This is a genomic window from Neisseria sp. HMSC31F04 (assembly GCF_001807735.1).
In the GTDB taxonomy this organism is placed as follows: Bacteria; Pseudomonadota; Gammaproteobacteria; order Burkholderiales; family Neisseriaceae; genus Neisseria; species Neisseria elongata.
In genome coordinates this window covers 1-106,972 of sequence record NZ_KV790786.1, presented here as the reverse complement: position 1 = coordinate 106,972, position 106,972 = coordinate 1, and the positions used below count along the sequence as shown (strand labels likewise).

Here is a 106,972-nt window from a genome sequence, read left to right as displayed (position 1 = left end):
GGCCGTCTGAAAAAGGTTTTCAGACGGCCTGTCGCCGCATCGGGACGGATAGGGTGATTTCAACCATTCTGAACCACACCAAACCGACAATGCTCAAAACAAAAAGGAACGCCGAAGCGCTCCTTTTTAAGCATGATGCTTTACAAAATTATTTGCTGGCAGCAGATGCAGCGGCATCAGCAGCAGATGCAGCAGCCTCAGCAGCAGAAGCAACAGCTTCGCTGGCAGAAGCAGCAGCTTCGGTAGCAGCAGATGCAGCTTCGGTAGCAGCAGATGCAGCTTCAGTAGCGGCAGCAGATGCAGCGCTAGCAGCAGCTGCGGCAGTGTTAGCGGGCTTATCGCCACAAGCAGTTAAAAACAAAGACATCAAGGCAGCAGCCAAAAGAGATTTTTTCATGTTAAACACCTAACTTAAAAATAATATATAAACCAATAAAATATCAGCAAAAATACACCATCCAGCTCCGCTTTGGACGGATGGAAATTTTGCAGATTCATGCTGAACATCCGCAATTATGCACATCCGCTCCTGCAAAATCAATCATACTTTTGACCTGCATCACACAATAGTAAGCATATACAAAGTACAATCTCCCGTTTTTGCAACAAAATACATGCAATAAGCATATACAAAACATTGGTATCCGACACCACCCTAGCTATATTTTTTCATTTCCATCACTGTGTTAATCATCATTTGTTGATACCCTGGTTAGACATTCGCATAAAATATCTATTTATCAAAATATCGGTTTATACGTAGCAAAAACGCAACAATAATCTTCAAATAGCAGAGGGGTGACTGCACTCCCCTAAACCCGACAGCAAATAACAAAGCACATACGGGTACTATGCTACAATGCAATCTTTAACAACCTGTTCCGAAAGACATCCATGATTAAAAAAGACACCGTCGTCGGCCTGCATTACGAAATGTTTGATGCCAACGACCAGCTTATCGACAAAACAGAGCAGCCGATTGTGTATCTGCACGGCGGTTACGACGGTATTTTCCCTCTGGTGGAAGAAGCGTTGCACGAAAAAAACATTGGCGACGAAGTGGATGTCGTATTGCAGCCCAACGATGCTTTCGGCGAACATGACTCCGACCTCATCCGTATCGAATCTGCCGACGCTTTCCCAACAGAAGTCAAACCCGGCATGATGTTTGAAGCCGATATGCCTGACGGCGACGTGGTGGTGTTCCGCGTAGAAGATGTGGCGGAAGGCAAAGTCGTGGTAAACGGCAACCACCCTTTGGCCGGCATGAAAATCCGCTTTAAAGCCAAAATAGAAAGCATCCGCCCGGCAACCGCAGAAGAAATCGAACACGGCCATGTTCACGGCCCGCACGGCCATCATCACTGATCAGCCTGTCCCAAATCATTATTAAGGCTGTCTGAAAATCGATTTTCAGGCGGCCTTTTATCTTAACTAGTCCGGTTTTCCCATCTTTTTAGGCTTTTTTCCTACCGAACCGGACTTCACCGTACACATATAGTGGATTAAATTTAAATCAGTACGGCGTTGCCTCGCCTTGCCGTACTATTTGTACTGTCTGCAGCTTCGTCGCCTTGTCCTGATTTAAATTTAATCCACTATAATTGTGCTTTCCCGCTTTCTTCTATCCAACCTTGGGCAAGCGGCAGGCCCGCCAAACAGCCGGTTTCAAAAAATCCTGCTTAAACAATCCTGAACGGTATCAATCGCATCAAATTCGGCTTGCGGTTTTTATGCGTTTATCCATTCCCTATTCAGGGCATTTTCCAAATTTCACGATATATTCGTAAGCCTTGCGATAGCTGGACTTCCCATACAGCACATCATCAACCATACACTTTCCGCCATTGCAGGAAATCTTGAAATCATTATCGACCCGGCGTTTTCCCTCAACCAAATAATGCGCGTGCACCATGCCGTTCGGACGCACGGAAATCTTCAATTTCTGCACCCACGGCACTTCGCTGTCGCCGTTACTGAAGCCCAATTGATAATGCTCGAACAACTCGCATTCCATCGGCTCGTCCCGATAGGCAATCTTCTCCCCCTTGCGGACAATCCGTTTAAACTCAGGAGAGGCATATTTCATAAAACCTTGTTCCCGATAAATCTTTTCCACCAAACGGATTTTCTCCGCATCCCGGTCATTGCCCGCCCATGCCGTGCAAACGGCGCAAAGCAGCATAGACAACATCACACCCTTCGTTTTCATATTATTTCTTGTCAAACCAAAATCATCATATTCTAATTTCCATCAGTCTGTACAGCAAATCAAACCTCAAGGCCGTCTGAAAACGCTATAATCACAGCCGCCGCCTTTTCAGACGGCCAGAACACCATCAAGGAAAGCATCATGGACTTAACCGAAACCCAAATCGGCAGCGAACCCATTTTTAACGGCACATTTGTCACCATCGCCTGCGACACCGTCCGCCTGCCCAACGGCAATGACAGCAAACGCATCGTCATCCGCCATCCCGGGGCGGCCTGCGTTTTAGCCGAAACCCCTGACAACAAAATCGTCTTTGTCCGCCAATGGCGTTACGCCACCGGCCAAGCCCTGCTCGAACTGCCGGCCGGCAAACTCGACGCAGGCGAAGACCCTGCCGCCTGCGCCCTGCGCGAGCTGGCGGAAGAAACGCCTTATGCAGCTGAAAAAGTGGAATTGGCCGCCACCTTCTACACCGCGCCGGGATTCTGCGACGAAAAAATGTATCTCTACCGCGCCATCAATATCAGCAAAAGCAGCAAACTGCATCCCGACCAAGACGAATTCGTCGAAACCGTGCTGCTGGACCGCCAAGAAGTACTGGCCGCCGTCAGAAACAACGAAATCCAAGATGCAAAAACCTTAATCGGCCTGCAGCACTGGCTACTGGCAGAGGCCGTCTGAAAAAGCCACCAACCGCCCTACCCCGCCTTTCAGACGGCCTCCACCGACAACCGGCATCATCCGCCAACTGTCAAAGCCACACTAAAACCTTTATAATCCCGCCGTCTGCCACACCGAAGCAAAACAACGGAGCACAAAATGGACTTTGCAAAAGCACGTTTCAATATGGTCGAGCAACAAATCCGTCCGTGGGACGTGTTGGAATTCGACCTTCTCGACGCACTGGAAGCCATCCCGCGCGAAGCCTTTGTCGGCGAGGAACAGAAAAACTATGCCTACGCCGATATTGCGCTACCCCTGCCCAACGGCGGCTCCATGCTGGAGCCTAAAATCGTCGCCCGCATGATTCAGGGGCTGGCCTTGAAAAAGACCGACAAAGTGCTGGAAATCGGCACCGGTTCGGGCTATGCCTCTGCCGTCTTATCCAAACTGGCGGCGGAAGTGGTTACCGTCGACATCGACCCCGAACAACAAGCGCGCGCGAAAGCCGTACTGGACGGATTGGGCTACGACAACATCGTTTTCCAAACCAACGACGGCCTGATGACGCAAAATGCCGCCGCCCCGTTTGATGCCGTATACGTCGGCGGCGCGGTGGACGACATCCCCGAAATCCTGAAACAACAATTGCGCGACGGCGGCCGCCTGATTGCCGTTACCGGCAGTCATCCCGTTCAGCGCGCCCGCCTGATTACCCGGAACGGCGACAGTTTCAGCGAAAAAACACTGTTCGACACCCTGATTCCCAACTTGAACGGCAAAAAAGCCGCTCCTTTCGGCGGATTCGATTTTTAAACCATACTTCCATGATGCAGCTTGCGGCCGGGCATTTCCACCCGGCCGTTTCTACTCAAAGGCCGTCTGAAAACGGCAAACCGCATTCACACAAACCGAAATCCGATTATGTACGACATCCCGCAACTGACCCCGCAACAACTGCAAGACAAACTCTCCGCATCCTCCGATATCCTGCTGCTGGACGTACGCGAACCGGAAGAAGCCGCCTTCTGCCGCCTGCCGAACAGCATTCTGATTCCGATGAACGAACTGTCCATGCGCCAAAACGAATTGCCGGACGGCAAAGAAATCGTCGTCTATTGCCACCACGGCATCCGCAGCCAATATTGCGCCCTCTATCTGGCCGATGCAGGCTTTGAGCAAACGGCAAACCTGAAAGGCGGCATCGACGCGTGGGCGCGCGAAATCGATCCTGCCATGCCCCGCTATTGACCGGCTGCCCTTTTCGGATAAACAAAGGCCGTCTGAAACTATTTTTTAGACGGCCTTCATTTACTTCAAATATTTGCTTTAAACATTCAAACGCGGGTAACGCGCCGGACATTCGGAATGCTGTGCAAGGCGTGGATAATGCTGTTTAACTGTTTCAAATCTTTGGTTTTGATTCGGAACTTGAATTCGATGAACCCTTCCGTGCCCGATTGGCTTTGGGAAGGCGTATCCACTGCCTCGATATCCGCCCCCTGCTCCGACATGGCTTGCGCCATTGCCGCCAGCAGTCCGTGGCCGTCTTGCGAAGCAACCAGCAAATTGGTGTGATAATTGCGCCCGCCTATGGCCTCCCAATCTGCATCCAGTTGCTGGTCGGAATCGCTTTTCAGGAGGTTGGGACAAGTATCGCGGTGGATGATGATGCCTTGATCCTTAATCAATACCGCACGGATGGCATCGCCCGGAATAGGGTTACAGCAGGGGCCGAGGTGGACACGGCCGGTCTCGTTACCGTTGATTTTTATCGGGCTGAGTTTGACCTCGCCGCCCAAATGCTGCCCGGCCAATTCAGCAATATGCATCGCCACGGATACAGGCAGGGTATGCCCCATACCGACGTTGTACAACACATCTTCAAAACTGGTCTGCTTTTCAGTCAAATCATTCAGATAGGCTTCTTTCAGTTCTTCAGACAGTAAAACATCGCGCGGCAACAGGCTTGACAGGGCTTTTTGCAGCAGGCTCTCACCCAATTCCACCGCATCGTGCCGGTTCATGTTTTTGATGTAGCTTCGAATCGCGCTGCGTGCGCGGCTGGATACGGCAAAACTCAGCCAGGCGACATTCGGCCGTGCCTGTTCGGAGGTAATGATTTCCACCGTATCGCCGGTTTTCAGCGGAGTGCGAAGCGGAACCGGGCTGTTATTGACCCGGGCGGCCACGGTGCTGTTGCCGATGTCGGTATGCACCGCATAGGCAAAATCAACGGGGGTCGCGCCTTCGGGCAATACCAATATCCTGCCTTTGGGGGTAAAAATGTACACTTCGCTGGGGAAGAGATCGACTTTGACGTGTTCCAGGAACTCAATCGCATTTGCCGAGCGTGCCTGCAAATCAAGAATGTTTTGCAGCCATTTGTTGGTATTGAGCGTTGCCTGATCGAGTTTGTCATCGCCGGATTTATATGCCCAATGGCTGGCCACGCCGCTTTCCGCCACTGCATTCATCTCGCGCGTGCGTATCTGGACTTCTATCGGCAGGCCGTGCGGGCCGGTCAGCGTGGTATGCAGGCTTTGATAGCCGTTGCTTTTCGGAATGGCGATATAGTCTTTGAATTTTCCCGGTTTGGGCTGGTATAGATTGTGCAACGCACCCAATGCGGCATAGCAGGCTGGGATGCTGTTGGTAATCACGCGGAAGCCGTAAATATCCATCACTTCGTCAAAGCGCAGGTGTTTGTTGCGCATTTTCTGATGGATGCTGTAGAGGTTTTTTTCCCGCCCTTTGATTTGCGCTTCGATATTGGCACCGACGAGGCGTTGGCTGAAAGCGGCCAACACCTTGCCCACCACGTCGCGCCTGTTGCGGCGGAAATTGTTCATGGCTTTTTGCAGTGTGCGGTAGCGGGCGGGATGGATATTTTGAAAAGCCAAATCCTGCAATTCCCGATAAACGGGGTTCAAACCGATACGGTTTGCAATCGGGGCATAAATTTCCAGCGTTTCCTGGGAGATGCGGCGGCGTTTTTCCAGCCGCATCGAACCCAGCGTGCGCATATTGTGCAGGCGGTCGGACAGTTTGACGATTATGACGCGCATGTCTTTGGTCATCGCCAAAATCAGTTTGCGGAAACTTTCCGCCTGATGTTCGGTTTGATTGTCATACTTCAGTTTTTCCAACTTGGACAAGCCGTCCACCATATCGGCAACGGTTTCGCCGAATTCCGCCGCCATTTCCTCTTTGGTCGTACCGGTGTCTTCCAAAACATCGTGCATCAGCCCCGCACTCAGGGTTTGGAGGTCCATGCGCCACTTGGCCAATTCCGTCGCCACGGCAATCGGGTGCGTGATGTACGGCTCGCCGCTTTTACGCGTTTGCCCGTCGTGCGCACGGAAGGCATAGGCGCACGCTTTTTCCAAACGCTGCTTGTCTTCCTGGGAAAGGTAGGAGGCGGTTTTGAACAGCAGGCTGCGCGCTTCGGCAGTCAGCGGGTCATAAGGGGCGGCGGCTTGAGGCGCAGACATTTTCAGACGGCCTGTTTGATGTTATTTGCTGCGGTTCAGGATGTCGGCCGTAATTTGGCCGGCGGCGATTTCGCGCAGGGCGGTAACGGTGGGTTTGTCGTTACGCACATCTTCCACCAGCGGCGTAGTGCCGTTTTCCAGTTGACGTGCACGACGTGCGGCAGCAAGAGTCAGGTCGAAATGATTGGGGATTTTGTCGGAACAGTCTTCTACTGTAATACGTGCCATGTTTTGCGTCCTTATCGATAATAAATTGTTTAAAATAGTGGAATTAAAAATTTTCGGACAACAGTCCTTCAATGAAATTTTTCTGCCGCACCTGGGTTTGTCGTTGAGAACGGATAATCGCGCTCAATTGTGCTTCGGCTTCTGCTAAATCGCGGTTAACAACCACATAGTCGAACAATAGGGATTGTTCGATTTCGCCGCGTGCCTGCCGCAGCCGTTTCTCAATCACTTCCGCGCTGTCGGTGTTGCGGCCGCGCAGGCGTTCGGACAATACGGCAAAACTCGGCGGCAGGATAAAAATGCTGACGGCCTCCGGCAGCGCACGGCGCACCTGCTCCGCACCTTGCACGTCGATTTCCAGGATAACGTCGAAACCTTGGCGTTGCAGTGCTTGCAGACCGTTGAAGCTGGTACCGTAGTAATTGCCGAACACATCGGCATGTTCGAGGAATTCGCCTTTGCCTATCATACCCTCGAATTCGGCCGTGCCGACGAAATAATAATGTTCGCCGTTCCTCTCGCCTTCGCGCGGCGAACGGGTGGTATGGGAAATGGAAACGCGGACATCGGCGTGGGCCGACAACAGCCGGGAAACCAGTGTGGTTTTACCCGTGCCGGAAGCGGCTGAGATGATGAAGATATTGCCGGGAGTCGGTTTGTTCATGATAGTAAAATCGGCTTAATAACGGTTCTTGATTATAACGCATCCCTCTGCGGAATAGAAAATTTGTTACAATGGGCGCTTTTGATTTCAGCCATGAGGATACGGCGGTGTTGATTCATCCCGAAGTAATGGGCGTGGAAGCCCTGTTTGAAAAAATGCGGAAAATTCCCAACTGGCCCGAGGAAGGCATTCTGTTTCACGACATTACGCCCATCCTGCAAAGCCCGCAATATTTCCGCCTGTTGGTGGATTTGCTGGTTTACCGCTATATGGATCAGAAAGTCGACGTTGTGGCCGGTTTGGACGCACGCGGCTTTATCATCGGCGCGGCCCTGGCTTATCAGCTGAATGTCGGCTTCGTACCCATCCGCAAAAAAGGCAAGCTGCCGTTCGAAACCGTTTCCCAAAGTTATGCGCTGGAATACGGTGAAGCAACGGTGGAGATGCACACGGATGCCTTCCATAGCGGCGCGCGCGTTTTGCTGGTGGACGACTTGGTAGCCACCGGCGGCACCATGCTCGCAGGTGCGGAGCTTATCCGCAGACTCGGCGGCGAAGTGCTCGAAGCTGCTGCTATTTTGGAATTTACCGATCTGCCGGGTGGCAAACGCATCCGCGATGCGGGCGTTCCGCTGTTTACCCTGTATCAAAACGAGGGCTGCATGCCGAAATAGAGAAAATCGGCTTCGCTTTCGTTACCGTGCCGACTTGCCTAAACTTAAAGAAAACGCTTCCCAAGCTTTGGAAGCAACAAGTTACTCGGTTCGTACGATTTATATTTACGGTTCGCCGATTTGCATCAATATCGGTTAAAACTTCGGCATTCGCCGCATTGGAGATAAAAAGGCCGTCTGAAAACCCGCGATAAAGGTTTTCAGACGGCCTTTTCATTATTTAAACAACTGCCACCGCTCAAGACGGACGCTGCATCATCCAACTTTGGATTTTACGTGCATCATTGACGCGCGTGGTGGATGTGGGCGAATTGAGCAGGACAATGGTAACCGGTTCCCTGCCTATGCGGGCACGCACGACCATCGAACGGCCGGACTCGCGGATATAGCCTGTTTTCTGCAATTCGATGTCCCAGGAGCCTTCACGCACCAAGGCATTGGTATTTTTATAGTTCTGCTGGCGGCCCGCGCTGGTATACACCGAGCCGTAGGTGGCCGTACTGTTTTTGGTAATTGGCGCATAATTACTAGCGGCAGCGGCCAGTTTGTTCAAATCCCAGGCGGTGGAAACGTTGCGGTAGTCCAAACCGGTCGGTTCGTAAAAACGGCTGTTGGCCATACCCAAGCTTTGCGCTTTGGCATTCATGGCGGCCACGAAGGCAGACATACCGCCCGGATAAGTACGACCCAGCGCATGGGTGGCGCGGTTTTCACTCGACATCAGGCTCAAATGCAGCAATTGGGCGCGTGTGAGCTGCGTACCGACAGACAGGCGGCTGCCCGTGCCTTTCAGCCGGTCGATTTCATCCTCGGTAATGGTGATGACTTCGTTCATATTCAGGCGCGCATCCAAAACCACCATCGCCGACATCAGCTTGGAAATCGAGGCAATCGGCATAACGCGGTTCATGTTCTTTTGATACAGCACTTCGCCGGTACGGTTATTGACAATCAGGGCTGCCTGCGACGACAGCAACGGGCCGGCAATTGCCGCTTGCGCTTCCAGCATATCGTCCGGATTTTCAGCAAGGAAAGTACCCAACGGGTCTTGGTCGGATGTCAGGTTTTGCTGCAGAAACTGGCCGAGCATGTCCAAATCGTCGGCCAAAACGGGGGCGGAAGCCAAACTCAGACCGAGGAAGACGGCGGCGGCTTTTTTGTAAAACGGTGTAGAAAACATCGGGCTGTCCGTTAAATTAACAAAAAGAAATTCGGAAAGGGACGGCGGGGCTCAAACCGGCCGTGAGGCCGTCTGAAACACAGTTTACCGGCGAAGCGGGCTTTGTTTTTTGGTAATACCGCCATCAAGGGATGGTTGTGTGCACCTTGCTTTGAAGCAAGTCATTATTTTCCTTGAAAAGCAAACGGTTTGTAAAGCAAACATACGCAGTTTTGCATGAGTTTGCGTTTGGCGGCCGCCCCGCCCTTTCCTGCCGCACCTTGCGGCAAATTGAAAAAAGCACGGCTGCTTATTATAATCTCCGTTTTTTCAGACGGCCTTGGGGCCGATTCAGACAAAGGCACACTCGATGACCACAGAAAACCGCCACTGCTCGTTTTGCGGTAAAACCGAACAGGAAGTCAAACATCTGATTGAAGGCGAAAACGCCTATATCTGCAACGAATGCGTGGAAACCTGCGGCATCATGCTGGAAGGCGGGGACGACGCGGCCGCCGAAGGCAAAGGTTCCGCCACCGACGGGGACGGCAAACTGCCCACCCCGTCCGAAATCGTCGCCAACCTGAACGACCACGTTATTGGCCAGGAGCAGGCGAAAAAAGCCTTGGCCGTTGCCGTTTACAACCACTACAAACGCCTGCGCCATCCGAAAGCGGGCGGCGCGGTGGAGCTGTCCAAATCCAACATCCTGCTCATCGGCCCCACCGGTTCGGGCAAAACACTGTTGGCGCAGTCTTTGGCGCGCAAACTAGACGTGCCGTTCGTGATGGCTGATGCAACCACGCTGACCGAAGCAGGTTATGTCGGCGAAGACGTCGAACAAATCATCACCAAACTTTTGGGCAAATGCGATTTCGATGTCGAAAAAGCCCAGCGCGGCATCGTCTATATCGACGAAATCGACAAAATCTCGCGCAAAAGCGACAACCCTTCGATTACCCGAGACGTCTCCGGCGAGGGCGTACAGCAAGCATTGTTGAAACTGATTGAAGGCACGGTGGCCAGCGTTCCCCCGCAAGGCGGGCGCAAGCATCCGAATCAGGATTTCATCCAGGTAGACACCACCAACATCCTCTTTATCTGCGGCGGCGCATTTGCCGGCTTGGAAAAAGTCATCCGCCAGCGCACGGAAAAAGGCGGCATCGGCTTCGGCGCAGCAGTACACAGCAAGGACGAAAACGCCGACATCAGCGAACTGTTCGAAATCGTCGAACCGGAAGACTTGATCAAATTCGGCCTGATTCCCGAGTTAATCGGCCGCCTGCCCGTGATTGCAACCCTGGCCGAACTGGATGAAGATGCCCTGATCAACATCCTCACCGAACCGAAAAATGCCTTGGTCAAACAATATCAGGCACTGTTCGCCATGGAAGGCGCGGAACTGGAATTCGAACCGGATGCACTGCGCGCCATCGCCAAACTGGCCATGACCCGCAAAACCGGCGCGCGCGGCCTGCGTTCCATCGTCGAACGCGCCCTGCTGGAAACCATGTACCGCCTGCCCAACCTGCCGCAGGTAAAAAAAGCCGTCATTACCGCGGAAGTTATCGAAAACAACCGCCAGCCCGTCCTGCTGCTGGCCGACGGCAAAGAGTATCAAGACGACGCACAATAAGCGTGGAATCTTGGAGGCCGTCTGAAACCGAACACTGGGTTTCAGACGGCCTTTCCTTTTTCAGACGGCCTCATACCCGATTGCCCCCGCACCCCGCACCCCGCTATACTGACATCTTTCCCACATAAAACGGAGCACGCCATGCGCCACCAAAAATCCGCCGGCAACCGCCTACCCGAAAAATGGTTCAGACGCGGCCTGTGGCTGATTGCCTTTATTTTTGCCTCCTTCCTCATCGGATTGGGCGGCAAAGTCATCAACGACCTGCCGTCCGTCGAACAAACCCGCGAATTGGACGACTACATGGGCGAAAAAGGGATATTGCTGCAGCAAACCCGCGACCGCCTGAACGAAGAAGACACCCGCCTGACGGAAGAAGCGGAACGCTCCGCATTGGAATTGGAAAAGCAGCGCAACCAAACCGCCGCCGAACAGCAAAGCCTGCAAAACTGGCTTGCCGCCCGTTCTGCTACCGAACAATCCGAACAAAACCCCGAAGTCATCGCCCGCACCCGCAAGCTGGACGAACTGAAGGCCAAAGAGCAAACCCTGCAACAACAATATGCCGCCATCCAGCAGCGTCAGCTCGACAACCGCCAGCAGCGCGACCGAAACGAAAAAGAACTCGAACAGGAGCAGAATGACGCATCAAAACGCAAAGAAAAGGACGACCGCCGCATCGAACTGCAAGTTTTCCTCTACCGCCTCGCCCTCACCCTGCCGCTGCTGCTCATCGGCGGTTACCTGTTCGCCAAAAAACGCCGCTCGCGCTGGTGGCCGTTTGTTTGGGGCTTCATCTATTTCGCCCTGTTTGCCTTTTTCGTCGAACTCGTCCCCTACCTGCCCAGCTACGGCGGCTATGTACGCTACGCGGTCGGCATCCTGATGACCATACTGATCGGCCGCTATGCCATCATCGCCATGAACCGCTACCTCGAACGCAAGCGCAATGAAGAAGCACTGCCCGCCGACGAGCGGCAGCAGCAGATGGACTACGACCGCGCCCAGCAATGCACTGCCAAAGGCATCTGCCCCGGCTGCGAACGCCCGCTGGACTTCCAACATCCCGAAATGGATTACTGCCCGCATTGCAGCATCAACCTGTTTAACCGCTGCGGCAACTGCAACACGCGGAAAAGCGCGTTCAACCGCTACTGCTTCCATTGCGGTTCCGCAGCCGGTTCAAACGATACCGGCCACAAATAAACCTTCAGGCCGTCTGAAACACCCGGCAAACCGGCGCGCAACGCCTTTCAGACGGCCTAATATCCCCAAACAACAGGAGAATCAGCCATGAACGAAATCAAATACCTTCCCGAACAACGCCGCTTCCAAATCGACATCGACGGACTGGAAGCCGGCCACATCGGCTACACGGAAGAAAACGGCGGTTGGAATGTCGTGCATACCGAAGTATCACCGAACTTCCGAGGGCGCGGCATCGCCAAAATGCTGGTCGACGCCCTGATGGCGCACGCCGAAGCCAACGGCATCCCGCTGAGTGCGGAATGCGATTATGCCGCACGCTTTATCGGCAATACGGACAAAGAGTAGCGTTAAAAAAACCGCAATGCGTCAAAGGCCGTCTGAAAAACACATTTCAGACGGCCTTTGACGTTTGCCGCCATAAAACGGCGGCATACCGTTACGGTATTTGACAGATTTGACTATAATCCGCCCTTTCCTCCCAACCGAGACCCCTATATGGCTTTTGCATCCCTGTTTACCCTGCTTGACGACATCGCATCCGTACTCGACGACGTTTCCCTGATGACCAAAATGGCAGCGAAAAAAACCGTCGGCGTGGTCGGCGACGATTTGGCCTTGAACGCCAACCAGGTAACCGGCGTATCGGCCGACCGTGAATTGCCCATCGTCTGGCAGGTGGCCAAAGGTTCGCTGGTAAACAAGCTGATTCTGATTCCGGCCACGCTTCTGCTGTCGTGGCTGGCCCCCGCGCTGATTACCCCGCTACTGATGCTGGGCGGCGCATATCTCTGCTTTGAAGGCGTGGAAAAACTGCTGCACCCCCTCCTGCACCGTCATGAAGCCGGTCATTCGCCCGAAGCCGTCCCCGACGAATTGCCCGATGAAAATGCCAAAATCAAAGGCGCAATCCGCACCGACTTCATCCTGTCGGCCGAAATCATCATCATTTCCATGGGCGCGGTGAATGCCGACTCAGGCATGCTGCAACAAGCCTTGATGCTCTCTATCATCGGCATCGGCATGACCATATTTGTTTACGGCTTGGTGGCCATGATTGTAAAACTGGACGATTTGGGTTTATTCCTGATACGGCGCGGCGGCATGTGGAAAAGCGTGGGCAATGCCCTGCTGGCCGTTATGCCCGTTTTCATGCGCGGCCTGAGCGTCGTCGGCACACTGGCCATGTTTTTGGTCGGTGGTGGCATCATTGCCCACGGCGCGCCGTTCGTGTCCGACTTCCTGCACACCATGCATTGGGAGGGCGGCATCATGGGCAATTTGGCCAACCTGATTGTCGGCCTGCTGTCCGGAGCAATCGTTTGCGCCGTCGTCTTGCCGCTGATCAAACTGTTCGGCAAAAAACATTAAACGGAAAACAGGCCGTCTGAAAGGAGCAACGCCATGCGGAAAATCCGTGCCGCCGTCATCCAAACCGTTTCCGGCACCAACCCCGCCGCCAATACCGCCGCCATGCGCCGCCTGGTGCGCCAAGCGGCAGAGCAAGGTGCGGATTGGGCGTTGCTGCCCGAATATTGGCCGCTGATGGGGCAAAACGACCGCGACAAACTCGCACTGGCCGAACCCTTCGGCAGCGGCACCCTGCAACAGGCGATGGCCGAAACCGCCGCCGAATGCGGCGTTACCCTGTTCGGCGGCACGATTCCGCTGCAATCGCCCGTACCCGGCAAAGTATGGAACAGCCTGCTGACATATGACAAAAACGGCGAATGTATCGGCCGCTACGACAAAATGCACCTGTTCGGCTATTCGGGCTTGGGCGAACGCTACGCCGAAGCCGACACCATCGCCGCCGGCCGCGAAGTCCCCCGCCTGACTGCCGACGGCTGGAATCTGGCGCAAGGCATCTGCTACGACCTGCGCTTCCCCGAATTTTTCCGTGCCCAAAGCCCGTTTGGCGCGCTTTTGCTGCCCGCCGCCTTCACCTATACCACCGGCAAGGCGCATTGGGAACTGCTGCTGCGCACCCGTGCGGTGGAAAACCAATGCTACGTTTTGGCGGCCGGACAGGGCGGCCTGCACGAAAACGGCCGCCGCACCTTCGGCCACAGCATGATTATCGACCCTTGGGGCGAAATCCTGGCCGTGCTGCCCGAAGGGGAAGGCGTGATTACCGCCGAACTCGACCCCGCGCGGCTGAACAGCGTGCGGCAGCGTCTGCCCGCACTGGCACACCGCATCCTGTAATACCGAGGCCGTCTGAAAAACAAGTTTTCAGACGGCCTCAAACCATCATAGCCCCGCAAACCCGATTCCGAGAAGAAACCTGATGAAAACATTCCGACTCTTCCTTGCGGCCTGCTGTACGACGGCTGCCGCACAAACACCGCAAGCCTTTGTCGAACAAAAATTTTACCGCAAAATACCAAGCGTAAAATGCCTAATCGGGCAAAAAGGCAATACCTGCATGCAACTGAAACAAACCGGCTCCGCCGAAGGGCTGACCTTCCTCCTCTACACGGGCGACAATGTAAAACTGCGCCCCAACAGCCGTCCCGTTACCCTTCATGCCCCACCCTACCCTGCCGAAATATTCGTCTTAAAACAGAATAACGGAACATGGCAATTAAAAGCCCGCAGTCAAACGCAGGTCGAGGCTGCCGAATCGGGCGGAAAACCCTGGCGTTTTCTTCGTTTCGGCACTTCGGCGTGGGGATTTGAAAATTCTATAAACGGCGGCAGACAGGGCTATAACAATTTTTTCAGTTCACTGTTTGTTTACAGCGGCGGCAAATTCGACAGCTACCTGATCATCACCGGTATGGACAATACGGAAGCAGGCCCGTCGGATGAAGAAGTTTCCCTGCACGGCACCCTAACCCCGCGCCCCGACCTGAAACAGACAGCCGGACGTTACCCGCTGGAAATCCGCCTCACAGGCAAAAAAGGTAAAAACTCCTTCAAAGGCCAATCCTACCTCCTCCCATTCAAAGCACGGAATAACGATTATTCCATACCGGAAAACTACCCTGTCTCCGGCTTTTGAACAGAAATATAGCTAGCGCAGATAGAGCCAAAATACTGTACTTACCAATTGTCTTCATGAGCTTACGCAGGCTAATGACGGCCGACGCAGCTACCGTATCGGAAATTAAGTAAAGGGATACAGAAGAATATCGAATTGACGCCATAAACAAACTGAGGCCGTCTGAAACCCGATTTACGGTTTTCAGACGGCCTCGGTTTGTTTTGCGATACCGCCGCTATCAACCTATTGTCGTGCGGATGGCTTGGACGCACCAATCCATCACACCTTGCGGCAGGACACCCCACAACAGCAACAGCAGGCCGTTAGCCGACAACAACACCTTCATCGCGCCGTCGCTGCTCAACCGGCGGCTGTCGGCAGGTTCTTCGAAGTAAATCATCCGCACCACACGCAGATAGTAGAACGCGCCAATCAGCGACATCACGACGGCAAACACCGCCAACCAAGTGTAATTCGCACTCACCAGCAATTTGATAACCTGCAACTTGGCATAGAAACCCATCAGCGGCGGAATACCGGCCATGGAGAACATGGCAAGCAACATCAGGAAGGCATACCAAGCGTTGCGCCGGTTCAAACCGGCCAAATCGGCAATGTTTTCGCATTCGAACGATTCGTCGGACAACAGCATCAACACACCGAAACCGACCAATGCCATCACGATATAGGTCAATGCGTAATACAGGCCGGCCGAGAAACCGACGCTGCCGCTCAAAAACGCCATCAGGACGAAGCCCATATGCGATACAGTCGAATAAGCCAACATCCGCTTGATATTGGTCTGCACAATGGCGGCAAGGTTACCGATTAGCAGTGAAGCCACGGACAAGATAACCAGCATCTGGGTCCAATCGGCATGCTGGTTGTTCATCGCCGTTACCAAAATACGGAAAGCGAAAACTGCCGCCGCCATTTTCGGCGCGGTACCGATAATCGAAGCCACCGAAGTGGGCGCACCTTCATAAACATCCGGCACCCACATATGGAACGGAACGGCTCCCAATTTGAACGCCAATGCGACCACAACGAAAACCAAACCCAGCTTCATCAGCCAGCCGTTGGCGACACCGCTTTGGCCGTTGGCCAGCACAATGGCGAAATTCAGCGAACCGGTTGCACCGTAAATCATCGAAATACCGTACAACAGCAAACCGGAGGCCAATGCGCCGAGCACAAAGTATTTCAACGCGGCTTCGGCCGAACGGGCAGAATCGCGCCGCAAGGCAATCATGGCGTAGAGCGACAGCGAAAGCAGTTCCAAGCCGATATAGGCAACAAGGAAATGCCCTGCACTCACCATCACGCTCATGCCTAAAAGGGCAAACAGCGAAAGGGTATAAAATTCGCCGTTAAACATATTACGCGCCCGATTGTACGGTTTGGCGTACACAAATACGGCGAACAATGCGGCGTACATGGTCATTTTGCTCAACTGAGACAAACCGTCAGCCAAATACATATCGTTAAACGTACTGACCGCAGTCGGTGTCCAAACATACCATTGTGTCGCCGCCGTCAATACCAAAGTGAACAGACTCAGATAATGGGTAATGACGCGGCTATTGTCTTTCAGCCACAAATCCACCAACAGCACCACGCACAATGCCGTGAGCAGCACGATTTCGGGCATGGCGGGGATTAAGTTCAAATCAGTCCAGTTCATTCACACACCTCAAATCTTGCTTTGCGCCACATGCGCGATCAAATCGTTGGCCGCCTGATGCATCACGGCGATAAACGGCTCCGGCCACAGGCCCATGCCCAGCACGGTGGCGGCGAGGATGGCCAGGATGGCGAATTCGCGACGGTTGATGTCCTTCATTTCGGCCACATGCGGGTTGGTTACCGCGCCGAAAATCACGCGTTTGTACATCCACAGCGTGTATGCCGCACCCAAAATCAGCGTCAGTGCCGCCAGAGCGCCCACAAACAAGTTATAGTTCACTGCGCCCATAATCACCATAAATTCGCCCACGAAACCCGAAGTGGCGGGCAGGCCGGCGTTGGCCATGGCAAACAGCATCATGAAAGCGGCAAATTTCGGCATCACGGTAACCACGCCGCCGTAGTCGGCAATGTTGCGGCTGTGCAGGCGGTCGTACATCATGCCGATGCAGAAGAACATGGCGGCGGAAACAAAGCCGTGCGAAATCATCTGCATGATTGCACCTTTCAACGCCCACGGCTGCAACTGCACCTGATTGGTAAACAGGAACATGCCCAGGGTAACGAAACCCATGTGGCTGATGGAGGAATAGGCCACCAGTTTTTTCATATCGGTTTGTACCAAAGCCACCATGCCGATATAAATCACCGCAATCAGGCTGAGCACGATGATGGCGGGGGCAAAATAGCGCGACGCATCGGGCAGGATGGGCAGGATGAAGCGCAAAAAGCCGTATGCGCCAAGTTTCAGCGTAATCGCCGCCAGCACCATCGAGCCGCCGGTGGGCGCTTCCACGTGTGCGTCGGGCAGCCAAGTGTGCACCGGGAACATCGGCACTTTCACCGCAAACGACAGGAAGAAGGCGGCAAACAGAATCTGCTGGGTAAACAGCGGAATTTGTTTGAGGTTTTGGAAATCTTCAATCGCGAAGCTGCCGCCGGTTTGGAACGACAAATACACCAAGGCCACCAGCATCAGCAGCGAGCCCATCAGCGTGTAGAGAAAGAGTTTTACCGAGGCATACACGCGGCGCGGCCCGCCCCACACGCCGATAATCAGATACAGCGGAATCAGCATACCTTCGAAGAAGATATAGAACAGCATGGCATCGCGGGCGGCAAACGCGCCGTTGATCAGGCCGGACATAATCAGGAAGGCCGCCATGTATTGCGCCACCTTTTTCTGAATCACTTCCCAGCCCGCAAGCACCACCATCAACGTGATGAAGGCATTGAGGATGACAAACAGCACGGAAATGCCGTCCACGCCCAGCGCGTAGTTGATGTTGAGCGCGGGAATCCACGCATAAAACTCGGCAAACTGGAAGCCGCCGCTCAAGCGGTCGAACTGCGTAAACAGCGGCAACGTAACCAGAAAACCGGCCAACGCGCCGACAAAAGCCAGTATCCGCGCCAAGGGGGCACGGCGGTCGCAGCCGGTAGCCAGCACCAATAATCCGGCGGCTATCGGCAGCCAGATTGCCAAGCTGAGAAGATGGTTAGAAAACATAGTTGTAACCTGTGGTTTGAATAAATAAATCGTCGTTTTTCTGCGTTTGCCGCTTTTCAGACGGCCTCAAACAGCTTAAACGCTGCCCTCTTTCTCAATCACCAAAATCCGCGCTTCGCCGCGCGGGTGGGCGACGTGTTCCGCGCCGATGCCGGCATAGAAGATGTCGCCGCTTTGCAGCCGCACCACGCGCTCTTCGCCGTTTTCACGGTAGTGCATATCCACTTCGCCGTCCATTACGGCAAACACTTCCTCGCCGTCGTTCACATGCCATTTGTAGGGCTGGTCCGTCCAATGCAGGCGCACGGTGGTGCCGTTTAGATTGGCGATGCTGCGCGCTCCCCATGCCCTCTCGGCGGTGAATTCGGCGGCGCGGATGATGTCGGTTGCGCTCATTTTTTCCTCTGTGTGTGGTGTTTTCAGACGGCCTTTTAGTTTTCAGGTAGCCTTAATTAGCTGTCCCGCCCGAACAGTTTACTTCCTGCTCGAAACGGATAAAGGCGGCAATCATGGCCTGCCACACGGCTTCTGCCACATCGGGCGATAAGCCTGCCTCCGCAGCCTGTTCGCGCCGTGCCTTCAGCACCTGCGCCACCCTTTCGGGCGCAGCCACGGCCTGCGCGTCGTGCTTGGGTTTCAGACGGCCTGCCTGTGCAACCAACTGCTGCCGCCGTGCCAGCAAGCCGATAAGCTGGCTGTCCAGCACGTCAATCGCCTGCCGCACTTCGGCTAGGGTATCGGGCAAAATATCAGCATCCATTTTTCAGGTAGCCTTTATCTGAACCAAAGCTGCCAGAAGAACACCACAATCAGCACCAACACGCCGGAAACCATAGCGGCAGCGTAGGTGTAGATGAAACCGGTTTGCAGGCGGCGCACCTGCCCTGCCACCGCGCCGACCAGTTTGGCCGCGCCGTTTACCAAGCCGTTGTCGATGATTGCGGTATCGACGGCCTTCCAGAAGAAAGTACCCAGCGCGCGCGTGCCTTTGGCAAACACGGCGAAGTAGATGTTGTCGAGGTAGTATTTGTTTTCAAACAGCACATACACCGGGCGGAAGGTCTGCGCAATTTTGGCAGGCAGCTGCGGCGCTTTCACATACAGAAACCACGCAGCCAATACGCCGCCGATGGCCAGATACAGCACGGGCGTGTGCAGGCTGTGCGACACCATGGCCATTGCGCCGTGGAATTCTTCCTTCATGATGTGCATCACCGGATGCAGCTCGTGATTGACATAAATCACGTCTTTGAAGAAATCGCCGTACAGCATCGGCTCGATGGCGATGTAGCCGATAATCACGGACGGAATCGCCAGCAAAATCAGCGGCAAGGTAACCACCCACGGGCTTTCGTGCGGGTTGTCGGACGGCTTCAGGCCGTGATGGTGGCCGTGGTCGTCGTGGTGGTCATGCTTGGCCTCGCGCCAGCGTTCTTTACCGTGGAAGACGATAAAGTATTGGCGGAAGGCGTAAAACGCGGTAACAAATACGCTGGCCAGCACGGCGAAATAGGCGAAACCGCTGCCGGGCAGGTTGCTGGCATGCACCGCTTCGATAATCGAATCTTTGGAATAGAAACCGGAGAACAGCGGCGTGCCGATGAGGGCTAAGTTGCCCAGCAGCATGGTGAACCAGGTAATCGGCATGTATTTGCGCAGGCCGCCCATATTGCGCATGTCTTGGTCGTGGTGCATACCGATAATCACGCTGCCCGCCGCCAAGAACAACAGGGCTTTGAAGAAGGCGTGGGTCATCACATGGAACATGGCAACCGAATAGGCGGACACGCCCAAAGCCACGGTCATATAACCGAGCTGCGACAAGGTGGAATAAGCCACCACGCGTTTGATGTCGTTTTGAATCGTGCCGAGAAAGCCCATAAACAGCGCGGTAATTGCGCCAATCACCATAATCACGCTCAGCGCGGTGGTGGAGAGCTCATATATGGGCGACATGCGCGACACCATAAACAGGCCGGCGGTTACCATCGTTGCGGCGTGAATCAGCGCGGAAATGGGGGTCGGGCCTTCCATAGAATCGGGCAGCCAGACATGCAGCGGGAACTGTGCGGATTTACCCATTGCGCCGACAAACAGCAACAGGCAGGTGATGGTGATCAAATCCCAGCCGAACAGGGTGCTGCCGACCACGTTGGGCAGGTAGGCGAACACGTCGGCATAGCGCAGACTGCCGCCGAAATAGGCCAGCACCAAACCGATGCCGAGCACGAAGCCGAAGTCGCCCACGCGGTTGACCAAGAAGGCTTTCAGGTTGGCGAAAATCGCGCTGTCGCGTTTGAAATAGAAGCCGATGAGCAAATACGACACCAAGCCGACCGCTTCCCAGCCGAAGAAAAGCTGGATGAAGTTGTTCGACATAATCAGCATCAACATGCTGAAGGTAAACAATGAGATATAGCTGAAGAAACGTTGGTAGCCGACTTCTTCGTCCGCCATATAGCCGATGGTGTAGATGTGCACCATGAGCGACACGGAAGTAACCACCACCATCATCAGCGCGGTGAGGCTGTCCACTAGGAAACCGACCGAGAAATCCAGCCCGTTCATGGTCAGCCAGGTATAGACGTTTTCATCAAACTTGGCACGGCTGCCGTCGATAAACCCGCACAGCACATAGGCCGACAGCACGGCGGATACGGCCACGCCAAGTATGGTAACCGTGTGCGCGCCCCGGCGGCCGATGGTGTTGCCGAACAGCCCGGCCAGCAAACAGCCCGCCAAGGGCGTGAGGGCGATGATGAGGTATAAAGTCATGTCAGTCATGTTGTTGCCATCCTTACGGATAAATCTTTCAATTTTGTGCGGCTCGTTTTCAGGTAGCCTCTCCGGCTTCCTTGTTTAGGCTACCTGAAACTTTCAGACGGCCTGTTTTCAGTTAGCCCTAGCCTTTGAGGCTGTCCAAATCCGTTACGTTGATCGTGTTGCGGTTGCGGTATACCAAAACCATAATCGCCAAGCCGATGGCGGATTCGGCCGCGGCCACGGTGAGCACGAAGAAGACGAAAATCTGCCCCGCGCTGTCGCCGAGGTAGCGCGAGAAGGCGATAAAGTTAAAGTTCACCGCCAGCAGCATCAGTTCGATCGACATCAGCAAAATCAGCACGTTTTTGCGGTTCATGAAAATGCCCATCGCGCTGATGCCGAACAACAGGGCGGACAGCACCAGATAATGCGTAATCGTAATCATGCTTTGCCCTCCCCTTCGGCGGCTTCGCCATTGTTTTCTTCGCTTTCAGACGGCCTCTGCACCACGGCTTCCATCTTCACCATGCGCAAGCGGCCTTTGTTGGCGTCCACTTTAACCTGGTCGGCCGGATTGATGTATTTCGGCTTGAAGGTTTTGCGGTGCACCAGCGCGATGGCGGCCACCATACCCAGCACCAGCAGCACGGCCGCCAGCTCGAAAGGCAGCAGGTAGGTGGTGTAAATCTGCGTGCCCAGCTCGCGCACGTTGCTGTGGTCGGCAGGCACGTCGTTCATCTGGCCGAAAGCGGCCAAATCGGTGGCAGGCGCAACCAAAATCATAATCAGCGCCACGGCCATCAGTACGCCGACCACGGCGGCCACCGGCGCGTTGCGCCAAAAGCCTTTGCGCATTTCCTCCACGTCGATGTTGAGCATCATCACCACGAACAGAAACAGCACCATCACCGCGCCCACATACACTACCACCAGCGTGATGCCGAGGAATTCGGCCTGCATCAGCATCCACATCATCGCGCTCATACAGAAAGTGAGCACCAGATACAGCGCGGCATGCACCGGGTTTTTCACGGTTACGGTTTTCAGCGCGCCAAACAGGATGATGGCGGCCAACAGGTAAAACAGAATAAGTTGAAAGTTCATATTTTTGCACTTTCCGTTTCGGGATATTTCAATCGGTTTTGCTGTGCGTTTCGGCTTGGCCGGACGCGGTTTATTGGCTGCGCCAATAGCTTAAAAATTCATCTGCCAAGCCTTCCGGGTTGGCGCGTTCCGTCCACGATAAGGGAGCATCGTAATACTCCAATTCGTGTACCAGCACGGGAATATTTTTGCCGAACGTTCCGGCAATCACGCCCTCGACAAACAGGCGTTGCACCACGGCGATTTGGGTTTCGACAAAGGCCTGGTAAAACTCGTTCGATTTCTCGTCTGTTCCACTGCTTTCGTCTTCATCGTCGCCGTCAAACATGGCTTCGTATTGTTCTTCGGTGTAGGCAAAGGGCGCATTTGCCAGCCATGCTTGGAGTTCTTGGTTGTTTCTATATGCGTCTACGCCCAACAATTCGGCTTCGTCTTGCAGCCAATAGGCATAGTTCCACTTGGCTTCGTCATCCTGATTAAGCGTCTCACCCTTCTTGCCTTCAAACTGCCCGCAAGTGTTGTAGCTGACTGAAAGGCCGGGCAGCCACTCATCGCCGCCCCGCACCCAAAACGATAAGGCATATACATCATCCTGAATCTCTTCAGGCAGCCCGGCCAATGCGGCGGCGGTTTTCTGAAAAACCATATCGGCAAAGGCTTGTTGCTTATCCATTCTGTATTTCCTCCAAGCACGGCTGCCGGAATATTGGGCTTCAGGCTACCTGAAAACTCTGCGGGCGTTCCGCTCTTTAGCGGTACGGCGCATCAGCCGCTTTGCGTTTGGCGATTTCGGCTTCGTATTGGTCACCGATGGCCAAAAGCATCGGTTTGGTAAAGTGCAAATCGCCTTTTTTCTCGCCGTGGTATTCGAAGATATGGGTTTCCACAATCGCATCGGTCGGGCAGGCTTCTTCGCAGAAGCCGCAGAAGATGCACTTGGTTAAATCGATGTCGTAGCGGGTGGTGCGGCGGGTGCCGTCTTCGCGTTCTTCGCTTTCAATGTTGATTGCCATGGCGGGGCAGACGGCCTCGCACAGTTTGCAGGCGATGCAGCGTTCTTCGCCGTTCGGATAACGGCGTTGGGCGTGCAAGCCGCGGAAACGCACGGATTGCGGTGTTTTCTCTTCGGGGAAGTAAATCGTGTCTTTGCGGGCGAAGAAGTTTTTGAGCGTTACGCCCATGCCTTTCACCAATTCGCCCAGCAGGAAGGTTTTTACTAAATTAGCCATTTTCGGATGCTCTTTTCGGATTATTCTGTTTACAGGCCGTCTGAAAGCGGTTTTTTAACCTGCCGCGCCCACCATTTCTAAAAACTCGGCTTCGGTCAGCTTCGGCGTATCGTTGGCCAAGTCGTAATACGGAGCCTTGCAATCGATAAAGATTTGCGAAGTGGTTTCAAAGCCCGCGTTGTCGGCAAACAGCCCGGCGTTGATGTAATAATCGTTGCCAACTTTCACAAACAGATGTGTGCCGCAGTGTTTGCAAAAACAGCGTTGCGCCCATTCGGACGACTGATAATGCGCAATGTATTCGCTGCCGGTGATTTCGGGCGACTGGGCGGCCAAAGTAAAAGACGCGCCGCTGCCCCATACGCGGCATTTTCCGCAATGGCAGGCGTGGAGTTCGCGGTTTTCGGCGGTTTCCAGTGATACTGCGCCACACAGGCATTGAGCTTTCATCGGTTTCTCTCGGTTTGAAACGGTTAAAAATTTGGGTTCAGGCTACCTGAAAACTTTCAGACGGCCTCCCTGCCCTATTTCCACAAGCTCCACGGCGAAGCCATCCATAAGCCGTAGAAAACGATGGCGACAAAGCCGATGGGAATCAGCACTTTCCAACCCAAACGCATGATTTGGTCGTAGCGGTAGCGCGGGAAAGTGGCGCGAATCCACAGATAGCCGTAGAGCACGAAGGCCATTTTGGCAAACATCCAAATCGGGCTGGGTGTACCGACGATGCCCCAGCTTTGCGGAAAGGGCGACAGCCAGCCGCCGAGGAACATAATGGAGGTGAGCGCGCCGATTAGAATCATGAAGATGTATTCGGCGAGGAAAAACAGCGCAAAGGCGAAGCCGGAGTATTCGACGTGGAAACCGGCCACGATTTCGGATTCGCCCTCGGCCACGTCGAACGGGGCGCGGTTGGTTTCAGCCACGGCGGAAATCAGGTAGATGAGGAACACGGGGAACAGGGTGAACCAGTTCCACGAGAAAATCGAGCCGCCCGCAATACCGGTGCTTTGCGCGGCCACGATGTCGTTGAAGTTCAGGCTACCTGAAACCATGATTACGCACACCAGAGCCGCGCTCATGGCGATTTCGTAGGAAATGGTTTGCGCGGAAGAACGCATCGCGCCGAGGAAGGCGTATTTGGAGTTGGACGCCCAGCCGGCAATAATCACGCCGTACACGGAAAGCGAGGTAATCATTAAGATATACAGCAGGCCGGCATCGACTTTGGTTAAGAGCCATTGGTCGGAAAACGGCACTACCGCCCACGCGGCAAACGAGGGAGCGAGCGAGAGCATGGGGCCGATATAGAACAAAGCTTTGTTGGACGAGCTGGGGCGGGTAACTTCTTTAAACAGCAGTTTCAACACGTCGGCAAACGGCTGAATCAAGCCCCACGGGCCGGTCACGTTCGGGCCGACGCGCAGCTGCATGAAGCCGATGACCTTGCGCTCGAAGTAGGTCAGGTAGGCCACAGTCAGAATCAGCGGCACAAGGATAATCACGATTTTGACGACAATCGACACCAAGAGGCCGATGTCGTTGCCCGCCGCGCCGAACCAGCCGGCAAACAGGGCTTGAAACCATTCCTGCATCATCAGACTCCTTCCAGTTCAATCGCGTTCATCAGCCCGCCCAGCGCGGCGTTGGCCGGATGCTGCGGCAGGTGGACGACGTTGGGCGGCAATGTGTTGTCGGCCGTTACGGTTACGCGCACGCGGCTGCCGTTCTGCACGGCTTCGGCAGTTGCGCCGTCAGCGAGGCCGAGCGCAGCCAGCGTATCGGGGTGGACGCGGGCGGCTGGCACTTGGGCGTGCGAGGTTTGCTGCAGGGCTTCGGCGCGGCGCACGATGGCGTCGGTGTGGTAGATGCCCACGCCGCCGGTGCGGATCAGGCCTGCTGCGGCGGGCGCGGCTTCGCCCTGCCAGCTGCTGCGGTTGTTCAGTTTTTCAGGTAGCCTTTGGGCATCCAGCGCGTCGTGCAGGATTTGTTCGCTGCTGTCGTATTCGAAGCCTTCCAGTTCCAGCAGGTTGCCCAGCACACGCAGGATTTTCCACAGCGGGCGGCTTTCGCCCAAGCCTTTTACTACGCCGTGGAAGGATTGCAGACGGCCTTCCATATTGACGAAGCTGCCGGAAGTTTCGGTGAACGGGGCAATCGGCAGCAGCACGTCGCACACGTCGAGCAAGGTGTCGCTGACGAACGGGGTAAACGCCATCACGCTCTTGGCCTGTTTCAGCGCGGCCACGGCGGCGGCTCCGCCCGCCACGTCGGCTTCGGGCTCAACGTTGAGCAGCAGCACGGCTTGTTTCGGCGCGGCAATCATTTCGGCAATGCTGCCGCTGTCGGCGTCCAGCAAATCCGCACCCACGCTGTTGGCCGCCTGCGGCAGGATGCCGAATGACGCGCCGGTTTGTTCGGCCAGCCTTTGCGCGGCGGTGTAAATCGCGGCATAGTCGGGGTGGTTTTGCACTTCCGCACCGAGCAGGACGGCGGCTTTTCCCGCGTCTTTCAAACCGGTGTGAATCGGGTTGGCGGCATCGGCGGCGAGATTTTTCAGGTAGCCTGCCCATTGGTTCGGATGCAGGGCTTCCTGTGCGGCCAATGGCATATGCAGTTGTTCTTTACGCGCGGCCACCACGCTGATTTTGCTGCCTTGGTTGGCGGCCACGCGCAGGCGGGCGGTCAGCAGCGGCTGCTCTTGGCGCAGGTTGGCACCCACCACCAGCACGGCTTGCGCATCGGAAAGATCGGCGATATTGCAGCCCAGCCATTGCGCGCCTGCCAACGTGCCTTTCAGACGGCCGTCTTGTTCGCGCAGGCGGGTGGCGAAGTGGCGGCTGCCGATGCCGTCGGCCAGTTTTTTCGCCAGATAGAGTTCTTCCAGCGTGTTCATGGGGTTGACCCAAAAGCCGATTTGCTCTTGGTTGCCGTCTTTGGCGATACATTCGATGCCGTTGCGCACGTATTCGAGCGCGGTTTGCCAGTCCACATCGATCCATTCGCCGCCCTGTTTGATTTTCGGGTTTTTCAGACGGCTTGCATGGTTCAGGCCTTCGTAGGCGAAGCGGTCGCGGTCGGACAGCCAGCATTCGTTGACGGCTTCGTTTTCCAGCGGCAGCACGCGGCGCACGGTGTGCTCTTTGGTTTGTACGATCAGGTTGCTGCCCAATGCGTCGTGGGCGGACACGGATTTGCGGCGGCTCAATTCCCAAGAGCGGGCGTTGAAGCGGAAGGGTTTGCTGGTGAGCGCGCCCACGGGGCAGAGGTCGATAACGTTGCCGGAAAGTTCGGTTTCCACGGCGCGGCCGATGAAGGTGAGGATTTCGGAATGTTCGCCGCGGTTGGCCATGCCGATTTCCTGGTTGCCGGCGATTTCCTCGGTGAAGCGGATGCAGCGGGTGCAGTGGATGCAGCGGGTCATCTCTTCGGTGGAAATCAGCGGCCCCATTTCTTTGGCCACCACGGCGCGCTTGGGTTCGAACAGGTAGCGGGTGGTGGATTTGCCGTAGCCGACAGCCAAATCTTGCAGCTGGCATTCGCCGCCTTTGTCGCATACGGGGCAGTCGAGCGGGTGGTTGATGAGCAGGAATTCCATCACGCCTTCCTGCGCCTGCTTGGCCATTTTGGAATGGGTGTGCACCACCATGCCGTCGGTTACCGGCGTGGCGCAGGCGGGCAGCGGCTTGGGCGCTTTTTCCACCTCTACCAGGCACATGCGGCAGTTGGCGGCGATGGAAAGTTTTTTGTGGTAACAGAAGTGGGGGATGTAGGTGCCGAGCTTCTGCGCCGCCTCAATCACGGTCGCGCCCTGCTCTACCGATACTTCCTTACCGTCAATGCTGATTTGTAACATGGTGTATTTCCTACGTTACGGGTATTTAAAATTTTTCGTTGTGAGGCCGTCTGAAAAAAGGCGGCGGCCTGCGGGCTGTTTTTCAGGCAGCCTGTTTTCAGACGGCCTTTTTGCTTTCAGGTAGCCCGATTATTCCGGCAGCTAGCACCACTTGTGCTCTTTCATCGGTTTGCCGTGTTCGATGTAGTGGACGAATTCGTCGCGGTAGTGCTTCATGAAACCGCGCACGGGGAAAACGGCAGCATCGGCAAGAGCGCAGATGGTGCGGCCGGCCATGTTGTTACCGATGCTTTCTAAAAGTTCGAGGTCTTCCATGCGGCCTTGGCCGTTTACGATGCGGTGAACGATGCGGTAGAGCCAGCCGGTGCCTTCGCGGCAGGGAGTACATTGGCCGCAAGATTCTTCGAAGTAGAAGTAACTCAATCTTTCCAAGGCCTTAACCATGCACACGTCTTCATCCATCACGATAACCGCGCCGGAACCGAGCATGGAACCCGCTTTGGCGATGGCGTCGTAGTCCATGGTGAGGGTCATCATCATGTCGCCGGGAATCACGGGCGAAGACGAGCCGCCCGGAATAACGGCTTTCAGCTTTTTGCCGCCGCGCACACCGCCTGCCATGGACAGAAGGTCGGCAAAGGGCGTGCCGAGCGGCACTTCGTAGTTGCCGGGGCGTTCCACGTGGCCGGACACGGAAAAGAGTTTGGTGCCGCCTGCGTTGGGAATGCCTTTATCGGCAAAGGTTTGGCCGCCGTCGCGGATGATAAACGGGACGGAGGCAAAAGTTTCGGTGTTGTTGATGGTGGTGGGTTTGCCGAACAAACCGAACGAAGCCGGGAACGGGGGCTTGAAACGCGGTTGGCCTTTTTTGCCTTCGAGCGATTCGAGCAGCGCGGTTTCTTCACCGCAGATGTATGCGCCGTAGCCGTGGTGGGCAAAGAGTTCGAAATCGAAACCGCTGCCCAGGATATTTTTGCCGAGGAAGCCTGCTTCGCGCGCTTCGGCCAGGGCGGCCTCAAAGCGTTGGTAGCCTTCAAAGATTTCGCCGTGAATATAGTTGTAACCGGCACACGCGCCCATGGCATAGCCGCCGATAATCATGCCCTCAATCAGGGCATGCGGATTGAAACGGATGATGTCGCGGTCTTTAAAGGTGCCGGGCTCGCCTTCGTCGGTGTTACAGACGATGTATTTTTCACCGGGGAAGGAACGGGGCATGAAGCTCCATTTCAGGCCGGACGGGAAGCCTGCACCGCCGCGCCCGCGCAGGCCGGAAGTTTTGACTTCGGCAATCACGTCGTCTTGCGGCGTTTTTTCGGCCAAAATTTTACGCAGGGCGGTGTAGCCGCCGCGTTTGACGTATTCTTCCAGCGTCCAGCAATCGGGATTGGCGGTATCCACTTGTTCAAAAATCACGCCTGATTGGTAAATAGCCATTTTGGTGTGCCTATGTGTTTCGGTTTCTGCTGCGGCCTTGTCGGTTTCAGACGGCCTGTCAATATTGCGGTGTTTTTCAGGTAGCCTGTTAGGCCGTCTGAAAAGGGTTTTCTGTTTTCTTCCTGTTCGGTTTCGGGCGGCCTGCGTTGGTTTTTCAGACGGCCTTTACGGTTTCAGGTAGCCTCTAACCCAATTCGGCGAGTTTGGCTTCAATCGCTTCTTCGGTCATGAAGCTGCACATTTTGTGGTTGTTCAGCAGCATCACGGGGGCATCGCCGCATGCGCCCATGCACTCGCCTTCGACCAAAGTGAATTTGCCGTCGGGCGTGGTTTCGCCGTAGCCGATGCCGAGTTTTTTCTTTAGGTATTCGCCCGCATCCACACCGCCGCGCAGGGCGCAAGGGAGGTTGGTGCAGACGGTGAGTTTGTATTTGCCGACAGGCTTGAGGTCGTACATATTGTAGAAGGTGGCGACTTCATAGGCCTGCACGGGGGTGATGCCGATGTAGTCGGCGACAAATTCGATGGTTTCGGGGGCAAGCCAACCTTTTTCGGTTTGGGCGATACGCAGCGCGCCCATGATGGCGGAACGACGGCGATCGGCCGGGTATTTGGCCAATTCGGTATCGATTTGTTTCAAGGATTCTGCGGATAACATTAGCGGTCTACCTCTCCGAATACGATGTCTTGCGTGCCGATGATGGCAACGACGTCGGCGAGCATATGGCCTTTGGCCATTTCGTCCATGCCTTGCAGGTGGGCGAAGCCGGGGGCGCGGATTTTCAGGCGGTAGGGTTTGTTGGCGCCGTCTGAAATAATGTAAACGCCGAATTCGCCTTTGGGGTGTTCCACGGCGGTGTAGGTTTCGCCTTCGGGCACGTGCATGCCTTCGGTAAACAGTTTGAAGTGGTGGATAAGGTCTTCCATGCCGAACTTCATTTCGGTGCGTTTGGGCGGTGCGACTTTGTGGTCATCCACAATGACGGGGCCGGGATTAACACGCAACCAATCAACACACTGCTGAATGATGCGCACGGATTGACGCATTTCGTTGATACGGCAGAGGTAGCGGTCGTAGCAGTCGCCGTTCACGCCGACGGGGATGTCGAAATCCATTTGGTCGTAAACTTCGTAGGGCTGTTTTTTACGCACGTCCCATTCAATACCCGATCCGCGCAGCATCACGCCGGTGAAGCCTTTTTGCAGGGCGCGCTCGGGAGAAACCACGCCGATACCGACAGTACGCTGTTTCCAAATTCGGTTATCGGTAAGCAGGGTTTCGAGAGTGTCGATGCGGCCGGGGAAACGTTTGCAGAAGGCTTCAATGAAGTCGAGCATGGTGCCTTCGCGTGCTTCATTCAGCTCTTTCAATACTTTGGCATTGCGGAATTTGCTGGCTTCATATTTGGGCATGAAGTCGGGCAGGTCGCGGTATACGCCGCCGGGGCGATAGTAGGCGGCGTGCATGCGCGCACCTGAAACGGCTTCATACAAATCCATCAGCTCTTCGCGGTCGCGGAAGGCATAGAGGATGGCGGTCATCGCGCCGATATCGAGGGCGTGCGAGCCGATGCCCATCAGGTGATTCAGAATGCGAGTTACTTCCGCAAACATGGTGCGGATGTATTTGGCGCGGATAGGGATGTCGATGCCGAGCAGTTTTTCCACGGCCAAGCAGTAGGCCTGCTCGTTTACCATCATGGAAACGTAGTCGAGCCTATCCATATACGGCAGGGTTTGCAGGTAGGTTTTTGTTTCAGCAAGTTTTTCCGTGCCGCGGTGCAGCAGGCCGATGTGCGGGTCGGCGCGGACGATGGTTTCGCCTTCCAGCTCCAAAATCATGCGCAATACGCCGTGGGCGGCAGGATGCTGCGGGCCGAAGTTGATGGTGTAGTTTCTGAGTTTAGTGGCCACCGTAGTTCTCCTCGCGGACGACGCGCGGGGTAATTTCGCGCGGCTCGATGGTTACAGGCTGATAGATAACGCGTTTTTCGGTTTCGTCGTAACGCATTTCAACATAGCCGGAAATAGGGAAATCTTTGCGGAAGGGGTGGCCGACAAAGCCGTAGTCGGTAAGGATACGGCGCAGGTCGGGGTGGTTTTCGAAAACGATGCCGTACATATCGAAGGCTTCGCGTTCGTACCAGTCGGCACTGTTGTAAATATTGATAACGGATTGAACCAACGGGAAATCGTCGTTTTCCGCCCACACGCGCACGCGGATGCGCTGATTATTCTTCACAGATAACAGCTGGCTGACCACGGCAAAGCGTTTGCCCGGCCATGGTTCATTTTTATAAGTGCTGTAATCGACACCGCACAAATCCACCAAGAGCTCAAAGTGCATTTCTTCGTGGTCGCGCAGGGTTTGCATAATATCGAGATAGTGTTCAGGGCGGCATTCGACAGTTACTTCATCCAAAGCCAACAATACTTTATCCGCCTTGCCTTCCAAGATGCGCTGTGCCGCGCTGTATAAATCTTTCGGGTGCATGGTGCGCTCCTAGTTGCGGGCAATGGTGTAAGTGCGCTTGATTTTGCCCTGAAGCTGAATCAGGCCGTAAATCAAGGCTTCGGCAGTCGGCGGGCAGCCGGGCACATACACATCTACCGGCACCACACGGTCGCAACCGCGCACCACGGAATAGGAATAATGATAATAACCGCCGCCGTTGGCGCACGAACCCATCGACAACACCCAACGCGGCTCGGCCATCTGGTCGTACACGCGACGCAGGGCGGGTGCCATTTTATTGGTGAGGGTACCGGCCACAATCATCAAGTCGGATTGGCGTGGCGACGGACGGAAAATGATGCCGAAGCGGTCGAGGTCGTAACGCGCCATACCGGCATGCATCATTTCTACTGCGCAACAGGCCAAACCGAAGGTTACCGGCCACAGCGAGCCGGTACGCACATAGTTGAGCACGGTATCCGCGCTGGCGGTAATGAACCCTTTGTTCAGAATGCCTTCTACTCCCATTCCAGCGCTCCTTTTTTCCACTCGTATACAAAACCCACACCGAGTACGACGATGAAGACAAACATCGACCAGAAGCCAAACTGTCTCGACTGCGCCAGCAAATCTTTGAACACCACTGCCCACGGAATCATAAATGCCACTTCCAAATCAAACAGGATAAACAAAATCGCCACCAAGTAATAACGCACGTCAAACTTCATGCGCGCGTTTTCAAACGCCTCGAAGCCGCACTCGAACGGCTGGTCTTTTTCGGCATAGTGGCGTTTAGGCCCCAGAACAGTGCCCAGCAGAATAAACAGAATGCCCGCCAACAAGCCAACTATTAAGAATATTAAAACAGGAAGGTAATTTGCCAACATAGTGGTCGTACTCGAATCATTAGCAGATAACGAAATTTTACGGAGGCTATTTTAGCCAAGTCAGACTGTAATTTAAAGAGTGTATAGCCAAAATTCTAAGAAAAAGTTCAATAATTTCAATAGTTAAATGATAATCGTTATTGTTATTTACATTTGTATATTTGTTTGCCTGCAAGAAATTACTGCTTTTATTTGATTAAATACCTGATACTAATCGCTTCAGCCCTTGGCTTTAATTAGAAAGATTCCTCGAAAGCAACCCAAGAAAGAATAGCAGTTAAAGTAAACCATACTAATCAAAATTAACCCATCCCGACAAAATTAAAGCCGCCTATGTTTCAGGCGGCTTGCATCTTAACAGTATCAATCAACAAATGATTAATGGATATTACTCAAAATATTTGTTGTATTGTGTTCATTATCGTGCGGATCTTGCGGCACATTAGGTTCATGACGGCCATCATCCAACATATTATCCAAATCTTGCCCCGGTTCTGAAGCAGTATCACCGATGCTGATATTGGTTTTGTTTTCCAGAATAATAGCAGAGGCAAGATTTTGACTAACACGGTAAACCATTGCCAAACCGGCTTCTTCAGCAGGAATAGAAAGATACTTCACAACGCTTCTGCTTCCGTCTTTGCCTTTTTGCATATCCATTTTGACTTGGCGGCTACGTTTGTAAAGACTTAAAACCGTACCTTTTTCCAGACCATGCGCACTACCTTTATTTAAAGTGATGGTTTGGAATTGGCCTGCTTCGCTGATACCGTCAAAAATGGAAACCACTTTTGCATCAATATGCTGGCTAGGCGCATGCGGCATCATATTGAAGCTGTCTCCACCATCTTCCAACTTCAACAGATAATCGCCTTTACGAATTTCGGAAACCGCTTCTTCCACAACCATAGGTTGCGCAGTCTGAGTCGGCACTTTTAACATCGGATGCAGACGTGTGTAGTATTCATTATTCGGCAATGCTTCCGCATCTTCCCTGCTTCTGGCATCAAGCGCGCTGTTCGTGCCCGGCAAAGTAGCCACAATACCGCTAAACACTACTTCCTGACCCAAATATTTCTTCGTTTCCGGATCAGTGATGTCTTTTCTTGCCCTATAAACCAAATAACGGCCGGGTTCGGTAATTTCGTAAGCATAAACACGTTCACCTTTGGAATAAATCAACCGATTATCAGGACCTTCAACCAAACGCGGCGCATGTTGCGTCTGCATTTGGTCGATAACTTGCGGATGCTGCATAAACATCCGATAGAAGTTTACATTGACGGCCTGAATGCCATAGCCGGAACTGACTTCGCGCACACGCGGCGACAATTTTACCAATGGGATGTCACCACCGGCTCCACGCTCGACTGACAGGCGCGGATGACCGTTTACATAGCGCAAAACCAACACTTGTCCGGGATAAATACGGTCGGGATTGCGGATTTTGCTGCGGTTTGCGCCCCACAAACGACTCCACTGCCAAGGCCGATACAGATATTTGCCGGAAATACCCCACAACGTATCGCCTTGCTTAACCACATAACGCGTAGGCGCATCCGGCCGAACCTTCAGAGCGGCAGAAAACGCCGGGGCGGAAATAGCCAAACCGGCCGCACAAAGCAGGGTTATAATACGTTTTTGCATGACACTCCCCTTGAAATTGACTCACTCAGTCATCATTAAAAATTTACACACAACAATTCGGAACATTGCCCGTCTTGTCAATTTATCGCGATATTTTACTACTATTTACAGCAAACCTCATAGTATTAAAACCTGATTCGCATATTCCCCGCACAATCTTAGAGAGAAAGAAATGGCTTTACTGAATATTTTGCAATACCCCGATGATCGCCTGCACACGGTTGCCAAGCCTGTCGAAAAAATTGACGAACGAATTAAGACATTGATTACAGACATGTTTGAGACCATGTACGAAGCACGCGGCATTGGTCTGGCCGCCACACAGGTGGATGCGCACGAGCGCGTGGTCGTTATGGATTTGAGTGAAGAAAAAAACCAGCCCCGCGTATTTATCAACCCAGTGATTACCCACAAAAACGGCGAAACCACTTATGAAGAGGGCTGCCTGTCCGTACCGGGCATTTACGACACCGTTATCCGCGCGGAAACCGTTACGGTAGAAGCCCTTGATGAAAAAGGAGAAAAATTCACTCTGGAAGCGGACGGGCTATTGGCCATCTGCATCCAACACGAATTGGATCACCTGATGGGCATCGTTTTCGTCGAACATTTATCGCAACTGAAACAGGGGCGCATCAAAACCAAACTGAAAAAGCGGCAAAAACACAACATGTAGCCCTGCCGCAACCTTGAAGGCCGTCTGAAAAACGGTTCCCAATACCCCGCACCCTTCAAAACCCAATCTTTCAGGCGGCCTTTTACTGCCATCAGGAACAGGCCGTCTGAAAACGCCTCCGAAAGTATAACCATGAAAGTCATCTTCGCCGGTACGCCCGATTTTGCCGCCGCCGCCTTAAAAGCCATAGCCGCCGCCGGTTTTGAAATCCCGCTGGTATTGACCCAGCCCGACCGCCCTAAAGGGCGCGGGATGCAGCTTGTTCCGTCTCCCGTGAAGCAGGCCGCATTGGAATTGGGTTTGCGCGTGGCGCAACCTGAAAAACTGCGCAACAACGCCGAAGCCCTGAAAATGCTCAAAGAAGTCGAGGCCGACGTGATGGTCGTTGCCGCCTACGGACTGATTCTGCCGCAAGACGTGCTGGATACGCCGAAACACGGCTGCCTCAACATCCATGCCTCCCTGCTGCCCCGTTGGCGCGGTGCGGCGCCGATTCAGCGGGCGATTGAAGCGGGCGATGCCGAGACGGGCGTGTGCATCATGCAGATGGACATCGGTTTGGACACCGGCGATGTGGTCAGCGAACACCGTTACGCCATTCAACCGACCGATACGGCGAACGAAGTACACGACGCGCTGATGAATCTCGGTGCGGCGGCGATTGTTGCTGATTTGCAACAATTAAAAACAGAAGGCCGTCTGAAAAGCGTCAAACAGCCCGAAGAAGGCGTGACTTATGCACAAAAATTAAGCAAAGAAGAAGCGCGTATCGATTGGAACGAAAGCGCGGCAGTGATTGAACGCAAAATCCGTGCCTTCAATCCCGTCCCCGCTGCGTGGGTGGAATATCAGGGCAAGCCGATGAAAATCTGGCGGGCGGAAGTAGTCGCGCAACAAGGCAGGGCGGGCAAAGTGTTGTCCTGTTCTTCAGACGGCCTGATTGTCGCCTGCGGTGAGAACGCGCTGAAAATTATCGAATTACAGCCTTCGGGCAGCAAACGCATGAGCATACAGGCATTTGCTGCAGGCCGGACGATTGAAGTTGGAACGGTTTTGTAACTGAATCTATTATTCAAAGGGAAGAAAGAAACGTCATGAAAAAAATAGTTTTAATCGCTTGTGTCAGTAAGAAGTCAGATAAAAAACAAAAGACTGAATTACTCTATCAAAGTAGTCTGTTCAAAAAAGAATTGCAATACGCAAAAGAAGTAATCCGTGCAGATAAGATTTTTATTTTGTCGGCATTACATGGTTTATTAAATTTGAGTGATGAGATTGAACCTTATAATTTAACTTTGAATGATATGGCTGTTGCCAAAAGAAAGGCATGGGCAGAAGAGGTATTAAAATCTTTGCGAGAGAATGCGGATATTGAAAAAGATGAGTTTGTTTTCTTAGCAGGGGAAAGATATCGACAATTCCTTATACCATTTCTAAAAAATTACAGTATCCCAATGCAGGGTTTAAAAATTGGTATGCAGCTTCAGTGGCTGACTAAGGAATTGGTGAAGCAAAATGAGAAATAACTGTTTCATCTTGCATCAATATTTTAACTCATTAAAACGGTATAGCTTTAATGAGCTGGATACGATTAAGGAGTTAAACGGAATCTATATTTTGTTTGAGAAGGGGGAGAAATTTGCTGATATGGACAGAGTGGTTCTAGTTGGTACGCATAACAGACAAAATGGTCTAGTAAAGCGTTTAGCTGAACATATAAAGCACAATAAAGATCGAAGCATTTTACGTAAACATATAGGTCGGGCAATATTAAATCGAAATAACCAACAAGAACTACTAGAACAGTGGAACCTTGACTTAACGGCTCGTGAAAGTTACGAGTATTGGGATGATAAGTTGGATTATGTCGGATTAGACATAATCGAACAGGTGGTAAGTTATTATGTTCAGAAGAATCTTACGTTCGCTACCATCCCATTTGAAACAGCACAAGAGCGGTCATTATGGAAGAGCAGGATTATTGCAACGTTGGCAAAGGCAAACATATTAGTAAATGGGGCTGTGATGTCGTCTGAAGGCTGGCTAGGTAAATTTGCAACAAACGCTAATATTGTTAAACGTGGAATGTGGGTAGTACAAAATTTAGGCGGAAAAGAGTTAACTGATGAGGAAGTAGATGATTTAATCAAATAAATCATCTACTTCAGACGGCATTAAACAATCAAAATGCCGTCTGAAATTGAAAAAAACAATAGCAACAAGAAAGTATAAAAATATGAGTATGTCCCTCGCCCAAAAATTGGCCGCCGACAGCGTTGCCGCCGTTGCCAAAGGCCGCAACCTGCAAGACATATTGGCCGCCATCCGCGCAGCCCACCCCGAACTGACGGCACAGGAACTCGGCGCGCTGCAAGACATCGCCTACGGCTGCCAGCGTTATCTGGGCAGCTTGAAATATATGCTCGCGCAAATGCTGAAAAAACCGATTGGCAACCCGCAGCTCGAAAGCCTGCTTTTGGCCGCGCTCTACCAGCTCAACCACACGCGCAACGCGCCTCATGCGGTGGTCAACGAAGCGGTGGAAAACATCGCAAAAATCGGGCGCGGGCAGTACCGTTCGTTTGCCAACGCGATTTTGCGCCGCTTCCTGCGCGAAAAAGAACAATTGAACGTGCAATGCCGCCGCGACGACACCGCCAAATACAACTTTCCCGGCTGGTGGCTCGACTATATGCGCCAAGCCTACCCGAAACACTGGCACAACATCGTTACCGCCGCCAACGGCCACCCGCCTCTAACCCTGCGCATCAACCGCCGCCACGGCAATGCCGAAGGTTATTTGGAAAAACTGGCCGCCGAAGGCATCGCAGGCAAAGCTTTGGACGAATATGCCGTGATACTGGAAGAAGCCGTGCCGGTAAGCCGCCTGCCCGGCTTTTCAGACGGCCTCGTATCCGTACAAGACTTCGGCGCGCAGCAGGCTGCATATATTTTAAAACCGGCAGACGGCGAACGGATTCTGGACGCCTGTGCCGCACCGGGCGGCAAATCCGGCCACATCCTCGAACTGGCAAACTGCAGCCTGACCGCGCTGGACATAGACGAAGGCCGTCTGAAAAGAGTGGCGGACAACCTGTCGCGCTTAGGCTTTCAGACGGCCTCCCTGCACCGCGCCGACGCAGCCGATCTGTCTTCATGGTATGATGGCGACCCGTTTGACGCCGTCCTGGCCGACGTGCCGTGCACCGCCTCCGGCGTAACCAAACGCAACCCCGACATCAAATGGCTGCGCCGGCCTGCCGACGGCGGCAAAACCGCCCGCCAACAGGAAACCATACTCGACAACCTGTGGTCGGTACTGAAACCCGGCGGCAGGATGCTTCTGGCCACCTGTTCGTTGTTCCATGAAGAAAACGACGGCCAGCTGCAACGCTTCCTGCGCCGCCATCCCGATGCCGCCTGCACAGAATCGCTGACACTGTTACCCAAACATACCCAAGATGGCTTTTACTACGCACTCATCCGCAAACAGCCGTAAACCCGCATACGGCCGCATCGTCCGCGCCGCCCGTGCGGCGGCGGCCGTCCTACTGTTTGCCGTGATACTGCTGAGGCCGTCTGAAGCGGCGGCGGAAAACATTTCCATCACCCGCCAAACCGCAACCGTAACCGCAGACGGCCGCCTCGACATCAGCAGCCGTTTCCACACCGAACTGCCCGACCCGTTGAAGCAGGCGTTGAAACAGGGCGTGCCGCTCTACTTTACCCTGAACTACCAACTGTCCGCCCCCACCATGGCCGCCTACAAATTCAAACTCGGCCAACTCGTCGGTAGCGACAACAGCGTTACCTACAAGCTCTCCTTCCACCCGCTGACCAACCGCTACCGCATCACCGTCGGCACTTTCTCCACCGAATACGGCAGCCTCGAAACCGCCCTTCGCGGCATCGGCGCCATCGCCAACTGGCGCGTCCTGCCCAAAGGCACGCTGGACGACACCGACTGGCGCGAAATCAAAGCCGAAGTCCGCCTCAGCCTCAGTACCAACCAACTGCCCAAACCCTTCCAAATCAACGCCCTGACGGCGAAAAACTGGCAACTCGACTCCGGCTGGAAACCGCTGGCGGTCAGCAAAGGTTAAACCATGCGCCGCCGATACTCCTACCTGATATTCCTCGTCGTACTCGCTGCCGCACTGGTTTACAGCCTCACTCTCGCCACCAACAGCGGCAGCCCGTTGTCCGAATATTTCTGGTGGCTGATTGCCGCAGGCGGCCTGATTGTCACCATCCTGCTCGCCATGCTGCTCCGCTACGGCTGGCTGCTACTGCGGCACAACCGCCACAACATGCTAGGCTCTCGCCTCACCCGCCGCCTGGCCCTGATGTTCACCCTGATTGCCGTCCTGCCCGGATTGTTCCTGTTCGGCGTCTCCGCGCAATTCATCTCGTACAGCATCAATTCCTGGTTCGGCAACGACACCGCGCAAGCACTCGAAAGCAGCCTGACGCTGAGCAAATCGGCACTCGACAACACCCTCGACAACACCATCGAGCAGACCGCCGCCTTACAAGTCGAAATCATCAGCCGCACCTCCATGGGTGGCACGGCGGCAGAAGCCCTGCGCCTCAGCGGCGAAACCGCCCGATTCAGCCAAGTCGGCCTCTACAACCCTGCCGACGGCACGACCGAACTCATCAGCAACCCGGCCGCCCTTCCCCCGCCACCCGCCGAAAAAGAAGTGGCGGAAGAACTGCAACGGCACGGCTCATCCCGCAGCGTCACCAACATCAACGGCAAACTGTACGCCCAAGGCTGGCTGGCTCTGCCCGCGGCGCAAGAAAAAGGGAAAGCCCTGTTTTTCAGACGGCCTATTCCCGACAACGTCGCTCGGGATGCCGAACTGATTGAAAACGCGCGCAGCAAATACGCCGAACTCACCTACGCCAAACAAGGCCTGCAAACCTTCTTCCTGATTACCCTGCTGGCCGCCGCCCTACTCTCCATCATGCTCGCGCTGGTCATCGCCCTCTACTTTGCCCGCCGCTTCATCGAACCCATCCTCTCGCTTGCCGAAGGCGCGAAAGCCGTCGCACAAGGCGATTTTTCCCAGCCCCGACCGGTTTACCGCAACGACGAACTCGGCCAACTGACCCGCCTGTTCAACCACATGACCGAGCAACTGGCCATCGCCCGCGAAGCCGAAGAACTCAACCGCATCCGGCAGGAAGCGGCACGCCACTATCTCGAAACCGTATTGGAAAGCCTGACCGCCGGCGTAATCACGCTCGACGAAACAGGCCGTCTGAAAACCCTCAACCGCAGCGCGGAAAACATCCTCGGCCTGCCGCTGTCCGAACTGTCGGGCAGCAACTGGCACGACTGGCCGCAAAGCGTGCCGCAATACCTCCTGTTAACCGAACTGTTCCAAACCATCCTCGCCACCGAACACACCGGCAAACCCGTTCAGACGGCCTACACGGGCGGCGACGAAGCACGCATCCTGCTGGCCAAGGCCACTCCCCTTCCGGCCGACAACGGCGGCGGTACGGTGCTCGTTTTCGACGACATCACACTACTCGTGCGGGCACAAAAAGAAGCCGCATGGGGAGAAGTGGCGAAACGGCTGGCACACGAAATCCGCAACCCGCTCACCCCCATCCAACTCTCCGCAGAACGGCTGGCTTGGAAATTGCAAGACAAACTGGGCGAACAGGACGCGCAAATACTGGCCCGCTCCACCGACACCATCATCAAACAAGTGGCGGCCATGAAAGAAATGGTGGAAGCCTTCCGCAACTACGCCCGCGCGCCCTCGCTGAAGCTCGAAAAACAAGACCTCAACAAAATTATCGAAGAAGTTTTGCTGCTATACGAAGCCGGTGCGTGTACATTTGACGCCGTTTTCAGTAATATACCCGCCGTCATGTATGCCGATGCCACCGCCATGCGGCAAGTGCTGCACAACATCTTCAAAAATGCGGTCGAAGCCGCCGAAGAAGCGGCTCAGCCGCAAGTACACATCCACACCGCCAACGCAGACGGCCAAATCACCCTCACCGTCGCCAACAACGGCAAAAGTTTCGGCAAAAACATGCTGGCGAACGCTTTCGAGCCCTATGTAACCGACAAACCCACCGGCACCGGCCTCGGCCTGCCCGTAGTGAAGAAAATTGTAGAAGAACACGGCGGCCGCATCACTCTGAGCAATCCAGCAGAAGGCGGCGCCTGCGTTAAAATCACATTACCCGCATTGGTAGAAGAGCACTATGAGAAGTAACGACATCCTAATCGTAGACGACGAAATCGGTATCCGCGACCTGCTGTCTGACATCCTGCAAGACGAAGGTTACACCGTCAGCCTGGCGGAAAACGCCGAAGAAGCACGCCAACTGCGCAACCAAACCCGTCCGGCCATGGTACTGCTCGACATCTGGATGCCCGACTGCGACGGCATCACCCTGCTTAAAGAATGGGCGAAAAACGGCCAGCTGACCATGCCCGTCGTCATGATGAGCGGCCATGCCAGCATAGACACCGCCGTCGAAGCGACCAAAATCGGCGCCATGGATTTCCTCGAAAAGCCAATCGCACTGAAAAAACTGCTGAGCGCCGTAGAACGCGCTTTGGAATACAGCGAACAACAGGCTGCGTCCGGGCTGTCGCTAGACAAACTGGGCAACAGCCCCGCCATTCAAGAGCTCAATCTCCGCATCGAAGCCGCCGTCAAACAAAACGACCCCATCCTGCTCAGCGGCGAAGCCGGATCGCCGTTCGAACTCGTTGCCCGCTATTTCCATAAAAACAATACCCCTTGGGTCGAACCGGCCAAAACCGAATACATCGTCGATATGCCGATGGAACTGCTGCAAAAAGCCGCCGGCGGCATCCTCTTCCTCGGCGACATCTCGCAATACAGCAAAAACATCCAGCAAGGCATCCACTTCCTGCTCGGCAAAGCCGAAAAACAGAATGTTCGGATTATCTGCGCCTGCAGCAGCCCCTCGGACGAATGGCTGCAAAATCCGGCCTACGACCCCAAACTGTTTGCCCTGCTCTCCTGCCTCAAGCTCCAGATTCCGCCGCTGCGCGAACAGGCCGGCGACATTGCCTTCCTGATTAACCGTATCGCCACCGAACTGTCGGAAACCCAGAAAATCCCCGTCGCCCGTTTCAGCGATGGCGCGCTGGAACTCCTGACCGGATACGACTGGCCGGGCAACTTCGACCAGCTGCACAATGTCGTCAAAACCCTGGCACTGTCGGCAGGCGAGAAGGAGATCGATGAAGCCGCCGTCGCAAACGAACTCGGCCTGAACAAACCCGAAAAAAAACCGGAAATCAACGTCGGCGGCGGTTTCGATTTCAGCCTGCCCCTGCGCGAACTGCGGGAAGAGCTGGAGCGCCGCTATTTCGAATACCACATCTCTCAGGAAGGTCAAAACATGAGCCGCGTGGCACAAAAAGTCGGCTTGGAACGCACCCACCTGTACCGCAAACTGAAACAACTCGGCATCCAGTTCTCCCGTCGGCAGAATAAAACCGAAGAAACCGATAAGGACGCATAATCCGCATCAGGTAACCGAAGAGGCCGTCTGAAACTTTTCAGACGGCCTCTTTCTTCCCTACAAAATACCGCGGATTAAACAGGGTCATAATTCATAAACAAAAACGGTCGACCCCCGTTTGCTGTTCCGGTATTCCCGCTGCCGCTCGAGAGGCAAATCTTCGGGAGAGACAGTCTGAAACCCCCTTTCGGCAAACCAATCACCGGTTTGCGTGGAAAGGGCAAACAGCCGTTTGCAGCCCAACCGTCTGGCTTTATCCAACGAATGCTCCAACAGCAACTCGCCGTAGCCGCCGTCTTGGGCTTCCGACGACACGGCCAAACAGGCCAGCTCGCTGCAATCGGGCGCGTCGGCAAAAGTCTTCACAGCAACGCAGCCGTAAATCCGGCGGTCATGCTCCAGTACGGAAAAATCGCCAATATGGGTTTCCAAATAGCGGAGGCTGCGGCGCAACAAAATGCCCGCCTCTTCCAGCGGCCGAATCATGGTAACGATATCCGCGATATCGCCGCCTTCGGCCGGACGGATACACATAAACGGATTTTGCGCGATAGAAGTGCCCGTACCGTTGCGGGTAAACAATTCGCCAATCAGGGCACCGTCGTTCAGACCGGACAGAATTTGGCAGCGGCCGACACCTTTGCCGACGGCGTTCAGGGCGGCATCAAGCAAATCGTGCTGACGATGACAGATGCGGCCGCTTTTCAGACGGCCTTCCGCTTCTTCGGCGGAAAGATTCGGTAACAGGCGGCCGTTTTCGTCCAAAATGCCGTCCTGCCCAATCAGGAACAACAACTTGTCCGCTTTCAGGGCGACGGCGGCGGTTTCGGCAATTTCCGCCATGCTGAGATTGAACAGTTTGCCGCTCGCGGAGGCGGCCAGCGGATTCAGTAAAACCACCGCGCCCTCATCCAGGCTGCGGCTGACGGATTCGGCATCGATTTTCCGCACCCGGCCGGTATAGCCCATGTCGATGCCGTCGATGATGCCGATGGGACGGGCCGACAAAAAATTGCCGGCGGCAATCTTCAATCTGCCGCCGCGCCGGGGCGAATGCGCAGGACCCAGCGACAAAGCCGCCTCGATATCGAAACGCAGTTTGCCGCAGGCTTGTTTGGCAAAATCCAAAACGGTTTCGTCGGTAATCCGCCGTCCTTGATGATATTGCGGTGAAATACCGGCAGCCGAGGACAATTCGTTGATTTGGCTGCGGCTGCCGTAAACCAACACCAGCCTGACCCCCAGCCCGGCAACCAGAGCGAGGTCGGAGGCAACGCTGCGGAAGCGTTCGGGCTGCAGCAAGCCGCTGGCGATACCGACCACCAGCGTTTTGCCGCGCAAATAATCTATATAAGGCGCGGCTTCGCGGAAATTGCGGATAAAAACGGAAAGGGCGGCGGCATCCATATGTTTGTTTATATTGCAATCAGCGGTTTAAAGCGATATAGAACAGTTGCAGAATCAGGACGGTCAGCATTCCCAGCGCCGCTACCATCCAATGATTGTTTTCACGGCTTTTAACCGGTGCGGCAGCCTGAACCTGCACCGGAGTTTGCGGCAGCGGCACCTTCCGGGCGGCATAATGGCCTTTGTCTTCCAATTCGGGCGGCAAGCCGCCGTTCTGTCCGGAATGTTCGAGCAGATAGTCGGCCTGCTCTTTGCTGAACGAGTTCCGCCCGCGCACGTAGGTTCCCAAACGGCGTACCAGTTCGATGTCGCTGATACCGTCGGGCATCCAGTCGATAGAGGCCACATCGGCTCGGGCAACGAAATCTTTGGCTTTAAACAATCCCTGGCAGTCGGCACATTTGACAAAGCCTTGTGCGACGTTCAACTGACTCTCTTTAACTTTCAAATAGGTTTTGCAGTGCGGGCAGGAGCAAATCGGCATAATGTGTTTCTTTATATTTTTTTCTGCGGGTGGCGCGGCCGTCTGAAAAAGGCTTCAGACGGCCGCGCAGGATAAAATCAGGCAACGCCGTAGCGTTCGCGGTAAACACGCACGGGTTCGAGGAAACCGCCGAACTCGGCGTTGTTTTGCAGCAGAGTGAACAAGTCGTTCAAATTGGCGATGGCGACGACGGGCAGGCCGTATTGTTTTTCCACTTCCTGAACGGCGGACAATTCGCCCGTGCCTTTTTCCATGCGGTCGAGCGCGATGGCGACGGCGGCGGGCGTCGCGCCTTCGGCTTCAATCAGCCTGACCGATTCGCGCACGGATGTGCCGGCGGAAATCACGTCATCGATAATCAACACGCGGCCTTTGAGCGGCGCACCGACCAACACGCCGCCTTCGCCGTGGTCTTTCGCTTCTTTGCGGTTGTAGGCAAACGGCACGTTCACGCCTTTTTCCGCCAGCATCATGGCAGTGGCGGCAGCTAAGATGATGCCTTTGTAGGCAGGGCCGAACAGCATGTCGAATTTGATGCCGCTCTCGATGATGGCTTGTGCGTAGAATTTGGCCAGTTGCAGCGTGGAAGCGCCGTCGTTGAACAATCCAGCGTTGAAAAAATACGGCGACTGCCGGCCGGCCTTGGTGGTGAATTCGCCGAATTTCAATACGTTCTGCTTTAGGGCGAAGGTCAGGAATTCTTGACGGAAATCGGACATTGTCGTGCTTTCGGTTGCCAAATTTAAAGCGAGGATTATAAAGGATGATGGCTGTAATGGGCAGGCCGTCTGAAAGGTTTTGCACTTTTCAGACGGCCTTTTTTTGAAAAAACGAACACAATTTTGATTTATCGGCATTTGAACAACTTGCGATTATTCGCCGATTCAAACCGATTAAGGCGATTCATATAATTTAATCAATACCTTGCCATTAGATTGTTGGAATGTAGCCATGGAGCAATTGTCCGTCTCATTCCAACAAGCAGAAACAGAAACCTTATTCTCCCCCTTCCATTCAACCCCATACAGTATTTCGTCCTTCCGTCCTTCTCGGGCAAGGTAGCCCCTAAAATCACTATCCTTCTTAGGTAAGCCGTACTTTAAAAACGGTTTCCAAAGCTCTACTCTCGCACCTAAGGCATAGAATGCCTGTGATAGTGAACCTGAATAAACACAATGCTGTTCATACCCCATTTCCAAATCAACACGCTTTTTGCAAACCAAGTCTGAAGGTTTCGCCAAAGCAATAAAAGGTATGCAAAGCATAGGGATGAAAAGTAGTTTGGCTTTCATGATCTTTCATTTCCTTTAATAAAAATTGCGACTATGCCGCAAAGACAAAACAAAGCATAAAATAATTCATATAGTTAACGGTATTCTATACGAGGAGGAATCCAGCGAAAACCTTCCCCTTCCATACAGGCATTTATTAGGCGGCTTTCTTGCACAGAATTGACTTTATTCATACCTACATCATATGTACATTTGGCAAAACGGGTTTGCGTATCTTTTTTCGAAATTCCTTCCTGATGCCAATGACCAGGTATGTGGACGGCGGTAAGGCCTGAACAACCTGAAAGCGTGAGTAAGGTCAAAATAGATATAAATAATGTATTTTTCATCTGTTATCCTTATTAAATGGTTTAGATCTGGATTAATTTAAGAAACTACCGTTGCTTGTATTTAAAACAATCCCAACATTTCTGAATAATGCCCGTATCCGATATTTTTCAGGTAGCTGCTTGCCGATTCCGGTAATAAATTTGCAAAGGAATACAGTGCGGGATAATATCTTTGCCGAATACTGCCTATCAATACCGATTATCAGATTTAAATGCCGATTATCGGGATATTTATTCAAAATAATTTACCTTTTGCCCATGAGGAGGCATTTCGAATGTCCGTAAATAACAAAATCCGTGCTTTGCGTGAGTTAAACAACTGGTCTCAAGAAGACATGGCGGAGCGGCTGAATATGTCAAAAAGCAGTTATTCTCGTTTAGAACGGGATGAAAGCAGGCTTGATTTGGCAAAACTGGAAAAATTGGCAGCAGTGTTTAAAATCGATATCGGGGAATTGGTGGCCTCGGACGGAAAGGGCTTAATTTGTCTGATCGGTGAAAACAGTGGGCAGAATTCAAATTATTACGGAGCGAACGAAGGGATTGCCGCCGAGGTGGAGAAGTTGAAATTAAGCCTGGAACACAGCCGCGAACTGCTGGCCCACAAGGATTTACTGCTGGTGCAGAAGGATCAGGAAATTTCCGCTTTAAGGCAATTGGTCGCACAGCTGCAGAAATAAAGCGGGATTGTGCCGAAGGCCGTCTGAAACCGTTGTTTCGGTTTTTCAGACGGCCTCTCTTATTTGCGGCTGCGGCATCGGTTACAATGCCGCCTTTCTTATTTACCAAACCTTACAAAATATGCTGAAAATCATCTCTGCCAACGTCAACGGCATCCGCTCCGCCTACAAAAAAGGATTCTACGAATACATCGCCGCATCGGGCGCGGACATTGTCTGCGTGCAGGAACTCAAAGCGCAGGAAGTCGATTTGTCCGACGAAATGAAGAATCCGCACGGGATGCACGGTTATTGGCATTGCGCCGAAAAACGCGGTTACAGCGGCGTAGCGGTGTACAGCAAACGCGCGCCTGACAATGTGCAAATCGGCATGGGCATTGAAGAATTCGACCGCGAAGGGCGGTTTGTGCGCTGCGATTTCGGCAAGCTGTCGGTGATTTCGCTTTATCTGCCCAGCGGCACCAGCGCGCCGGAGCGGCAGGAATTGAAATACCGTTTTTTAGACGCGTTCTATCCCATGCTTGAAGCCATGAAGGCGGAAGGGCGCGACATTGTTGTCTGCGGAGACTGGAACATTGCCCACCAAAACATCGACCTGAAAAATTGGAAAGGCAACCAGAAAAATTCGGGCTTCCTGCCCGAAGAGCGCGAATGGATAGGCAAAGTCATCCATACGCTCGGCTGGACGGATATGTGGCGCACGCTCTATCCCGACAACCCCGGCTACACTTGGTGGAGCAACCGCGGACAGGCGTATGCGAAAGATGTCGGGTGGCGCATCGACTATCAGATGGTTACGCCCGAACTCGCCGCCAAAGCGGTGTCCGCACATGTTTATAAAGACGAAAAATTTTCCGATCATGCCCCTTTGGTCGTGGAGTACGATTATGTCATCTGAAACCAAAAAACGCCTCCGCAAACAAGGCACCAACCAAGCCTCCGAGCCGTCTGAAAAACGGCCGCTGATTGCGTTCACGCCTGCCTTTAAATACGGCGTGTTGTGGATGTCGGCCGCCTTTTTCCTGCCCATGCTGTTATGGACGCTGTTTACCCTGGCCACGCTGAGCGGCCGTATCCCCGTGATGCGCCCGAACCCGGGCTGGGCAATCGCCTGGCTGCTGCTCGCCCTGCCCTGCCTGCTGACTGCCGCCAAATACTTCCGCTGGCAGGGCGCGAACAAATGGGGCTGGATTGCCTCCGCCCTGTTCGGCTATGCCGTGCTATCCGTACCCGCCGCGCTGCTGATTCATTTCCAAATCGCCGAATGGCTGGGTGTGAAACTGTGAGGCCGTCTGAAAACGGCGATACCGTCGGGCAGCAGGGATAACGGAAGAAAAGGCTTGTACCACCTGTACTATTTCCCTTCAGACCGCCGGCCGGAGCCACAGTTGGGCTACCCTTCCCCATTCACACCGTACGACCGTTATTTCTACGATTTCGACCGCCGCGAATATGTGTTTTATCCCGATTGAAATCCTTTTAGAAGCCGTCTGAAAAAACCATCTGTTGTTCGCCAAGGAACCTGATATGAAGTTTAATGAATACTATCGTTACGATGCCGTCGGTTTGGCAGAGCTGATCCGCAAAAAAGAAATCTCCGCCGATGAAGTGTTGCAGGCTGCTTTAAACCGCTTGGACGAAGTCAATCCCAAGCTCAATCTGTTGGCGCACGATTTGCGCGAACGCGCGGCGGCGTGGCAGGGGTCGTCTGAAAATGCCGATACGCCGCTGGCGGGCGTGCCGTTTTTGCTCAAAGACCTGCTGGCAGATTGGGAAGGCGCGCCGACATGGTCGGGTTCGCGTATGATGCAGCATTACATTGCCAAGCAAAACAGCGATTTGACCCAAGCCTATCTCGATGCGGGGCTGCGCGTGTTCGGCAAAACCACCACGCCCGAATGGGGCGCATATCCCGTTACCGAAACCGAAATCTACGGCATCACGCGCAATCCGTGGCATTTGGATTACACCGCAGGCGGCAGCAGCGGAGGCGCGGCGGCGGCAGTGGCTTCGGGCGTCGTACCCGCAGCGCACGGCAGCGACGGTGGCGGCTCTATCCGCTTACCCGCGCACAACTGCGGCGTGTTCGGGCTGAAACCCACGCGCGGTCGCAGCAGTTACGCGCCGAACGCATCGGAAGCATGGCAAGGATTGGTATGCGACCATGTGCTGACCCGCAGCGTGCGCGACAGCGCGGTTTTACTGGACATTGCCGCCCAAACCCAAGAGCGCGCTCTGTATGCCTGCCCTCCGCCGCCCGAAAACGGTTTTGCAGACAGCCTGAAACAAGAAACAGGTCGTCTGAAAATCGCTTTTTGGAAGCAGACATGGTTTGGCGGCGGCAACGACGAAGGCACGGAAGCCGCGTTTGCCCATAGTTTGAAACTGATGCAAGACGCGGGACACGAATTGGAAGAAGCCACCCCAAATTTTGCGCCGCCCGAACAATTAAACCGAGCCGCCCGCATCATCGTCATGGGCGAAACGGCAAAACTGTTCTACCAATATCAATACGAAACCGGACAAAAACTGCCGCACCGCCTGCTTGAGCCGACAACGTGGGCAATGATTGTGCAGGGACGGCAAATCAGTGCGGGCGAAATGGCATGGGCGCGCGACGTGATGCTGGCGCAGGAACGTGCCGCCAAAGCATTTTTCACACGCTACGACGTGCTGATGACGCCCGTCTGCCCGCGCACCACGCCGAAAATCGGCGAGATGATGCCGCCGCCCGCCGCACAAAAAGCCATGCGCCTGCTGTTCGGCACGCTGCGTTTGGGTTTTCTGTTGAAAAACAACCCGTTTTTGGAAAAAGAAGCCGCCACGACGCTGCAATACGTCGGCTATACGTCGCCGCTGAACATGAGCGGCAACCCCGCCATGAGTGTGCCGCTTTACCGGCATAACGGGCTGCCCGTCGGTACCCAGTTCGCCGCCGCACACGGACGTGAAGACACGCTGCTTAGCCTCGCCGCGCAGTTGGAACAGATACAGCCGTGGGCGGACCGCCTTCCTCCCGTATAATCCCCATTTTTCAGACGGCCTCCACACCATGCAGGAAATCAACGAACTCATCCAAACCGAAACACCCGCCATCGTCGACGAAACACTCGACTTCATGCTCTACGAATGCAGCCTGGACGAAGCTCCTGCGGCGGAAGACGTTGCCCGCTGGCGCGACATCCTGCGCGCACGCGGCGGCAAATTCCTGCGCCTGGCCGACCTCTGCCAAACCTGGCTGGACGGAGAAGGCGCATGAAGCTGCCGTGCAACAAATACACCCTGTTTGCCGCCGCCTGGTTTGTCCTTTTATGGGTCGCCCTGTTGCGCGAAAGCGGCGGACACACGCCGCCGCCTTTTCCGAATTTCGACAAAGCCGCCCACTGCGCGGCCTTCTTCGCCCAATTCTGGCTCGCCGCGCGTGCCTGGCTGGAAGACGGCCGCCGTCCGCCCTATCTGCCGTTGGCCGCCGCCGCGCTGCTTTTGGCTGCCGCCACGGAAGCGGCGCAGGCAGGGTTTACCGCCCACCGCAGCGGCGACCTGCTCGACGCATTGGCCGACCTTGCCGGTACCGCCCTCGCCCTGCTGCTGGCGCGGCAGGTTTACCGCAACCGGCGCGGTATATAAAACAGGCCGTCTGAAAAGGCAAAACGGCGGCCTCAACCGTTTAATCCTACGCCAATTCGTCCAATTCCGACTGCAAAATCAGTCCGTAATCCGCGCTCAATACATATTTCCCGTCTTCCAAATCCTGTGCGTACCGCGCAAAAAAACCGTATAAGGAATCGGCTTCCTTGCTACGGATCGGGTCGTCGTGCCACATTTGGATAATCTGTCCGGCAGTGCCGTTTCCGGTCGGATCCAAATCAATCATTTTGCCGTTGCCGCCGCCGTCGGCTGTGAGCGGAATCCATTTCGGATTCCACCATAAATCCGGTTTGATGCCCGCATCCTCCGGCTCGCAACCGAACGGCGTGCCGTCATCCTCTGCAAACAAACCTTCTTCATACAACTGTTTCCAAATCCGGTACTCTTCGATAATCCGCCTGACCGACAACCATTCTTCGCCCGCCAGTACGACCTCTTGGCCGGCTTCGCCGTCGGCAATGCGGTACAGTTCTTTAAAGTCTTCCGGCAACGCATAACCCAGCTCTTTTTCCAATTCGGCGAAGTCTGCTTCGCCCGCACCTTTGTTCAACGAAAAATCCGCTTCGTGTCTGACTGACGCTTCGGGATACTGTCGTTTCAGCCTTTCCAGCTGCGCATTGATTCTGTCGATTAACTGTTTCATCCTGTTTCCTTTCCTGTTTTGGTTAAATGACAACAAACGGATAACCTGCTTATCCGCGATGCAAAATATGTTTTCAGACGGCCTTTCCGCTTTGCCTGCCGCTCAATCCGCCAACACACCCAAATCGTACAGTGCGTGCCAAATGCCGTCTTCGCCGACCGGCGGGCAGATATGGTCGGCAACGGCTTTCAATGCGGGATGCGCGTTGCCCATCGCCACGCCGAAGCCGACCGCGTGCAGCATTTCCATATCGTTCAAACCGTCGCCGAAAGCCATGGCGTCGTTCATGGTCAAACCGAGTTTGTCCAGAGCCGCGCCTATGCCCCGTGCTTTGGAACCGTTTCGCGCCAAAATGTCCATACCGTATCGGTGCCAACGCGTCGTCCGCAGCGAAGGCGGCAGGCCGTTTTCGACTTCCGCCGCTTCGTCTTCGCCATAAAAGGCCAGCATTTGGTAAACGGGCGTGTCCGGCGGCAGGCTGCCTGTTTGATAGGGAATGGACAGTGAGGACAGGGCTTCGTGCAGATGTCCGCTTGTGCCGGGTATGCCGATGCCGCTATCCGATACCAGCGCGTAGGCAGTGTTGCAGCGGCTAAGGTGCGCAACTGCCGCGTCGATGTCGGCCTGCGGGATGGGGAAGGCCGCCAACGGGCGGCGGCGGTATTCGACGTATTGGCCGTTGATGGCCACCAGCATTTCGATGCCGGTTTCGTCCATCAGGCGGCGGATGTCTGCGGGCAGGATGACGGGCGAACGGCCGGTGGCGATGGCGGTAACGATGCCCTGCCGTTTCAGTTTGCGCAGTGCTTCGCGCGTGCTGTCGGGCACGGTGCCGCTTTCTTTCGGCCTCAGGGTGTCGTCGATGTCGAAGAAGATGATTTTGGGCTGGGATGCGGGTTTCATGTGTTTTGGTTTTACTCGGTGGCAGGAAGGCCGTCTGAAAAGGTTGGAAACGGCTTTCAGACGGCCTTTTCAATATGGATGCCTGATTGTAGCCGAAGCCGTATTTTGCAAGCGGCAGGATGTTGCGGCAAGACAGCCCTTCGTTTTCAGACGGCCTTCGAGCTGCTACGGCAGGATTTCGATTTCGGCCTGCGGTTTGACCAATGCGTAAAGTTCGTCGATTTCGCCGTCGGTTACGGCAATGCAGCCGTGCGTCCAGTCGCGGTGCAGATGTTGTGCGCCGATTGAACCCATACCGTTCCTCATGCCGTGGATTTTGATGTCGCCGCCCGCACTTTTGCCCTGCGCGGCGGCATAGGCGCGGTCAGCATCGTTGGGATAGGAAACGCCGAGGTTTTTATGATAGCCGCTGTTGGGATTGCGGTCGTTGATGGTGTAGCGGCCTTCCGGGGTTTTGCCGTCGCCTTCGAATTGTTTGTGTCCGACGGGATTGAAACCCAGGGCGACGGGATAGGTTTTCAGCAGCCTGCCTTGTGCGTCGTAGGCATCCATTTCGCGGTCGGCTTTGCGGACGACGAGTTTGGTGATTTCACTGTCGGCCGACAGGGCGGGCTGCTGCAAAAGGCTTTTCTGACGTGCGCTCAATCCTGCGGTATTGCCTATGCTAAGGCTTTCGGGCGTGCCGCTTTCGTGTTTGAAAAATACATATGCGCCGCCGATTAGCAGGAATATAACGCCGCCAAACAAAACGGCGGCTGTTTTTTTCTTCATCATCTTTCCTTAATGTTTACAAGGGCGGCACACGGGGCTGTGCTTTAGGTTTCCGGTTGTTTTTAAAAACCTGCCTGTCAAATCGGAACATGGGCGGCGGGATAAGGTTGTTCCGGCGGCAGCAGGATTTGTGCTTCGTCCAGTCTGTTTTGTTCTACCAATTCGCGTATCTGCCGCGCCAGCGGGGTGATTTCGGTAATGTCCTGTATCCAGTCGTTCACATAATAGTCCACAGCTTCGCCGCTCAAACCGATTTGTATGCTGCGGTATGGCAGGGCTTTCAGTTGCAAATCGCGCTCGGGGTCCCATTGGATGCGGACGGGGCTTTGTGCTTTGAGCCTTTGCCAGTCGTCTTTGCCCATACCGGCCGGCGGATGACTCAGGCAGGCATGACGCAATGCCCATTCGAAGCCTTCGCGGCTGATGTCTATGGCGAGTATGCGTTTTTGCCCTTCGTCTTTCAGCCCCCAGCCCGCGCGATACATCATCCATAAAAAAGACGGTTTTATCCAGGTCATGCGTTCCATTTTAAAGGGCGGGGAAACGAATGTGCCGTGCGCCAAGGCGGCATCGGCTATGGGGTCGCTATATGCCTGATAAACGCGTATGGTGTGTTCGCCGTATACGGCGCGGATGGTGTTTTGATTCATCAAAATTTCCTTAACGGTTGAAACCCCGCCCTTTGGGGCGGTAGGATTTGGGTTTGTTTGGGAGGTGCGTAACCCCTTCCAGTAGGGCAACACACAGGGCTGCGCCTTATGTGCGGCCCTGTGTGTTGAAACATCGAAAAATTCTTTTTTGTGTTTATTGTCCTAAGGCTCCGACTATCAGTATGAAGATGTTGTTGAGCAGCCAAACGGTCACGCCGGCCGAAAGTATGATACCGAAGATGATCAGCAACCCCGTTTTCGTGGGGATACGGCTGTTTGCATCGGGTAGCGCGGACATCGGCGGGGCGTACTGTTTCCATAGTTTTCCGCCCAATATCCAAAACAGAGCAATGCCGCCCAAAACGGCGGTAATGACTAGGGAGAGTATGAGGTTTTTCAGGCTATACTCGCCTGTATATGTCCAAATAAGCAATGTGTGGCATGTGCTTGCCGTGAAACTGTACAGGAGCTTTTTCATCTGCATCCCTCCTCTTGGAATCGGCATTCGGTGAAACTACCGTGCCAGCCATTCTTCCAACGCGGCTTTTAATTTCGGCACGGCTTCTTCTATGTCGCGGTCTTCTATCAACAGGCTGGGGGCGAGGCGGACGACATTGGCTCCGGCCACTAAAACCATCACGCCGTGTTTGAGTGCGGCGGCGGTGATTTCGGCCGCCCTGCCCGCATATGATTCGGCCAATACGCAGCCGATGAGCAGGCCTTGTCCGCGCACGGTTTGGAATACTCCGGTTTCTTCTCCGATTTTCTGCAGGGCGGCGGTGAGTTTCGCGCTTTGGCGGACGGTGTTGGCGCGGGTGGCTTCGCTGTTGATGATGTCGAAGGCGGCACAGCCGACGGCGCAGGCCAGGGGGTTGCCGCCGAAGGTCGAGCCGTGCGTGCCGGGGCCGAACGACGGGGCGAGGCAGTCGGTGGTGAGCATCGCGCCGATGGGAAAGCCGCTGCCCAGGGCTTTCGCGCTGGTCAGGATGTCGGGGGCGATGCCGCCGTGTTGGTAGGCGAAGAGTTTGCCGGTGCGCCCCATGCCGGTTTGGACTTCGTCGAATATCAGGGCGGCGTCGAAGCGGTCGCACAGTTCGCGCGCGGTTTGCAGGAACTCGGCAGTGGCGGGCAATACACCGCTTTCGCCCTGTACGGGTTCGATGATGACGGCGCAGGTTTGCGCGGATACGGCTTGGCGCAGTGCGGCGGGGTCGTTGAAGGGAATGTGAGCAATGCCTTCGGGCAGCGGGGCGAAGTCGCGGCTGTATTTGGGCTGGCCGCCGACGGAAACGGTAAACAGGGTGCGGCCGTGGAAGGCGTTGGTGCAGGCGATGATTTGGTGTTTGCCTTCGCCGTGGCGGTCGCGGGCGTATTTGCGCGCCAGTTTTAGGGCAGCTTCGTTGGCTTCGGCACCTGAATTGCAAAAGAAGACTTTGTCGGCAAAGGTATGTTCGGTGAGGCGTTTGGCCAGTGCCTGCGCAGGGGCTGTGGTGTAGATATTTGAGATGTGCCAAAGTTTTTGCGCCTGTTCCGTCAGGGCGGACAGCAGGGCGGGATGGCAGTGGCCGAGTGCGTTTACGGCAATGCCGCCGGCCAGGTCGATGTACTCGCGCCCTTCTGTATCCCATACGCGGCTGCCTTGTCCGCATTCGGGGATGATGGGGGCGAAGTTAAAGTTGGGGGTCAGGTAGTTTTGCATGATGCCGTCCGTGTTTTTTGTCGGTATGGACGGGGGATTATGCGCTGTTTGGCTTCAGGCTTCAATGTTCAGGCCGTCTGAACGGTTTTTCAGACTAACCTACGCCAATCCCGCCGCTTCAAAAAACGCCCGATACGCCGCCGCCTTTTTCGCCAAACTCAAAGGATAGGCGCGTGAAGTGGACGGCAGGCGGGTCAGGGTCAAATCCCGTCCCGCATACGGAAACGGCACGGTTTCGCCCGTTTTCGGCATTTTGATGCCGCCGCCCTGAATATCGAGCAGGATTTCCGTTGCCTTAACGCCGGTGGTGCAGATACGGCGGCAGTCGGGCATCTGCGCCAACACCGCCGCCAAATCGACGGTTTCGACCACTTGCAGGAATTTGTCAGACGCATTGCCGTGTTCCCGTACGGCCTTTAAGACAGTCGGACAGGAAGCAATACCCTTTGTCCGCAGGAATACTTTGATTTTCTCCGCGTCAAATGCTTTTTCAGACGGCCTCTGAAAGTATGCCGCATCATTGAAAAACACCAGCCCGTAAATGCGCCACATATCGTTTTGGAAATTCGGATAATGAAACTGCATCGCGCGTTTGTCTTCCGTGGGCGGGAACGTGCCCATCATCATGACGGTTGCCGCCGGCGGCAGCAGGGCGGGGAAAGGATGGATTTCGATGATTTGATCGGTCATGCTCGGTTTGGCTTTCCGTTTGTCGGTTTGAAGCTTTTCAGGCCGTCTGAAAGCATAGTGGATTAACTAAAAATGCTACTGCGTTAGCTTGCCTTGCCCTATTATCTGTACCGTCCGCAACTCGCCGCTTTGTCGCGTTGTTTTATTGGCCGGCTTATTCCGTTGCGGCACGGAGAAGTTGTTTGCCCCAGCAGCTTGGGGGCAGCTTAGCTTGGGTTTCGATGCGGACAATATCGGCTTGCCGTGCATCCCACTGCAGGCGTTCCCCGCCCGATAAAGGCGGACAGGCGGCCGCGCTCCGCTCGTCCAATAAAAGATCGAGTTTGGTGATTCTGTTTTGCTCAAGCCAAACCGTACCAAACGGCGGCAGTATCATCAGGCGGGCGACCCATTCGTTTTCCTCGTCACGGCTCCGCTTCACTTCAGACCATGTAAGCGTCGCCCCCAACCACGGCACATCCTGCTCCACCGACGCCGCCAGCCGGCAGGAATCCAAGCGGTAATCGGCGGGCGACACGGGTTTGCGCCCCGACTTGCCCGCAAACCGCCACCCTATCGACTCCCCCGTATCGCAATCCCAACCTTCAATCGGCATGTGTCCGGGCTGCTGTCTGGTTTTAAGATATACGCCGTATATACCGTCATCGTGCGCCGCATGCTCCATTTCAGCCACTTTCACACCGTGCCAATCAAGCGGAACGGCAAACTCGGCTGTGGAAAAAGCCGCAAAATCAGGTTGCTTACCATATTTGGTCGGCTGCACGGTCAGTTTTGCCCCTTTGGGCAACGGAATGCCGTCTATAACCATATCCTGCTGCAACTCCTGATTCGCAGAAGCAAAATAAACCCTTTCGCGGAAATAAACTGCCAACCAAACGATACCCGCCAGCACGCCCAGCAAGACATATGCCCCGCTTATCGAGCGTATCTGCCGATTGTGCGAACCAAACAGAGCCGCCAGGGCAACCAGCCACAAAACCGCAGCTGCAGCCGCAATAACAAGCAACCAAACAACTAGTGGCGCCAGTGCGCTTCCGTCCCCCATTATCTTTCCTTTTTAACGCATTCAGACGGCCTATTCCCCCTGTTCCCCATCTTTCGACACAGGGCGGACAACCTTTTTACCCCAGCAATATTCCGATAAATCGACATAGCTTCTTATGGTAACGACATCCGGCTGTTTGCTATCCCATTCCAATGAGGCTCCCTCATCGGCAATCGCACAGCCCTGCAGATTTTTTTGGCTAAACGACAAATTGATACTGCTTATCCGTTTGTCTGCGTCAAAATAAACCTTACCCCAATAGGGCAGGTTCTCCGAAACGATATCCGCCTCCCAATATGCCCCCAACTGCTCATACTTCACCTTTTCCAAGGGCAGCTTCATCGCTTCCGGCCATTGTGGGACCGATACTTCCGCCGATTTGTCCAATAGGCATTCCAACAGCCTGTAGTCGGCGGGATTTGACGGTTTCCGTCCGTTCTCGTTCTTCACGCCCCAAAGCATATCGTTGTCGGTGCGGCAACGCCAACCCTCCACTTCCACCACACCTCCCGTGCCGTTGCCGGATCGGGTGGTCAAAGTCGCCTCATAGTGTCCATCGTCCTGACTGACAACACGCTCCATCTCACCAACTGTAACGCCTTTCCAATCAATCGGTTGAAGGTATTCGACGCGGGAGAAGGTGGAAAAATCGGGGACTTTCTTTATCCCCATTTGAGGCTCTACAACCAACCTCGAACCGGCCGGTATGCGGATGCCGTCAATCAATAATTCCTTGTCATTCGCTTGATAACGGGATTCCTCATATGCCTGTTCCCCCATATCATCAATGACGGAAAGGATAAAACCCGACAGAATCAGCAAATTAAGCATTATTGCCAAAGTCTTGATTACGGGATTTTTAGCTACAAAAATTGCTACGATACTCGCAAGCCACACTCCGAAAGCAACAAGTATCAAAAAACCCAAGCCGTAAAATAAAGCGTCCAAACCCATATCCTGTTTCCTTCCCTGGTTTTCAGACGGCCTTCAATGCCGCCGCAAATGCCTTGATTTTCAAAGCATCTTTAACTCCTGCCGCGCTTTCCACGCCGCCGGACACATCCACCGCCTCAGCATCGCTGGTTTTCACCGCTTCGGCAACGTTCTCCGGCGTCAGCCCGCCCGCCAAAATCCACGGTTTGCCGATGTTGCCGCGCAACAGCGTCCAGTCGAAACTCTGCCCCGTGCCGCCGTATTCGGTCGGATGGTAGGCATCGAACAACAGTGCGCGGGCATTGGGGAACTTGGCACAGGCCGTCTGAATATCGGCAGCCGATTGCACGCGCACGGCTTTAAGATACGGCCGGTCGAACTGACGGCAGAAGTCATCGTCTTCGTCGCCGTGAAACTGAATCACGTCTATCGGTACTTGACGCAGGATTTGACAGATAACGTCCGGTTGTTCGTTCACAAACAGCGCGACTGCCGACACAAACGGCGGCAACACCGCCGTGATTTCCTTCGCCTGCGCCACCGTTACCGCGCGTTTGCTTTTGGCGTAAAACACCAGCCCGACTGCATCCGCGCCCGCCTCGGCGGCAGCCAGTGCATCTTCGGGGCGGGTGATGCCGCAAATTTTGATACGGATGGGTTTCATCAAAACTTCCTTTATGGTTCAGACTTCGCGCTTTTTAATGCTCAAAGCAGAGGGCTTTCGGCAGAAATATAACTCCTGCCGGCGATAAAATACACAGGGCGTCGCTTATGTCGCATACTGTGCGTTAAAGCATCACTCATTTCTTTCAGACGGCCTATCCATACAGCGGGAAACGTAATCCGCCACCGTGCGATAGTCATACCCCAAACGGTTGGAAACGGCAGCGGCCAATGCCTGCTCATTCTCAAACTTGCCCATATCGGCAGCCAAATCAACAAACAAATCGGCAATTTCCACCGCACCGATATTGCGGGATGCGGCGGCAAATCCGTCGGCCAAAAATTCTGCAGCATAATCGTCGGCAAAATCAGCCCCCATATCGCACAGCAATTCGGCTTCGGCAATCGGAAAAACCGTACGCTGCCAATTATTCAAACCATCCATTCCGTTCAGCCGCCCTGCTTCGACCGCCTCCGCAATCGCCTCTTCGACATCACGCATCGTCATCAACCGCCTTCAAACGGCCACAACCAATCGGGCGGCAGCGGCACAGGCAGGCCGAACTCAGGCGGATAATCTACACCCGTCAGATACAGCCCGTCCGGCATAAAGGTCGGCGGGGCTTTCAGACGGCTTTTTTCGGCCAACAGTTCGGCAAAATCCTGCACACTCAAACGTCCGTTACCCACATACACCAGCGCGCCGACGATATTGCGCACCATATGATGCAAAAAGGCATTGCCGTGCAAATCCAAAGCCATCAATTGCGGTGTGCCGTGCAAAACCACGCCATATAAAGTTTTGACCGGAGATTTTGCCTGACACTGCGACGCGCGAAAACTGGAAAAATCATGTTCGCCGACCAACAGCGCGGCAGCAGCCTGCATGGCGGCAAAATCCAGCGGCGTATGCGTCCAACCGACACGGGCGGCCAACAACGGCGAACGGACGGGCGAAGATTGCAGCACATAACGGTAGCGGCGGCCGAAAGCATCAAAACGCGCATGGAAATGCGGCGCAACCCGCTTGGCCTGCCAAACTGCCACACCTTGCGGCAACAGGCTGTTCACGCCGCGTATCCATGATTGCTCGCCGCGCTCGGCAGCAGTATCGAAATGCACTACCTGCGCCGTGGCATGCACACCCGTATCCGTTCGGCCTGCAGCAACGACATTCACCGTTTCACCGGCAATTTGACTCAATGCCGATTCCAAAGCCGCCTGAACCGAAACTACCCCGTCGGCCTGTTTTTGCCAACCGAAAAACCGACTGCCGTCGTAAGACAACGTCAATGCCCAGCGGCTGGTGCTTTCAGACGGCCCTTCTGAATTTTCAGACGGCCTCTCTAATATCATGACCCTGCATTCCAAAAAAAACATCATTAAAAATATCGGGCGGCATTATATCCAGCAGCTTAAATTCGAACCAGCCGCCATCGCAGCCCCATGATAAAAATAAACCCCGAGTATAAACCCGGGGTTTCATTCCGATTACTGTCAGCCTCCGATACTGTTCAGCAATGCCCTCGATTTGGCCTGTATCTCACCACTGGACTCTTCAATCAATTCATTCAAAGTCTCGCGGGCGGCCTCAGGATCACCAATCTCAATATACATTTCCGCCAATTCATACTTCGCTTCAAGCGGAGCAGTCATACCGACCGATTCGGAAACGAATGCCGGTTTGCTGTCGCCCTCGGCCATATCCAAATCAGACCAGTCAATGGCCAAGTCATCGGACGAATCTGCCAAACCATCGTCAAAAGTAATATTGGTATCGCTGAAATCAACCTCGTTATCCGACCAGCCTTTACTACTGGCTGCAGACACCTCAGGCTCAGCTTGAACCGCCGGCACTTCCTGTACTTCCGGGATTTGCACGTTGAAATCAGGCAACTCGTCGGCTGCCACCGTTTCAACAACCTCCTCTTCGGTAACCTGAGCTGTTTCAACAGCTGGAACAGATACTGGCTCAACCTCAGGAACTTCAGGCTCTGAAATTTCAGGAACTGCAACTTTAGGAGCAAAAGATTCTTCAGCTTCAAACGACAACGGCTCAATGGCTGCAGGTTGAGGCTCTTCGACCAAAGCTGTTTCAGGTACAGCAACAGGCTCAAACTCAACCGTTTCGGCAGATTCAACAGCCTCCACCTCAACCGACGGCTGGCTGACTTCAGCCTGCTCAACCGGCATAGGCTCCAATGCAAACGACAATGTCGGCACCGGTGTTTCAACATCAGCCTTGACCGCTTCAGGTTCAGACGGCGTATCAGTATCAAATGGCTGGTCATCCACAACAAAAGCCAATGCCTCTTCCGCAGGCTCTGCTGTTTTTTCCTCTATAGGCGTTGCCGCAATCACCTCAACAGGCTCGGGAGCGACAAATTCCAACGCATCTTCAACCGTTGTTTCAGTTGCAACTTGGATGTCCTCTGCAAACACCCCTCCGGCTTGAGGAGTTTCAACAACCGGCTGGATTTCCTCAGATGAAACTACTGCAAATTCCAGCAGTTCTTCAATTTCGGCAACCTGCCCGATATCATTTTCTGTCCATGAAACTGTTGCAGGTTCGACAATCTCTTTTTCAGCCGCATCGACAACTTCAGGAGTCGATATAGCCGTTTTACGCTCTTCGTATTTGGCAATCGCCTCAGGACTGGCCCAAGAAGTAATGGTTTCTTCTGCCGCTTCGTTTTGCTCTGTTTCCACCGCCTCAGACCAATCAAGTACAGGTGCAGATTCGGTTGTTACGGTTTCAATAGGAGCGGGAGACGGCTCAACAGCCGGCGGGGTGGCAGAAGCATCTTTGACCGGACCAAAATCATCAGGTTCAAATACGCTGTCGGTTGATTCGATACTGTCCCAATCGGCATTGGCTCGGCTCAGGGTTTCTTCATCATCCGTAACGGCACTACTCACAATGCCAACTTGCTGCTGATCAATGGCCAGCGCATTCAGATTTAAATCGAAGCCGTCATCCTGCGATGCAGGCTTATCGTCACCGACCACCTCGAAGAATACGCCATCATCTTCTACATCATCTGCCGCCATTGCGGTTTCGGCCATTGCCGTTTCTTTAGTGATAGGTGCTTTCGGGTGTTCCGGCTTGGCTATGGGCTGATGCAAACGGATGCCATCATTCTGCTCATCAAACGGAGTTTCTTCTCCGGGTTGATCATCTTGGCGTGATTTGGCTGCGGCTTTGCGATCTAAAAACAGCTTGGCCAATAGCAAGATAATCGTCAAACCTATACCACCGGCCAAAACCAGTTTCCACAAAGAACCGCCTTCATCTTCCGAGCCGGCATTTTCGGCTTCCGTAGGCTGCGGCTTGGTCTTGGTACTTTCCGCTTCGGAAGCTACAGGCTGAGGCGGTGCGGCAGGAGCCATCTCTTTAGATGCTTGCTGTATTTCCGAGACAGACTGAACAGGGGAAACCTGTTCGAACGGTTTCGGTTCTTCAACCGCTTCCGGCTTCACAACCTTCTCTTGAGGCTCGCTTGGAATGGCTTCTTGTTTTTTAGGTTCTGTTTTTTCTTCAACAGGTTTTACCTGTTCTTTTTCTTTTGTTTCTGCTGCCGGTTTAACAGGGGAAGCCTCCTTCGCAGGCTTTTTCTCTACCTGAACTGAAGCCGATTGTTTGAACGAAGAAGGCAAATCTAAAACAACGCCTGTAAAAAGTTGATTGGGATTGCGGCCCAACTTTTTCTGGTTGGCATTGATTAACGCCCGCACTGCCTGATCCACCGGCATATCAGCAGGTTTGAGCTGTTCGGCAATAATTGTCAGTGTTTCGCCAATCTGTACCGTATGCTGCCCGGATGTCGCTACCGGGGCGGCATCTAACTTCTTACCCGAATCGGGAACGGGATTCTTTTTGTCAGCGGTTTCGCGCTCGGCTTTTTTAGCCTCGGCCACGACAGCTTTCGCTTTGGCGCTGGAAGCATCAAGTACGGCCATGTATTGACGTGACTGCCCTTTCACATCCATCTGAAACACAATGACAGGTTCATTAATGGCACTAGACGAACTCAGACTGACAATTGCATCATTGCCTGATTTGCGTACATTTACCTTCAACCGATTATCGGACAAGTTGAGTTTGGTGCCCCTTAATAATTCTTTTGCTTCTTTTCCCGTCACGGTAACTGTTGCGGAAAATGGTTCGCCTAAACCAGAATTTACCCTCAACCCACCCAAGGCTGCTACGCAACCGGTGGAGGCCAACAGCGACACAGACAATGCTATCAGTTTGATTTTACTATCCACTTTCAAAATTTATCCCCTGATTATTCGGCGGCATGATTTCAACGCCCACAATTCAGCTTCCTATCATATCTTTTATTTACCTTTCTTGCCAAATTTAATCATAAGAAAATATCTATTACTCATACGTCTTGTCGCTATCTTGCCATTACGCTTGCCTACATCGCTTACGCATTCCCCACATCAACAACTTCCATCTCTGCCTTACCTCATTCAGGCAACCATGAAAAGGATGCAAAAATCAGCAGCTATCTGTATGATGGCGGTTTTCATTTAAATCATTCTTATATTTTTATTTATATGAAAGCTGCCAGCGATTTTATTGCCGTCATACTCTTTTTTCTAACCTACATCCTAACTAAGAATATCATTTGGGCAACGTCTGTTGCCGTTTTTGCCGGTATTGCCCAGGCAGCATTTTTGTGGTGGAAATTCAGAAAACTGGAAACAATGCAATGGGTCAGCCTGTTGTTAATCGTCGTTTTCGGCGGAGCCACCATTTTAACCGGCAACCGCACCTTCATCATGTGGAAACCAACCCTGCTCTTTTGGACCGGCGCCATTGCCATCCTCATCAGCAACATCATTAAGAAAAACGGTCTTCAAGCCCTGCTGGGTAAAGAGATTTCGTTACCGGATGCCGTGTGGAAAAAATTGGCAATAAACTGGATGTTGTTCCTTATTATTATGGGTTTTGTCAATTTGGCTGTCGCTTATCCTTTTTCCGCAGAGCGTGAGGCCGTCTGGAACAATTACAAATTTTTCGGTGCCATTCCGCTGACTTTCCTTTTTTCTTTGGCACAAGTTATCTATCTGAACCGTTACCTCCCCAAGGAGAACAAAAATGACTGAACAATACTATATGCTGCTGGCAACAGACGGCGAAGATGTGCATGAGGCACGTATGGCAGCCCGGCCCGACCATCTGGCCCGCTTGGAACACCTGCAATCTGAAGGCCGCCTGCTTACTGCCGGTCCAAACCCATTGCCCGACAACGCCGACCGCGTTTCCGGCAGTCTGATTATCGCTTCTTTCCCCTCACTCGATGCAGCCCAAGAATGGGCGGAGCAAGACCCTTATGTGGCAGCGGGAGTATACGAAGAAATATTGATCAAACCCTATAAAGCGGTTTTTAAATGACGCTCTGCACGGAACAGCAAATTCAGACGGCCTTAGGGCATTTAAGTCCCGAGATATTCGAATTCTCCGACGAAAGCCACCTCCATGCCGGACACGCCGGCAATAAAGGCGGCGGACATTACCGCATCCTCGTGGTAAGTACGGCCTTTAACGGCATCCCGCGCCTCCAGCGTCAACGGATGGTTAAAGAGGCTTTGCACGAATGGTTTTCAGACGGCCGCATCCATGCCCTCAGTATCCGTGCGCTCACACCTGACGAATACTTCCATCAACTTTAAGTGAGAAACAAAATGAAAAAACACTACTTCCTCCCTGCATTGATCATGACACTGTTTTCAGGCGGCCTAATGGCCGAAACCTTACTAACCGTAAACGGCAATAAAATCGACAGCGGAGAAATCGACCGGCAAATCAAACTGATCCGCCAAGATAACCCCCAAATTCCCGATTCGCCCGAACTGCGCAATCAACTTCTCAGTAACACCGTTACCCGCATGTTGGTTAACCAGGAAGCACGCCGTCTGAAACTGGAACAAGGGCAGGAGTTTAAAACCGCCAGCGAAAACGCTCGCAAATCGGCCAAAGAACAAGGCGCCGACAAACATGCCGACTTCAAACAACAATGGGATGATTATCAGGCTGCACTACTGATCCAAGCCTTTGTTTCACATATCATCAAAACGAATCCTATCAGCGATCAAGAAACTCGCCGGGCCTATGACGAAAGCAAAAAATACTATCGAGGCAGCAGTGAGGTTCAGCTTGGCGAAATACTGACACCCAACAAAGCAGATGCCGAACAGGCCATCAAAGACCTGAAGGCAAAAAAACCGTTTACCGATACTGCCCGCAAATATTCCGCCGATCCGGCAGTCCAACAAACCGGCGGCATCAATCCCGAATTTGATGCATTAAAAGACCTTGAACAAAGCGTACCGCCGATTTACGCCGCCGTAAAAGACTTGAAAAAAGGACAGTTTACATCCACACCGGTTGTCGGCAACGGCGTATTCGGCATTTTCTATATCCACGACAAACGCCCGCTGCAACTACCGCCATTCGAACAGGTTCAAAACAACATCCGTCGCAGCCTGCAGCAACAGAAAATCAGCCGGGCTGTCGATGCGCTGTATCAAAAAGCCACCATTACCCCGGCAAACAAATAGGAAAAAACATGAAACAGAAACGACTACTCACTTTTATCGCACTGGCATTGACCGGCGTTTCCATCGCTGCACCCCAAATTGATTCGGCACGCGTGGATGCCATGCTGGAACAGTTTGGCAATACGGAACAAAACCAACTCCCTCCTGATGCCCGTCAGCAAATCGAAAAAACTTTGGCCGCAACCGACATATTGAAATCAGAAGCCTTAAAACAGGGCTTGGACAAACAGCCTGCCGTCCAAGCACGTTGGAAGAATTTGGAAGCGCAATTCTATGCCTCCCAATACGAAGAACACTTGGTTAAAACCGTTTCCGTCAGCGACAGCGAGGCACTTGCCGCTTACGGCAACCTGACCCGAATCGTCAAGCTGGCACAAGTCCGTTTTGCCACGGCAGACGAAGCACGTGCCGCACAGCAACTGTTGCTGAAAGGCTTAAGCTTCGAGAAACTGATGGAACGCTACCCCAATCCCGATCAGCCCGCCATGCAAGAACCTTTGCCGATTGGCCGCCTTCCGGTAGAAATCGCAAATATTGTTGGCAATATGCAAAAAGGCGATGTCAGCCGCGAGCCGGTAGCCATTCAAAACGAATTCTACCTGTTCAAAATTACTGCCTCCGAGCAAGCACAGGATGCACCACCGTTTGAACAAGTGAAAGAAGCCGTTATCCAGCAAGTAAAACAGCAGAAGGCACAGGAACAAATTGACCAACTGTTGAAAGCAAACGGTATTTCCCTGTAATACCGCCGGCGAAAGCATGAGGCCGTCTGAAAATAACTTTTCAGACGGCCTCAACTTCAAATACAGCCCGACAGGGTTATACTTAAAAGTTATTCTGCACCCTTATAATACTCTGACTCCTTCAAAATTTCAGGTTTCACGATTCCCTGTAAATCCTTAACGGGAATAGTCAACTCAGGTGTGCCTAAAACATATGCACCAATTTCGTAACTTTGATACAGGAAAGTCAAGCCGTTTTTATCAAACCGCCAGTTTTCCGTGGCGGAAAAATCATTGCCGTTATATTCAATAATATATTTCCGCGCGCTTTTTTCGTCATCCTCTCCGCCTTCCACCAAATACTTGACATAGGCTTCTTTAATCAGATGCGTCAGTTTTGCTTTTTGTCCGGGCAACAGGATGTCATCTAACTTAAGCGGTTTCGGATTGGCAATACCGCGTTTCAACACCGTCAGCGTGTACACGCCGTTTCCGTGTGGGCCACAAACATATCCCCAGTCTCCGTGGCCGAAAACGGCATAATTGGGCGTATAACCCGTCAGTTCCAACGTATCCACATAGTCCAACGCACAAGGAGAACCACCCTCTTTACGGCTCCTCCTGTTTTCCTGATTGGTTTCCTTTACGTCTTTGTCGCGCATTAAGGCCGTCTGAACCGATTTCTGTGTCGGCAGTTTGCCCCCCATTTGTTTTCTGACCCAGTTATCCAAATGCTTGTCGCCAGTAATCGGATAGCCGACAGTAAGTTGATGGCAAAGGGGTTTGCCATCTCTGTCTTTACCGGCACAGGATTTGGCTTCCAAGGTTTTGGATTGAAACAATAAAGGGGCTGCCTGAACATTCGCAGAGAAAACGAGGGACAGTGCTGCGGCGGCAAGCGTTTTGCGGAACATATCAACACCTATTAGGATTTGGATTTAATCAGCGGGAAGCCCAATGCTTCACGGCTTTCGACGTATTTCTGCGCGACGATACGGCTGAGGGCGCGGATGCGGCCGATGTAGGTGGCGCGCTCAGTAACGGAAATGGCGCCGCGTGCGTCTAATAGGTTGAAAGTGTGTCCGGCTTTGAGGACGAGCTCGTAGGCAGGCAGGGCAAGGCTGGCGTTTTCTTCGGCGAGCAGGCGTTTGGCTTGTGCTTCGTAGTCGTTGAACTGGCGCAGCAGCCAGTCGGCATCGCTGTATTCGAAGTTGTAGGTGGATTGTTCGACTTCGTTTTGATGGTACACGTCGCCGTAGGTGACGGTGTTGCCGTCGAGCGTTTTTGCCCAAACGAGGTCATAGACGTTTTCCACGCCTTGCAGGTACATCGCCAAGCGTTCGATGCCGTAGGTGATTTCGCCGAGTACGGGGGTGCAGTCGATGCCGCCGACTTGTTGGAAGTAGGTAAACTGGGTTACTTCCATGCCGTTGAGCCAGACTTCCCAGCCCAAGCCCCATGCGCCTAGGGTGGGGTTTTCCCAGTCGTCTTCGACGAAGCGGATGTCGTGGACTTTCGGGTCGATGCCCAATTCGCGCAGGGAGTCGAGATAGAGGTCTTGGATGTTGGCGGGGGCGGGTTTGAGGGCGACTTGGAATTGGTAATAGTGTTGCAGGCGATTGGGGTTGTCGCCGTAGCGGCCGTCTTTGGGGCGGCGGCTGGGTTGGACGTAGGCGGCAAACCAAGGCTCGGGGCCGAGTGCGCGCAGGCAGGTAGCGGGGTGGGAAGTACCGGCGCCGACCTCCATGTCGAAAGGTTGGATGACGGTGCAGCCTTTGTCTGCCCAGAATGTTTGCAGTTTGAAGATGATTTCTTGGAAAGTGAGCATGGTAAAGTTGTGTATTTTGCAAAAGAAGGGCATTTTACTGTTTTGACGGTACTTTGAATAGCTTGGGATAGCTTGCTTTCCTCATTACATTTATAATGCGGAAAATTTTGTTTGGCTTATGTTAAAGGAATGTTATGAATAACGGTAAGAATGAACACAAAGAACAAAAAATCGGCCTGTGGCTGGTTGGCGGCGCAGCCGGTTTATCTGTGCTGACCATCCTGTTTTTATCGGTTTGGGGCTGGGAAACAGGCAAAATCGAAGGCTCTCCCACTTACGGCCAAGCCGCCGCCTCCGAAGTGGCCGCATCAGCCGTATCGCAAGCCGCCGCATCCGAAAGCAACGAACCTGCCGGCATTACCGACTTAGAAACGGGCGAAACCGGCACGGCAGACGGATCATTATTCATCATCCAAGAAGCACCTCCGCTTGAAGTCGAACTCGCGCCGTCCGAATCTGTCGGCGACAAAGGCCTCTCCATCCCTGTTGACGAAAGCGTCGTGCAAAACCAAGATTCGGCAAACGAAACGCAAGACGAAGCCCGCATCGTTACTGCAAACGGCGCAGTGAAATTCTACTTCGCCACAGGCAAAGCCGATGTTGCCCCGGGTGCGCAGGAAGCATTGAAAGATGTGCTGGTTGCGGCATTGGGCGGCAAAAAAATCGTGGTTTCCGGCTATCACGACGGCACCGGCAATGCACAAGCCAACGAAGAATTGTCTAAACAGCGTGCATTTGCAGTCCGCACGGTATTGCTGGGCTTCGGCGTACCGGACAAACAAATCGAACTGCGCAAACCGAGCGACACCGAAGCAGGCAGCGGCGCGGAAGCCCGCCGTGTGGAAGTGTTCGTTGAGTAATCACTCCGATACACAGCGCATTGAATTTCAAAGGCCGTCTGAAAGCATCTGTGTTTTCAGACGGCCTTTCTGTCCGACGGACTTCCCTGTCAGCAGCGGGCGGAATGTATAGTGGATTAAATTTGAATCAGGACAAGGCGACGAAGCCGCAGACAGTACAGATAGTACGGCAAGGCGAGGCAACGCCGTACTGGTTTAAATTTAATCCACTATACGAATCCGCTATAAATTTCCCCCTCCATTAACTCCCTCACGGTTTGAACAATCTTGGATTTCCCCGCCCTGCCCTGCTTGCAGTTCAAGCCATAACAGGTTTGCGTCAAGCCATCGCCTCCATACCAATAAGGCCGTCTGAAAAACGTTTCCGCTTTGCGGCTGATGTTTTTCAGACGGCCTTTTACCGATACAGGTCAAACCCTTGTCTTATTTTGCGTTCTGCCGGTACCACTCGATAAACGCATCGGGTTGGACAAAGCCCAACAAAGCTTCACCGTGACTGCCGTCGGCTTTGACCACAAACACGCCCGGCGGGCCGAACAGGCCGTATTCTTTCAACAAAGCCTGATGATCGGCAGTATTCGCGGTTACATCGGCTTGGAAGAAACGGTTCATCGGCACGGCCTGACGCACTTGCGGCGTATTCAGGGTATAGGCTTCCATTTCTTTGCACGACACGCACCAGTCGGCGTAGAAATCCAAAATCACCGGTGTATTGGGGTCTTCCTGCCATGCCGCCGCCATTGCGGTTTTCAGCTCGGCCACATCGGTGAATTTATGGGCGGCTTCCCCGGCCGGATGCAGGGTCAGAAAACGGTGCATCGCGGTTTGTCCGCCGTGCAGGCTTTGCAGGCCGAACCAGCCGCCGCACGCCAGCAGGAATATTGCCAAAACGGCGGAAACGGTTTTCAGACGGCCTTTCTGTCCGCCAAGCTTCATCAGCAGCAGGACGGCCGGAGCAAGCAGCAGCAGGGTGTACAGCGTCGCGGCAAGTGCGTAAGGCAGGAAGGACGAGGCCAGATAAACCGCCACCGCCAGCAGGATAAAGCCGAAGGTGTATTTGACGCCGTTCATCCAATCGCCCGCTTTAGGCAGGATATGGCCGCCGAAAGTGCCGATGATAATCAGAGGCACGCCTGTACCCAGTGCCATGACATACAGTGCCAGGCCGCCGAGCACGGCATCGCCGGTTTGGCCGATGTAGCCTAGTGCCAAGGCCAGCGGCGGTGCGACGCACGGGCCGACAATCAGGGCGGAGAACATGCCCATGCCGAATACGCCGGCGATTTTGCCGCCCGACAATTTGTTGCTCTGCTGTTGAAAATAGCTTTGCACGGCGTTGGGCAATTGAATGTTGAACAGGCCGAACATGGACAACGCCAGCACCACCATCAGGGCGGCCGCAGACAATACGACGGCCGGCTGTTGCAGCCAAACGGTCAGCAGCGCGCCGGTCAGCCCGGCAATCACGCCGACGATGGTATAAGTCAGCGCCAGGCCTTGGGTGTACACCATCGTCAGGGCGAAGGCGCGGCCTTTTCCGGCGTTTTTATCGCCGACTACGATGCTGGAAACAATGGGAATCAGCGGATACATGCAGGCAGTGAAACTCAATCCCAGCCCGGCAGTAAAAAACGCCAATAAATTGGCGCTTAAGGTGTCCCACGACAATTTGAAACGGCTGCTGTCGGCCTTGTTTGCCGGAGCGGGCGGCTCGGCTTCCGCTTCGTTCAACGTGGCTTTCGGCGCGGTAAACCGATTGGAAGGCTTATCGGCCGCAGTATCGTTTTGCACCGTGTGCACCCCTTCGCGGTCGATTTCGAATGTGGTTTCGTTCGGCGGATAGCACACGCCGACATCGGCACAGCCCTGATACAGCACGGTCAGCTTATATGTGCCCGAAGGGGCGGCTTTATAAGGGAAAACCGCTTGGGCGGCGTGGTAATACACGGTTTGCTTGCCGAAAAATTCGTCTTCCTTTTCCTTGCCGGGCGCGTATTGCGTGTCGCCGAACGCGGTTTGCGGCTCGGCGGCGACGGTTATCTTGTCGCGGTAGAGATAATAGCCGTCAGCGATTTTGAATTCGACGGTCACGCCCTGCTTGTCGGCCTTCACCTGCGGCACAAACGCCTGTTCGGGCGGCAGCAGTTGCGAGGCATCGACGGCGAAGGCGCGGCTCAGGCTGAAGAAGGCGGCAAGGAAGAAAATCAATTTTTTCATTGTACTGACTCGGTTTTAGATTGGCTGCAACGGGCGGTTTATAGACATTTCCCGCCATACTGTCAAACGGTTTGCCGTCAAATATTGAGCAAACTCAGCAAAGGGCGGATTATGCGTTCGAATGCGGGCGGCGAATCGTCGGAAAGTCGCATTCGCAGGCATAATTGCAACAGGCCGTCTGAAAAACCGTTGCGGCATTTTTCAGACGGCCTCTTCCGCCCGCATCGGGCATGGCGATGGCGGCCAAACAAAAAGGCGGCACGCCGTGCCGCCCGACGCGTTAATAATCGACTCTGATTTTCGGCTGCTGCTTCGCGGCCTGATATTCGCCTTCCAATTCGAATTGCAGCGGATAAAGGTTCAGCTTTTCCATCAGCAGGCGGTCGCCGTCTTCGCCGGGATTTTCGGTGGTTAAGAGCTTGTCGCCGTAGAAAATCGAGTTCGCGCCCGCCAAGAAACACATCGCCTGCATGGACTCGGGCATATTGCTGCGCCCTGCCGACAGGCGAACGTAGCTCTCGGGCATGGTAATCCGCGCCACGGCGATAGTGCGGACAAACTCCGTCCAGTCCAAATCTTCGGCATCGGCCAGCGGCGTGCCTTCCACTTTGACGAGCTGGTTAATCGGCACGCTTTCGGGCTGCGGGTCGAGGTTTGCGAGACTGGCAATCAGCCCTGCGCGTTCGGCGCGGGTTTCATTCATGCCGACGATGCCGCCGCAGCAGACTTTCAAACCGGCATTGCGGACTTTGCCCAAGGTGTCCATGCGGTCTTCGTGTTTGCGCGTGTGGATGATGTCGTTGTAGCGGTCGGGGTCGGTGTCGAGGTTGTGGTTGTAATAATCCAAACCTGCTTTTTTGAAGTCTTCCGCCATGCCGTCTTCAAGCATACCGAAGGTGCCGCACACTTCCATGCCCAGCCCTTTGACCGCGCTGATGATTTCGGAAACCACGGCCACGTCTTTCGGCTTCGGCCCGCGCCATGCCGCGCCCATGCAGAAACGGCTTGCGCCGCGCGATTTGGCGATTTTCGCTTTTTCGACGATTTCGTCCACATCCATCATCTGCTCTTTGCCCAGATTGGTATTGTGGTGCGCCGATTGCGGGCAGTAGGCGCAGTCTTCGGGACAGCCGCCGGTTTTGATGGACATCAAGGTGGAAAGCTGGATTTCGCGCGGGTTGAAATGGCTGCGGTGGATTTCGGCTGCCTGAAAAACCAAATCCAGAAACGGCAGGTCGAACAGGGCTTCGACATCGCATTTTTTCCAATAACGCGCGGTCGGATGCGGCTTGCGCTCGGTTTGGCGGCGCAAGGCAACGGGAGATACGGTCATATTGTGTTCCTTTGTGTTCGCAGCGGCGCAATGACGCTGACCGGCCCAACCGTCATCGCAATGATGCCGGCGGCACTTTCAGGGGAATAAAGATTTGACGCTTGCCGAAGGATTCGGGCCGGCCGCTTACCGCTTCAGGCCGTCTGAACCCGCCGTTTGGCACGGCTTCGCGCTAATCTCGCGGGGTGTATTCATTTAAATCGATTTCTTCGGGCGGATACAAAATCCACGAAATACCGTCGGACTGCTGTTTGACATGCCACACGACCACGCCGTGCGTATGCGTCCACATATGCCGGGTACCGTCTATATCGTTGATGGCAAACGGCGGTATCCACATCAGCGAAATTTCGCCGTCCCCCGCCCAGCCTGCCTCCCAAAACCGCTGCCGCGCGATGTCCAGATAGGGTTCGGCATTATCGACAAAGCCGGCAGGATTCAAACCGAAATGCAGATTATCCACATATTCAAACCAAATCAGCTTGAATTCGTGCAGTTTTTGCGGCGGATAGGGAATAACGGCCACTTTCGGAATGGTGTATGCCATGATGCAGAGTTTAAACGGAATCGGGTGTATCAGGCCGTCTGAAAAGCGCGCGGCAGTTTAACATTTTTTAATTTCGGGCGGCAAACCGTCGGCCCGATAATTCAAACTCAGGCAGTCTGATGCGGGAAGCGGCGGTATCATCTTTCTTTTTCGAGTTTGAGGCCGTCTGAAAAACATTTTCAGACGGCCTCTCCGTTTTACCTTAGGCCAGCAGCATTTCCTGCATCAGCTTCATGCCCCACTGCCACCCTTGCAGCGGCTCGTTCAGACGGCCTGCCTGCGGCGCGGCCAATAATGTCGCGCGCCACACCTGCGCCTGCCGTCCCGCCCATTCTTCGGGACAGTCGGAATCGTCGCGGCCGACGACCAATGCGGTGCGGCAGGGGCAGCGGACGCGTTGGAACGTATGCTCGGCATCGTCGGGAAACGCGGTTTGCAGCGGGGCGGCGAGGATGATGTTGCGCACCCGCCGCTGCGAGAGGATGTCTGCCCGATACAGCCAAGCCAGCCAGGCCGAAACGCCTGCGCCGTGGGCAACGACGGCGACGTTTTGACTGTGTATCTGCTCCCAGGCCGCCTGAATCCGCCGCTGCCATTCATCTATGCTTTGGCTGCGGGACGCGGCGGCCGTGCGGACGGTGGGATAGCTCACCGCCCAGCGGTCTATCCACATTTCGGCTTCGTCGGCATCGCGGACGAGCAGCAGGGTGAGGTCTTCCAGTTCTTGGCTTTGCATGGCGGTCGGGTTGTCGGTGAAAAAAGACGGGCTGGGTTTGATGTTGTATCCCGTGTCCGTTCGGCGGGAATCGGGAGGCCGTCTGAAACGTTTTTTGTTTTGTAAAAACTCAGTTTGCTTCGGCGGCTTCGTTTTAGCTTCGCAGAAACTCAGCCTGCTTCGGAAGCTTCGTTTTCAGACGGCCTTTTTTTGATGCGGTAAAGGCCGTCTGAAAAAACAATGTTTTTATTCTTCGTGCCCCAGAATCATGGAGCCTACGCCCTCGTCGGTAAACACTTCCAGCAGGAGGGCGTTGGGAACACGTCCGTCTATGATGTGGACTGCGCCGACGCCGTTGGAGGCGGCTTCGATGGCGGAGGCGATTTTCGGCAGCATGCCGCCGTAGAGGGTGCCGTCGGCGGTCAGTTCGTCGATGCGGCGCGGGGTGAGGCGGGTCAGCAGGCTGCCGTTTTTGTCCAGCACGCCTGCGGTGTTGGTCATCATAATCAGTTTTTCGGCCTTCAGTTCTTCGGCCAGTTTGCCGGCGACGAGGTCGGCGTTGATGTTGAAGGCACCGCCGTCTTTGCCCACTCCTATCGGGGCGACCACGGGGATGCAGCCGCGTTCGATGATGCCGGTAATCAGGGCGGTGTCTATGCTTTCGACCGTGCCGACGCGGCCGATGTCCGCTTGTGTTTGTTCGGGGGTGTCGATGAGGAGTTTTTCCGCTTTGATGAAGTGGTTGTCGCGGCCGGTGATGCCGACGGCTTTCGCGCCGCTTTGGTTGAGCAGGGAGACGATTTCTTTGTTGACGAGGCCGCCGAGCACCATTTCGACGATGCTCATGGTTTCGTCGTCGGTAACGCGCATTCCTTGGACGAATTCGCCTTTTTTGCCGATTTTTTCCAGCATTTCGTTAATTTGCGGCCCGCCGCCGTGGACAATGACGGGGTGGATGCCGACGAGTTTGAGCAGGGTGATGTCTTTGGCGAAGCCTTCTTTCAGATGTTGTTCGGTCATGGCGTTGCCGCCGTATTTGACAACGAAGACGCTGCCGGCGAAGCGGCGGATGTAGGGCAGGACTTCGGCCAATACGGCGGCCTTGGTTTCGGCTGTTACGGTGTTGTGCGGTACGTTCATGTGTTTGCCTTTTTTCTGTCGGGTCGTAAACGCGGCTTTTGCCGGGCAGAGGCCGTCTGAAAGGGCGTTTTCAGACGGCCTGTTTAGTTATTTGCGCTTTAAGATGTATTGGCGGACGGCGGCGTTGTGTTCGTCGAGGGTGTGGCTGAACTGGCTCAGGCCGGTGTCGTCCATGCGGGAAACGAAATACAGGTATTTTTCCGAAGAGGGGTGGGCGGCGGCCTCCAGTGCGGCTTTGCCCGGCAGGGCGATGGGCGTGGGGGTGAGGCCGTTGCGGGTGTAGGTGTTGTAGGGGGTGTCGCGCTGGAGGTCGGCTTTGCGGATGCGGCCGTTGTAGGCGTCGCCCATGCCGTAGATGACGGTGGGGTCGGTTTGCAGGCGCATGCCGATGTTGAGCCTGTTGACGAATACGGCGGCAACGTGGCGGCGGTCGTTTTCGTGGGCGGTCTCTTTTTCGATGATGCTGGCCATGGTCAGCAGTTCGTAGGGGGTTTTGTACGGCAGGCCGCTTTGGCGTTCTTCCCAGGCCTGATTCAGGTTTTTCTGCATGGTGCGGTAGGCGAGTTTGTAGAGTTGCAAATCGCTGCTGCCGGCATCAAGTTCGTAGCTGTCGGGGGCAAACAGGCCTTCCGCGCGGGTGTACCCTGCTTCAGGGTCGATTTCTTTCAGCAGTTTTTCGTCGCTCCAGCCTGCGGTGTCGTGTTTCAAATCGGCGGTCTGGTTGATGATGCGGCGCATTTGGGCAAAACGCATGCCTTCGATGATTTGTACGGTTACGGTGTCGGACTCTGCTTTTTTCAGTTTTTGCAGAATCTGCCAGGCCGAAACTTTCTGCGGCAGTTTGTAGCTGCCGCTTTGCAGGCGGTTGTGTACGCCGAGCATGTAGGCCGCGCCGATCAGCACGTGGCGGCTGTAAATGATGTCGTCTTTGGCCAAACGGTTGCCGACGGCGGCAATGCCCTGGCCGTTTTCGATTTTGATGCGGTAGGTTTGCGGGTTGGTTTTCGGTAAGAACAGCAGGGCGGCGAAAACAGCCGCCGACAGCAGCATCAGTGCCGAAAGGAAAACAAAGGCTTTTTTCATAGGGAAAAGCGGAAATGCAAAGTGCGGCAGTATAAAGGCAAAGAATCCGTCGGGCAATTTCAGACGGCCTGTTTGCCTCGGCGGCCGCCTGCGGGTAAAGTATCGTGTTGTTACCGACCACTATCAGGAAAGGCAGGGTTCAGATGGAAAACAAACAGAACCATCAGTCGGACGACGTTATCGACGTCAAACCGGTCAGGGTGGAAAGCCAACGGCAGGCGGCAGGCGTGCCCGATATGACCGAAGAGCAGCGGCGCAATTATATGTATGTGATTTACGGCCTGTTTGCAGCCGGCATTTTTACCGGCGGACTGGCCGTCCTGATCGGTGCCGTCATCGCCTATGTCAAACGCGAAGACATGGCCGGTACGATTTATGCCGACCACATCAGCTTTTTAATTAAAACCTTCTGGGTTTCGCTGGCCGGATTTGTCATCTGCTCCATACTGATGCTGGTTTTAATCGGTTTTTGGCTGATGCCGCTGGTGGGAATATGGTATGTCTTCCGCGTAGTGGTCGGCATCATCCGCCTGCTGGACAACCGAACCGTAACGCCCGACGGCTGGCTGATGTAAGGCTTTTTCTTTTTTCAGACGGCCTCCAGCCGTCATAAGGCCGTCTGAAAACTTTCCAAACCGTTTCACAGACAATACGGACAAGCATCATGGACACTTGGCACAACGGCCGCTGGTCGGGTGCGCGGCAGGCCTTTTCGCCCAACTGCGAACCGCGTCCGGCAGGCGAAACCGTCGGACTCGCAGTCATCCACAACATTTCCCTGCCGCCGTTCGAATACGGCACCGGCACGGTGGAGAAACTCTTTACCAACAACATCGACGAAACGGAACATCCGTTTTACAGCGTCATCAAAGACCTGCGCGTTTCCAGCCATTTCTTCATCACCCGCACGGGCGAAACGGTGCAGTTCGTCTCCTGCGACGACATGGCCTATCATGCAGGCGCGTCCTCGTTTCGCGGCCGGGAAAAATGCAACTCTTTTTCAGTCGGCATCGAACTGGAAGGCTGCGACTTCGAACCCTTCGCCGACGAACAATACAACGCGCTAAACCGCCTGCTCGCCGCCCTGCGCCGCCAATACCCGATAACGGCCGTTACCGGCCACCAAAACATCGCCCCCGGCCGCAAAACCGACCCCGGACACTTCTTCGACTGGGCGCAAATAGGCGGCTGCAACAGCGCACAGGCCGTCTGAAAAAGCAATACGGCTGATGACGGCGGCGAATTTCGCTATAATCGACGCCATTGCCAACCGAATAAGCGACAAACGGAAACTTATGGACGCAAAAATCTGGATTGCGGCCGCCATCGGCCTGCTGATTATCTTGGGCGTAATCGCCTACAACATGTATCAGGAAAACCAATACCGCCGCCAAGTGCGTGAACAATTCGGCCACGCCGACAAAGACGCGCTGCTTGAAAGCCAAACCGAATCCGTGCGCGACGGCAAAACCCACGGCGTCGCCGCCCCGCAGGGCAAGCAGGGCAAACCGCTGGTCGTCGTCCGCCAGGCAGACGTCTCCCGCGAAGATGCCCCGCCTGAGCCTACTGCCAAAGCGGAAGCGAAAGTCGGAAACAGCCGCCCTGCCCCGACCAAAGAGAAGCCCGCGCAAACCGCACCGGCCGACCTCTTCTCCGAACCCGACCAGGCCGAGACAGCACAAAACGAAGCAGCCAAACCACTGTCGTTTGCCGAAATCCGCGAACAGGAAAAAAAACCCGCGCGTGAAAAAGCCGTCCTCGTGATGGAGCAATTCCTCGCCGAACACGACAGCGGCAAGAAAAACACATACACCGAAGCAGAAACCAAGGAATCCGTCCTTCAGGAAGCCGGCAGCACAGACGGCAACTACACCTTCGCTTCCGTTGCCGCACCCAAATACACGCAGGAAAAAAACACCGCCAAAGGCAAATTGCTGATGGACTTGGACGACATGGTGAAACAGGAGCTGCCCTGGTTCGAACCGCGCTTCGACTACATGGCCTACATCTCCCTGAGCGAGCCGCAGGAATTCCGCTCCCTGCCCCGCTTTTCCGGCCGCCACCGCTTCCAAATCGCCGGCTGCACCATGGACGGCGTATGGCAGACCGTAGAACCCGTGCCCAACATCTATTACCAAGGCTTCATCGTCGCGCTTCAAGCCATCTCCCGCAAAGGACTGGCCACCGTGCAGGAATTGGAAGCCTTCGGCAGCCAAGTCAACGAATTTGCCGCCAAACTCGATGCCGGCATGAAACTGATGGACATCCCCGCCTTCCTCGAAATCGCCCGTCCTTTGGACGAATTATGCGAACGCGTCGACCAAAGCATCGCCATGCACCTGATTTCGCGCACCTCCGTCAGCGGTACCGAACTGCGGGCCGCCGTCGAACGCGCGGGCTTCGAATTGAGCCACGACGGGGCATTCCACCTCGACAACGGCAATGGCCGCCCGCTGTTCAGCATCGTCACCATGGACGGCAGCGCGTTCACCGCCGCCCTGCTCTCTTCCCAGCCTTATAAAGGTTTCAGCATCCTGTTCGACATCCCGCATGTTCCCGCAGGCAGCAAAAACTTCGACCGCTTCATGGATTTAACCGTCCGCTTCTCCAGCGAACTGGGTTTGGACTTGGTTAACGACAAACTGGAAGAACTGTCTATGGAATGGCTGAAAGATGTCGGCCGCTACGTCAATGCGCGACAAGAAGAAATGCGTAAAGTCGGCATCGAACCCGGCGGCGAACTGGCGCAACGGTTGTTCTCCTAATCCGGACAGAATCTGCCTCAAGGCCGTCTGAAAATCAAAACGGGGACATGTTAAAATGCGCCCGTTTTGATTTTCAGACGGCCTTTTCAATATGACCACCCCGGCACAACACATCCGCCACCTCACCGACCTCCTCAACCGCTACGCCTACGAATACTACACCCTCGACGCACCCAGCGTACCCGATGCCGAATACGACAAATTATTCCGCGAACTCGAAGCGCTGGAACGAAACCATCCCGAGCTCAAACTGCCCGACAGCCCGACCCAGCGCGTCGGCGGCGAGCCTTTGGCGGGATTTGCCGAAGTGCGCCACGAAGTGCCGATGCTGTCGCTGACCAATGCCTTTTCCCCGCAAAATGAAAACGGCGTGTTCGACCATGCCGAAATGTACGCTTTCGACCAACGCGTGCGCGACGGCTTGGACGGCGGCAATCCCGAATACGTTATCGAACCCAAATTCGACGGCCTCGCCATCAGTCTGCTCTACCGTGACGGCGTACTGGTACAGGCGGCGACACGCGGCGACGGCGCAACGGGCGAAGACGTTACCCAAAACGTCAAAACCGTCGCCAACATCCCCTTGCGGCTGCACGGCGAAAATACGCCCGAACTCATCGAAGTACGCGGCGAAGTGCTGATGCAAAAAGCCGATTTCGCCGCTCTCAATAAAAGACAAGCTGAAAACGGGCAAAAACCCTTTGCCAATCCGCGCAACGCCGCCGCCGGTAGCCTGCGACAACTCGATTCGCGCATTACCGCGCAGCGCAAACTGCACTTTTTCCCCTACTCCGTCGCCCGTCAGCAAGGCGGTTTCGAGGCTGAAGAACACATCCAAGAACTCGCCTATTTCCAAGAGCTCGGCTTCAGCCTGCCCTACGGCAATTTCGGCTGTTTCAAAAATATCGACGAAGTATTGGCGTTTTACGAACAAATGCAGCAAAAACGCCCCGAACTGCCCTACGAAATCGACGGCATGGTCGTCAAAGTCAACAGCTTGGCGCAACAGCGCGAACTCGGCTTCATCTCTCGCGCGCCGCGCTGGGCGATTGCCCACAAATTCCCCGCCGAAGAAGCACTGACCGTCGTCGAAGCCATCGATGTGCAAATCGGGCGCACCGGAGCCGTTACCCCCGTCGCCCGCCTGCAACCCGTATTCGTCGGCGGCGTAACCGTAACCAACGCCACCCTGCACAATCAGGACGAAGTATCGCGCAAAGACGTTCGCGTCGGCGATACCGTCGTCGTGCGCCGCGCCGGAGACGTGATTCCCGAAGTCGTGCGCGTGATTTTCGAACGTCGCCCGATGCAGGAAAACGCCGTTGCCGTTTCAGACGGCCTCAAGCAGCAACAAGACGACTTGTTTGCCGAAACACCGTCCGCAAACCAAACCCAATCCGTTCCGCTCCACAAGCCCTACCGCCTGCCGACCCACTGTCCCATCTGCCGCAGCGAAATCGAACGCGAAGAAGGCGAAGCCGTCGCCCGATGCAGCGGCGGTATGCTTTGTCAGGCACAACGCGCACAAGGCTTAATCCATTTCGCCTCGCGCAAGGCTATGGACATCGACGGACTCGGTCAAAAACAAATCGAGCAACTTGTCGCCCAAGACCTCGTCCGCCATTTCGCCGACCTCTACCGCCTCGACATTCCGACCTTACAAAAAATGAAGGAAACGGCGGATAAAGGGTCGTCTGAAAACGAAAACGACGACGCAGAAACGGTTTTAACCGACCTGCCTGAATCCAACACCCAAAATGGCAAAAAACAGCCGACCAAGTGGGCGGAAAACATCCTCGCAGGCATAGAAGCCAGCAAAACGCCCGAACTCGCCCGCTTCCTGTTCGCGCTCGGCATCCGCCACGTCGGCGAACGCACCGCCAAAACGCTGGCGCAAGCATTCGGCACGTTGGAACACGTCCGCCGCGCACCCGAACCCATCCTCGCCTGCCTGCCCGACATCGGTACCGTCGTCGCCCGCTCCATCGCCCACTTCTTCGCCCAAGACGCGCAGCAGGCGATGATAGACGAGCTGCTCGCCGCAGGCGTTGCCCCGCAAACCCAAGCCGTTACCATCCCGCCCGCCCGCCACGCCGAGCCGCAACGTTGGATTGCCCGCCTGCCCGGTTTCAAAATCAGCGAAAACAAAGCCCAAGCCTTATGGGAACTCGCCGGCAAAAGCATAGAGGGCCTGCAAACCGACAAAGCCCTCCCCGCCGACTGGCAAACATGGCGCAGCGAAGCACAAAACGCCGCCCTACTCGAAAACCTAAAAACCTTCTTCTTTCAAACGCCGTCTGAAAATCAAGACGAAGCGTTTTCAGACGGCCTCAACGAAGCCGTAGCAGGCAAAACCTTTGTGTTAACCGGCACCCTGCCCACCCTCAAGCGCGACCAGGCCCAAGCCTTGATCGAAGCAGCAGGCGGCAAAGTTTCCGGCAGCGTGTCCAAAAAAACCGATTACGTCGTCGCCGGAGAAGCCGCCGGCAGCAAGCTGGAAAAAGCCAATGCCTTGGGTGTGGCGGTATTGAGCGAGGAAGAGCTTTTGGCGATGCTGGACTGAATACCCTCCAAACATACCGCAGATTAAACTAGGAAATCCCCGCATCGCAATTCCCCTATATGCGGAAACAACGGCATGGATATTGCTGATTCGAGTTTATAAAATAAGGTCGTCTGAAAATTTTCAGACGACCTTTATGGGTGTAAATAAAAGGAAAAACCATGGACAGAGGGAATAAACCCAATCGCTTATTATGGGTATTAGGCGGAGCCGCCGTCGCTGCATTTCTTATCATTTTGGGATTGTATATCGCTTATTTCAAAAACTTATCCGTAACCAACGATTCCGCCACATGGGGAACATTCGGCGACTATCTGGGTGGCACGCTGAACCCCATCATCAGCTTCCTAGCCCTTATCGGCCTGCTCTATACTATTCATCAGCAAGCACAGGAAATGCAAGCAACGCGCAAAGAGTTGAAACAGGCGGCGGAACAGCAACGCCAACAGGTAGAACAACAAAGCCGCCAATCAGAGATTTTTAATCTGCAACAATTTGAATCGACATTTTTTTCTTTGTTGGAGCAACATAATAAGGTTATTGAAAAAGTTGAAACTGATATTGCTAAAATAAACGGGGACATTGAAAGTCGCTATAAAGGGCTTGATACTATTACTGAAGCACAACCATCTGAAAAGATGAGTAATTATCACGCAATAGAAATTATAAATCATAACCACACCCTAAAAGGATATTTTGATTTATTATTTCAAATGCTTAAATTTATTTGTATAAGCCTATCCAAAAGAGATGAGAACAAAGAGCCAGCCAATAATGATGAGAAAAATACTAAAATAAAAATAGAAGATTTTTTGGAAAATAGTGTAGAAATTAGACAGAAAATCAGTACAAAATATATCAATATTCAAGAACAATTATATAGCGATATCCTTCGCTCCTTCATACCAAATGAAATACTTAAACTCTTGGCATTATACTGCTTAACACCAGATAAATACTCAGAGAATAAAGATTTAGAAACACCTTATATTTTTCAAGGTTTATTAAATAGATATAAACTACTAAAACAATTACAATTAGATTTAAAAACTTCAGAAATATTAAATTCTGAAAAACGAATATTAGATTCTTCAGAAGTAGAAAATTTCGTAAAAAACAACCCGCAAGATAAGATTATTCACTTTCTCATTCTAACCAGTTACAAAGATACAGCAGATGCTTTGAGAGAGAACAGCATTCTTAAAAAATTAAAATCTAAGTTCAGAGAAAAACTTGATCAATCTATAAATAACTGCATAAAAAAATATAAAGATTCTCAACAAGAACACAGGAAAATTTTTCTAAGAAAACTTAATACTCTTAATGATCCTTTTGAATATCTTCATATTAGTGAAGTATACGATTTCCACGTTAAATCTAAAAGCCAGCATCCACTTAAATTTTATGACTTAGAACTCTCTGATATTGAGATTACCAATGATGATTTTGACACATGGAAAAATAAATATATTAAAGTCTTAAGGGAGAAAATAACAACTTGTGAAGAGAATATAAATAAACCTGATATTGACTTAAAACGATTAGAAAATAACAAAAAAGCATGGTTAGAATTTCTACAAATTGAAGATAACTAAACGATTTATCCCGTCTCATAATTTTCACTTCGAAAAGGCCGTCTGAAAACACCGTTTCAGACGGCCTGCAGCATTTTATCCAACTGCGCAAGATGGTGCGCCAACGTCGGGTCATAGTTCAAAGCCTGCAACGGGGAGGCAATACGGTGCGCACCGCCTGCTTTCAGGGCAACTGCGCGGGCGACGGCATCGGCCAAAGTCTGCGGGTTGGCGCGCTTGAAGAAAAAGCCCGCTTCGGGTTTCATCACTTCGCAACAGGCCATGTTGTCGGCCAGTACGACGCGCGTGCCGCACAACACCGATTCGATGCCCACCAAGCCGAAGGGTTCGTACAGCGAGGCCATGATGGTGTAATCGGCGGCGCGGTATAAATCGGGCATATTGTTGCAAAAGCCGAGTTCCTGCACATTCTTCATCGGGCGCGGCAGTGGCGAACCGGCTACGGCCAGCCTGACGGGCAGCTCGGTACGTTCGAAAAATTCTGCCAGAAAATCCAGACCCTTGCGTTTGTGACCGGTAGACGGAAACAGGAAAACGGTTTCATCGTCGCGCCAGCCGTATTGCCGGCGTGTGGCGGCGATGCCGTCCGGACGGGAGAAAAAGCGTTCTGTGTCGGCCGGCGGATAGACGGTGCGGATTTTTTCAGACGGCACTTGATACAGTTCCACCAGTTCGCGCCGCATCATTTCCGAATGCGCCATGATGGATTTGGCCGTGGCGTAGTTGCTGCGGTTGCGGCGGATGGTCAGTCGGTCGATGAGGTTCGGCTTCTGCCCCATCGCGCGCAGGTAGCCCAGATGGTTGCCGCCGCAAATGTATATGTCGGCATGGTCGGCGGGGTTGCAGGCAATCAGGTATTCGTCTTTGCGGCGGATGCTGTCGAGCTGGCGGGCGAAAAAAAACGGCCGCAATTTTTTCGGGATTTTTTTTTGGTTGATTAAAACGGGTTCGATGTGCCGGTAAATCGGCAGTGTGTAGTCAAATTTCGCCGCATATACTTTCACTGTACGCCCTTGTGCCGTCATTTGCTTGACCAAGTCGAAAGTATAGCTTTCCATGCCGCCGCCGCTGCGGAAAACGTTGATGCTGATTGCGGTGTTTTTCATCAAGATTTCCTTAATGGTTGAACTCCGCCCTTCGGGGCGGCAGGTTTGGGGGTTTATTCAGGGCAACGCATCGACATGCGCCTTATGCACACTCCGGCGTGGTAAATCTTCGGGGCCCCTTGTCAAAATTATTCGGATTTTACCCGAAAACATTTAAAGAGGCCGTCTGAAAACGTTTCAGACGGCCTCAATCACTCAATCGAACAACACCGCCTGACTCAGCGGTTTGCCTGCCAAGTCTTTGGGCGACAAATTCGGTTCGCCTTGTAGCGGCCATTCGATGCCGACTGACGGATCGTTCCAAATCAGCGAATGTTCGGCTTTCGGGTTGTAATAATCCGTGCATTTGTAAACGAATTCGGCTTCATCGCTCAAAACATAAAAACCATGCGCAAAACCTTCTGGCACCCACAGTTGGCGTTTGTTTTCCGCCGACAGGATTTCGCCCACCCATTTGCCGAAAGTCGGCGAGTCTTTGCGCATATCGACGGCAACGTCAAATACTTCGCCGACAACGACGCGCACGAGTTTGCCTTGCGTGTTTTCGGTTTGGTAATGCAGGCCGCGCAATACGCCTTTGCCTGATTTGGAATGGTTTTCCTGCACAAAGGTACGGTCGCAGACGTTGGCCTTAAACCATTCGTCGCGGAAGGTTTCCATAAAGAAGCCGCGCGCGTCGCCGAAGACTTGCGGTTCTAAAAGTTTGACTTCGGGGATGGAGGTATCAATGATTTTTATTGTTTTATCTTTCATCTAATAGGCCGTCTGAAAAGTTTCAGACAGCCTCAAACATTATTTTTTCAACAAGCGCAGCAAATATTGGCCGTATTCGTTTTTTGTCATCGGCTTGGCCAGTTCTTCCAAGCGGCCGTCTGAAAGCCAGCCGTTGCGCCAGGCAATTTCTTCGAGGCAGGCAACTTGCAGGTCTTGGATGTTTTGCACGGTTTGGACGAATGAGGCGGCCTCGTGCAGGCTTTCGTGCGTACCGGTGTCCAACCATGCAAAGCCGCGCCCCAACAACTGAACAGACAATGAACCGTCGTCAAGATACATTTGATTCAGACTGGTGATTTCCAATTCACCGCGTTCAGACGGCCTGACTTGTTTGGCGAACTCTATCACGCGGTTGTCGTAGAAATATAAGCCTGTTACCGCCCAATCGGATTTGGGCTGTTTCGGTTTTTCCTCGATGGATAAGGCATTGAAGTTTTCATCAAATTCAACGACGCCGAAACGTTCGGGGTCTTTGACTTGGTAGCCGAATACGGTGGCACCGTATTTTTTGGAGGCGGCTTGTTTCAGGGTTTGGGTAAACGACTGGCCGTAGAAAATATTGTCGCCCAAGACCAAGCAGACGTTGTCGTTGCCGATAAATTCTTCGCCGATGATGAATGCTTGCGCCAAGCCGTCGGGACTGGGTTGTTCGGCATAGCTGATGGAGATACCGAAGTCGCTGCCGTCACCGAGCAGCCGTCTGAAAGAAGGATTGTCTTCAGGGGTGGTGATGACCAAGATTTCGCGTATTCCTGCCAACATCAATACTGACAGGGGGTAGTAAATCATGGGTTTGTCGTACACGGGCAGAAGCTGCTTGGACACGCCGCGCGTGATGGGGTAGAGGCGTGTGCCGCTGCCGCCGGCAAGGATGATGCCTTTCATGGGTTTCTCCTGAAGTATTGATGAGCCGGGTATTGTTTTAAGCCATATTTGAATAAGGCATTGAAACGAAGCAAGACGCAAATAATGTTTTCAGACGGCCTTGTATCTCAAAAAGGCCGTCTGAAAACTTATTTCACCGTTCCCAAGCGTTCCAGACGGTAACTACCGTTTAATACATTTTGCCACCAGGTTTTGTTGTCCAAATACCATTGCACCGTTTTACGGATGCCGGATTCGAATGTTTCCTGCGGTTTCCAGCCGAGTTCCCTGCCGATTTTGGCGGCGTCGATGGCATAGCGCACATCATGGCCGGGGCGGTCTTGCACGAAGGTAATCAAATCTTCGTAACGCGCCACACCGGCCGGTTTTTCGGGAACGAGTTCTTCCAGCAGTGCGCAGATGGTTTTGACCACTTCGATATTAGCTTTTTCATTATGCCCGCCGATATTGTAGGTTTCTCCAACAACGCCTTCGGTAACAACCTGATACAGTGCGCGGGCGTGGTCTTCGACAAACAGCCAGTCGCGGATTTGCATCCCGTCGCCGTATACGGGCAGTGGTTTGCCGTTGAGCGCGTTCAGAATCATCAACGGAATGAGTTTTTCGGGGAAATGGTATGGACCGTAGTTGTTCGAACAGTTGGTTACGATGGTCGGCAGGCCGTAAGTGCGCAACCATGCGCGGACAAGGTGGTCGCTGGACGCCTTGGAAGCGGAGTAGGGGCTGGATGGGGCGTATGGCGTGGTTTCGGTAAACAAATCGTCCGTGCCGTGCAAGTCGCCATAAACTTCGTCAGTGGAAATATGGTGGAAACGGAAAGCTTCGCGTTTTTCAGACGGCATCCGTTGCCAGTAGGCACGTGCGGCTTCAAGCAGGTTGAACGTGCCGACGATGTTAGTTTGGATAAACTCACCTGCGGAATCGATCGAGCGGTCGACATGACTTTCCGCTGCCAAGTGCATGACGGCATCTGGCCGGTGTTGGGCAAACACGCGGTCAAGTTCGGCACGATCGCAAATGTCCACTTGCTCAAAGGCGTAACGCGGGTTGTCGGCTACGTCGGTCAGCGATTCGAGATTGCCTGCGTAGGTCAGTTTGTCGAGGTTGACGACGGAATCCTGAGTATTTTTGATGATATGGCGGACGACTGCCGAGCCGATAAAGCCCGCGCCGCCCGTTATCAGGATATTCATCAGAATTTTTCCGACCCCAAACCCTGTTTTTCCCGCAACAGTGTGGCAGCTTCCCGATTGAACCAGGCAGCCGCTTCGTCCATAGGGAAATCACCACGTGACCGCCAAGCGACTTCCTCCGAATCGCGCTTTTGCTGTTTTGCGTGTGCGACTGCCGTAAAATGCGGGACATGGGGATGATACAGAGGCCCCCAGGTATCGAGGTTATGGTTCACATAAAAACTGAGCAAGGGCTTGGACAACGCACAGGCCAAATGAACCGTGCCGCTGTCCACACCGATAACCAAATCCGCCGATGCGGTCAAAGCAATATACTCCCCAACCGATGTTTCGGGCGACAAGCCTATATCGATATTGGCATCGCACAAAGGTTTGAGTTGCCGATAATATTCGGCTCCTGTTTTACCGTTGCATAATAAAAAACGGATATTCGGACGCAATGCGGCATGAACCCGATTGAGCAAACCGGCTGTTTCTTCCGCGGGGACACACTTATCGGGCACGCTGCCTTGCGGAGCGACAAAGACAAGGATTTGACCGGGCTGCCCGCCCCAAAAAGGCAGGATGCCGTCTTGTAGCTGTTCGCTTACCGACAGTTCTGGCAAAGCCAGCGGCAGTTGAAAATAATCGGCGAAGACGGAAGTACGAAGGTGATCCACGACATGGCTGTCCCTAGGATAGGGGCAGTAAAAGTCATAATTGCGGATATTTTTCAAAGAATAATATCCCTTATGGCTTCTCTTTCTGAAAATCATGACAGCCTGCGGGGCAAGGACGGCAGAGGAAATAATGTTAGGGCTGTCGAAATGCTCGCTGAAATCCAGAAAAAGCTGCCATTTTTTCCGCTGTTTCAAATAATTGGCAGGCTTTTTGTCGATTAATTCATCTATCAGCGGGGAAAAGGAAAAAACTGCCCTGTTACGCGGCGTTACCAAAACCCCCAATTTCAGATGCGGATAAACGGTTTTCAATTGTTTTGCATAGGCAAGGTTGATTACCGCATCGCCGACCGCATCACCAAGTGGGCGTATCAGTATGGATTCAACCCTATGGAAATCAAAATCGGGACAGGTTTTTTTCTGACCGCAAAAACGAATAATCAGGCGTTTGGAAAATGGAATCCCCATCAAAAATTCCTTATCAAGGTTGTGGGTTGGTGTTTATGGGGGCGTGTTTCGTATACCGCCCAGTCCGGCAGCGTATCGTATACAGCGCGTCATGGAGTTTTTGAGACAACTCTTCGTCAGGCACGGCCGAAATTTCCTCCTGCGGAAAAAAAACCTGAACGGCATTGGGGTTATTGGGCGACCAGAATATATTATTGACTGTAAAAAAACGGTATAAATCACGGTCGGGAAGGTTGGGCAGGCCGTAGCATATTTTGGTTCGGTAACGGAAAAAATTTATGCTGAGCCTGTTTTTCAGGCTGTCATCCGTCCGGCCGTCTTCGGCCAAGGGATGAAAGGAATGCAGATAGAGGCCTATGGTGTCTTTGGTAAAAGCGGCGGCAATATGGACAACAGAGGTATCCACGGTAAGGACCAAATCCGCGTATTTGATTAATGCGATCACATCAGCAATGCTTCTGGACGGAAAAACGGCGGCCAAGTTTATTTTCAGCGCAGCTGTTTTGGCCGGCTCGCCTATCAATACGCAGGCAAAACCCTGTTGCGAAAGGTGGCGGCATATCGATGCTACCTGTTGTTCGGACAGGCAACGCGGCCCTTTGCTGCCAAACGGGTTTATGACCGCGAATTTCTGTTTGGGAATGTAGGGGCGGACGTATTGTTCGGTATCTTCGTCTATGAATAGTTCATAAGGCAAATCCGCCGCGTCAATGTGCAGGTATGCCAGCAGCAGGAGGAAGGGTTGGGTAACGTGGATGTTGGAAACATCGCATTCTATGGACGCATTGAAGGTGTGCAAAAACGATTTGTTGAAGCCCAACAGCGTGTCGGTGCGAATCAGACCGTGGTACAGCGTGTCATATAGCGACAATTCGCGCGAAACCCTGAGTTCTACGGCCAAATCGAAATGGTGGTGGCGTATTTCGCGGAGGGAGGCGGCAAAATTGGCTGGAGATGATGCGTTGTATGGGAAGACACCGCTAACATGGGGGTTGCCGCGTATGATGTCCAAGGCGGAGTCTGTAGAAGAAACATAAACTTCGTAACCGGCCTGCGCCAGGCTGCGGATAAGCCCCGTGCTGACGATCATATCGCCTATAACGTCGTTGCGTATCAGCAGGATGCGTTTAACAGGGTGGTTTTGCCGTCCTTTTTGGTGCGCGAACAGCCGGTCAAGCAAAATCAAAGGTTTGTAGCGCAAATACAGTTTGATTTTTTTGAAAGCGAAATTGCGCCGCCAGTTCCATTCTTTCAGTTTTTTCAATATAGGCATATTTATTCTGTGTGGTTTGTTTTCAGGCGGTTTTTGCCGTTGTCTGATGTTTGGTTGGGGTTTCTGTAATCTGTTTTTGCAGCCACGCCGCCGCTGTCGCCAAGTCGAAATGTTCCAGTGCGGCGGGGTCGGGGTTGCTTTCGGGGGACAGGAGCAGCAAATAGGGGGTGTCGGGATGAGGCAGGGGATGCCAGGTCTGGATGTTTGCCCGCGCGTAAAAGGCCATGGTCGGTTTTTTCAGGGCGCAGGCCAAATGCACCGTGCCACTATCCACACCTATAACGATGTCGGCGGAGGCGGTCAGGGCAAGGTATTGGGCCAGGGTGGTCGGGGGTGAAAGGATGGGGGTCAGGTCGGAACGGCAGTGTTTTTTCAATTCGGCCAGATAGGCGGCACTGTTTGCCGCCTTGCCCAATAGCAGGCCGGTTTGTGCCGCGTCCATTATGCCGTTGTTCAAAACCTGCGCCAATTCCGCCGGGGGTATATGTTTGTTCAACCTGGGGTGGCCTTGAGGGGCGAGCAGGATTTTTATTTGTGCCTGTTGCGGCCATAGTGTCTGAGCCTGCTGGATTTCGTGTTTAGGGAGGGAAAGGTGCGGCAGGGCGGGGGGCAGGGCGAAATGTTGCGCCAACAGGGAGGTTTTCAGGTGGCAGGATATGTGGTTTTTGGGGTTGAAGGGGCAGCGGAAATCGTAATTGGATATGGTTTGGTGGTTGTAGTAGGTTTTGTCGCCCTTGCTGAATATCATCACGGCTTGCGGCAATAGGATTTTGTCGGCGATCAGGTCGGGGGTGTTGAAGGATTCGCTGAAATCCAGTAGGAGCTGCCATTTTCTGCGGTTACGCCAATAGCCGCCCAAGGTGGCGGGGATGAGTTGGTCGAACAGGGGGCTGCAGGCGAAGATGTCGCGGTTGCGCCCGACGATTACGCCTAGGCGAACCTCAGGCAGCACGGCTTTGATTTGGGCGGCAAAGGCCAAGTGTATCATGGCATCGCCCAAGGCCAGCCCGAAGGGGCGGATGAGGATGCTGGAAACGCTGCCGAAATCGAAATCTCGGCAGGGGGGTTTGTGTCCGCACAGGGCCAAGATTAGGCGTTTGGTCGGGGGCATGAGTCTAGAATTTTGATTTGTCTATATCGGGGTGGAAAAGGTGGATATCCTGATTTGGCGTTTTCCTGGTTTTGTTTATTTTGCGATATTTCAAGTATTTCAAGTAATAGTCTATTGCCTCGGTATGTTCTTTCTTTTGCCATAATTTTTTGGAGAGTATGCGGAATTCGCTGTGCTCTACTTTAAGGCTTGTTAAAATAGGGTCGTTTTTGTGTATGGCCAGGAGGTTGATGTCTTTAATAAAGAATTCATAATTCAAATCTTTGAAGAAATCGATAACTCTATCGCCACCTGTTTTCAGGATTTCAACCAGCATGACGGGTTTGTGTTGTTTGATGCTGTCTGATGCGCCATTCAATACTTCTGTTTCCATGCCTTCCACATCCATTTTGATTAGGTCTATGCGCGGCAGGTTCAGGATGTCTATGGAGACTAACGGTATTTTTTGCGTATGGTTTTGGTAATCTATTTCTTGCCCGATGAATTCGTTGCGTTCGGAATGGCGCAGTTCCAAGCTGCCGAATGATGCGTGTTTGGTGTAGTCGGGTACGGGTATATCCAAGAAGTGTGCGGCCGGGTCGGGCAGTATTTTGGTGTTGCCCAAGGCCGCATGAATGGCGCGGACGTTGAAGCAGTTGTTTAGGGCGATGTTGCCCGCCAAGGCGTAGTAAATGCGCTCTTGTGCCTCAAAGGAGATAACTTTGCCCCATCCTGTCATTTCTATGCCCCAGGCTATGGTGTGCGCGCCTATGTTTGCGCCGCAATCGAGGGCGGTTACGCCATCGCCGTGGTGCTGTCTGCGTAAGTTCAATAGGTTTAGGACTAATTCGATTTCCGACGGGTCGAAGCTGCCCCGGCTTAGGTATTGGTAGCCTACGCCATAGGTGTTGCCGTGTTGGTCATGGGCGTAGTCTTGGTGATTCACTATCATGGCTCCGGTATTGGTGGATGCCAGTATGAAGGGGAGCGGGCGGTTGGTGTGTTTCATTATGATTCCTTAATGGTCGGGGTCTTTTTGTCGGGGTTGTATGGCAGGCGGTTGTTATTCCCCCAGCAGCGCAATATCCGCCACCGCATTCATCTGTTCCGCCAAGTGGTTCAGCAGGTTCAAGCGGTTTTGTTTTATGGCGGGATCTTCAGCCATTACCATCACGCCGTCGAAGAAGGCATCGACTTGCGGTTTGACGGAAGCCAGTTCTGATAAGGCCGTCTGAAAATTGCCTTCGGCAACAGCGGCGGCAATTTTCGGCTGCAAGCCTTGTGCGGCGGCGTACAGGGCTTTTTCTTCATCTTGTTGCAGCAGGCTTTCATTGACTTCGCCCAACTCAGCATCGGCTTTTTTCAGCAGGTTTTGCACGCGTTTGTTGGCGGCGGCGAGCGCGGCGGCTTCGGGCAGTTGTTTGAACGCGGCAACGGCTTGCAGTTTGGCAGTTAAATTGTCCAAACGGCGCGGCTGTTTGGCGAGTACGGCGGCGACGATGTCTTGCGGATAGTCGTTTTGCAGCAACACGGCAAGGCGCGCCTGCATGAAGTCGGCGGTTTCAGACGGCGTTTTTTCGTTGAGCAAACCTTTGGGGAAGCTGTCGAAGGTCGTCTGAATCAGCTCGTTCACGTCCAAGCCATACTGCATCAGCATCCGCAAAATACCCAAGGCAGCGCGGCGCAGGGCGTAGGGGTCTTTGTCGCCGGTCGGAATCAGACCGATGCCCCAAATGCCGACCAAGGTTTCCAGTTTGTCGGCCAGCGCAACGGCAGTAGCGACTTTGCCGTTCGGCAGGTTGTCGCCGGCGAAACGCGGTTGGTAGTGTTGTTCGACGGCTTCGGCAATTTCTTCGGTTTCGCCGTCCAAGCGGGCATAGTATTTGCCCATCGTGCCTTGCAGTTCGGGGAATTCGCCGACCATTTCGGTCACCAAGTCGGCTTTCGCCAAACGCGCGGCACGTTCGGCGGCTGCGGCGGCTACGCCCAAAGCTTTGGCGATGTGGGCGGCGATGCTTTGCAGACGCTCGATGCGCTCGGCTTGCGAACCGATTTTGTTGTGGTAAACCACGCTGGACAATTTCGGCAGGCGGCTTTCCAAAGTCGCCTTTTGGTCTTGTTTATAGAAGAACTCGGCATCAGACAGGCGCGCACGCAAAACGCGTTCGTTGCCTTGGATGATGTGCGACGGATCTTCCGTTTGCAGGTTGGAGACCAGCAGGAAGCGGTTCATCAGCTTGCCGTTTTGGTCGAGCAGCGGGAAGTATTTTTGGTTTTGCTGCATGGTCAGAATCAAGCATTCCTGCGGCACGGCGAGGAAATGTTCTTCAAAACCGGCTTCCAAAATAACAGGGGATTCGACCAACGCGGTAACTTCGTCCAACAGGGCTTCATCAGCGGCAACGGTGGCTTTCAGACGGCCTGCCTGCTCGTTCAAGGCCGTCTGAATCGCGGCTTTGCGCTCGGCAAACGAAGCGACGACTTTGCCTTGCCCGAGCATTTGCACAGCGTAGCTGTCGGCGTTTGTAATAGTGATTTCGCCGTTGGACAGGAAGCGGTGTCCCAGGGTTTGATTGCCGCTTTGCAGACCCAAGACGCTGACGTTTACGATGTCGCCGCCGTGCAGCACAATCAGCCCGTGAACGGGGCGCACGAAGGTAAACGTGCTGCTGCCCCAACGCATCACTTTCGGAATCGGCAGTTTCTTAACGGCTTGATTGATAATGTCTTCCAAAAGCTCGCCCAGCGGTTTGCCGGTTTGGACGTATTTGTAGGCGTACACATCCTGCTTGCCGTCATGGACGATGGTCAAGTCTTCGATTTTTGCCTCAGCACCGCGTGCAAAACCTTCCAAAGCCTTGGTCGGCGCACCGTCTTTCATGGCATTCGCCACGGCAGGGCCTTTTTTCACGATTTTCTGATCGGCTTGCACGGCTTTCACGTTTTTAACTTGAACGGCCAAACGGCGCGGCGATGCGTAGGCGGTATATTCGGCTACGCCGTCAATCAGTTGCGCTTTTTCCAAGCCTTCGGCAACAGAAGCGGCGAAGTGGTTGCCTAAATTATTCAGGGCTTTTGGGGGGAGTTCTTCGGTAAGGAGTTCGATTAAAAGGGTTTGGGTTGTCATGCGGGTTTCTTTCGATTTTTTGTTTTGTACCAATCGGTTTGTCTCATTCAGGATTTAGAGGCAGGCCGTCTGAAAGCGGAGCGGAAATGATGATGCATTTTTGTTACGCCGTTTCCGGACGCTTGCTCAACTCGGCATAGTAGCCTTGTTTTTCCAATAATTCTTTATGGGTTCCTTCTTCAATGATGCGGCCGTCACTCATCACGATAATGCGGTCGGACTGCTCGATGGTGGTCAGGCGGTGGGCGACGATGATACTGGTCCGGCCGTGCATCAGGCGTTCCAATGCTTGCTGAACCAGCCGTTCGGATTCATTATCCAGCGCGCTGGTGGCTTCGTCGAGCAGCAGGATGGGTGCGTCTTTCAGGATGGCGCGTGCAATGGAAACACGCTGCCGTTGGCCGCCTGAAAGTTTGTGGCCGTTCGCGCCGATTTCCATATCCCACCCTTGCGGGTTTTGCCGGACAAAATCCCACAAGTTGGCGGCTTTCAGCGCGCGCTCCACCGAATCGGCATCGGCATTGGGACAACCGTAAAGCACGTTATTATACAGGGTATCGTCAAATAGAAATACATCTTGGGATACCAAGGCAAACTGTTTGCGCAGGCTTTCCAAGGTCAAATCGCCGATGTCGATGCCGTCAAGCGAGATGCGGCCGGATTCGGGCGTAATGAAGCGCGGCAATAGGTTGATGGCCGTGGTTTTCCCGCTGCCGGAACGGCCGACCAGGGCGACTTTTTTCCCCGGCCGGATATGGAGCGTGAAATCGTCCAAGGCTTTGTTTTCCTGCCCGGGATAACGCACATCGACGTGCTCGAAACGGATGCTGCCTTTTGTGGTCTCGATGGTTTGCGTACCGTTGTCGGCTTCATTTTCCGTATCGAGGAAGACATATACGTTGTCGGCGGCGATGAACATGGCCTGCATGGGAATCCCAATGTTAGACAAGTTTTTAATCGGGCTGACCATTTGCAGCATGGCAATGATAAAGGCCATGAACTCGCCGATGGTGGTCGCCCCGCTGCGGCTCTGCCACAAGGCAATGAAGATGACGACGGCTAATGCGGCTGAAGCAATGAACTCGCTGATGGGCGAACGGGCGGAGGAAGCCTGCGCGATTTTTTTGTTGATGCGGGTAATTTTTTGGTTTACCGCCGTGAAGCGGTCGAGAGCGTTTTGATAACCGCCGAACAATTTGACGATGCGGTGACCCTGATGCAGTTCGTTAATGACTGTAGTCAGCTCCGCCATGCTGGTTTGTGCGCCGATTTGCGGTTCTTTCAGGCGGTTTCGATAGTAGCGCGACAATCCCAGCAGCAACGGGAACATGACGACCACCACCAAGCTCAACTGCCAGTTGAGATACAGCAGGACACACACCAAACCGGCCACAATCAGGCTGTCCCGGGTAACGGTGATGAAAACATCGGAGGCATTGGAAATGGCGATATTGGCCTGAACCAAAAAACGGCTGGAAATGTTGCCCGAAGATTCGGCCTGCTGTTTTTCGGACGACAAGTGCAGCATTTTGTCGAACATGTCCTGCCGCAGGTGTTTAATCGCCTCTATGCCGACCCAGGAAAGCAGATAGCCGCTGGAAAAGCGGCCGATGCCGCGCAAGGCTACCAACACCAGCAGAAACAAAGGCACAGCCCAGATTTTCTGTTCCGTCCCCCAAATCAGGTAGTTCATTTTGTCTTTGAAGGCAATCAGTGCGCCGTACCAATGCGCCGCCTCGCCGGACACGGGTGCGGCCTGCGACGCGGCAAAACCCTGATTGACCAAAGGGGCGATAAAGGCGGCAAGGTAGCTTTCCGTAGCTGCCACCACCATAATGGCCAGCAAAGCCCAGACAATGCGGATTTTGTAGGGTGTGAGGTATTTCAGCAGCCGCATAAAATTGCGGGTGTCTTTTTTATTGAACAGGCTGAAGTTTGTTTGTTCTGTCATTGGTTTCCGATTTGGATGTGTTGCCTCGGTTTTATTTTTTCAGACAGCCTCCGAAGGCCGTCTGAAAATCGGCGCGACCGGATTCGGCGGCAAGGCGGATTATGCCACAAGTCGCCCTCTTCCGCCTTGGTGCGGCACGCTTCGCGCCTGCCGGTCAAACCCCGGCGGCATACTGCCGCAGCAGTTCGCGGAATTGTCCGCCGGTTTCGGGGTGTTTCAAACCGTAGGCGACGGTGGCTTCAAGATAGCCCAGTTTGCTGCCGCAGTCGTAGCGTTTGCCTTCAAAAGCATAGGCGAGGACGAACTCGTGGTCCAGCAGGCGGGCAATGCCGTCGGTCAGTTGGATTTCGTTGCCTGCGCCGCGCGGCAAATTGGTCAGAAGGTCGAAGATGCGCGGAGTCAGAATGTAGCGGCCGACAACGGCTAGGTTGGAGGGTGCTTCTTCGGGCTTCGGTTTTTCGACGATATTGGTAATCCGCTGGAAGTTTTTCAGTTTTTCCACTTCGACAATGCCGTAAGAGCCGGTTTGCGACGGATCGACGGTTTCCACACCCAGTACGCTGTTGCCGCTTTGATTGTAAACTTCAACCATCTGTTTCAGCGCACCTTTCGGCGCATCAATCAAATCGTCGGCAAGGATGACGGCGAACGGCTCGTCGCCCACCGCCGCGCGAGAACACAATACGGCGTGTCCCAAGCCCAATGCTTCGGTTTGACGGATGTAGAGGCAGGTGATGTTCAGCGGCAGGATGTCGCGGACGTGTTCCAACAGCTTGTCTTTATGGCGCATTTCCAATTCGGTTTCCAGCTCGTAGGCTTTGTCGAAATGGTCTTCGATGCTGCGTTTGTTGCGGCCGGTGATGAACACCATTTCCGTGCAGCCCGCTTCCACCGCTTCTTCCACTGCATATTGAATCAACGGCTTATCGACGATAGGCAGCATTTCTTTCGGGCTGGCCTTGGTGGCGGGCAGGAAGCGCGTACCCATGCCTGCAACGGGGAAAACGGCTTTTTTAATCGGTTTCATCACATTTCCTTTTTCAGACGGCCTTCTTGAAGCCGCCGATTCTACCTTCCGACAGGGCAGGCTTTCAACCGACAAAGGCCGTCTGAAAACCTGCTTTCAGACGGCCTCTATGATTGATCGGCTATTTATTCAGTTTATCCAACAGCTTGCCTAAAAGCCGTTGCAGCTCACGGTGGTCTTTTTCGCTGAAGCCCGCCCACAGGCCGCTGCGTTTTTCGTTCAACATCGGCTGTATCTGCTTGATGAGCTTTTCGCCTTCTTTGGTCAGGCTCAGCACGATTTGACGGCGGTCGTATTCGTTGATGCGGCGGGTTACCCATTTGTTGGCCACCATTTCGTCCGACAGGCGGGTGGCACTGGTGCGGGTCAGGTTCAGAATGTCGCTGAGGCGGGAAGGCATGATTTCCTGCTCGGGGCTGAGGTATACCGCCAACAGCGACAACCACATGTTTTCGTTGATGCCCGTGCCTTTCAGGCATTGGTTGAGGTTTTCGCTCATCGATTCGGCGGTCAGCCGCACAAGGCGTGCCGTCAGAGCTTCCTGCAAGGGGTATTCCGGCAGTTTTTCCGCCAACGAGGTTAATTGTTCGGTTACTTCGGTACGTGAAAAGTTCATACTGCTTCCATTCTTTCCGGTTGATTTCATTGCAGACGCAGCCTGCAATTAGTGGGAATCCGTATAGTAAACTGAGTAACTTGCAGCATGGCTGATTGTCGGATAATCGGTTATATCAATCGGTCAAACGGTTGTATTTTTCAGACGGCCTGCCTATTCCTCCCCCCTCTTTCCGCGTTTGGCGTTCAAACTCTGCCAAAGACATATTCATGCTTTCCAAACCGGGGGTCAGGATGCGCGAAACGGCCTCTCCCACGGCATCCTGCGTGGTACGGGCGGGACGGTAGACGAAGAGTTTGAACAGTTCGCCCAACCCGATATGCTCGGCATTGGTTTTCAGCACCCAGCCGTGCTGCCCTTGGTAAACATAGCCGTGCCGCGCCAGCTTTTCCAAAAGGTCGCCCAATTCGTCGTAGCCCATATTGATGCGGCTGCGGAAATCCTGAACACACAGGGTCAGGCCGTCGTTTTGCGCCCGATAGAGCATCAGCAGGATTTTCAATACGTCGTCGAAACGGCCGTGCGCGCCGAACGAGCGGCGGAATGCGTCGTCCTGCCAATAGGAAAGCGAAGCGGTCAGCACCGCACCGGTGAGCAGCAGCATCCACAGCAGGTTCAGCCAGATGAGGAATACGGGGATGGCGGCAAATGCGCCGTAAATCAATGTATAGCTGTTGAACGTGCCGACATACCAGCCAAACCCGCGCTGCGCCAAATCGAGCAGCACGGCGGTCAGTGCGGCACCAATCAGCGCGTGGCGGGCAGGCACATAGCGGTTGGGCACTACGCGGTACAGCAGCCACAGCGCGGCGGCGTTCATCACCAGCCCGCCGACCGTTTTGATGGCCTCTGAAAGCAGCGTATCTTGATTCGCCCATGCCTGATGCCGCAGCAGCAGTTCCCACACCGACAAGCCCGCACCAATGGCCAACGGAGCAAAAGTCAGCAGCATCCAGTACACCAAAAACTGCGTCCACAGCGGACGGCGGTCCTGCGCACGCCAAATGCGGTTGAAGGTTTGGTCTATCGTACGGATCAGCATCACGGCGGTAACACCGAGGAACACGATACCAATGGCGGTCAGATTGCCGGCGTTGTTTTGAAAAGTCGCCAGATAACCGCGCACCGCATCCGCACCCTTCGGCACCAGATAACCGTCTATCAGCTCAATGACCGACGACGACAGATCATTGAATACCGGAAAGGCCGACAAAATAACGATGGCAATAGTAAGTACCGGAACCAGGGCCAATAGCGTAGTGAACGTCAGACTGGCCGACACCTGCGGCACGTCCACCTCGTTAAAGCGTTGGTAAAGAAAGCGGGCAAACCCGAACAGACGCGATTCGCGCACGGCTTGCCAAGATGGTAGTTTCAGCATATTCTGCCTTTATCTCCTATTTTCAGACGGCCTCCAAAGCACACGGAGGCCGTCTGAAAACCAATTTTTCAACATTAACCAAACATTTCTTTAATTATTCTAACGGAAAGCCGCCATGAACCCAACTCCCCTCCCCCTGCTGGTTTTGTACTATTCGCAAAACGGCGGCACGCAAAACCTCGCCCGCCACATTGCACGTGGCATCGACAGCGTTGCCGGTTGCGAAGCCGTCGTCCGCACCGTACCGAAAGTCTCCGCCGTCTGCGAAGCGGTGGAAAACGACATCCCCGACGACGGCGCGCCTTACTGCACGCCCGAAGAACTGAAAAACTGCGCCGGACTGGCCTTGGGCAGCCCCGTCCGCTTCGGCAACATGGCGGCGGCCGTCAAATACTTCCTCGACGGCACCATCCCGCACTGGCTTTCCGGCCACCTGATCGGCAAACCCGCTACCGCCTTCACCAGCGGCGCCAGCCTGCACGGCGGGCAGGAATCCACTCTGCTGAGCATGATGCTGCCGCTGCTGCACCACGGCATGATTATCTCCGGCATCCCGTTCTCCGAAGCCGCCCTCAACGAAACCCGCAGCGGCGGCACGCCCTACGGCGCAAGCCATGTCGCCGGACACGACGGCAACCCCGCCCTGACCGCCGAAGAAGAAACGCTGGCCTTCGCGCAAGGCCAACGGCTGGCCCGGCTGGCACTGCAACTCAACCGCCCGTAACCCATCACCAACAAACAGGCCGTCTGAAAAACCGTCCGCAAGGTTTTCAGACGGCCTTTCGCATCCTGTCGCAGAAGCCGTCTGAAAGCACGGCTGAAAAACAACCGACGCGCTTCCTTCCGTTTTTCTGATGGCCTCCATCAAAATTTCGAATTACACCCGTTTACACAAACTTACTATACTGCCTGCCAACGGCCGTCTGAAAGCCGTTACAAGAATCAATACGTATGAACTACGACGGAGAAACTCCATGAGCAACACAAACGAAAAAAGCTATGCGGAACTGCACCGTCCCGCCTCGTCGTTCGACAACCGCGATGCCTACCTCGAACACGAACTGGAAATCCTGAATCCCAAACGCTGGAAAATCAACCTACCCCTGCGCGACTACCGCTTCGAATGGGAAGACCTCATCCCCGCGATGGCCGGTACCATAGGCAAAGTCGTGATGGTGGGCGCGGTGGCGGCGGCCTTTGCCGTCCCCTTGGGTCTGCCCGACGGCTTCGTCCTTGAAAACGTGCGCTACGAACTGCTGATTGCCTCGTTCTTCATCCTGCTGCTGTCCGGCTTCTTCCTGCCCACGGCCAACCTGCCCGGCACGCACGGCCCGCTCATCCCGCTTATCCCCATCGTGGTCGCCGCCGGCGGCCACCCGCTGGCCTTCGGCATCCTGATTGCCGTATTCGGCTTCATACTCGGCATTTCCAAAGGCGGCAGCCTGATGGCCAAACTGACGGGCAACGGCGTCTGTGGCGGCCTGCTGCTCTACCTCGGCTTCATCGGCACCACAGGACAGGTGAAACAGCTCTTCGAATGGGCGGGCAGTTTCAACATATCGCATATCGCCTTCATCATCATTCTCGGCACCATCATCCTCTACGCCCTGCTGGAACACTGGCAGAAACGCTGGCTGGCCGTACCTTTGGGCTGCCTGCTGGCAGGCGTAACCGCCTACATCCTCGGCGCACCCTTCGCCTTCAAAACCGCCCCCGGCCTGCCGCCGCTCTCCCCGAACTACTGGTGGGGCGAAAACACCGGCTGGATGCTCGGCTGGCCGACCCTCGACAGCTTCCTGGTCGTCTTCCCCTTCGCCGTACTGGCCGTAGCCATGTGGTCGCCCGACTTCCTCGGCCATCAGGTTTTCCAAAAACTGAGCTACCCTGAAAAAGCCGAACGCGCACACATGGACATCGACGACACCATGGTCAGCTGTGCCGCACGCCAGGCCGCAGGTTCACTTTTGGGCGGCGCGAACTTCACCTCATCATGGGGCACTTACATCATCCCCGCCTCCGTAGCCAAACGTCCTATCCCCGCAGGCGCGGTCCTAACCGGCATTTTCTGCATCATTGCCAGTATTTGGGGCTATCCGATGGACTTGGCGATATGGAAACCTGTATTGAGCGTGGCCCTGATTGTCGGCGTATACGTCCCGCTGCTTGAAGCAGGCATGGAAATGACGCGCAAAGGCAAAACCACCCAATCTGCCGCCATCGTCGTTTTCTCGTCCGCACTGGTCAATCCCGTTTTCGGCTGGTCGCTGACCATGCTGCTCGACAACCTCGGCCTCATCGGCTGTAAAGCGCGCAGCGCGGAGTTGGGCTTTATCGGACGCGTCGTTGTCCCAACTGTCGGCTTCGTCGTCCTCTGCCTGGCCATGGGCGCGGTCGGTATGTTCCCGGGCATCCCCGCCTTCCTGCCGCATTTCCAAAAAATGTAGCAGCAGGCCAAAAATAAAAAGGCCGTCTGAAAAGCATATTATCGGCTTTTCAGACGGCCTCCCTTATCTTTACCCGACTCCAACCGGTTGCTTCAAACACACCCCGTCCCGCTGCGGAAAATCCCGCGACAGGCACAACAAGCCGACACAATGCCGCTGTGGCGCAAAACGCAACGCCCCTGCCCGACGGCAAACCGCCTGATGCCCGCCAACCGCTTCCTTTGCTATAATCCCGCCACTTTTCACCCGCCCGACAGGCCGCCTGAAACCATGACTGCCGATTTCCGCCTCCGCTTTTCCATCCAAAGCTGGCACGCCGCCTCCACCTGCCTGCACACGGGCGAAGACTGGGCCGCGTGGGCATCCGGCCGCTTGAACGCCACCGATTTGCCCGACACGCCACCGAAGGTGGATTTCCTGCCCGCCATGCAGCGGCGGCGGCTCGGCCTCTCGGCGCGGCTGCTGTTTGCGGCGGCGCATCCGCTCTTGGCGGAAGGCGAATCCTGCCCGCTGGTACTCGCCTCGCACGACGGCGAAATCAACCGCAGCTTCGACTTATGGGCTACCCTCCTGCGCGATAACGAAGTTTCCCCCACTTCCTTCGGCCTTTCCGTGCACAACGCCCTCGCCGGACAGTGGTCGATGCTGCGCGGCGACATGAGCGAATACACCGCACTTTCAGCGCGGCAGGACGGTTTGGAAACAGCCGTGCTCGAAGCCGCCGGTTTACTGGCCGATGGTGCAGAACGCGTGTTAGTGCTGGTAGCGGACGAACCCTTGCAGGCACAATATCCCGCCGCACCGGCCGAACGCGCGCCCTTCTCCCACGCGCTCGCCCTGCTGCTCACCGCCGGCGAAGAATGGGAACTTTCCCCCGCCGCACCCGATGGCGGCACGGCAAACTGCGGCTATTGGGGCGCGCTCGAATGGCTGCGGCAACAGCATTCAGACGGCCGCCAGTGGATAAACCGTTATGCAGACAAGGCTTGGCAATGGCAGCACCTTACCCCCTGACTGCCCGCTTAAACCGCCTGTGGCGATTGCTGGCCACCGGGATGGGCTTCGTGTTTTTTGGCGTGTTCGGCGTGCTGATGCGAATAGTGTTGATGCCCTGGCTGATGCGCCGCTCGCCCACGTTGGCGCAGCAAAAGCAGGCGCGGCGCATGGTTACGCGCACTTGGCTGTGGTTCAGCTATTATTTGATGCGCTCCGGCATTTTGCGCGCGGAATTTGAAGGCTTCGAGCGGCTCGGCCGCCCCGGCCAGCTGATTTTGGCCAACCATCCCTCGCTGCTCGATGTGGTGTTCCTGCTTGGCCGCGTGCCCGAAGCCAACTGTATCGTGAAAGCCGATTTGCAGCGCAATCTGGCCATGGCCGGGCAAATCCGCGCCTGCGGCTACCTGCCCAATCAGGAAGATTTGGATTTTATCGACGCAGTGCACGAAGTTTTACAGCAGCAATGCCTGTTGGTATTTCCCGAAGGCACACGCACCGGCTGGGACGGCGTGGTGAAATTTCATCGCGGCGCAGTGTCGATCGGCCTCAGAAGCGCGCAGGTCATCACCCCCGTGGTGATTAAAATGCAGCCGCCGAACTTCAAAAAAGGCCAGCCGTGGTACAAAATCCCGCTGCAAAAACCGGCCTACCGCTTTATCGTCGGCGACGACATCAACCCGCAGGACTGGTTAAACAAGCACCCCCTGCCCATTGCCGCCCGCCGCCTCAACGACCACCTGCAACAATACTTCAATGAAAGAAGCCAACAAAATGACTGATTTAAAACAAGAAATCAAACAACTAATTATCGACAGCCTCGGCTTGGAAGACCTCACGCCCGCCGACATCGGCGATGAAGAAGCCCTGTTCGGCGACAGCGGCCTCGGCCTCGATTCCGTAGACGCACTCGAACTCGGCCTGGCCGTGCAAAAACACTTCGGCTTCCAGCTCGACGGCGAAAGCCAGGAGCTGCGCGACAGCTTCGCCAATGTGTCCACACTGGCCGCCTTCGTGCAGAAACAACGCAGCTAAACCAAGCACTTCTTTTCCCTCAGGCATTGTCTTGCAAGGGAAAAGAATCGATTTTACAAACAGCTTATAGAAAGGCCGTCTGAAAACCCCAGCTTCGGCACAGCCAAAACACAGGCCAGCCCCCCAAATCCGGCAAACCGACCACATCCCATCATGCAAAGGACCATCCCATGACCGAAACCGAAATCCGCGCCTTCCTGTTCGACATACTGGAAAACATGTTTGAAATCGACACCGGCAACGTAACCGGCAGCACCAACCTCTACGAAGACCTCGAAATCGACAGCATCGACGCCATCGATCTGCTCGACCAAATCAAACGCCAAACCGGCTACAAACTCCAAGCCGAGGACTTCCGTAACGTCCGCACCATCGACGACATCATTGCCGCCGTATCCAAGCTCTACCAAGACGCCAAGCCCGAAGCGTGAAAACCGCCGCCAAAATCCTGCTCGGCATCTTGAGCGTACTCTACCCCCTGCTGTGGTATTACGGCCGCGAGCAGGGCTGGTTTTATCCGCTGGCCGGCTTCATGCTCCTACTTTGGCTCGCCCGCGCCGCCATGCAGCGCGATTCCGGCCAGCGGCGCGTTTCCTTGCTTGTGGCCGCCTTTTTCGCCGCCATCCTCCTTTTCAGACGGCCTGACAGCATGTATTGGTATCCCGTATGGGTAAACAGCCTGCTGTTGCTGCTGTTCGGCCTCAGCCTCACGCAAAAACAAAGCCTGATCGAACGCCTCGCCCGCCTGCAACACCCCGAACTGCCGCCCGAAGGCGTGGCCTACACCCGCCGCGTTACCCAAATCTGGTGCGGCTTTTTTGCCCTCAACGGCAGCCTCGCCGCCCTCCTCGTGCTGCTCGAACAATACCGCTGGTGGGCACTCTACACCGGCATCATCGCCTACATCCTGATGGGCATCCTGATGGGCGGCGAATTCGCCTACCGCAAATGGGTATTAAAGCTGAATCCGAAAACTTCGGACAAACGTCATACCGACTAAACGAAGTCATACAATAAGCGTCTCTTCGCATCCCGCCAGTTGCCAAACCCCTGCCAAACCGGCACGGCAGACACTTCCTGCGGCCACACCGCCGTACACACCCATTCCCCGTCCAGCAAAAACACAACGCCCCGCCACAACTTCCCAGCCGCACAAAGCCGCCAGCCATCCGCCCCGCCGTCCCGCCTCAAACCCACTTGGGGCAAATCGGCCAAGGCCTGCCCCGTGGCTTTAATCAGAGCCTCTTTCAGCGTCCACAGCGCATAACGGTCGGACAATTCGGAATGCCCTTGCAGCCAGCGCGCCTCATCTTCATGCAGCACCCAATCCGGCCAGGCATCGAAACGGCGTTCCCGCAGCCGCTCCAAATCCACGCCCACGGCAAAATCGGCAGACGGCACGGCCAATACGGCATGGCCACCACTGTGGCTGAGGCTGAAGAGGCCGTCTGAAAACACACCTGCCCGCCGCTTGAGAAAACGGCTGACCCGCCAGCCGATTTGCGCGGCGCACGCGGGATGGTGCAACAGACGGATACGGTCGGCCTCGTCCAGCCATTCGGGACGGTAATATTCGGCACAGTCGGGCGCGGCCAGATAGAAGCGGATGTTGTATTCGTCAGATGGGTGGGTAGGCATTTCCTGGGTTTTCAAATATACTGTTAAATTAAGTGAAACTGCTGGATTATAGTGGGTTAAACACACCATATTCGGGGTGGTTCAAGATGAATTTGTTTTTTCCAACCGATAAAGGGAGCAAATATGAAATCTCGCAATATGATGCTGGCGGCCGCGATTGTAGCCGCTTTCGGCCTGGCCGGCTGCAACAGCAACCGCACGCCGGACAACGGCGGTGCAGATTCACACCGCACCGAAACCCGCGCTACCGGCGGCAATACGAAAACCACCGGCCGCGTGTGCCAACTGCTGCAAGACGACAATCCGAACCGCGGCGGCCGCAAAGTGGTATACCGCTGCAACGGCCGTGCCGTGCTGGCTTCCGATGAAGCCAAACGCCTGCTGAACCCGAGCGTGCCGGTCAGCTTCGGCAGCGGCGGAAGTGTGGTGCAGTCCAACCTCATCACCCGCCAAGCCGCCAACGCCACCGGAAAATCAGACGAAGCCGCCTGCGAACGCGCCTTCATCAATGCCGCACACAAATTCCAAGCGACCGCCCAAAGCCGCAATGCCAACCGCGTCAGCAATTTCCACAGTTACTACAACCGCAAAATCCTGCGCGGCGGACAGTACGACTGCGAAGTCGGCACCTTCCACGCCCGCGTCGTGATGCGCGGCGACATTGCCCGCTAATTGACCTATCGCTTCATCAAGGCCGCCTGAAACTGCCTCCCGCATTTTTCAGGTAGCCTTTTCCCCCTTTTGTTAAAATCCCGTTTTTCCACCGTTTTCCACCCAATCATGAAACTCCTCGCCGTTATCCCCCACTACCGACATCTCGGCACGCTGCCGCAGGTGGTTGCCGCCCTGCGAGATTGCGGCCTGCCCGTTTTGGTGGTGGACGACGGCTCGGGCGAAGACTGCCGTGCCGGTTTGGAGGCCTTGCGTGAAGAAGGCGTTCAAGTAGCCTTCCGCCCGGTGAACGGCGGCAAGGGCAGTGCAATGAAATGGGGTTTCAAACTGGCGGCGGAGCAAGGTTTCAGCCACATTTTGCAGATTGATGCCGACGCGCAGCACAGCTTTGCCGACATCCCGCGCTTTATTGAAACTGCGCAATCTCAGCCGCAGGCCGTGGTATGCGGGCGGCCGGTGTACGGCGGCGACGTGCCCAAATCGCGGCTCTACGGCCGCAAAATCACTGATTTTTGGAACGTACTGCACACTTGGTCGTTCGACATCAAAGACGGCATGTGCGGCTTCCGCGTTTATCCGCTGGATGCCGTCCTGCCCATCCAATACGGCGGTGCCGTCATCGGCGAGCGCATGGATTTCGACAACGAAATCCTCATCCGCCTGCATTGGGCGGGTACGCCTTTCATCTGGCTGGACACACCCGTGCGCTACGAAGCAGGCGGCGTGTCGCACTTCAACCTGCGCCGCGACAACCTGCTCATCAGCAAAATGCACGCCCGCCTGTTTTGCGGCATGGTTGCCCGCCGCTTTGGCCGCCTGTTCAGACGGCCTCAAACGGCACCAACCGAACAGGCGCATTGGTCGGCACAGCGCGAACGCGGCCACCGCCTATTCCTCAAGATTACCGAATGGCTGGTGTGCTACCTGCCCCTGTGGCCGGTGCACGGCATTGCCGCACTCGTTGCCGCCTATTTTTATCTCACCTCTACCGCCCAACGCCGCAGCGTGCGCCAATATCAGGACTACCTGAAAAACAATTTTCCCGCCGCACCGCTGCCCGCGCGTTTCCCCGTATATCGCCAGTTCGCCGCCTTTGGCCAAGCCGTGGCCGACCGCTTCGCCGTGTGGCAGCATAAAATCACCGTGCCCGACCTCGTGGTGGAAGACCCCGACAACCTGTATGCCGATATAGACAACCACAACGCACGCGGCCAAATCATCATCTGCTCGCATCTGGGCAACATCGAAGTGTGCCGCGCCCTCGTCTCCCACCATCAAGGCTTCAAACTCAACGTGCTCGTGCACAACGCCCATGCCGAAGATTTCAACCGCGCCCTCAAAGCCGTCGGTGCCAGCGATTTGCAGCTGATTCAGGTAGCCGACCTCGACGCGGCCAAAATGCTCCAACTCTCGCAAAAACTCGATGCCGGAGAATGGCTCGCCATCGCCGCCGACCGCACCCCCGTGCGCGGCAACAAAACCGTGCCCGTGCAATTCCTCGGCCACACCGCCCATCTGCCGCAAGGCCCCTGGCTGCTCGCCGGCCTCTTGCGCGCGCCCACCAACACCGTGTTCGTGTTAAAAGAGCAAGGCCGTTATCATTTATGCCTGAAGCGTTTTCAGACGGCCCCAAGCTGGACAGCCGCCACGCGCAAACAAATGATTGAAAACATGGCACAACATTATGCCGACGTTTTGGCCGCCCACGCCGCCCGCACGCCGCTGCAATGGTTCAACTTCTACGACTTCTGGAGCAACACCCCACATGGCTAAACACATCTACTGCCGCCACCACACCGAAATAGAAGTCCCCTTTTTCGACGTAGACGTGATGCAGATCGTCTGGCACGGCCACTATGTCAAATACCTCGAAATCGCCCGCTGCGCCTTCCTTGACGAAGTCGGCTACAACTACACCGTCATGCTCGAACAAGGCCACGCCTGGCCCGTGGTGAAGCTCGACCTCAAATACGTCCGCCCGGCCCGCTTCGGCCAGAAAATCCGCGTAGAGATGGCCGTAACCGAATACGAAAGCTGCCTGCGCATCGACTACATCCTGCGCGACGCAGAAAGCGGCACCAAACTCACCCAAGCCCACACCACCCAAGTCGTCCAACGCCTCGATAACGGCGAAATGCAGTTCCAAACCCCCAAAAACTGGCAAAAAGCCGTACGGCAGTTTAAAGGGTTCACACCTTTGGCAAACGGCTGAGATAAGAGGCCGTCTGAAAGATAACCGGCCTCCGTTGCAGGCTTCATCCGTCAGGAAAAGAAACGGCATAAATAATAAAACGGCAAACCCAAGCCCTGCCCGCCCGCCAATTGAAAGGCCGTCTGAAAGGCTGCCAAGAACCCTGCAACCTTCCCGCATCACGCCCTTTCACCATAAATCCACTATACTATGCCCTCTCCCAACTCCCCCGCCTCCCCCTGACAACATGAAAAAACTCCTTATCAGCCTCCTCCTTTCCCTGACAACCCTACCCGCGCTTGCCTTCAGCACCGCCGAACTTGCCGCACAGCTTCAAGCACCGCAAAGCGTACAAGGCGGGTTTACCCAGCAGCGTTTTTTACGCTCAATGGACAAACCCGTACAAACCGGCGGCCACTTCGCCCTGCGCCCCGGCCACGGCCTGTTTTGGCATCTGCAAAAACCGTTTGACATGAAACTGCGCGTCCGCCGCGACGGAATCAGCCGCCAAGACGCGCAAGGACAGTGGCGCGCCAACGGCAGCCAAACCGCACAGGCCGCACAAGTAAAACTTTTCATGGCCGTACTCGGCGGCGACACCGCCGAATTGCAACGCCACTTCGACCTCGCCCTTTCTGGCGATGCCCGGCAATGGCAGCTCACCCTTACCCCGAAAACCGCCGTCATGCGGCAAGTATTCAACAAAATCGTCATCAGCGGCGGCCAGCTGGTGCAGAAAGTAGAGCTGGACGAAAAACAGGGCGACCGTACCGTGATGCAGTTCAACCAACTGCAAACCAACCGCCCACTCTCCCTTGCCGCCCGTCAGGCTTTGGGGGAATAAACCGTAAAACCCGCTATGCAGGCTTCGCCTGACTGCATTTTCAGACGGCCTTAACGGCCGTCTGAAACCGTTGGAAATAGAGAAAATATAGTGGGAGACCTTTGCAAAATTCCTTTTCCTCAGCA

114 protein-coding genes and 2 pseudogenes are annotated in these 106,972 nt (G+C 54.3%); 50 read left to right on the top strand and 66 right to left on the bottom strand.

The window, feature by feature from the left end; genetic code table 11:
* Positions 1–148: 148 nt before the first annotated feature.
* The gene (locus tag HMPREF3107_RS12525) at positions 149–397 is read right to left on the bottom strand and encodes a hypothetical protein (RefSeq protein ID WP_083284608.1); all 249 of its coding nucleotides are present in this window, start codon (positions 395–397) and stop codon (positions 149–151) included.
* Positions 398–894: 497 nt separating this feature from the next.
* Between HMPREF3107_RS12525 and HMPREF3107_RS03590 the strand changes: the two genes are divergently transcribed.
* On the top strand, positions 895–1,368 hold the full coding sequence (locus tag HMPREF3107_RS03590; protein ID WP_003773678.1) for an FKBP-type peptidyl-prolyl cis-trans isomerase: 474 nt from the start codon (positions 895–897) through the stop codon (positions 1,366–1,368).
* A gap of 382 nt (positions 1,369–1,750) precedes the next feature.
* On the opposite strand, the gene HMPREF3107_RS12300 is transcribed toward HMPREF3107_RS03590, so the two are convergent.
* Positions 1,751–2,212, bottom strand: coding sequence for a hypothetical protein (locus HMPREF3107_RS12300; protein WP_210391384.1), 462 nt, complete (start codon positions 2,210–2,212; stop codon positions 1,751–1,753).
* Between the two features lie 141 nt (positions 2,213–2,353).
* On the opposite strand from HMPREF3107_RS12300, the gene HMPREF3107_RS03580 reads away from it, so the two are divergent.
* The 3 genes from HMPREF3107_RS03580 (at position 2,354) to HMPREF3107_RS03570 (ending at position 4,123) form a co-directional block, all read left to right on the top strand.
* On the top strand, positions 2,354–2,893 hold the full coding sequence (locus tag HMPREF3107_RS03580) for an NUDIX hydrolase (protein ID WP_070453557.1): 540 nt from the start codon (positions 2,354–2,356) through the stop codon (positions 2,891–2,893).
* 138 nt (positions 2,894–3,031) lie between these two features.
* Positions 3,032–3,688, top strand: coding sequence for a protein-L-isoaspartate O-methyltransferase family protein (locus tag HMPREF3107_RS03575; RefSeq protein ID WP_070453554.1), 657 nt, complete (start codon positions 3,032–3,034; stop codon positions 3,686–3,688).
* A gap of 108 nt (positions 3,689–3,796) precedes the next feature.
* A complete protein-coding gene (locus HMPREF3107_RS03570; RefSeq protein WP_070453551.1) occupies positions 3,797–4,123 on the top strand; it encodes a rhodanese-like domain-containing protein in 327 nt (108 codons plus the stop codon).
* A gap of 86 nt (positions 4,124–4,209) precedes the next feature.
* On the opposite strand, the gene HMPREF3107_RS03565 is transcribed toward HMPREF3107_RS03570, so the two are convergent.
* The 3 genes from HMPREF3107_RS03565 to gmk are packed head-to-tail and all read right to left on the bottom strand — an operon-like array spanning position 4,210 to position 7,258.
* Positions 4,210–6,366 carry a RelA/SpoT family protein gene (locus tag HMPREF3107_RS03565; protein ID WP_070453548.1) on the bottom strand — a complete coding sequence of 719 codons (2,157 nt, stop codon included), beginning with the start codon at positions 6,364–6,366 and terminating at the stop codon, positions 4,210–4,212.
* 21 nt (positions 6,367–6,387) lie between these two features.
* Positions 6,388–6,594, bottom strand: coding sequence for a DNA-directed RNA polymerase subunit omega (rpoZ, locus tag HMPREF3107_RS03560; protein ID WP_070453546.1), 207 nt, complete (start codon positions 6,592–6,594; stop codon positions 6,388–6,390).
* A 43-nt stretch (positions 6,595–6,637) separates the two neighbouring features.
* On the bottom strand, positions 6,638–7,258 hold the full coding sequence (gene gmk, locus HMPREF3107_RS03555) for a guanylate kinase (protein WP_070453542.1): 621 nt from the start codon (positions 7,256–7,258) through the stop codon (positions 6,638–6,640).
* A gap of 71 nt (positions 7,259–7,329) precedes the next feature.
* Between gmk and HMPREF3107_RS03550 the strand changes: the two genes are divergently transcribed.
* Entirely contained in the window at positions 7,330–7,932 is a 603-nt protein-coding gene (locus HMPREF3107_RS03550) for an adenine phosphoribosyltransferase (protein WP_141742821.1), read from the top strand.
* Positions 7,933–8,170: 238 nt separating this feature from the next.
* Here the strand turns inward: HMPREF3107_RS03550 and HMPREF3107_RS03545 are convergent, their stop codons facing one another.
* Positions 8,171–9,112 (bottom strand): serine hydrolase, encoded by a 942-nt coding sequence (locus tag HMPREF3107_RS03545; protein ID WP_070453539.1) that lies wholly within the window; start codon positions 9,110–9,112, stop codon positions 8,171–8,173.
* A 349-nt stretch (positions 9,113–9,461) separates the two neighbouring features.
* Between HMPREF3107_RS03545 and clpX the strand changes: the two genes are divergently transcribed.
* From clpX to HMPREF3107_RS03515, 6 genes are all read left to right on the top strand, one after another.
* Positions 9,462–10,727: an ATP-dependent Clp protease ATP-binding subunit ClpX gene (clpX, locus tag HMPREF3107_RS03540; RefSeq protein WP_070453536.1), complete on the top strand. Its 1,266-nt coding sequence runs from the start codon at positions 9,462–9,464 to the stop codon at positions 10,725–10,727.
* A 141-nt stretch (positions 10,728–10,868) separates the two neighbouring features.
* Complete coding sequence (locus HMPREF3107_RS03535; RefSeq protein WP_070453533.1) at positions 10,869–11,933, top strand: serine endopeptidase; 1,065 nt, start codon at positions 10,869–10,871, stop codon at positions 11,931–11,933.
* An 87-nt stretch (positions 11,934–12,020) separates the two neighbouring features.
* Positions 12,021–12,281, top strand: coding sequence for a GNAT family N-acetyltransferase (locus HMPREF3107_RS03530; RefSeq protein ID WP_070453531.1), 261 nt, complete (start codon positions 12,021–12,023; stop codon positions 12,279–12,281).
* A gap of 150 nt (positions 12,282–12,431) precedes the next feature.
* Positions 12,432–13,304, top strand: a complete 873-nt coding sequence (locus HMPREF3107_RS03525; RefSeq protein ID WP_070453529.1) for a DUF808 domain-containing protein — start codon at positions 12,432–12,434, stop codon at positions 13,302–13,304.
* Between the two features lie 33 nt (positions 13,305–13,337).
* The gene (locus HMPREF3107_RS03520) at positions 13,338–14,141 is read left to right on the top strand and encodes a carbon-nitrogen hydrolase family protein (protein ID WP_070453526.1); all 804 of its coding nucleotides are present in this window, start codon (positions 13,338–13,340) and stop codon (positions 14,139–14,141) included.
* Positions 14,142–14,361: 220 nt separating this feature from the next.
* Positions 14,362–14,940, top strand: a complete 579-nt coding sequence (locus HMPREF3107_RS03515; RefSeq protein ID WP_168160510.1) for a hypothetical protein — start codon at positions 14,362–14,364, stop codon at positions 14,938–14,940.
* Between the two features lie 220 nt (positions 14,941–15,160).
* On the opposite strand, the gene nuoN is transcribed toward HMPREF3107_RS03515, so the two are convergent.
* The 19 genes from nuoN to HMPREF3107_RS03420 form a co-directional block, all read right to left on the bottom strand.
* Positions 15,161–16,606, bottom strand: coding sequence for an NADH-quinone oxidoreductase subunit NuoN (nuoN, locus tag HMPREF3107_RS03510; RefSeq protein ID WP_070453519.1), 1,446 nt, complete (start codon positions 16,604–16,606; stop codon positions 15,161–15,163).
* 9 nt (positions 16,607–16,615) lie between these two features.
* Positions 16,616–18,118 (bottom strand): NADH-quinone oxidoreductase subunit M, encoded by a 1,503-nt coding sequence (locus HMPREF3107_RS03505; RefSeq protein WP_070453516.1) that lies wholly within the window; start codon positions 18,116–18,118, stop codon positions 16,616–16,618.
* A 75-nt stretch (positions 18,119–18,193) separates the two neighbouring features.
* Complete coding sequence (locus HMPREF3107_RS03500; protein ID WP_070453512.1) at positions 18,194–18,514, bottom strand: cupin domain-containing protein; 321 nt, start codon at positions 18,512–18,514, stop codon at positions 18,194–18,196.
* Between the two features lie 52 nt (positions 18,515–18,566).
* The gene (locus HMPREF3107_RS03495; protein ID WP_070453509.1) at positions 18,567–18,878 is read right to left on the bottom strand and encodes a chorismate mutase; all 312 of its coding nucleotides are present in this window, start codon (positions 18,876–18,878) and stop codon (positions 18,567–18,569) included.
* Positions 18,879–18,892: 14 nt separating this feature from the next.
* Positions 18,893–20,902 (bottom strand): NADH-quinone oxidoreductase subunit L, encoded by a 2,010-nt coding sequence (nuoL, locus tag HMPREF3107_RS03490; RefSeq protein WP_070453507.1) that lies wholly within the window; start codon positions 20,900–20,902, stop codon positions 18,893–18,895.
* 118 nt (positions 20,903–21,020) lie between these two features.
* On the bottom strand, positions 21,021–21,326 hold the full coding sequence (gene nuoK, locus HMPREF3107_RS03485) for an NADH-quinone oxidoreductase subunit NuoK (RefSeq protein ID WP_003773732.1): 306 nt from the start codon (positions 21,324–21,326) through the stop codon (positions 21,021–21,023).
* Positions 21,323–21,985 (bottom strand): NADH-quinone oxidoreductase subunit J, encoded by a 663-nt coding sequence (locus HMPREF3107_RS03480; protein WP_070453504.1) that lies wholly within the window; start codon positions 21,983–21,985, stop codon positions 21,323–21,325. Before HMPREF3107_RS03480 ends, nuoK begins: the two co-directional genes overlap by 4 nt.
* Positions 21,986–22,055: 70 nt before the next feature.
* Complete coding sequence (locus tag HMPREF3107_RS03475) at positions 22,056–22,658, bottom strand: hypothetical protein (RefSeq protein ID WP_070453501.1); 603 nt, start codon at positions 22,656–22,658, stop codon at positions 22,056–22,058.
* Positions 22,659–22,734: 76 nt separating this feature from the next.
* Entirely contained in the window at positions 22,735–23,214 is a 480-nt protein-coding gene (nuoI, locus tag HMPREF3107_RS03470; RefSeq protein WP_003822940.1) for an NADH-quinone oxidoreductase subunit NuoI, read from the bottom strand.
* 54 nt (positions 23,215–23,268) lie between these two features.
* The gene (locus HMPREF3107_RS03465) at positions 23,269–23,664 is read right to left on the bottom strand and encodes a GFA family protein (protein ID WP_070453498.1); all 396 of its coding nucleotides are present in this window, start codon (positions 23,662–23,664) and stop codon (positions 23,269–23,271) included.
* A gap of 74 nt (positions 23,665–23,738) precedes the next feature.
* A complete protein-coding gene (nuoH, locus tag HMPREF3107_RS03460; RefSeq protein WP_070453495.1) occupies positions 23,739–24,809 on the bottom strand; it encodes an NADH-quinone oxidoreductase subunit NuoH in 1,071 nt (356 codons plus the stop codon).
* Between the two features lie 2 nt (positions 24,810–24,811).
* Positions 24,812–27,070, bottom strand: coding sequence for an NADH-quinone oxidoreductase subunit NuoG (gene nuoG, locus HMPREF3107_RS03455; protein ID WP_070453492.1), 2,259 nt, complete (start codon positions 27,068–27,070; stop codon positions 24,812–24,814).
* Positions 27,071–27,211: 141 nt separating this feature from the next.
* Complete coding sequence (nuoF, locus tag HMPREF3107_RS03450; protein ID WP_070453489.1) at positions 27,212–28,507, bottom strand: NADH-quinone oxidoreductase subunit NuoF; 1,296 nt, start codon at positions 28,505–28,507, stop codon at positions 27,212–27,214.
* 184 nt (positions 28,508–28,691) lie between these two features.
* Complete coding sequence (nuoE, locus tag HMPREF3107_RS03445; RefSeq protein ID WP_070453486.1) at positions 28,692–29,165, bottom strand: NADH-quinone oxidoreductase subunit NuoE; 474 nt, start codon at positions 29,163–29,165, stop codon at positions 28,692–28,694.
* Entirely contained in the window at positions 29,165–30,421 is a 1,257-nt protein-coding gene (gene nuoD / locus HMPREF3107_RS03440; protein ID WP_070453483.1) for an NADH dehydrogenase (quinone) subunit D, read from the bottom strand. The genes nuoE and nuoD overlap by 1 nt, the downstream gene beginning before the upstream one ends.
* Positions 30,411–31,001 (bottom strand): NADH-quinone oxidoreductase subunit C, encoded by a 591-nt coding sequence (locus HMPREF3107_RS03435; RefSeq protein WP_023886682.1) that lies wholly within the window; start codon positions 30,999–31,001, stop codon positions 30,411–30,413. Before HMPREF3107_RS03435 ends, nuoD begins: the two co-directional genes overlap by 11 nt.
* Positions 31,002–31,010: 9 nt before the next feature.
* Positions 31,011–31,490, bottom strand: coding sequence for a NuoB/complex I 20 kDa subunit family protein (locus tag HMPREF3107_RS03430; RefSeq protein WP_003771161.1), 480 nt, complete (start codon positions 31,488–31,490; stop codon positions 31,011–31,013).
* Entirely contained in the window at positions 31,481–31,849 is a 369-nt protein-coding gene (gene ndhC, locus HMPREF3107_RS03425) for an NADH-quinone oxidoreductase subunit A (protein WP_070453480.1), read from the bottom strand. Before ndhC ends, HMPREF3107_RS03430 begins: the two co-directional genes overlap by 10 nt.
* A gap of 378 nt (positions 31,850–32,227) precedes the next feature.
* On the bottom strand, positions 32,228–33,496 hold the full coding sequence (locus tag HMPREF3107_RS03420) for a LysM peptidoglycan-binding domain-containing protein (RefSeq protein WP_070453477.1): 1,269 nt from the start codon (positions 33,494–33,496) through the stop codon (positions 32,228–32,230).
* 172 nt (positions 33,497–33,668) lie between these two features.
* Between HMPREF3107_RS03420 and def the strand changes: the two genes are divergently transcribed.
* From def to HMPREF3107_RS03380, 8 genes are all read left to right on the top strand, one after another.
* Positions 33,669–34,172: a peptide deformylase gene (def, locus tag HMPREF3107_RS03415; RefSeq protein ID WP_070453474.1), complete on the top strand. Its 504-nt coding sequence runs from the start codon at positions 33,669–33,671 to the stop codon at positions 34,170–34,172.
* A 132-nt stretch (positions 34,173–34,304) separates the two neighbouring features.
* On the top strand, positions 34,305–35,231 hold the full coding sequence (fmt, locus tag HMPREF3107_RS03410; protein WP_070453471.1) for a methionyl-tRNA formyltransferase: 927 nt from the start codon (positions 34,305–34,307) through the stop codon (positions 35,229–35,231).
* A 35-nt stretch (positions 35,232–35,266) separates the two neighbouring features.
* A complete protein-coding gene (locus tag HMPREF3107_RS03405; RefSeq protein WP_070453468.1) occupies positions 35,267–35,698 on the top strand; it encodes a peroxide stress protein YaaA in 432 nt (143 codons plus the stop codon).
* Positions 35,688–36,326 carry a GIY-YIG domain-containing protein gene (locus tag HMPREF3107_RS03400; RefSeq protein ID WP_070453465.1) on the top strand — a complete coding sequence of 213 codons (639 nt, stop codon included), beginning with the start codon at positions 35,688–35,690 and terminating at the stop codon, positions 36,324–36,326. Before HMPREF3107_RS03405 ends, HMPREF3107_RS03400 begins: the two co-directional genes overlap by 11 nt.
* An 82-nt stretch (positions 36,327–36,408) precedes the next feature.
* Positions 36,409–37,671, top strand: a complete 1,263-nt coding sequence (gene rsmB / locus HMPREF3107_RS03395; RefSeq protein ID WP_070453461.1) for a 16S rRNA (cytosine(967)-C(5))-methyltransferase RsmB — start codon at positions 36,409–36,411, stop codon at positions 37,669–37,671.
* Positions 37,634–38,275, top strand: coding sequence for a DUF4390 domain-containing protein (locus HMPREF3107_RS03390; protein ID WP_082155898.1), 642 nt, complete (start codon positions 37,634–37,636; stop codon positions 38,273–38,275). Before rsmB ends, HMPREF3107_RS03390 begins: the two co-directional genes overlap by 38 nt.
* A gap of 3 nt (positions 38,276–38,278) precedes the next feature.
* Entirely contained in the window at positions 38,279–40,414 is a 2,136-nt protein-coding gene (locus tag HMPREF3107_RS03385; RefSeq protein WP_070453457.1) for a sensor histidine kinase, read from the top strand.
* Positions 40,404–41,702, top strand: a complete 1,299-nt coding sequence (locus tag HMPREF3107_RS03380; RefSeq protein ID WP_070453454.1) for a sigma-54-dependent transcriptional regulator — start codon at positions 40,404–40,406, stop codon at positions 41,700–41,702. Before HMPREF3107_RS03385 ends, HMPREF3107_RS03380 begins: the two co-directional genes overlap by 11 nt.
* Before the next feature lie 84 nt (positions 41,703–41,786).
* On the opposite strand, the gene argA is transcribed toward HMPREF3107_RS03380, so the two are convergent.
* The 5 genes from argA to HMPREF3107_RS11780 form a co-directional block, all read right to left on the bottom strand.
* Positions 41,787–43,109 carry an amino-acid N-acetyltransferase gene (argA, locus tag HMPREF3107_RS03375; RefSeq protein WP_070453451.1) on the bottom strand — a complete coding sequence of 441 codons (1,323 nt, stop codon included), beginning with the start codon at positions 43,107–43,109 and terminating at the stop codon, positions 41,787–41,789.
* A 19-nt stretch (positions 43,110–43,128) separates the two neighbouring features.
* The gene (locus tag HMPREF3107_RS03370) at positions 43,129–43,593 is read right to left on the bottom strand and encodes a zinc-ribbon domain-containing protein (protein WP_070453448.1); all 465 of its coding nucleotides are present in this window, start codon (positions 43,591–43,593) and stop codon (positions 43,129–43,131) included.
* Positions 43,594–43,670: 77 nt separating this feature from the next.
* Positions 43,671–44,312 (bottom strand): orotate phosphoribosyltransferase, encoded by a 642-nt coding sequence (gene pyrE / locus HMPREF3107_RS03365; RefSeq protein ID WP_070453444.1) that lies wholly within the window; start codon positions 44,310–44,312, stop codon positions 43,671–43,673.
* Positions 44,313–44,486: 174 nt separating this feature from the next.
* Positions 44,487–44,885: a hypothetical protein gene (locus tag HMPREF3107_RS03360; RefSeq protein ID WP_049251389.1), complete on the bottom strand. Its 399-nt coding sequence runs from the start codon at positions 44,883–44,885 to the stop codon at positions 44,487–44,489.
* A 74-nt stretch (positions 44,886–44,959) separates the two neighbouring features.
* Positions 44,960–45,214: a hypothetical protein gene (locus HMPREF3107_RS11780; protein WP_141742820.1), complete on the bottom strand. Its 255-nt coding sequence runs from the start codon at positions 45,212–45,214 to the stop codon at positions 44,960–44,962.
* 275 nt (positions 45,215–45,489) lie between these two features.
* On the opposite strand from HMPREF3107_RS11780, the gene HMPREF3107_RS03355 reads away from it, so the two are divergent.
* From HMPREF3107_RS03355 to HMPREF3107_RS03330, 7 genes are all read left to right on the top strand, one after another.
* Positions 45,490–45,894 (top strand): helix-turn-helix domain-containing protein, encoded by a 405-nt coding sequence (locus tag HMPREF3107_RS03355; RefSeq protein ID WP_049248188.1) that lies wholly within the window; start codon positions 45,490–45,492, stop codon positions 45,892–45,894.
* A gap of 121 nt (positions 45,895–46,015) precedes the next feature.
* The gene (locus HMPREF3107_RS03350) at positions 46,016–46,792 is read left to right on the top strand and encodes an exodeoxyribonuclease III (protein ID WP_070453633.1); all 777 of its coding nucleotides are present in this window, start codon (positions 46,016–46,018) and stop codon (positions 46,790–46,792) included.
* On the top strand, positions 46,782–47,180 hold the full coding sequence (locus HMPREF3107_RS03345) for a hypothetical protein (RefSeq protein WP_070453441.1): 399 nt from the start codon (positions 46,782–46,784) through the stop codon (positions 47,178–47,180). The genes HMPREF3107_RS03350 and HMPREF3107_RS03345 overlap by 11 nt, the downstream gene beginning before the upstream one ends.
* A gap of 54 nt (positions 47,181–47,234) precedes the next feature.
* A complete protein-coding gene (locus HMPREF3107_RS12685) occupies positions 47,235–47,366 on the top strand; it encodes a hypothetical protein (protein ID WP_256364789.1) in 132 nt (43 codons plus the stop codon).
* Between the two features lie 55 nt (positions 47,367–47,421).
* Entirely contained in the window at positions 47,422–48,918 is a 1,497-nt protein-coding gene (locus HMPREF3107_RS03340) for an amidase (protein ID WP_070453438.1), read from the top strand.
* 28 nt (positions 48,919–48,946) lie between these two features.
* Positions 48,947–49,153 (top strand): dioxygenase, encoded by a 207-nt coding sequence (locus HMPREF3107_RS03335; protein ID WP_070453435.1) that lies wholly within the window; start codon positions 48,947–48,949, stop codon positions 49,151–49,153.
* Positions 49,150–49,521 carry a VanZ family protein gene (locus HMPREF3107_RS03330; RefSeq protein ID WP_070453432.1) on the top strand — a complete coding sequence of 124 codons (372 nt, stop codon included), beginning with the start codon at positions 49,150–49,152 and terminating at the stop codon, positions 49,519–49,521. Before HMPREF3107_RS03335 ends, HMPREF3107_RS03330 begins: the two co-directional genes overlap by 4 nt.
* Before the next feature lie 46 nt (positions 49,522–49,567).
* Here the strand turns inward: HMPREF3107_RS03330 and HMPREF3107_RS03325 are convergent, their stop codons facing one another.
* From HMPREF3107_RS03325 to HMPREF3107_RS03265, 13 genes are all read right to left on the bottom strand, one after another.
* Entirely contained in the window at positions 49,568–50,185 is a 618-nt protein-coding gene (locus HMPREF3107_RS03325) for an SMI1/KNR4 family protein (RefSeq protein WP_070453429.1), read from the bottom strand.
* A 102-nt stretch (positions 50,186–50,287) separates the two neighbouring features.
* Complete coding sequence (locus tag HMPREF3107_RS03320) at positions 50,288–51,088, bottom strand: Cof-type HAD-IIB family hydrolase (protein WP_070453426.1); 801 nt, start codon at positions 51,086–51,088, stop codon at positions 50,288–50,290.
* Between the two features lie 165 nt (positions 51,089–51,253).
* Complete coding sequence (locus HMPREF3107_RS03315; RefSeq protein WP_070453423.1) at positions 51,254–51,859, bottom strand: L,D-transpeptidase family protein; 606 nt, start codon at positions 51,857–51,859, stop codon at positions 51,254–51,256.
* Between the two features lie 77 nt (positions 51,860–51,936).
* Positions 51,937–52,509 (bottom strand): DUF4291 domain-containing protein, encoded by a 573-nt coding sequence (locus HMPREF3107_RS03310; RefSeq protein ID WP_083284607.1) that lies wholly within the window; start codon positions 52,507–52,509, stop codon positions 51,937–51,939.
* 154 nt (positions 52,510–52,663) lie between these two features.
* Entirely contained in the window at positions 52,664–52,987 is a 324-nt protein-coding gene (locus HMPREF3107_RS03305; protein ID WP_070453420.1) for a hypothetical protein, read from the bottom strand.
* A gap of 36 nt (positions 52,988–53,023) precedes the next feature.
* Positions 53,024–54,208 (bottom strand): acetylornithine/succinyldiaminopimelate transaminase, encoded by a 1,185-nt coding sequence (locus HMPREF3107_RS03300; protein ID WP_070453418.1) that lies wholly within the window; start codon positions 54,206–54,208, stop codon positions 53,024–53,026.
* 99 nt (positions 54,209–54,307) lie between these two features.
* Entirely contained in the window at positions 54,308–54,898 is a 591-nt protein-coding gene (locus tag HMPREF3107_RS03295; RefSeq protein WP_070453415.1) for a DNA glycosylase, read from the bottom strand.
* 154 nt (positions 54,899–55,052) lie between these two features.
* A complete protein-coding gene (locus tag HMPREF3107_RS03290; RefSeq protein ID WP_070453412.1) occupies positions 55,053–55,943 on the bottom strand; it encodes a hypothetical protein in 891 nt (296 codons plus the stop codon).
* 30 nt (positions 55,944–55,973) lie between these two features.
* The gene (locus tag HMPREF3107_RS03285; protein ID WP_070453409.1) at positions 55,974–56,897 is read right to left on the bottom strand and encodes a hypothetical protein; all 924 of its coding nucleotides are present in this window, start codon (positions 56,895–56,897) and stop codon (positions 55,974–55,976) included.
* A gap of 22 nt (positions 56,898–56,919) precedes the next feature.
* Entirely contained in the window at positions 56,920–57,540 is a 621-nt protein-coding gene (locus HMPREF3107_RS03280; protein ID WP_070453406.1) for a phosphoribosylanthranilate isomerase, read from the bottom strand.
* Positions 57,541–57,672: 132 nt separating this feature from the next.
* The gene (locus tag HMPREF3107_RS03275) at positions 57,673–58,047 is read right to left on the bottom strand and encodes a hypothetical protein (protein ID WP_070453401.1); all 375 of its coding nucleotides are present in this window, start codon (positions 58,045–58,047) and stop codon (positions 57,673–57,675) included.
* Complete coding sequence (truA, locus tag HMPREF3107_RS03270; RefSeq protein WP_070453398.1) at positions 58,047–58,895, bottom strand: tRNA pseudouridine(38-40) synthase TruA; 849 nt, start codon at positions 58,893–58,895, stop codon at positions 58,047–58,049. Before truA ends, HMPREF3107_RS03275 begins: the two co-directional genes overlap by 1 nt.
* 141 nt (positions 58,896–59,036) lie before the next feature.
* Positions 59,037–61,808, bottom strand: coding sequence for a FimV/HubP family polar landmark protein (locus HMPREF3107_RS03265; RefSeq protein ID WP_246828585.1), 2,772 nt, complete (start codon positions 61,806–61,808; stop codon positions 59,037–59,039).
* A gap of 297 nt (positions 61,809–62,105) precedes the next feature.
* On the opposite strand from HMPREF3107_RS03265, the gene HMPREF3107_RS03260 reads away from it, so the two are divergent.
* The 5 genes from HMPREF3107_RS03260 to HMPREF3107_RS03240 are packed head-to-tail and all read left to right on the top strand — an operon-like array spanning position 62,106 to position 64,855.
* Positions 62,106–62,657 (top strand): septation protein A, encoded by a 552-nt coding sequence (locus HMPREF3107_RS03260; RefSeq protein ID WP_070453392.1) that lies wholly within the window; start codon positions 62,106–62,108, stop codon positions 62,655–62,657.
* On the top strand, positions 62,650–62,946 hold the full coding sequence (locus tag HMPREF3107_RS03255) for a YciI family protein (protein WP_049248171.1): 297 nt from the start codon (positions 62,650–62,652) through the stop codon (positions 62,944–62,946). Before HMPREF3107_RS03260 ends, HMPREF3107_RS03255 begins: the two co-directional genes overlap by 8 nt.
* Positions 62,943–63,224: a BolA family protein gene (locus HMPREF3107_RS03250; protein ID WP_070453389.1), complete on the top strand. Its 282-nt coding sequence runs from the start codon at positions 62,943–62,945 to the stop codon at positions 63,222–63,224. Before HMPREF3107_RS03255 ends, HMPREF3107_RS03250 begins: the two co-directional genes overlap by 4 nt.
* 12 nt (positions 63,225–63,236) lie before the next feature.
* Positions 63,237–64,112, top strand: coding sequence for a peptidylprolyl isomerase (locus tag HMPREF3107_RS03245; RefSeq protein WP_070453386.1), 876 nt, complete (start codon positions 63,237–63,239; stop codon positions 64,110–64,112).
* Between the two features lie 8 nt (positions 64,113–64,120).
* The gene (locus HMPREF3107_RS03240; RefSeq protein WP_070453383.1) at positions 64,121–64,855 is read left to right on the top strand and encodes a peptidylprolyl isomerase; all 735 of its coding nucleotides are present in this window, start codon (positions 64,121–64,123) and stop codon (positions 64,853–64,855) included.
* An 89-nt stretch (positions 64,856–64,944) separates the two neighbouring features.
* Here HMPREF3107_RS03240 and HMPREF3107_RS03235 read toward each other — a convergent pair whose 3' ends face one another.
* Both HMPREF3107_RS03235 and glyQ read right to left on the bottom strand, forming a co-directional pair.
* Positions 64,945–65,748: an RsiV family protein gene (locus HMPREF3107_RS03235; RefSeq protein ID WP_070453380.1), complete on the bottom strand. Its 804-nt coding sequence runs from the start codon at positions 65,746–65,748 to the stop codon at positions 64,945–64,947.
* 11 nt (positions 65,749–65,759) lie between these two features.
* Positions 65,760–66,662: a glycine--tRNA ligase subunit alpha gene (gene glyQ / locus HMPREF3107_RS03230; protein ID WP_040665741.1), complete on the bottom strand. Its 903-nt coding sequence runs from the start codon at positions 66,660–66,662 to the stop codon at positions 65,760–65,762.
* Between the two features lie 134 nt (positions 66,663–66,796).
* Between glyQ and HMPREF3107_RS03225 the strand changes: the two genes are divergently transcribed.
* Positions 66,797–67,522: an OmpA family protein gene (locus HMPREF3107_RS03225; RefSeq protein WP_070453377.1), complete on the top strand. Its 726-nt coding sequence runs from the start codon at positions 66,797–66,799 to the stop codon at positions 67,520–67,522.
* Between the two features lie 107 nt (positions 67,523–67,629).
* Positions 67,630–67,737, top strand: a pseudogene (locus HMPREF3107_RS12295) (IS5/IS1182 family transposase); the annotation flags it as partial.
* Between the two features lie 208 nt (positions 67,738–67,945).
* On the opposite strand, the gene dsbD reads toward HMPREF3107_RS12295, so the two are convergent.
* The 7 genes from dsbD to mltG all read right to left on the bottom strand — a co-directional run bounded on the left by dsbD (position 67,946) and on the right by mltG (position 74,557).
* Complete coding sequence (gene dsbD, locus HMPREF3107_RS03220) at positions 67,946–69,739, bottom strand: protein-disulfide reductase DsbD (RefSeq protein ID WP_070453375.1); 1,794 nt, start codon at positions 69,737–69,739, stop codon at positions 67,946–67,948.
* A gap of 109 nt (positions 69,740–69,848) precedes the next feature.
* Positions 69,849–70,001, bottom strand: coding sequence for a hypothetical protein (locus HMPREF3107_RS12065; RefSeq protein WP_168160509.1), 153 nt, complete (start codon positions 69,999–70,001; stop codon positions 69,849–69,851).
* Between the two features lie 18 nt (positions 70,002–70,019).
* Complete coding sequence (gene bioB / locus HMPREF3107_RS03215) at positions 70,020–71,072, bottom strand: biotin synthase BioB (protein WP_070453372.1); 1,053 nt, start codon at positions 71,070–71,072, stop codon at positions 70,020–70,022.
* Between the two features lie 172 nt (positions 71,073–71,244).
* Positions 71,245–71,619 carry a hypothetical protein gene (locus HMPREF3107_RS03210; RefSeq protein ID WP_070453369.1) on the bottom strand — a complete coding sequence of 125 codons (375 nt, stop codon included), beginning with the start codon at positions 71,617–71,619 and terminating at the stop codon, positions 71,245–71,247.
* Between the two features lie 202 nt (positions 71,620–71,821).
* A complete protein-coding gene (locus tag HMPREF3107_RS03205) occupies positions 71,822–72,355 on the bottom strand; it encodes an alpha/beta hydrolase (protein WP_070453365.1) in 534 nt (177 codons plus the stop codon).
* Between the two features lie 225 nt (positions 72,356–72,580).
* Positions 72,581–73,474, bottom strand: a complete 894-nt coding sequence (gene argB / locus HMPREF3107_RS03200) for an acetylglutamate kinase (RefSeq protein ID WP_049251305.1) — start codon at positions 73,472–73,474, stop codon at positions 72,581–72,583.
* A gap of 87 nt (positions 73,475–73,561) precedes the next feature.
* A complete protein-coding gene (gene mltG / locus HMPREF3107_RS03195) occupies positions 73,562–74,557 on the bottom strand; it encodes an endolytic transglycosylase MltG (RefSeq protein ID WP_070453627.1) in 996 nt (331 codons plus the stop codon).
* A gap of 143 nt (positions 74,558–74,700) precedes the next feature.
* Here mltG and HMPREF3107_RS03190 point away from each other — a divergent pair, with 143 nt between their 5' ends.
* The 5 genes from HMPREF3107_RS03190 (at position 74,701) to HMPREF3107_RS03170 (ending at position 81,480) form a co-directional block, all read left to right on the top strand.
* Positions 74,701–75,132, top strand: coding sequence for a DUF4870 family protein (locus HMPREF3107_RS03190; protein ID WP_210391382.1), 432 nt, complete (start codon positions 74,701–74,703; stop codon positions 75,130–75,132).
* An 89-nt stretch (positions 75,133–75,221) separates the two neighbouring features.
* A complete protein-coding gene (gene ampD, locus HMPREF3107_RS03185) occupies positions 75,222–75,770 on the top strand; it encodes a 1,6-anhydro-N-acetylmuramyl-L-alanine amidase AmpD (protein ID WP_070453362.1) in 549 nt (182 codons plus the stop codon).
* Between the two features lie 82 nt (positions 75,771–75,852).
* The gene (locus HMPREF3107_RS03180) at positions 75,853–77,322 is read left to right on the top strand and encodes a cell division protein ZipA C-terminal FtsZ-binding domain-containing protein (RefSeq protein ID WP_070453622.1); all 1,470 of its coding nucleotides are present in this window, start codon (positions 75,853–75,855) and stop codon (positions 77,320–77,322) included.
* Between the two features lie 91 nt (positions 77,323–77,413).
* Positions 77,414–79,885: an NAD-dependent DNA ligase LigA gene (gene ligA, locus HMPREF3107_RS03175; RefSeq protein ID WP_070453359.1), complete on the top strand. Its 2,472-nt coding sequence runs from the start codon at positions 77,414–77,416 to the stop codon at positions 79,883–79,885.
* Between the two features lie 161 nt (positions 79,886–80,046).
* The gene (locus tag HMPREF3107_RS03170; RefSeq protein WP_070453356.1) at positions 80,047–81,480 is read left to right on the top strand and encodes a putative phage abortive infection protein; all 1,434 of its coding nucleotides are present in this window, start codon (positions 80,047–80,049) and stop codon (positions 81,478–81,480) included.
* Between the two features lie 56 nt (positions 81,481–81,536).
* Here HMPREF3107_RS03170 and HMPREF3107_RS03165 read toward each other — a convergent pair whose 3' ends face one another.
* From HMPREF3107_RS03165 to HMPREF3107_RS03105, 13 genes are all read right to left on the bottom strand, one after another.
* A complete protein-coding gene (locus HMPREF3107_RS03165; RefSeq protein ID WP_070453353.1) occupies positions 81,537–82,586 on the bottom strand; it encodes a glycosyltransferase family 4 protein in 1,050 nt (349 codons plus the stop codon).
* Positions 82,587–82,781: 195 nt separating this feature from the next.
* The gene (rfbC, locus tag HMPREF3107_RS03160) at positions 82,782–83,324 is read right to left on the bottom strand and encodes a dTDP-4-dehydrorhamnose 3,5-epimerase (RefSeq protein ID WP_070453619.1); all 543 of its coding nucleotides are present in this window, start codon (positions 83,322–83,324) and stop codon (positions 82,782–82,784) included.
* Between the two features lie 54 nt (positions 83,325–83,378).
* Complete coding sequence (gene rfbA, locus HMPREF3107_RS03155) at positions 83,379–84,245, bottom strand: glucose-1-phosphate thymidylyltransferase RfbA (RefSeq protein ID WP_070453350.1); 867 nt, start codon at positions 84,243–84,245, stop codon at positions 83,379–83,381.
* A 128-nt stretch (positions 84,246–84,373) separates the two neighbouring features.
* Entirely contained in the window at positions 84,374–85,438 is a 1,065-nt protein-coding gene (gene rfbB / locus HMPREF3107_RS03150) for a dTDP-glucose 4,6-dehydratase (protein ID WP_070453347.1), read from the bottom strand.
* Positions 85,438–86,565 (bottom strand): glycosyltransferase family 9 protein, encoded by a 1,128-nt coding sequence (locus HMPREF3107_RS03145; protein ID WP_070453344.1) that lies wholly within the window; start codon positions 86,563–86,565, stop codon positions 85,438–85,440. Before HMPREF3107_RS03145 ends, rfbB begins: the two co-directional genes overlap by 1 nt.
* 13 nt (positions 86,566–86,578) lie before the next feature.
* The gene (locus HMPREF3107_RS03140) at positions 86,579–87,838 is read right to left on the bottom strand and encodes a glycosyltransferase family 9 protein (protein ID WP_070453341.1); all 1,260 of its coding nucleotides are present in this window, start codon (positions 87,836–87,838) and stop codon (positions 86,579–86,581) included.
* A 22-nt stretch (positions 87,839–87,860) separates the two neighbouring features.
* Complete coding sequence (locus HMPREF3107_RS03135) at positions 87,861–88,949, bottom strand: glycosyltransferase family 9 protein (protein WP_083284606.1); 1,089 nt, start codon at positions 88,947–88,949, stop codon at positions 87,861–87,863.
* 4 nt (positions 88,950–88,953) lie between these two features.
* Entirely contained in the window at positions 88,954–89,937 is a 984-nt protein-coding gene (locus tag HMPREF3107_RS03130) for an FkbM family methyltransferase (protein WP_070453334.1), read from the bottom strand.
* Positions 89,938–89,991: 54 nt separating this feature from the next.
* Positions 89,992–92,055: a glycine--tRNA ligase subunit beta gene (gene glyS, locus HMPREF3107_RS03125; protein WP_070453616.1), complete on the bottom strand. Its 2,064-nt coding sequence runs from the start codon at positions 92,053–92,055 to the stop codon at positions 89,992–89,994.
* A 103-nt stretch (positions 92,056–92,158) separates the two neighbouring features.
* A complete protein-coding gene (msbA, locus tag HMPREF3107_RS03120) occupies positions 92,159–94,006 on the bottom strand; it encodes a lipid A export permease/ATP-binding protein MsbA (RefSeq protein WP_070453331.1) in 1,848 nt (615 codons plus the stop codon).
* Positions 94,007–94,160: 154 nt separating this feature from the next.
* Entirely contained in the window at positions 94,161–95,033 is an 873-nt protein-coding gene (gene galU, locus HMPREF3107_RS03115) for a UTP--glucose-1-phosphate uridylyltransferase GalU (protein ID WP_070453328.1), read from the bottom strand.
* Positions 95,034–95,154: 121 nt separating this feature from the next.
* Complete coding sequence (locus HMPREF3107_RS03110; RefSeq protein WP_070453325.1) at positions 95,155–95,649, bottom strand: MarR family transcriptional regulator; 495 nt, start codon at positions 95,647–95,649, stop codon at positions 95,155–95,157.
* A 115-nt stretch (positions 95,650–95,764) separates the two neighbouring features.
* Entirely contained in the window at positions 95,765–97,030 is a 1,266-nt protein-coding gene (locus tag HMPREF3107_RS03105) for a YihY family inner membrane protein (RefSeq protein ID WP_070453322.1), read from the bottom strand.
* A 115-nt stretch (positions 97,031–97,145) separates the two neighbouring features.
* On the opposite strand from HMPREF3107_RS03105, the gene wrbA reads away from it, so the two are divergent.
* The 7 genes from wrbA to HMPREF3107_RS03070 all read left to right on the top strand — a co-directional run bounded on the left by wrbA (position 97,146) and on the right by HMPREF3107_RS03070 (position 102,502).
* Positions 97,146–97,754, top strand: a complete 609-nt coding sequence (gene wrbA, locus HMPREF3107_RS03100) for an NAD(P)H:quinone oxidoreductase (RefSeq protein WP_070453319.1) — start codon at positions 97,146–97,148, stop codon at positions 97,752–97,754.
* Between the two features lie 250 nt (positions 97,755–98,004).
* Entirely contained in the window at positions 98,005–99,474 is a 1,470-nt protein-coding gene (locus tag HMPREF3107_RS03095) for a DUF3360 family protein (protein ID WP_070453316.1), read from the top strand.
* Positions 99,475–99,744: 270 nt separating this feature from the next.
* Positions 99,745–100,488, top strand: coding sequence for a beta-ketoacyl synthase chain length factor (locus tag HMPREF3107_RS03090; RefSeq protein ID WP_070453614.1), 744 nt, complete (start codon positions 99,745–99,747; stop codon positions 100,486–100,488).
* Positions 100,467–101,249, top strand: coding sequence for a lysophospholipid acyltransferase family protein (locus HMPREF3107_RS03085; RefSeq protein ID WP_070453313.1), 783 nt, complete (start codon positions 100,467–100,469; stop codon positions 101,247–101,249). Before HMPREF3107_RS03090 ends, HMPREF3107_RS03085 begins: the two co-directional genes overlap by 22 nt.
* Complete coding sequence (locus tag HMPREF3107_RS03080; protein WP_070453611.1) at positions 101,242–101,502, top strand: phosphopantetheine-binding protein; 261 nt, start codon at positions 101,242–101,244, stop codon at positions 101,500–101,502. Before HMPREF3107_RS03085 ends, HMPREF3107_RS03080 begins: the two co-directional genes overlap by 8 nt.
* 170 nt (positions 101,503–101,672) lie before the next feature.
* Positions 101,673–101,933, top strand: a complete 261-nt coding sequence (locus HMPREF3107_RS03075) for an acyl carrier protein (RefSeq protein WP_049248137.1) — start codon at positions 101,673–101,675, stop codon at positions 101,931–101,933.
* Positions 101,930–102,502, top strand: a complete 573-nt coding sequence (locus HMPREF3107_RS03070) for a COG4648 family protein (RefSeq protein WP_070453309.1) — start codon at positions 101,930–101,932, stop codon at positions 102,500–102,502. The genes HMPREF3107_RS03075 and HMPREF3107_RS03070 overlap by 4 nt, the downstream gene beginning before the upstream one ends.
* On the opposite strand, the gene HMPREF3107_RS03065 is transcribed toward HMPREF3107_RS03070, so the two are convergent.
* Positions 102,499–103,140: a 4'-phosphopantetheinyl transferase family protein gene (locus HMPREF3107_RS03065; protein WP_070453306.1), complete on the bottom strand. Its 642-nt coding sequence runs from the start codon at positions 103,138–103,140 to the stop codon at positions 102,499–102,501. The genes HMPREF3107_RS03070 and HMPREF3107_RS03065 overlap by 4 nt on opposite strands.
* Positions 103,141–103,263: 123 nt before the next feature.
* Here HMPREF3107_RS03065 and HMPREF3107_RS03060 point away from each other — a divergent pair, with 123 nt between their 5' ends.
* The 5 genes and pseudogenes from HMPREF3107_RS03060 to HMPREF3107_RS03045 all read left to right on the top strand — a co-directional run bounded on the left by HMPREF3107_RS03060 (position 103,264) and on the right by HMPREF3107_RS03045 (position 106,847).
* Positions 103,264–103,812: a hypothetical protein gene (locus HMPREF3107_RS03060; protein WP_070453302.1), complete on the top strand. Its 549-nt coding sequence runs from the start codon at positions 103,264–103,266 to the stop codon at positions 103,810–103,812.
* A 108-nt stretch (positions 103,813–103,920) separates the two neighbouring features.
* Positions 103,921–104,334: pseudogene (locus HMPREF3107_RS12520) on the top strand (glycosyltransferase family 2 protein); the annotation flags it as partial.
* 108 nt (positions 104,335–104,442) lie between these two features.
* A complete protein-coding gene (locus HMPREF3107_RS11345) occupies positions 104,443–105,585 on the top strand; it encodes an LpxL/LpxP family acyltransferase (RefSeq protein WP_246828584.1) in 1,143 nt (380 codons plus the stop codon).
* Positions 105,578–106,024, top strand: coding sequence for an acyl-CoA thioesterase (locus tag HMPREF3107_RS03050; RefSeq protein WP_070453299.1), 447 nt, complete (start codon positions 105,578–105,580; stop codon positions 106,022–106,024). The genes HMPREF3107_RS11345 and HMPREF3107_RS03050 overlap by 8 nt, the downstream gene beginning before the upstream one ends.
* Positions 106,025–106,250: 226 nt before the next feature.
* Positions 106,251–106,847, top strand: coding sequence for a LolA family protein (locus tag HMPREF3107_RS03045; RefSeq protein WP_070453296.1), 597 nt, complete (start codon positions 106,251–106,253; stop codon positions 106,845–106,847).
* The last annotated feature ends 125 nt before the right edge of the window (positions 106,848–106,972 follow it).

Bases quoted from the DNA above. Each gene is read 5' to 3' on its own strand.
- HMPREF3107_RS03550 (WP_141742821.1), top strand. From the start codon at position 7,330: ATGGGCGCTTTTGATTTCAGCCATGAGGATACGGCGGTGTTGATTCAT.
- HMPREF3107_RS03320 (WP_070453426.1), bottom strand. From the start codon at position 51,088: ATGAAACCCGCATCCCAGCCCAAAATCATCTTCTTCGACATCGACGAC.
- argB (WP_049251305.1), bottom strand. From the start codon at position 73,474: ATGAACGTACCGCACAACACCGTAACAGCCGAAACCAAGGCCGCCGTA.
- HMPREF3107_RS03280 (WP_070453406.1), bottom strand. From the start codon at position 57,540: ATGAAACCCATCCGTATCAAAATTTGCGGCATCACCCGCCCCGAAGAT.
- HMPREF3107_RS03325 (WP_070453429.1), bottom strand. From the start codon at position 50,185: ATGAAACAGTTAATCGACAGAATCAATGCGCAGCTGGAAAGGCTGAAA.
- HMPREF3107_RS03090 (WP_070453614.1), top strand. From the start codon at position 99,745: ATGACTGCCGATTTCCGCCTCCGCTTTTCCATCCAAAGCTGGCACGCC.
- nuoI (WP_003822940.1), bottom strand. From the start codon at position 23,214: ATGGCTAATTTAGTAAAAACCTTCCTGCTGGGCGAATTGGTGAAAGGC.
- HMPREF3107_RS03545 (WP_070453539.1), bottom strand. From the start codon at position 9,112: ATGTTTTCTACACCGTTTTACAAAAAAGCCGCCGCCGTCTTCCTCGGT.
- wrbA (WP_070453319.1), top strand. From the start codon at position 97,146: ATGAACCCAACTCCCCTCCCCCTGCTGGTTTTGTACTATTCGCAAAAC.
- HMPREF3107_RS03065 (WP_070453306.1), bottom strand. From the start codon at position 103,140: ATGCCTACCCACCCATCTGACGAATACAACATCCGCTTCTATCTGGCC.
- bioB (WP_070453372.1), bottom strand. From the start codon at position 71,072: ATGACCGTATCTCCCGTTGCCTTGCGCCGCCAAACCGAGCGCAAGCCG.
- HMPREF3107_RS03050 (WP_070453299.1), top strand. From the start codon at position 105,578: ATGGCTAAACACATCTACTGCCGCCACCACACCGAAATAGAAGTCCCC.
- HMPREF3107_RS03180 (WP_070453622.1), top strand. From the start codon at position 75,853: ATGGACGCAAAAATCTGGATTGCGGCCGCCATCGGCCTGCTGATTATC.
- nuoH (WP_070453495.1), bottom strand. From the start codon at position 24,809: ATGCAGGAATGGTTTCAAGCCCTGTTTGCCGGCTGGTTCGGCGCGGCG.
- HMPREF3107_RS03505 (WP_070453516.1), bottom strand. From the start codon at position 18,118: ATGTTTTCTAACCATCTTCTCAGCTTGGCAATCTGGCTGCCGATAGCC.
- glyQ (WP_040665741.1), bottom strand. From the start codon at position 66,662: ATGCTCACTTTCCAAGAAATCATCTTCAAACTGCAAACATTCTGGGCA.
- HMPREF3107_RS03245 (WP_070453386.1), top strand. From the start codon at position 63,237: ATGAAAAAACACTACTTCCTCCCTGCATTGATCATGACACTGTTTTCA.
- HMPREF3107_RS03515 (WP_168160510.1), top strand. From the start codon at position 14,362: ATGCAACTGAAACAAACCGGCTCCGCCGAAGGGCTGACCTTCCTCCTC.
- HMPREF3107_RS03370 (WP_070453448.1), bottom strand. From the start codon at position 43,593: ATGCCGATTTGCTCCTGCCCGCACTGCAAAACCTATTTGAAAGTTAAA.
- HMPREF3107_RS03085 (WP_070453313.1), top strand. From the start codon at position 100,467: ATGGCAGCACCTTACCCCCTGACTGCCCGCTTAAACCGCCTGTGGCGA.
- nuoE (WP_070453486.1), bottom strand. From the start codon at position 29,165: ATGTTATCCGCAGAATCCTTGAAACAAATCGATACCGAATTGGCCAAA.
- HMPREF3107_RS03075 (WP_049248137.1), top strand. From the start codon at position 101,673: ATGACCGAAACCGAAATCCGCGCCTTCCTGTTCGACATACTGGAAAAC.
- gmk (WP_070453542.1), bottom strand. From the start codon at position 7,258: ATGAACAAACCGACTCCCGGCAATATCTTCATCATCTCAGCCGCTTCC.
- HMPREF3107_RS03345 (WP_070453441.1), top strand. From the start codon at position 46,782: ATGTCATCTGAAACCAAAAAACGCCTCCGCAAACAAGGCACCAACCAA.
- ndhC (WP_070453480.1), bottom strand. From the start codon at position 31,849: ATGTTGGCAAATTACCTTCCTGTTTTAATATTCTTAATAGTTGGCTTG.
- HMPREF3107_RS03290 (WP_070453412.1), bottom strand. From the start codon at position 55,943: ATGGGGGACGGAAGCGCACTGGCGCCACTAGTTGTTTGGTTGCTTGTT.
- HMPREF3107_RS03435 (WP_023886682.1), bottom strand. From the start codon at position 31,001: ATGCACCCGAAAGATTTATACAGCGCGGCACAGCGCATCTTGGAAGGC.
- ligA (WP_070453359.1), top strand. From the start codon at position 77,414: ATGACCACCCCGGCACAACACATCCGCCACCTCACCGACCTCCTCAAC.
- HMPREF3107_RS03590 (WP_003773678.1), top strand. From the start codon at position 895: ATGATTAAAAAAGACACCGTCGTCGGCCTGCATTACGAAATGTTTGAT.
- glyS (WP_070453616.1), bottom strand. From the start codon at position 92,055: ATGACAACCCAAACCCTTTTAATCGAACTCCTTACCGAAGAACTCCCC.
- HMPREF3107_RS03500 (WP_070453512.1), bottom strand. From the start codon at position 18,514: ATGAGCGCAACCGACATCATCCGCGCCGCCGAATTCACCGCCGAGAGG.
- HMPREF3107_RS03350 (WP_070453633.1), top strand. From the start codon at position 46,016: ATGCTGAAAATCATCTCTGCCAACGTCAACGGCATCCGCTCCGCCTAC.
- HMPREF3107_RS03095 (WP_070453316.1), top strand. From the start codon at position 98,005: ATGAGCAACACAAACGAAAAAAGCTATGCGGAACTGCACCGTCCCGCC.
- HMPREF3107_RS03170 (WP_070453356.1), top strand. From the start codon at position 80,047: ATGGACAGAGGGAATAAACCCAATCGCTTATTATGGGTATTAGGCGGA.
- HMPREF3107_RS03205 (WP_070453365.1), bottom strand. From the start codon at position 72,355: ATGCAAAGCCAAGAACTGGAAGACCTCACCCTGCTGCTCGTCCGCGAT.
- HMPREF3107_RS03310 (WP_083284607.1), bottom strand. From the start codon at position 52,509: ATGAATCAAAACACCATCCGCGCCGTATACGGCGAACACACCATACGC.
- rfbB (WP_070453347.1), bottom strand. From the start codon at position 85,438: ATGAATATCCTGATAACGGGCGGCGCGGGCTTTATCGGCTCGGCAGTC.
- HMPREF3107_RS03250 (WP_070453389.1), top strand. From the start codon at position 62,943: ATGACGCTCTGCACGGAACAGCAAATTCAGACGGCCTTAGGGCATTTA.
- HMPREF3107_RS03190 (WP_210391382.1), top strand. From the start codon at position 74,701: ATGGAAAACAAACAGAACCATCAGTCGGACGACGTTATCGACGTCAAA.
- msbA (WP_070453331.1), bottom strand. From the start codon at position 94,006: ATGACAGAACAAACAAACTTCAGCCTGTTCAATAAAAAAGACACCCGC.
- nuoN (WP_070453519.1), bottom strand. From the start codon at position 16,606: ATGAACTGGACTGATTTGAACTTAATCCCCGCCATGCCCGAAATCGTG.
- nuoK (WP_003773732.1), bottom strand. From the start codon at position 21,326: ATGATTACGATTACGCATTATCTGGTGCTGTCCGCCCTGTTGTTCGGC.
- nuoF (WP_070453489.1), bottom strand. From the start codon at position 28,507: ATGGCTATTTACCAATCAGGCGTGATTTTTGAACAAGTGGATACCGCC.
- pyrE (WP_070453444.1), bottom strand. From the start codon at position 44,312: ATGTCCGATTTCCGTCAAGAATTCCTGACCTTCGCCCTAAAGCAGAAC.
- HMPREF3107_RS03400 (WP_070453465.1), top strand. From the start codon at position 35,688: ATGAGAAATAACTGTTTCATCTTGCATCAATATTTTAACTCATTAAAA.
- HMPREF3107_RS03405 (WP_070453468.1), top strand. From the start codon at position 35,267: ATGAAAAAAATAGTTTTAATCGCTTGTGTCAGTAAGAAGTCAGATAAA.
- galU (WP_070453328.1), bottom strand. From the start codon at position 95,033: ATGAAACCGATTAAAAAAGCCGTTTTCCCCGTTGCAGGCATGGGTACG.
- HMPREF3107_RS03495 (WP_070453509.1), bottom strand. From the start codon at position 18,878: ATGGATGCTGATATTTTGCCCGATACCCTAGCCGAAGTGCGGCAGGCG.
- HMPREF3107_RS03145 (WP_070453344.1), bottom strand. From the start codon at position 86,565: ATGGGGATTCCATTTTCCAAACGCCTGATTATTCGTTTTTGCGGTCAG.
- HMPREF3107_RS03235 (WP_070453380.1), bottom strand. From the start codon at position 65,748: ATGTTCCGCAAAACGCTTGCCGCCGCAGCACTGTCCCTCGTTTTCTCT.
- HMPREF3107_RS03565 (WP_070453548.1), bottom strand. From the start codon at position 6,366: ATGTCTGCGCCTCAAGCCGCCGCCCCTTATGACCCGCTGACTGCCGAA.
- HMPREF3107_RS03480 (WP_070453504.1), bottom strand. From the start codon at position 21,985: ATGAACTTTCAACTTATTCTGTTTTACCTGTTGGCCGCCATCATCCTG.
- ampD (WP_070453362.1), top strand. From the start codon at position 75,222: ATGGACACTTGGCACAACGGCCGCTGGTCGGGTGCGCGGCAGGCCTTT.
- HMPREF3107_RS03140 (WP_070453341.1), bottom strand. From the start codon at position 87,838: ATGCCTATATTGAAAAAACTGAAAGAATGGAACTGGCGGCGCAATTTC.
- HMPREF3107_RS03465 (WP_070453498.1), bottom strand. From the start codon at position 23,664: ATGAAAGCTCAATGCCTGTGTGGCGCAGTATCACTGGAAACCGCCGAA.
- HMPREF3107_RS03135 (WP_083284606.1), bottom strand. From the start codon at position 88,949: ATGCCCCCGACCAAACGCCTAATCTTGGCCCTGTGCGGACACAAACCC.
- HMPREF3107_RS03285 (WP_070453409.1), bottom strand. From the start codon at position 56,897: ATGGGTTTGGACGCTTTATTTTACGGCTTGGGTTTTTTGATACTTGTT.
- rsmB (WP_070453461.1), top strand. From the start codon at position 36,409: ATGAGTATGTCCCTCGCCCAAAAATTGGCCGCCGACAGCGTTGCCGCC.
- HMPREF3107_RS03385 (WP_070453457.1), top strand. From the start codon at position 38,279: ATGCGCCGCCGATACTCCTACCTGATATTCCTCGTCGTACTCGCTGCC.
- HMPREF3107_RS11780 (WP_141742820.1), bottom strand. From the start codon at position 45,214: ATGAAAAATACATTATTTATATCTATTTTGACCTTACTCACGCTTTCA.
- truA (WP_070453398.1), bottom strand. From the start codon at position 58,895: ATGATATTAGAGAGGCCGTCTGAAAATTCAGAAGGGCCGTCTGAAAGC.
- dsbD (WP_070453375.1), bottom strand. From the start codon at position 69,739: ATGAAAAAATTGATTTTCTTCCTTGCCGCCTTCTTCAGCCTGAGCCGC.
- HMPREF3107_RS03520 (WP_070453526.1), top strand. From the start codon at position 13,338: ATGCGGAAAATCCGTGCCGCCGTCATCCAAACCGTTTCCGGCACCAAC.
- HMPREF3107_RS03315 (WP_070453423.1), bottom strand. From the start codon at position 51,859: ATGAAGAAAAAAACAGCCGCCGTTTTGTTTGGCGGCGTTATATTCCTG.
- HMPREF3107_RS03260 (WP_070453392.1), top strand. From the start codon at position 62,106: ATGAAAGCTGCCAGCGATTTTATTGCCGTCATACTCTTTTTTCTAACC.
- HMPREF3107_RS03525 (WP_070453529.1), top strand. From the start codon at position 12,432: ATGGCTTTTGCATCCCTGTTTACCCTGCTTGACGACATCGCATCCGTA.
- HMPREF3107_RS03060 (WP_070453302.1), top strand. From the start codon at position 103,264: ATGAAATCTCGCAATATGATGCTGGCGGCCGCGATTGTAGCCGCTTTC.
- nuoL (WP_070453507.1), bottom strand. From the start codon at position 20,902: ATGACTGACATGACTTTATACCTCATCATCGCCCTCACGCCCTTGGCG.
- def (WP_070453474.1), top strand. From the start codon at position 33,669: ATGGCTTTACTGAATATTTTGCAATACCCCGATGATCGCCTGCACACG.
- rfbA (WP_070453350.1), bottom strand. From the start codon at position 84,245: ATGAAAGGCATCATCCTTGCCGGCGGCAGCGGCACACGCCTCTACCCC.
- HMPREF3107_RS03305 (WP_070453420.1), bottom strand. From the start codon at position 52,987: ATGAAAAAGCTCCTGTACAGTTTCACGGCAAGCACATGCCACACATTG.
- fmt (WP_070453471.1), top strand. From the start codon at position 34,305: ATGAAAGTCATCTTCGCCGGTACGCCCGATTTTGCCGCCGCCGCCTTA.
- HMPREF3107_RS03420 (WP_070453477.1), bottom strand. From the start codon at position 33,496: ATGCAAAAACGTATTATAACCCTGCTTTGTGCGGCCGGTTTGGCTATT.
- HMPREF3107_RS03330 (WP_070453432.1), top strand. From the start codon at position 49,150: ATGAAGCTGCCGTGCAACAAATACACCCTGTTTGCCGCCGCCTGGTTT.
- HMPREF3107_RS03255 (WP_049248171.1), top strand. From the start codon at position 62,650: ATGACTGAACAATACTATATGCTGCTGGCAACAGACGGCGAAGATGTG.
- HMPREF3107_RS03295 (WP_070453415.1), bottom strand. From the start codon at position 54,898: ATGACCGATCAAATCATCGAAATCCATCCTTTCCCCGCCCTGCTGCCG.
- mltG (WP_070453627.1), bottom strand. From the start codon at position 74,557: ATGAAAAAAGCCTTTGTTTTCCTTTCGGCACTGATGCTGCTGTCGGCG.
- rpoZ (WP_070453546.1), bottom strand. From the start codon at position 6,594: ATGGCACGTATTACAGTAGAAGACTGTTCCGACAAAATCCCCAATCAT.
- HMPREF3107_RS03355 (WP_049248188.1), top strand. From the start codon at position 45,490: ATGTCCGTAAATAACAAAATCCGTGCTTTGCGTGAGTTAAACAACTGG.
- HMPREF3107_RS03575 (WP_070453554.1), top strand. From the start codon at position 3,032: ATGGACTTTGCAAAAGCACGTTTCAATATGGTCGAGCAACAAATCCGT.
- HMPREF3107_RS03275 (WP_070453401.1), bottom strand. From the start codon at position 58,047: ATGACGATGCGTGATGTCGAAGAGGCGATTGCGGAGGCGGTCGAAGCA.
- argA (WP_070453451.1), bottom strand. From the start codon at position 43,109: ATGGATGCCGCCGCCCTTTCCGTTTTTATCCGCAATTTCCGCGAAGCC.
- HMPREF3107_RS03390 (WP_082155898.1), top strand. From the start codon at position 37,634: ATGGCTTTTACTACGCACTCATCCGCAAACAGCCGTAAACCCGCATAC.
- HMPREF3107_RS03475 (WP_070453501.1), bottom strand. From the start codon at position 22,658: ATGGATAAGCAACAAGCCTTTGCCGATATGGTTTTTCAGAAAACCGCC.
- HMPREF3107_RS03380 (WP_070453454.1), top strand. From the start codon at position 40,404: ATGAGAAGTAACGACATCCTAATCGTAGACGACGAAATCGGTATCCGC.
- HMPREF3107_RS03335 (WP_070453435.1), top strand. From the start codon at position 48,947: ATGCAGGAAATCAACGAACTCATCCAAACCGAAACACCCGCCATCGTC.
- HMPREF3107_RS03300 (WP_070453418.1), bottom strand. From the start codon at position 54,208: ATGCAAAACTACCTGACCCCCAACTTTAACTTCGCCCCCATCATCCCC.
- HMPREF3107_RS03080 (WP_070453611.1), top strand. From the start codon at position 101,242: ATGACTGATTTAAAACAAGAAATCAAACAACTAATTATCGACAGCCTC.
- HMPREF3107_RS12300 (WP_210391384.1), bottom strand. From the start codon at position 2,212: ATGAAAACGAAGGGTGTGATGTTGTCTATGCTGCTTTGCGCCGTTTGC.
- HMPREF3107_RS03570 (WP_070453551.1), top strand. From the start codon at position 3,797: ATGTACGACATCCCGCAACTGACCCCGCAACAACTGCAAGACAAACTC.
- HMPREF3107_RS03240 (WP_070453383.1), top strand. From the start codon at position 64,121: ATGAAACAGAAACGACTACTCACTTTTATCGCACTGGCATTGACCGGC.
- HMPREF3107_RS03360 (WP_049251389.1), bottom strand. From the start codon at position 44,885: ATGAAAGCCAAACTACTTTTCATCCCTATGCTTTGCATACCTTTTATT.
- HMPREF3107_RS03130 (WP_070453334.1), bottom strand. From the start codon at position 89,937: ATGAAACACACCAACCGCCCGCTCCCCTTCATACTGGCATCCACCAAT.
- clpX (WP_070453536.1), top strand. From the start codon at position 9,462: ATGACCACAGAAAACCGCCACTGCTCGTTTTGCGGTAAAACCGAACAG.
- nuoG (WP_070453492.1), bottom strand. From the start codon at position 27,070: ATGTTACAAATCAGCATTGACGGTAAGGAAGTATCGGTAGAGCAGGGC.
- HMPREF3107_RS03210 (WP_070453369.1), bottom strand. From the start codon at position 71,619: ATGGCATACACCATTCCGAAAGTGGCCGTTATTCCCTATCCGCCGCAA.
- HMPREF3107_RS03165 (WP_070453353.1), bottom strand. From the start codon at position 82,586: ATGAAAAACACCGCAATCAGCATCAACGTTTTCCGCAGCGGCGGCGGC.
- HMPREF3107_RS03580 (WP_070453557.1), top strand. From the start codon at position 2,354: ATGGACTTAACCGAAACCCAAATCGGCAGCGAACCCATTTTTAACGGC.
- HMPREF3107_RS03105 (WP_070453322.1), bottom strand. From the start codon at position 97,030: ATGCTGAAACTACCATCTTGGCAAGCCGTGCGCGAATCGCGTCTGTTC.
- HMPREF3107_RS03110 (WP_070453325.1), bottom strand. From the start codon at position 95,649: ATGAACTTTTCACGTACCGAAGTAACCGAACAATTAACCTCGTTGGCG.
- HMPREF3107_RS03430 (WP_003771161.1), bottom strand. From the start codon at position 31,490: ATGGGAGTAGAAGGCATTCTGAACAAAGGGTTCATTACCGCCAGCGCG.
- HMPREF3107_RS03340 (WP_070453438.1), top strand. From the start codon at position 47,422: ATGAAGTTTAATGAATACTATCGTTACGATGCCGTCGGTTTGGCAGAG.
- HMPREF3107_RS03530 (WP_070453531.1), top strand. From the start codon at position 12,021: ATGAACGAAATCAAATACCTTCCCGAACAACGCCGCTTCCAAATCGAC.
- HMPREF3107_RS12525 (WP_083284608.1), bottom strand. From the start codon at position 397: ATGAAAAAATCTCTTTTGGCTGCTGCCTTGATGTCTTTGTTTTTAACT.
- HMPREF3107_RS03225 (WP_070453377.1), top strand. From the start codon at position 66,797: ATGAATAACGGTAAGAATGAACACAAAGAACAAAAAATCGGCCTGTGG.
- HMPREF3107_RS03045 (WP_070453296.1), top strand. From the start codon at position 106,251: ATGAAAAAACTCCTTATCAGCCTCCTCCTTTCCCTGACAACCCTACCC.
- HMPREF3107_RS03535 (WP_070453533.1), top strand. From the start codon at position 10,869: ATGCGCCACCAAAAATCCGCCGGCAACCGCCTACCCGAAAAATGGTTC.
- HMPREF3107_RS11345 (WP_246828584.1), top strand. From the start codon at position 104,443: ATGGATTTCGACAACGAAATCCTCATCCGCCTGCATTGGGCGGGTACG.